At 62.2% G+C, this 115,343-nt stretch carries 101 protein-coding genes, 4 tRNA genes and 1 riboswitch (2 of these 106 cut by a window edge); of the genes, 87 read left to right on the forward strand and 18 right to left on the reverse strand.

Going from position 1 to position 115,343, the window contains the following annotated elements; all coding sequences use genetic code 11:
* The 18 genes from J2X54_RS02750 to J2X54_RS02835 all read left to right on the forward strand — a co-directional run.
* Window positions 1-658: the 3' portion of an SAM-dependent methyltransferase gene (locus J2X54_RS02750; RefSeq protein WP_310177459.1), read on the forward strand. Its footprint begins 494 nt before the window's first position; only the last 658 of its 1,152 coding nucleotides appear in the window; its start codon lies beyond the left edge, outside the window; it ends in the stop codon at window positions 656-658.
* A gap of 158 nt (window positions 659-816) precedes the next feature.
* Window positions 817-1,797, forward strand: coding sequence for a J domain-containing protein (locus J2X54_RS02755; RefSeq protein ID WP_310177461.1), 981 nt, complete (start codon window positions 817-819; stop codon window positions 1,795-1,797).
* Between the two features lie 155 nt (window positions 1,798-1,952).
* Window positions 1,953-3,536, forward strand: a complete 1,584-nt coding sequence (locus tag J2X54_RS02760; protein WP_070246553.1) for a DUF3369 domain-containing protein — start codon at window positions 1,953-1,955, stop codon at window positions 3,534-3,536.
* Window positions 3,537-3,697: 161 nt separating this feature from the next.
* A tRNA-Tyr gene (locus J2X54_RS02765) sits at window positions 3,698-3,782 on the forward strand.
* Window positions 3,783-3,826: 44 nt separating this feature from the next.
* Window positions 3,827-3,900: transfer RNA gene (locus J2X54_RS02770), tRNA-Gly, on the forward strand.
* Between the two features lie 67 nt (window positions 3,901-3,967).
* Window positions 3,968-4,042: transfer RNA gene (locus J2X54_RS02775), tRNA-Thr, on the forward strand.
* Between the two features lie 122 nt (window positions 4,043-4,164).
* Window positions 4,165-5,355, forward strand: coding sequence for an elongation factor Tu (gene tuf, locus J2X54_RS02780; RefSeq protein WP_310177466.1), 1,191 nt, complete (start codon window positions 4,165-4,167; stop codon window positions 5,353-5,355).
* 72 nt (window positions 5,356-5,427) lie between these two features.
* Window positions 5,428-5,503, forward strand: a tRNA-Trp gene (locus J2X54_RS02785).
* Between the two features lie 35 nt (window positions 5,504-5,538).
* A complete protein-coding gene (gene secE / locus J2X54_RS02790; RefSeq protein WP_070246946.1) occupies window positions 5,539-5,922 on the forward strand; it encodes a preprotein translocase subunit SecE in 384 nt (127 codons plus the stop codon).
* Window positions 5,922-6,536, forward strand: coding sequence for a transcription termination/antitermination protein NusG (nusG, locus tag J2X54_RS02795; RefSeq protein ID WP_056139862.1), 615 nt, complete (start codon window positions 5,922-5,924; stop codon window positions 6,534-6,536). Before secE ends, nusG begins: the two co-directional genes overlap by 1 nt.
* Window positions 6,537-6,659: 123 nt before the next feature.
* Window positions 6,660-7,091: a 50S ribosomal protein L11 gene (rplK, locus tag J2X54_RS02800; RefSeq protein WP_070246947.1), complete on the forward strand. Its 432-nt coding sequence runs from the start codon at window positions 6,660-6,662 to the stop codon at window positions 7,089-7,091.
* Window positions 7,092-7,093: 2 nt separating this feature from the next.
* Window positions 7,094-7,789, forward strand: coding sequence for a 50S ribosomal protein L1 (gene rplA / locus J2X54_RS02805; protein WP_070246948.1), 696 nt, complete (start codon window positions 7,094-7,096; stop codon window positions 7,787-7,789).
* A 311-nt stretch (window positions 7,790-8,100) separates the two neighbouring features.
* Window positions 8,101-8,637, forward strand: a complete 537-nt coding sequence (gene rplJ / locus J2X54_RS02810) for a 50S ribosomal protein L10 (protein ID WP_070246996.1) — start codon at window positions 8,101-8,103, stop codon at window positions 8,635-8,637.
* A 92-nt stretch (window positions 8,638-8,729) separates the two neighbouring features.
* Complete coding sequence (rplL, locus tag J2X54_RS02815; RefSeq protein WP_070246949.1) at window positions 8,730-9,101, forward strand: 50S ribosomal protein L7/L12; 372 nt, start codon at window positions 8,730-8,732, stop codon at window positions 9,099-9,101.
* 271 nt (window positions 9,102-9,372) lie between these two features.
* Complete coding sequence (gene rpoB / locus J2X54_RS02820; protein ID WP_310177474.1) at window positions 9,373-13,482, forward strand: DNA-directed RNA polymerase subunit beta; 4,110 nt, start codon at window positions 9,373-9,375, stop codon at window positions 13,480-13,482.
* 135 nt (window positions 13,483-13,617) lie between these two features.
* Window positions 13,618-17,850, forward strand: a complete 4,233-nt coding sequence (rpoC, locus tag J2X54_RS02825; protein ID WP_070246951.1) for a DNA-directed RNA polymerase subunit beta' — start codon at window positions 13,618-13,620, stop codon at window positions 17,848-17,850.
* Between the two features lie 109 nt (window positions 17,851-17,959).
* Window positions 17,960-18,568: a winged helix-turn-helix domain-containing protein gene (locus J2X54_RS02830; protein WP_070246952.1), complete on the forward strand. Its 609-nt coding sequence runs from the start codon at window positions 17,960-17,962 to the stop codon at window positions 18,566-18,568.
* A gap of 60 nt (window positions 18,569-18,628) precedes the next feature.
* Window positions 18,629-19,267, forward strand: coding sequence for a hypothetical protein (locus J2X54_RS02835; protein WP_310177479.1), 639 nt, complete (start codon window positions 18,629-18,631; stop codon window positions 19,265-19,267).
* Window positions 19,268-19,474: 207 nt separating this feature from the next.
* Here J2X54_RS02835 and J2X54_RS02840 read toward each other — a convergent pair whose 3' ends face one another.
* The 3 genes from J2X54_RS02840 to J2X54_RS02850 form a co-directional block, all read right to left on the reverse strand.
* On the reverse strand, window positions 19,475-21,295 hold the full coding sequence (locus J2X54_RS02840; RefSeq protein WP_310177481.1) for a DUF885 domain-containing protein: 1,821 nt from the start codon (window positions 21,293-21,295) through the stop codon (window positions 19,475-19,477).
* 102 nt (window positions 21,296-21,397) lie between these two features.
* Window positions 21,398-22,567 carry an HPP family protein gene (locus J2X54_RS02845; protein ID WP_310177483.1) on the reverse strand — a complete coding sequence of 390 codons (1,170 nt, stop codon included), beginning with the start codon at window positions 22,565-22,567 and terminating at the stop codon, window positions 21,398-21,400.
* A gap of 84 nt (window positions 22,568-22,651) precedes the next feature.
* Window positions 22,652-23,128, reverse strand: coding sequence for an Lrp/AsnC family transcriptional regulator (locus J2X54_RS02850; RefSeq protein WP_070246956.1), 477 nt, complete (start codon window positions 23,126-23,128; stop codon window positions 22,652-22,654).
* 162 nt (window positions 23,129-23,290) lie between these two features.
* Between J2X54_RS02850 and J2X54_RS02855 the strand changes: the two genes are divergently transcribed.
* Both J2X54_RS02855 and J2X54_RS02860 read left to right on the forward strand, forming a co-directional pair.
* A complete protein-coding gene (locus J2X54_RS02855) occupies window positions 23,291-25,351 on the forward strand; it encodes an aminotransferase class V-fold PLP-dependent enzyme (protein WP_310177487.1) in 2,061 nt (686 codons plus the stop codon).
* Between the two features lie 219 nt (window positions 25,352-25,570).
* Window positions 25,571-34,336, forward strand: a complete 8,766-nt coding sequence (locus J2X54_RS02860) for a GH36-type glycosyl hydrolase domain-containing protein (RefSeq protein WP_310178396.1) — start codon at window positions 25,571-25,573, stop codon at window positions 34,334-34,336.
* 84 nt (window positions 34,337-34,420) lie between these two features.
* Here J2X54_RS02860 and J2X54_RS02865 read toward each other — a convergent pair whose 3' ends face one another.
* Window positions 34,421-34,996 (reverse strand): TMEM165/GDT1 family protein, encoded by a 576-nt coding sequence (locus J2X54_RS02865; RefSeq protein ID WP_310177489.1) that lies wholly within the window; start codon window positions 34,994-34,996, stop codon window positions 34,421-34,423.
* A gap of 26 nt (window positions 34,997-35,022) precedes the next feature.
* Window positions 35,023-35,192: riboswitch (yybP-ykoY riboswitch) on the reverse strand.
* Window positions 35,193-35,308: 116 nt separating this feature from the next.
* On the opposite strand from J2X54_RS02865, the gene J2X54_RS02870 reads away from it, so the two are divergent.
* Window positions 35,309-37,159 carry a M1 family metallopeptidase gene (locus J2X54_RS02870; protein ID WP_070246997.1) on the forward strand — a complete coding sequence of 617 codons (1,851 nt, stop codon included), beginning with the start codon at window positions 35,309-35,311 and terminating at the stop codon, window positions 37,157-37,159.
* A 4-nt stretch (window positions 37,160-37,163) separates the two neighbouring features.
* Window positions 37,164-38,768, forward strand: a complete 1,605-nt coding sequence (locus J2X54_RS02875; RefSeq protein WP_310177491.1) for a serine hydrolase — start codon at window positions 37,164-37,166, stop codon at window positions 38,766-38,768.
* On the opposite strand, the gene J2X54_RS02880 is transcribed toward J2X54_RS02875, so the two are convergent.
* On the reverse strand, window positions 38,746-39,324 hold the full coding sequence (locus tag J2X54_RS02880) for a Crp/Fnr family transcriptional regulator (protein ID WP_310177493.1): 579 nt from the start codon (window positions 39,322-39,324) through the stop codon (window positions 38,746-38,748). The two genes, J2X54_RS02875 and J2X54_RS02880, sit on opposite strands and share 23 nt — an antisense overlap.
* A gap of 402 nt (window positions 39,325-39,726) precedes the next feature.
* On the opposite strand from J2X54_RS02880, the gene J2X54_RS02885 reads away from it, so the two are divergent.
* Genes J2X54_RS02885 through J2X54_RS02915 form a run of 7 tightly spaced genes read left to right on the forward strand, consistent with a single transcriptional unit; the run spans window position 39,727 to window position 46,227 of the window.
* Window positions 39,727-40,893 (forward strand): methyl-accepting chemotaxis protein, encoded by a 1,167-nt coding sequence (locus J2X54_RS02885; protein ID WP_310177494.1) that lies wholly within the window; start codon window positions 39,727-39,729, stop codon window positions 40,891-40,893.
* 15 nt (window positions 40,894-40,908) lie between these two features.
* A complete protein-coding gene (locus tag J2X54_RS02890; RefSeq protein ID WP_019923537.1) occupies window positions 40,909-41,277 on the forward strand; it encodes a response regulator in 369 nt (122 codons plus the stop codon).
* The gene (locus J2X54_RS02895; protein WP_310177496.1) at window positions 41,274-41,561 is read left to right on the forward strand and encodes an STAS domain-containing protein; all 288 of its coding nucleotides are present in this window, start codon (window positions 41,274-41,276) and stop codon (window positions 41,559-41,561) included. The genes J2X54_RS02890 and J2X54_RS02895 overlap by 4 nt, the downstream gene beginning before the upstream one ends.
* A 10-nt stretch (window positions 41,562-41,571) precedes the next feature.
* On the forward strand, window positions 41,572-43,800 hold the full coding sequence (locus J2X54_RS02900; protein ID WP_310177498.1) for a chemotaxis protein CheA: 2,229 nt from the start codon (window positions 41,572-41,574) through the stop codon (window positions 43,798-43,800).
* A 14-nt stretch (window positions 43,801-43,814) separates the two neighbouring features.
* Window positions 43,815-44,351, forward strand: a complete 537-nt coding sequence (locus J2X54_RS02905; RefSeq protein WP_310177500.1) for a chemotaxis protein CheW — start codon at window positions 43,815-43,817, stop codon at window positions 44,349-44,351.
* Window positions 44,348-45,160, forward strand: a complete 813-nt coding sequence (locus tag J2X54_RS02910; RefSeq protein ID WP_310177502.1) for a protein-glutamate O-methyltransferase CheR — start codon at window positions 44,348-44,350, stop codon at window positions 45,158-45,160. Before J2X54_RS02905 ends, J2X54_RS02910 begins: the two co-directional genes overlap by 4 nt.
* Window positions 45,157-46,227, forward strand: a complete 1,071-nt coding sequence (locus J2X54_RS02915) for a chemotaxis response regulator protein-glutamate methylesterase (RefSeq protein ID WP_310177504.1) — start codon at window positions 45,157-45,159, stop codon at window positions 46,225-46,227. Before J2X54_RS02910 ends, J2X54_RS02915 begins: the two co-directional genes overlap by 4 nt.
* Before the next feature lie 38 nt (window positions 46,228-46,265).
* On the opposite strand, the gene J2X54_RS02920 is transcribed toward J2X54_RS02915, so the two are convergent.
* A complete protein-coding gene (locus J2X54_RS02920; RefSeq protein ID WP_310177506.1) occupies window positions 46,266-47,084 on the reverse strand; it encodes a methyltransferase in 819 nt (272 codons plus the stop codon).
* 236 nt (window positions 47,085-47,320) lie between these two features.
* Here J2X54_RS02920 and J2X54_RS02925 point away from each other — a divergent pair, with 236 nt between their 5' ends.
* From J2X54_RS02925 to J2X54_RS02970, 10 genes are all read left to right on the forward strand, one after another.
* Window positions 47,321-48,958, forward strand: a complete 1,638-nt coding sequence (locus tag J2X54_RS02925) for a TldD/PmbA family protein (RefSeq protein WP_070246968.1) — start codon at window positions 47,321-47,323, stop codon at window positions 48,956-48,958.
* Between the two features lie 117 nt (window positions 48,959-49,075).
* Window positions 49,076-50,413 (forward strand): TldD/PmbA family protein, encoded by a 1,338-nt coding sequence (locus J2X54_RS02930; RefSeq protein ID WP_310177510.1) that lies wholly within the window; start codon window positions 49,076-49,078, stop codon window positions 50,411-50,413.
* An 18-nt stretch (window positions 50,414-50,431) separates the two neighbouring features.
* Window positions 50,432-52,069 carry a TldD/PmbA family protein gene (locus J2X54_RS02935; protein ID WP_070246970.1) on the forward strand — a complete coding sequence of 546 codons (1,638 nt, stop codon included), beginning with the start codon at window positions 50,432-50,434 and terminating at the stop codon, window positions 52,067-52,069.
* 2 nt (window positions 52,070-52,071) lie between these two features.
* A complete protein-coding gene (locus J2X54_RS02940; protein ID WP_310177513.1) occupies window positions 52,072-53,409 on the forward strand; it encodes a TldD/PmbA family protein in 1,338 nt (445 codons plus the stop codon).
* Window positions 53,410-53,442: 33 nt separating this feature from the next.
* Window positions 53,443-54,060, forward strand: a complete 618-nt coding sequence (locus J2X54_RS02945; protein WP_141749440.1) for a DUF4159 domain-containing protein — start codon at window positions 53,443-53,445, stop codon at window positions 54,058-54,060.
* Complete coding sequence (locus J2X54_RS02950; RefSeq protein WP_310177517.1) at window positions 54,061-55,068, forward strand: MoxR family ATPase; 1,008 nt, start codon at window positions 54,061-54,063, stop codon at window positions 55,066-55,068.
* Window positions 55,068-55,973, forward strand: coding sequence for a DUF58 domain-containing protein (locus tag J2X54_RS02955; RefSeq protein WP_310177519.1), 906 nt, complete (start codon window positions 55,068-55,070; stop codon window positions 55,971-55,973). The genes J2X54_RS02950 and J2X54_RS02955 overlap by 1 nt, the downstream gene beginning before the upstream one ends.
* Window positions 55,970-57,019, forward strand: coding sequence for a BatA domain-containing protein (locus tag J2X54_RS02960; protein ID WP_310177521.1), 1,050 nt, complete (start codon window positions 55,970-55,972; stop codon window positions 57,017-57,019). Before J2X54_RS02955 ends, J2X54_RS02960 begins: the two co-directional genes overlap by 4 nt.
* Window positions 57,003-59,132, forward strand: coding sequence for a DUF4175 family protein (locus J2X54_RS02965; protein WP_310177523.1), 2,130 nt, complete (start codon window positions 57,003-57,005; stop codon window positions 59,130-59,132). Before J2X54_RS02960 ends, J2X54_RS02965 begins: the two co-directional genes overlap by 17 nt.
* Window positions 59,129-60,919, forward strand: a complete 1,791-nt coding sequence (locus tag J2X54_RS02970; protein ID WP_310177526.1) for a hypothetical protein — start codon at window positions 59,129-59,131, stop codon at window positions 60,917-60,919. Before J2X54_RS02965 ends, J2X54_RS02970 begins: the two co-directional genes overlap by 4 nt.
* Before the next feature lie 4 nt (window positions 60,920-60,923).
* Here the strand turns inward: J2X54_RS02970 and J2X54_RS02975 are convergent, their stop codons facing one another.
* Entirely contained in the window at window positions 60,924-61,574 is a 651-nt protein-coding gene (locus J2X54_RS02975; RefSeq protein WP_310177528.1) for a pyridoxamine 5'-phosphate oxidase family protein, read from the reverse strand.
* 90 nt (window positions 61,575-61,664) lie between these two features.
* Between J2X54_RS02975 and J2X54_RS02980 the strand changes: the two genes are divergently transcribed.
* The gene (locus J2X54_RS02980) at window positions 61,665-63,209 is read left to right on the forward strand and encodes a PLP-dependent aminotransferase family protein (RefSeq protein WP_310177530.1); all 1,545 of its coding nucleotides are present in this window, start codon (window positions 61,665-61,667) and stop codon (window positions 63,207-63,209) included.
* Here the strand turns inward: J2X54_RS02980 and J2X54_RS02985 are convergent.
* The 9 genes from J2X54_RS02985 to J2X54_RS03025 all read right to left on the reverse strand — a co-directional run bounded on the left by J2X54_RS02985 (window position 63,206) and on the right by J2X54_RS03025 (window position 74,962).
* Window positions 63,206-65,647 (reverse strand): TonB-dependent receptor, encoded by a 2,442-nt coding sequence (locus J2X54_RS02985; protein WP_310177532.1) that lies wholly within the window; start codon window positions 65,645-65,647, stop codon window positions 63,206-63,208. The genes J2X54_RS02980 and J2X54_RS02985 overlap by 4 nt on opposite strands.
* Before the next feature lie 255 nt (window positions 65,648-65,902).
* Window positions 65,903-66,676, reverse strand: coding sequence for a spermidine synthase (locus tag J2X54_RS02990; RefSeq protein WP_310177534.1), 774 nt, complete (start codon window positions 66,674-66,676; stop codon window positions 65,903-65,905).
* Window positions 66,677-66,738: 62 nt separating this feature from the next.
* Window positions 66,739-67,269: an FxDxF family PEP-CTERM protein gene (locus tag J2X54_RS02995; protein ID WP_070246981.1), complete on the reverse strand. Its 531-nt coding sequence runs from the start codon at window positions 67,267-67,269 to the stop codon at window positions 66,739-66,741.
* Between the two features lie 290 nt (window positions 67,270-67,559).
* Window positions 67,560-68,975: a HAMP domain-containing sensor histidine kinase gene (locus tag J2X54_RS03000; RefSeq protein WP_310177537.1), complete on the reverse strand. Its 1,416-nt coding sequence runs from the start codon at window positions 68,973-68,975 to the stop codon at window positions 67,560-67,562.
* Window positions 68,975-70,342 carry a sigma-54 dependent transcriptional regulator gene (locus J2X54_RS03005; RefSeq protein ID WP_310177539.1) on the reverse strand — a complete coding sequence of 456 codons (1,368 nt, stop codon included), beginning with the start codon at window positions 70,340-70,342 and terminating at the stop codon, window positions 68,975-68,977. Before J2X54_RS03005 ends, J2X54_RS03000 begins: the two co-directional genes overlap by 1 nt.
* A gap of 44 nt (window positions 70,343-70,386) precedes the next feature.
* A complete protein-coding gene (locus tag J2X54_RS03010) occupies window positions 70,387-71,619 on the reverse strand; it encodes an FtsX-like permease family protein (RefSeq protein ID WP_310177542.1) in 1,233 nt (410 codons plus the stop codon).
* A 9-nt stretch (window positions 71,620-71,628) separates the two neighbouring features.
* Entirely contained in the window at window positions 71,629-72,945 is a 1,317-nt protein-coding gene (locus J2X54_RS03015; protein ID WP_310177544.1) for an ABC transporter permease, read from the reverse strand.
* A 9-nt stretch (window positions 72,946-72,954) separates the two neighbouring features.
* On the reverse strand, window positions 72,955-73,671 hold the full coding sequence (locus tag J2X54_RS03020) for an ABC transporter ATP-binding protein (RefSeq protein ID WP_070246986.1): 717 nt from the start codon (window positions 73,669-73,671) through the stop codon (window positions 72,955-72,957).
* Between the two features lie 22 nt (window positions 73,672-73,693).
* A complete protein-coding gene (locus J2X54_RS03025; protein ID WP_310177549.1) occupies window positions 73,694-74,962 on the reverse strand; it encodes an efflux RND transporter periplasmic adaptor subunit in 1,269 nt (422 codons plus the stop codon).
* 389 nt (window positions 74,963-75,351) lie between these two features.
* On the opposite strand from J2X54_RS03025, the gene J2X54_RS03030 reads away from it, so the two are divergent.
* The 9 genes from J2X54_RS03030 to J2X54_RS03070 all read left to right on the forward strand — a co-directional run bounded on the left by J2X54_RS03030 (window position 75,352) and on the right by J2X54_RS03070 (window position 84,015).
* Window positions 75,352-75,996, forward strand: coding sequence for a hypothetical protein (locus J2X54_RS03030; RefSeq protein WP_310177552.1), 645 nt, complete (start codon window positions 75,352-75,354; stop codon window positions 75,994-75,996).
* A 71-nt stretch (window positions 75,997-76,067) separates the two neighbouring features.
* Window positions 76,068-77,207 (forward strand): DNA mismatch repair protein MutS, encoded by a 1,140-nt coding sequence (locus J2X54_RS03035; protein WP_310177554.1) that lies wholly within the window; start codon window positions 76,068-76,070, stop codon window positions 77,205-77,207.
* A gap of 36 nt (window positions 77,208-77,243) precedes the next feature.
* A complete protein-coding gene (locus J2X54_RS03040; RefSeq protein ID WP_310177556.1) occupies window positions 77,244-77,645 on the forward strand; it encodes a hypothetical protein in 402 nt (133 codons plus the stop codon).
* A 119-nt stretch (window positions 77,646-77,764) separates the two neighbouring features.
* Window positions 77,765-79,372, forward strand: coding sequence for a methyl-accepting chemotaxis protein (locus tag J2X54_RS03045; RefSeq protein ID WP_310177558.1), 1,608 nt, complete (start codon window positions 77,765-77,767; stop codon window positions 79,370-79,372).
* Window positions 79,373-79,519: 147 nt separating this feature from the next.
* Window positions 79,520-80,803, forward strand: coding sequence for an SDR family oxidoreductase (locus J2X54_RS03050; RefSeq protein ID WP_310177560.1), 1,284 nt, complete (start codon window positions 79,520-79,522; stop codon window positions 80,801-80,803).
* Window positions 80,803-81,267, forward strand: coding sequence for a DUF2269 domain-containing protein (locus J2X54_RS03055; protein WP_070246990.1), 465 nt, complete (start codon window positions 80,803-80,805; stop codon window positions 81,265-81,267). Before J2X54_RS03050 ends, J2X54_RS03055 begins: the two co-directional genes overlap by 1 nt.
* A 137-nt stretch (window positions 81,268-81,404) precedes the next feature.
* Window positions 81,405-81,944 carry a MarR family transcriptional regulator gene (locus tag J2X54_RS03060; protein WP_310177562.1) on the forward strand — a complete coding sequence of 180 codons (540 nt, stop codon included), beginning with the start codon at window positions 81,405-81,407 and terminating at the stop codon, window positions 81,942-81,944.
* Entirely contained in the window at window positions 81,941-82,561 is a 621-nt protein-coding gene (locus J2X54_RS03065; protein ID WP_310177565.1) for a DUF4166 domain-containing protein, read from the forward strand. Before J2X54_RS03060 ends, J2X54_RS03065 begins: the two co-directional genes overlap by 4 nt.
* Window positions 82,558-84,015, forward strand: coding sequence for a TIGR01777 family oxidoreductase (locus tag J2X54_RS03070; RefSeq protein WP_310177568.1), 1,458 nt, complete (start codon window positions 82,558-82,560; stop codon window positions 84,013-84,015). The genes J2X54_RS03065 and J2X54_RS03070 overlap by 4 nt, the downstream gene beginning before the upstream one ends.
* On the opposite strand, the gene J2X54_RS03075 is transcribed toward J2X54_RS03070, so the two are convergent.
* Window positions 83,999-85,693 (reverse strand): phosphoethanolamine transferase, encoded by a 1,695-nt coding sequence (locus tag J2X54_RS03075; RefSeq protein ID WP_310177570.1) that lies wholly within the window; start codon window positions 85,691-85,693, stop codon window positions 83,999-84,001. The two genes, J2X54_RS03070 and J2X54_RS03075, sit on opposite strands and share 17 nt — an antisense overlap.
* A 336-nt stretch (window positions 85,694-86,029) precedes the next feature.
* On the opposite strand from J2X54_RS03075, the gene rpsL reads away from it, so the two are divergent.
* The 10 genes from rpsL (at window position 86,030) to J2X54_RS03125 (ending at window position 100,059) form a co-directional block, all read left to right on the forward strand.
* Window positions 86,030-86,410, forward strand: a complete 381-nt coding sequence (gene rpsL, locus J2X54_RS03080) for a 30S ribosomal protein S12 (protein ID WP_019923502.1) — start codon at window positions 86,030-86,032, stop codon at window positions 86,408-86,410.
* A 148-nt stretch (window positions 86,411-86,558) separates the two neighbouring features.
* Window positions 86,559-87,029 (forward strand): 30S ribosomal protein S7, encoded by a 471-nt coding sequence (rpsG, locus tag J2X54_RS03085; RefSeq protein WP_008444271.1) that lies wholly within the window; start codon window positions 86,559-86,561, stop codon window positions 87,027-87,029.
* 113 nt (window positions 87,030-87,142) lie between these two features.
* Window positions 87,143-89,248, forward strand: a complete 2,106-nt coding sequence (gene fusA / locus J2X54_RS03090) for an elongation factor G (protein ID WP_310177590.1) — start codon at window positions 87,143-87,145, stop codon at window positions 89,246-89,248.
* A gap of 70 nt (window positions 89,249-89,318) precedes the next feature.
* Complete coding sequence (gene tuf, locus J2X54_RS03095) at window positions 89,319-90,509, forward strand: elongation factor Tu (protein ID WP_310177466.1); 1,191 nt, start codon at window positions 89,319-89,321, stop codon at window positions 90,507-90,509.
* A gap of 128 nt (window positions 90,510-90,637) precedes the next feature.
* Window positions 90,638-90,955, forward strand: coding sequence for a 30S ribosomal protein S10 (rpsJ, locus tag J2X54_RS03100; RefSeq protein ID WP_005663509.1), 318 nt, complete (start codon window positions 90,638-90,640; stop codon window positions 90,953-90,955).
* A 320-nt stretch (window positions 90,956-91,275) separates the two neighbouring features.
* Window positions 91,276-94,272 carry a TonB-dependent receptor gene (locus J2X54_RS03105; protein WP_310177640.1) on the forward strand — a complete coding sequence of 999 codons (2,997 nt, stop codon included), beginning with the start codon at window positions 91,276-91,278 and terminating at the stop codon, window positions 94,270-94,272.
* 83 nt (window positions 94,273-94,355) lie between these two features.
* A complete protein-coding gene (locus tag J2X54_RS03110) occupies window positions 94,356-95,057 on the forward strand; it encodes a SapC family protein (protein WP_310177642.1) in 702 nt (233 codons plus the stop codon).
* Window positions 95,050-96,054, forward strand: coding sequence for a cupin-like domain-containing protein (locus tag J2X54_RS03115; RefSeq protein ID WP_070245991.1), 1,005 nt, complete (start codon window positions 95,050-95,052; stop codon window positions 96,052-96,054). Before J2X54_RS03110 ends, J2X54_RS03115 begins: the two co-directional genes overlap by 8 nt.
* Window positions 96,055-96,319: 265 nt before the next feature.
* Window positions 96,320-99,106 carry a TonB-dependent receptor domain-containing protein gene (locus J2X54_RS03120; RefSeq protein WP_310177645.1) on the forward strand — a complete coding sequence of 929 codons (2,787 nt, stop codon included), beginning with the start codon at window positions 96,320-96,322 and terminating at the stop codon, window positions 99,104-99,106.
* Window positions 99,107-99,204: 98 nt separating this feature from the next.
* Complete coding sequence (locus J2X54_RS03125; RefSeq protein ID WP_070245989.1) at window positions 99,205-100,059, forward strand: DUF817 domain-containing protein; 855 nt, start codon at window positions 99,205-99,207, stop codon at window positions 100,057-100,059.
* Here J2X54_RS03125 and J2X54_RS03130 read toward each other — a convergent pair.
* Window positions 100,056-100,877, reverse strand: coding sequence for a PEPxxWA-CTERM sorting domain-containing protein (locus J2X54_RS03130; protein ID WP_310177648.1), 822 nt, complete (start codon window positions 100,875-100,877; stop codon window positions 100,056-100,058). The genes J2X54_RS03125 and J2X54_RS03130 overlap by 4 nt on opposite strands.
* Window positions 100,878-101,227: 350 nt before the next feature.
* Here J2X54_RS03130 and rplC point away from each other — a divergent pair, with 350 nt between their 5' ends.
* The 28 genes from rplC to rplQ form a co-directional block, all read left to right on the forward strand.
* Complete coding sequence (rplC, locus tag J2X54_RS03135) at window positions 101,228-101,884, forward strand: 50S ribosomal protein L3 (protein WP_070245987.1); 657 nt, start codon at window positions 101,228-101,230, stop codon at window positions 101,882-101,884.
* A gap of 3 nt (window positions 101,885-101,887) precedes the next feature.
* Window positions 101,888-102,508 carry a 50S ribosomal protein L4 gene (gene rplD, locus J2X54_RS03140; RefSeq protein WP_056151025.1) on the forward strand — a complete coding sequence of 207 codons (621 nt, stop codon included), beginning with the start codon at window positions 101,888-101,890 and terminating at the stop codon, window positions 102,506-102,508.
* Window positions 102,505-102,819: a 50S ribosomal protein L23 gene (rplW, locus tag J2X54_RS03145; RefSeq protein WP_019923491.1), complete on the forward strand. Its 315-nt coding sequence runs from the start codon at window positions 102,505-102,507 to the stop codon at window positions 102,817-102,819. Before rplD ends, rplW begins: the two co-directional genes overlap by 4 nt.
* Window positions 102,819-103,649: a 50S ribosomal protein L2 gene (gene rplB / locus J2X54_RS03150; protein ID WP_070245986.1), complete on the forward strand. Its 831-nt coding sequence runs from the start codon at window positions 102,819-102,821 to the stop codon at window positions 103,647-103,649. The genes rplW and rplB overlap by 1 nt, the downstream gene beginning before the upstream one ends.
* Before the next feature lie 9 nt (window positions 103,650-103,658).
* A complete protein-coding gene (rpsS, locus tag J2X54_RS03155; protein WP_026133139.1) occupies window positions 103,659-103,934 on the forward strand; it encodes a 30S ribosomal protein S19 in 276 nt (91 codons plus the stop codon).
* Complete coding sequence (gene rplV, locus J2X54_RS03160; RefSeq protein WP_174864456.1) at window positions 103,931-104,263, forward strand: 50S ribosomal protein L22; 333 nt, start codon at window positions 103,931-103,933, stop codon at window positions 104,261-104,263. The genes rpsS and rplV overlap by 4 nt, the downstream gene beginning before the upstream one ends.
* Window positions 104,264-104,272: 9 nt before the next feature.
* Window positions 104,273-105,055 (forward strand): 30S ribosomal protein S3, encoded by a 783-nt coding sequence (rpsC, locus tag J2X54_RS03165; protein WP_070245985.1) that lies wholly within the window; start codon window positions 104,273-104,275, stop codon window positions 105,053-105,055.
* Window positions 105,056-105,057: 2 nt separating this feature from the next.
* A complete protein-coding gene (gene rplP, locus J2X54_RS03170; RefSeq protein WP_070245984.1) occupies window positions 105,058-105,477 on the forward strand; it encodes a 50S ribosomal protein L16 in 420 nt (139 codons plus the stop codon).
* Between the two features lie 12 nt (window positions 105,478-105,489).
* Entirely contained in the window at window positions 105,490-105,681 is a 192-nt protein-coding gene (gene rpmC / locus J2X54_RS03175; RefSeq protein ID WP_020704377.1) for a 50S ribosomal protein L29, read from the forward strand.
* Window positions 105,678-105,947: a 30S ribosomal protein S17 gene (rpsQ, locus tag J2X54_RS03180; RefSeq protein ID WP_008444314.1), complete on the forward strand. Its 270-nt coding sequence runs from the start codon at window positions 105,678-105,680 to the stop codon at window positions 105,945-105,947. The genes rpmC and rpsQ overlap by 4 nt, the downstream gene beginning before the upstream one ends.
* 266 nt (window positions 105,948-106,213) lie before the next feature.
* Window positions 106,214-106,582 (forward strand): 50S ribosomal protein L14, encoded by a 369-nt coding sequence (gene rplN, locus J2X54_RS03185; RefSeq protein ID WP_019923485.1) that lies wholly within the window; start codon window positions 106,214-106,216, stop codon window positions 106,580-106,582.
* A gap of 10 nt (window positions 106,583-106,592) precedes the next feature.
* On the forward strand, window positions 106,593-106,907 hold the full coding sequence (rplX, locus tag J2X54_RS03190; RefSeq protein ID WP_019923484.1) for a 50S ribosomal protein L24: 315 nt from the start codon (window positions 106,593-106,595) through the stop codon (window positions 106,905-106,907).
* 6 nt (window positions 106,908-106,913) lie between these two features.
* Window positions 106,914-107,453 (forward strand): 50S ribosomal protein L5, encoded by a 540-nt coding sequence (rplE, locus tag J2X54_RS03195; protein WP_070245983.1) that lies wholly within the window; start codon window positions 106,914-106,916, stop codon window positions 107,451-107,453.
* 6 nt (window positions 107,454-107,459) lie between these two features.
* Entirely contained in the window at window positions 107,460-107,765 is a 306-nt protein-coding gene (rpsN, locus tag J2X54_RS03200) for a 30S ribosomal protein S14 (protein ID WP_019923482.1), read from the forward strand.
* Between the two features lie 14 nt (window positions 107,766-107,779).
* The gene (rpsH, locus tag J2X54_RS03205; protein WP_019923481.1) at window positions 107,780-108,175 is read left to right on the forward strand and encodes a 30S ribosomal protein S8; all 396 of its coding nucleotides are present in this window, start codon (window positions 107,780-107,782) and stop codon (window positions 108,173-108,175) included.
* A gap of 10 nt (window positions 108,176-108,185) precedes the next feature.
* On the forward strand, window positions 108,186-108,719 hold the full coding sequence (gene rplF / locus J2X54_RS03210) for a 50S ribosomal protein L6 (RefSeq protein WP_026637583.1): 534 nt from the start codon (window positions 108,186-108,188) through the stop codon (window positions 108,717-108,719).
* 13 nt (window positions 108,720-108,732) lie between these two features.
* On the forward strand, window positions 108,733-109,095 hold the full coding sequence (gene rplR, locus J2X54_RS03215) for a 50S ribosomal protein L18 (RefSeq protein ID WP_019923479.1): 363 nt from the start codon (window positions 108,733-108,735) through the stop codon (window positions 109,093-109,095).
* A 9-nt stretch (window positions 109,096-109,104) separates the two neighbouring features.
* Window positions 109,105-109,623 carry a 30S ribosomal protein S5 gene (gene rpsE / locus J2X54_RS03220; RefSeq protein WP_019923478.1) on the forward strand — a complete coding sequence of 173 codons (519 nt, stop codon included), beginning with the start codon at window positions 109,105-109,107 and terminating at the stop codon, window positions 109,621-109,623.
* A 10-nt stretch (window positions 109,624-109,633) separates the two neighbouring features.
* A complete protein-coding gene (gene rpmD, locus J2X54_RS03225) occupies window positions 109,634-109,816 on the forward strand; it encodes a 50S ribosomal protein L30 (protein ID WP_019923477.1) in 183 nt (60 codons plus the stop codon).
* Between the two features lie 27 nt (window positions 109,817-109,843).
* Complete coding sequence (gene rplO, locus J2X54_RS03230; protein ID WP_008444334.1) at window positions 109,844-110,275, forward strand: 50S ribosomal protein L15; 432 nt, start codon at window positions 109,844-109,846, stop codon at window positions 110,273-110,275.
* Window positions 110,276-110,308: 33 nt separating this feature from the next.
* A complete protein-coding gene (secY, locus tag J2X54_RS03235; protein ID WP_026637582.1) occupies window positions 110,309-111,643 on the forward strand; it encodes a preprotein translocase subunit SecY in 1,335 nt (444 codons plus the stop codon).
* Between the two features lie 18 nt (window positions 111,644-111,661).
* Window positions 111,662-111,880: a translation initiation factor IF-1 gene (gene infA, locus J2X54_RS03240; RefSeq protein ID WP_005663428.1), complete on the forward strand. Its 219-nt coding sequence runs from the start codon at window positions 111,662-111,664 to the stop codon at window positions 111,878-111,880.
* A gap of 32 nt (window positions 111,881-111,912) precedes the next feature.
* Window positions 111,913-112,026: a 50S ribosomal protein L36 gene (rpmJ, locus tag J2X54_RS03245; protein ID WP_005663407.1), complete on the forward strand. Its 114-nt coding sequence runs from the start codon at window positions 111,913-111,915 to the stop codon at window positions 112,024-112,026.
* Between the two features lie 27 nt (window positions 112,027-112,053).
* Window positions 112,054-112,419 carry a 30S ribosomal protein S13 gene (gene rpsM / locus J2X54_RS03250; RefSeq protein WP_019923475.1) on the forward strand — a complete coding sequence of 122 codons (366 nt, stop codon included), beginning with the start codon at window positions 112,054-112,056 and terminating at the stop codon, window positions 112,417-112,419.
* 14 nt (window positions 112,420-112,433) lie between these two features.
* On the forward strand, window positions 112,434-112,838 hold the full coding sequence (rpsK, locus tag J2X54_RS03255) for a 30S ribosomal protein S11 (protein WP_070245981.1): 405 nt from the start codon (window positions 112,434-112,436) through the stop codon (window positions 112,836-112,838).
* Between the two features lie 234 nt (window positions 112,839-113,072).
* On the forward strand, window positions 113,073-113,696 hold the full coding sequence (rpsD, locus tag J2X54_RS03260; protein WP_070245980.1) for a 30S ribosomal protein S4: 624 nt from the start codon (window positions 113,073-113,075) through the stop codon (window positions 113,694-113,696).
* 150 nt (window positions 113,697-113,846) lie between these two features.
* Complete coding sequence (locus J2X54_RS03265) at window positions 113,847-114,824, forward strand: DNA-directed RNA polymerase subunit alpha (protein ID WP_026637581.1); 978 nt, start codon at window positions 113,847-113,849, stop codon at window positions 114,822-114,824.
* Window positions 114,825-115,211: 387 nt separating this feature from the next.
* Window positions 115,212-115,343: the beginning of a 50S ribosomal protein L17 gene (rplQ, locus tag J2X54_RS03270; protein ID WP_026637580.1), read on the forward strand. 267 nt of this gene lie beyond the right edge of the window; the window shows 132 of its 399 coding nt (coding positions 1-132); its start codon is at window positions 115,212-115,214; its stop codon lies off the right edge, out of view.

Genomic DNA, 115,343 nt, shown 5'->3' on the forward strand with positions numbered 1-115,343 from the left:
GATGCCGGTGCACCTGGTCACCAAACACCCGGACGGCTGGTGCGAACTACAAGTGACCGTCAACGGCGGCCGCTTCGATTACCTCGAAGCGCCGATCAGCGCCGAGCTGCTGGCGCAGGTGCAGCGCCAGATCGCCCACCACGCCGAACTGCCGGTCGGTTACGTGACCGAGGTGCATGGCGTGGCCTGCGGCTTCATGGCCAGCCTCAGTCGCATGCTGCTGGCCGGGCGCGCCAACGCCGCCTTCCTGTTCGACTACGGTTTTCCGGCGCACGAGTTTTATCTCGACCTGCGCGCCACCGGCACGTTGATGTGCCACTACCGCCACCATGCCCACGCCGAGCCGTTTTTCCACCCGGGCTTGCAGGACATTACCGCCCACGTCGATTTCACGGCGATGGCGCTGGCCGCGCAGGATGCCGGCATCGACATCCTCGGCTACTTCAACCAGGCCGGCTTTTTGCTGGGCGCCGGGGTAGGGGAGCTGCTGCTGCGCACCGATCCGGAGCACGTCATCGCCTACATCCCGCAGTCGAAGGCGGTGCAGAAGCTGGTGTCGCCGGCGGAGATGGGCGAATTGTTCAAGGTTTTGGCGATCGGCAAGAATGTCGCATTGCCAGAGGCGATTCTGGCGCAGGACCGCAGCCATCGTTTATAAATAGAAGTGTAGCCAAAAAAGCACGATGATCGATCAAGCAAGTGATCTGACCGCCCGGCACGGTTGATTGCTGCTGCGTGCGGCGCAAGATCGGCTATCATGAATGATTCGTCAACCTCCTTTCAACCTCCTTTACCGCCGCGGCCAGCATTGCACAGATGGGCAAAGTACATACTCACTATGACAACCTGAAGGTGTCGCGCATGGCGCCGCAGGAGGTCATACGTGCGGCCTACAAGGCGCTCAGTCAGAAATATCACCCGGACAAGAACCCGGGCGATGAAAAAGCCGCGCGCATCATGGCCATCGTCAATGGCGCTTACACCACCTTGTCCGACCCCCAGCGCCGCAAGGAGCACGACGAGTGGATCGCGGCCGAGGAATGGGAAGTGGACTGGGTGGAAAGCACCCGCCACGAAGACCATCGCGGCGACAAGGGGCGTCCCGACGCCGACCATTGGCAGCCCGAGACGGTGGACCGCGCGCCGCGCAAGCGCAAGCCGCTGGCGCGCTGGAAGTGGGGCTGCATGCTGTTCGGTTGCCTGGCGGCGGGCTGGGTGGGCGGCACGGTAACGTCCGAGCCACGCTGGCTGGAGAAAGCCTGGGGCGGTAAAGCGCCGCCGGGCATTTCGCAGGCCCGCGCCGCCGAGCCGGAGGCACCGTCCGAACCGCACGACGCCCTGGCTGCGGCCGACCGCATCGGCCTGTCCGACCGGCCGGCCGGCGTCAAGGTGGTGGCCATGTCGCAGGTGGTGCTGCCGCGCGGCGACTGCGACAATAACGACACCGCCACCCTGGCGCAAACCGGGCTGGCGCCCAATGGCGAACCCTGGCCGCGCCAGTCCGGCTATCTCGACGGTTTTTCGGTCGGCAACCGCGGTGACGACATGCAGCTCATGCTCGACAACGCCAACAATGCCTCGGCCGTGTTCATCAAGGTCTACGATGTCGATCGCCGTGCCAACGTGCGCTACGCGTACGTGCAGGCGCACGACAAGTACATGGTCGATCAGCTGGCCAATGGCAAGTACGAAATCCGCTACCAGAACCTCGACAATGCCGCCTCCTGCGCGGCGTCCGTCACGCCCGTCTCGAGCCACGCGGCCGACGCCAACCCACGCCCTGGCTCGCTGCTCTAGGTTTTCCATTAAGCAAGTCGCAAGCTTGCCTGCAGCGCCGCCAGACGCGGTTGTTGCGCGCCGGTTTGCCGACTTCCATCGGGCTTGTCACCGTGTAGGATTCTGATTATGCTAGGCAATATCATCCGCACGTGACACTACAGGAGATAGTCCGCATGACCGATTCCCACGCCACCGAGGACGACTGGCTGATCGAGGAAGACGAGGAGCTTCCCCCGCCAGTCGCCGGCGGCCCGGAACCGCGCCACTGGCGCGTGCTGATCGTCGACGACGATGTCGATGTACATGCGGTCACGCGGCTGGCGCTGCGCAATGTGAGCTTCAAGGGACGCGAGCTGGAGCTGTTTTCGGCCTATAGCGGCCGCGAAGGCTACGCCATCCTGCGCGATACGCCCGACATTGCGCTGGTGCTGCTCGACGTGGTGATGGAAACCGACGACGCCGGGCTGATCCTGGCGCGCCGCATCCGCGAGGAACTCGACAACCAGATCGTGCGGGTGGTGCTGCGCACCGGCCAGCCGGGCCAGGCGCCCGAGCAGCGCGTGATCATCGAATACGACATCAACGACTACAAGGCCAAGACCGAGCTGACCACGCAAAAGCTGTTCACTACGGTGATCTCGTCGCTGCGCGCGTACGAGAGCCTCAATATGCTCGAGCGCAGCCGCGCCGGCCTGGGCAAGATCCTGTCGGGCGCCACCAACCTGTACCAGATCCATTCGCTGCGTGAATTCGCCTCCGGCGTGCTCCACCAGGTCAGCGCCATCCTCGACGTGGGCGCCGACGGCGTGCTGTGCGTGATGCAGGGCGGCACCGGCGCCACCAGCGTGGTGGCTGCCACCGGCGGCTATGCGGCGCTGGCCGAGTCCGAAGCCATGCCCTTCGAGCACCCATTGTGGCCGGCCATTGCCAAGGCCTTCGCTGAAAAGAAAAGCCAGTTCGACCACCCGGCCAACGTGCTGTTCATCCACACGCAGGAAAACCGCGAAGTGGCCATTTCGGTCTCGCCGCCGTGGCCGCTGGCGCAGATCCAGCGCGACCTGCTGGAGGTGTTCTGCCAGCGCATTGCGGCGGCGTTCGACAACCTGTACATGTTCGGCCAGTTGCGCAAGGCGCAGGAAGCCACGGTGGTGGCGCTGGCCGACCTGGCCGAGTTCCGCGACGACACCACCGGCGGCCATGTGCGGCGGGTACAGCAACTGTCCACGGCGCTGGCGCAGCGGGTGGCCGAGCGCGGCGCGTATGCCGACGAGATCACCCCGCAGTTGCTGGAAATGATCGGCCTGGCCAGCATCCTGCACGACGTCGGCAAGGTGGCCACGCCCGACGCCGTGCTGCTCAAGCCCGGTCCGCACACACCGGAGGAGCGCGTGCGCATGCGCGAGCACGCGGGCGTGGGGCAGGCGATTCTCGAGCGCGCGGCCAACATGGTCGATGGCGTCAGCTACCTGACCTACGGCGCCCAGATCGCCGGCGGCCACCACGAGCACTTCGACGGCAACGGCTACCCGCAGGGCCTCAAGGGCCGCGCCATTCCGTTTGCTGCGCGCGTGGTGGCGGTGGTCGATGTGTTCGACTCGCTGCTGCACGAGCGGCCGTACAAGGACCCGTGGCCGCACAGCGAAGTGGTGCAGTACATCCGCGAGCGGTCCGGCGCCCAGTTCGACCCGGAGGTGGTGGCGGCGCTGTTCGACCTGATCGAGCGCGATCCGTCGATCGGCCACACGCCGGCTGCCTGAAATTTCGGCATCCCATTCAACTTAAAAACAACACTTGCACATTTGCAGTTCGAGCAGTTACAATCTCGCCCCGAAGCAGACAGTTAATTGCAACGACACGAAATAATGTCAGACGCAGTTGACAGGTCAAAGAAGTTGCTTCATACTCTGCGGTTCCTCGCGGAGGGGTGGCCGAGTGGTTAAAGGCGACGGACTGTAAATCCGTTCTCTATGAGTACGCTGGTTCGAATCCAGCCCCCTCCACCAAGTTGTTGCAGTGAGACTGATAGTAGTGAAATGAACGATACCTCGCGGGTGTAGCTCAATGGTAGAGCAGAAGCCTTCCAAGCTTACGACGAGGGTTCGATTCCCTTCACCCGCTCCAGTGTTGTTGCAATGCCGATGCGCAATCAGGGCATCACCGTAGTACACAATAAAGCAGTACCCAATCAGCCCTTTTAGCTCAGTGGTAGAGCACTCCCTTGGTAAGGGAGAGGCCACGTGTTCAATCCACGTAAAGGGCACCAGAATTCGCAGTACGCAGTATTGGCTGCCTTGCGCAGCCATCAGTTTTTCCAAAGTATACAAGTATCAAGTCAGCAGTCGGGCGTAGGCCCGGGCAATCACCCCACATCGTTAGGAGTCTAAAATGGCAAAAGAGAAATTCGAGCGGACCAAGCCGCACGTCAACGTCGGCACCATTGGTCACGTTGACCACGGCAAGACCACCCTGACCGCTGCAATCGCTACCGTTCTGTCGAAGAAATTCGGCGGCGAAGCTAAAGCCTACGACCAGATCGACGCTGCACCAGAAGAAAAAGCACGCGGCATTACCATCAACACCGCCCACGTCGAGTACGAAACCGCTGCCCGTCACTACGCGCACGTTGACTGCCCAGGCCACGCCGATTACATCAAAAACATGATCACCGGCGCAGCACAGATGGACGGCGCGATCCTGGTTTGCTCCGCAGCCGACGGCCCAATGCCACAGACCCGCGAGCACATCCTGCTGGCCCGTCAAGTTGGCGTTCCATACATCATCGTGTTCCTGAACAAGTGCGATCTGGTCGACGACGCAGAACTGCTGGAACTGGTCGAAATGGAAGTGCGTGAGTTGCTGTCGAAATACGAGTTCCCAGGCGACGACGTACCGATCATCAAAGGTTCGGCACGTATGGCGCTGGAAGGCAAAGAAGGCGAGATGGGCGTTGACGCCATCATGCGTCTGGCCGATGCACTGGACAGCTACATCCCTACGCCAGAGCGCGCAGTCGATGGCGCCTTCCTGATGCCAGTGGAAGACGTGTTCTCGATCTCGGGTCGCGGTACCGTTGTGACCGGTCGTATCGAGCGCGGCATCATCAAGGTCGGCGAAGAGATCGAAATCGTCGGCATTATCGATACCGTCAAAACCACTTGCACCGGCGTGGAAATGTTCCGCAAGCTGCTGGACCAGGGTCAAGCTGGCGACAACGTCGGTCTGCTGCTGCGCGGCACCAAGCGTGAAGATGTACAGCGTGGTCAGGTTCTGGCCAAGCCAGCATCGATCAAGCCGCACAACCACTTCACCGGCGAGATCTACGTTCTGTCGAAAGATGAAGGCGGCCGTCATACCCCGTTCTTCAACAACTATCGCCCACAGTTCTACTTCCGTACGACTGACGTGACCGGTTCGATCGAACTGCCAGCGGACAAAGAAATGGTTATGCCAGGCGATAACGTGTCGATCACCGTCAAGCTGATCAACCCGATCGCGATGGAAGAAGGTCTGCGCTTCGCTATCCGCGAAGGTGGCCGTACCGTTGGTGCAGGCGTCGTAGCAAAAATCATCGCCTAATTAGGATGGCGGATTGGCCACCAGGGGTGTCCCTGGTGGTATAATCGAAATCCTTTGTAAGTAGTACTCGGAAGGGGCGTAGCTCAATTGGCAGAGCGTCGGTCTCCAAAACCGAAGGTTGGGGGTTCGAGGCCCTCCGCCCCTGCCACCGAATCTGGTGCAGGGCACCGAAAGTAAAATACAATGTCTAATCAATCCGTGCAGACCGTCAGCACGTCGAATGACAAGATTAAGGTTGCGCTGGCCATCGCCGTCGCAATCGCAGGTGTGGTCGGGTTTTATTACCTGTCGGACAAACCAGCTCTGGTGCGCGCGGGCGCACTTGTAGCTGGTTTGGCTTTTGCCGTTCTGCTCTTGTGGACTTCGTCGACTGGCCGTGATTTCCTGAACTTTGCCCAAGAAGCCGTTCGCGAAACAAAAAAGGTCGTCTGGCCTACCCGTCGCGAAGCGATGCAGATCACCGGCATCGTGTTTGCCTTTGTTCTGGTCATGGCGCTGTTCCTGTGGGGCACGGATAAGACGCTGGAATTCCTGTTATACGATCTCATTCTGGGCATACGAAAATAATGAGCGAAAATGTGCAAGAAGACGTGCAAGGCGAAGTGCCTGCACAAGAAGCTGGCGCAGCGCCAATCAGCGTCCCAGTAAGCAACAAGCGCTGGTACGTTGTTCATGCGTATTCCGGTATGGAAAAAAGCGTGCAGCGCGCGCTGACCGAGCGCGTAGAGCGCGCCGGCATGCAAGACCAGTTCGGCCAGATCCTGGTGCCAACTGAAGAAGTAGTCGAAGTGAAAAACGGTCAAAAGTCCGTCACCGAGCGTCGTTTCTTCCCTGGCTACGTGCTGGTGGAAATGGAAATGACCGACGAAACCTGGCACCTGGTCAAAAACACCAGCAAGGTCACCGGTTTCATCGGCGGCAAATCGAACAAGCCGACCCCGATTCCTGCCCGCGAGATCGACAAGATCATGCAGCAGATGCAAGAAGGTGTCGAGAAGCCACGGCCAAAAGTGCTGTACGAAGTGGGCGAACAGGTCCGCATCAAGGATGGCCCGTTCACCGACTTCAACGGCAACGTCGAGGAAGTGAACTACGAGAAATCGAAAGTGCGCGTCTCGGTCACCATCTTCGGCCGCGCAACTCCAGTCGAGCTCGAGTTCGGCCAGGTCGAAAAAGTATAAGCAGCACCGTTCGCCAGAACGGGCGACGGTGTAAAAACCTGACAAATCTGGCAAAAGAGGAGCCCCGCATGCAGTTCAGCGCATCGCGGGGCGCTACTACTCATATCCAAGACAGGAGCCATCATGGCAAAGAAAATCATTGGTTTTATCAAGCTGCAAGTGCCAGCTGGTAAAGCAAACCCATCCCCACCGATCGGCCCAGCGCTGGGTCAGCGCGGTCTGAACATCATGGAATTCTGCAAGGCCTTCAATGCACAGACCCAAGGTCTGGAGCCAGGCATGCCGATTCCAGTCGTGATCACCGCGTTTGCTGACAAGTCCTTCACCTTCGTGATGAAGACTCCACCAGCAACCTTCCTGATCAAGAAACACGCTGGCATCACCAAGGGTTCGCCGAAGCCACATACCGACAAAGTCGGTACGCTGACCCGCGCCCAAGCTGAAGAAATCGCTAAATTGAAAACCCCAGATCTGACCGCTGCCGACATGGATGCTGCTGTACGCACCATCGCTGGTTCCGCACGTTCGATGGGCATCACGGTGGAAGGTCTGTAATCATGGCAAAACTGTCCAAACGCGCAAAAGTTATCAAGTCGAAGATTGATAGCACCAAGTCCTACGGTTTCGACAATGCCGTCGCTCTGATCAAGGAACTGGCTACCGCCAAGTTCAATGAATCGATCGACGTGTCGGTACAACTGGGTGTGGATCCGAAGAAATCGGACCAGGTCGTTCGCGGTTCCGTCGTGCTGCCAGCTGGCACCGGCAAAACAGTTCGCGTAGCTGTGTTCGCTTCGGGCGAAAAAGCTGAAGCCGCTAAAGCAGCAGGCGCTGATGTTGTTGGTATGGAAGACCTGGCCGAGCGCGTCAAAGCCGGCGACATGCCTTTCGATATCGTCATCGCTTCGCCAGACACCATGCGTATCGTTGGTACCCTGGGCCAGATCCTGGGCCCACGTGGCCTGATGCCTAACCCGAAAGTCGGCACCGTAACCCCTGACGTCGCTACCGCCGTGAAAAACGCGAAAGCCGGTCAAGTTCAGTACCGTACCGACAAAGCCGGTATCATCCACGCGACCATCGGCCGCAAATCGTTCGCTGATGCAGATCTGAAGAGCAACCTGGTTGCCCTGATCGACGCACTGAACAAAGCCAAGCCAGCATCGAGCAAGGGTGTATACCTGCGCAAGGTATCGCTGTCGTCGACCATGGGCGCTGGCGTCCGTGTTGACCAGACTACCCTGGCTGCTTGATAAGCTGACACTTGGGTGTCAGGAGCGGATACGCGCAGCGTGTTCGACCCTGATACCCACTGACTAAATTAAGTCGCTGAGCTGAAAAGCTCGGCGCAGTTCTTTGGGATGGCTGCCATGCAAGTGGCAGTCGCAATCAAAGACCGTTGGGCCAGGTGCATCAGGCAGGCATCCGGTTAATTGAGTTGTTTCACCCAACGCAGATGGTGTTCCCGACCAAGTTTTGCAGTCCATTGGACTCCTAACCTCGGACGCCGTTGTTCGAACCGATAACCGGCAATTGGGCTGGTTATCATTTAAGGAGATTGACCGTGGGTCTCAATCTGAATGACAAAAAGGCCGTCGTCGCCGAAGTTTCCGCAAAAGTAGCAACTGCGCAAACCATCGTCGTGGCCGAGTATCGTGGCATCCAGGTTGCTCACTTGACGCAACTCCGTGCCAAGGCGCGTGCTCAAGGCGTGTACCTGCGAGTGTTGAAAAACACCCTCGCTCGTCGCGCTGTCGAAGGCACGCAGTTCGCCTCGCTGGCAGACAGCATGACCGGTCCGCTGATCTATTCGATCTCGGACGACGCCGTTGCAGCAGCTAAAGTCATCGCTGACTTCGCTAAAACCAACGACAAACTGGTCATCACTGCCGGTAACTACGCAGGCAAGCAGCTGGATAAGTCCGCTGTTGCCGCGTTGGCGAGCATTCCTAGCCGTGAAGTCCTCATCTCGCAGCTGTTGGGCGTTATGCTGGCTCCGGTATCGGGCTTCGCACGTGGTCTGGCTGCTCTGGCAGCGAAAAAATCCGAAGGTGCTCCTGCTGCTGAAGTTGCAGCAGAAGAAGCTCCTGCAGAAGCTTAATCAGCTGATGCATCCCGGCCCAACGGCCGGGGCGGGTTTTTTTCAAGTAGCTATCTGATGTATTAAACGAATCAAAATTATTGGAGTTTCAAATGGCAATTAGCAAAGACGACATCCTGAACGCAGTGAGCGAAATGTCCGTAATGGACCTGAACGACCTGGTTAAGGCATTCGAAGAAAAATTCGGCGTTTCGGCCGCTGCAATGGCAGCTCCTGCTGCTGGCGGCGCTGCTGCAGCTGCTGTTGAAGAGCAGACCGAATTCAACCTGGTTCTGACCGAAATCGGCGCGAACAAAGTTGGCGTGATTAAAGCAGTTCGCGAAATCACCGGTCTGGGCCTGAAAGAAGCCAAAGACGTTGTTGACGGCGCACCAAAAACCGTTAAAGAAGCTCTGTCGAAAGCTGACGCTGAAGCCGCTAAGAAAAAGCTGGAAGAAGCTGGCGCCAAGGCCGAACTGAAGTAATTCAAGCTGTATTGGCGGCTACCACTTAGCGCCACGAGCCAAAGCTGCGGGATTTCTCTCTTTACCGGGGGAAATCCCGGCTTTGGCTCCTTTGTCGTCTGTGTCGTATTTGTAACGTTGTCAAGACGTTGCAGTTCCAATTGATCCGCTGGAAATGGTAGAGATTTCAGGTTTCGTCTGTGTGACACGCAGCCGAGATTGTTGCTGAAGTGGCTGGCAGTGCACTGGCAAAACCTGAATTTTTTTCCTTTCTGTCACTCACGGAGTGTCCATGCACTACTCATTTACTGAGAAGAAACGCATTCGCAAATCATTCGCGAAGCGCGCCAACGTTCACAACGTTCCGTTCCTGCTGGCTACCCAGCTCGAGTCCTACCACAGTTTCTTGCAAGAAGATGTTAGCGCATCCGCACGCAAGAACGACGGCCTGCAGTCGGCCTTTACCTCGATTTTCCCTATCGTTTCGCACAATGGCTTTGCGCGTCTCGAATTCCTGTCGTACGTTCTGGGCGATCCTGCCTTCGACGTCAAGGAATGCCAACTGCGTGGCCTGACGTTCGCGTCACCGCTGCGCGCCAAGGTGCGCCTGGTGATCCTGGACAAGGAATCGCCGACCAAACCGGTCGTCAAGGAAATGAAGGAACAGGAAGTCTACATGGGCGAGCTGCCCCTGATGACCACCACCGGTTCGTTCGTGATCAATGGTACCGAGCGTGTTATCGTTTCGCAGCTGCATCGCTCCCCGGGTGTGTTCTTCGAACACGACCGCGGCAAGACCCACTCGTCCGGCAAACTGCTGTTCTCGGCCCGTATCATTCCTTACCGCGGCTCGTGGCTGGACTTCGAGTTCGACCCGAAAGACATCCTGTACTTCCGCGTCGACCGTCGCCGCAAGATGCCGGTATCGATCCTGCTCAAGGCCATCGGCATGACGCCGGAACAGATCCTGGCTAACTTCTTTGTCTTCGACAATTTCCACCTGCGCTCCGAAGGCGCGGAAATGGAATTCGTTGCCGAACGCCTGCGCGGCGAAGTCGCGCGCTTCGACATCGTCGATCCGAAGTCGGCCAAGGCCATCGTCATGAAAGACAAGCGCATCAATGCCAAGCATGTGCGCGACATCGACGCTGCCGGTCTGAAACACATCTCGGTGCCGGAAGACTACCTGCTGGGCCGCGTGCTGGCCAAGAACATCGTTGATCCGGAGACCGGCGAAGTTGTCGCGTCCGCCAACGAAGAACTGACCGAAGACGTACTGAACCGTCTGCGCGATGCCGGCATCGCCGACATCCAGACCCTGTACACCAACGACCTGGACCAGGGCGGCTACATCTCGCAAACCCTGCGCATGGACGACACCGCCGACCAGACCGCCGCTCGCGTGGCGATCTACCGCATGATGCGTCCTGGCGAACCGCCAACCGAAGACTCGGTCGAAGCACTGTTCAACGGCTTGTTCTACAGCCCTGAGCGTTACGACCTGTCGGCCGTGGGTCGCATGAAGTTCAACCGCCGTATCGGCCGTGACGAACTGACCGGCGCCATGACGCTGTCGAACGAAGACGTGCTGGCCGTGATCAAGATCCTGGTCGAGCTGCGCAACGGTCGCGGCGAAGTCGATGACATCGATCACCTGGGTAACCGTCGCGTACGTTGCGTCGGCGAACTGGCGGAGAATCAATTCCGTGCCGGCCTGGTGCGTGTTGAGCGCGCTGTCAAGGAACGCCTCGGCCAGGCCGAAGCGGACAACCTGATGCCGCACGACCTGATCAACAGCAAGCCGATCTCGGCCGCGATCCGTGAATTCTTCGGTTCGTCGCAGCTGTCGCAGTTTATGGACCAGACCAACCCGCTGTCGGAAATCACGCACAAACGTCGTGTCTCCGCCCTGGGACCTGGCGGTCTGACCCGCGAACGTGCCGGCTTCGAGGTGCGCGACGTGCACCCGACCCACTACGGCCGCGTGTGCCCGATCGAAACGCCTGAAGGCCCGAACATCGGCCTGATCAACTCGCTGGCCCTGTACGCCCGCCTGAACGAATACGGCTTCCTGGAAACCCCGTACCGCAAGGTCGACGGTTCCAAGGTCACCGAGCAGATCGATTACCTGTCGGCGATCGAAGAAGGCCGCTACATCATCGCCCAGGCGAACGCCAAAGTCGATGAGACCGGCACCCTGGTCGATGAACTGGTGTCGTCGCGTGAAGCCGGCGAAACCATCCTGGTATCGCCAGAGCGCGTCCAGTACATGGACGTGGCCCCAGGCCAGATCGTATCCGTTGCAGCGTCGCTGATTCCGTTCCTGGAACACGATGATGCGAACCGTGCACTGATGGGCGCCAACATGCAGCGCCAGGCAGTTCCTTGCCTGCGCCCTGAAAAAGCGCTGGTCGGTACTGGTATCGAACGCACCGTGGCAGTCGACTCGGGCACCACCGTGCAGGCGCTGCGTGGCGGCCTGGTCGACTACATCGATGCGGGCCGTGTCGTGATTCGCGTCAACGATGAAGAAGCCACCGCCGGCGAAGTCGGTGTGGACATCTACAACCTGATCAAGTACACCCGTTCGAACCAGAACACCAACATCAACCAGCGTCCGATCGTCAAAGTCGGCGACCGCGTGGCCAAGGGCGACGTCATCGCCGACGGCGCATCGACCGACCTGGGCGAGCTGGCACTGGGCCAGAACATGACCGTGGCGTTCATGCCATGGAATGGTCTGAACTTCGAAGATTCGATCCTGATCTCGGAAAACGTCGTGAAAGACGACCGTTACACTTCGATTCACATCGAAGAACTGAGCGTTGTTGCACGTGATACCAAGCTGGGCGCCGAAGAAATCACCCGTGATATCTCGAACCTGGCCGAAAATCAACTGGCACGCCTGGACGAGTCGGGCATCGTGTACATCGGCGCAGAAGTCACCGCCGGCGACACCCTGGTCGGTAAAGTGACGCCTAAAGGCGAAACCCAGCTGACCCCGGAAGAAAAGCTGCTGCGCGCGATCTTCGGCGAGAAAGCTTCGGACGTCAAAGACACCTCGCTGCGCGTGCCTTCGGGCATGGTCGGCACCGTGATCGACGTGCAAGTGTTCACCCGTGAAGGCATCGTTCGTGACAAGCGCGCGCAACAGATCATCGACGATGAACTCAAGCGTTTCCGCCTGGACCTGAACGACCAGATGCGTATCGTGGAGGGCGATGCCTTCCAGCGCCTGGAAAAAATGCTGATCAACCAGGTGGTCAACGGTGGGCCTAAAAAGCTGGCCAAAGGCGCCAAGATCACCAAGGAATACCTGGACGATCTGGACAAGTACCACTGGTTCGACATCCGTCCATCGGAAGATGCCGCTGCCACCGCACTCGAAGCGATCAAGGAATCGATCGCCGAGAAGCGTCACCAGTTCGATCTGGCCTTCGAAGAGAAGCGCAAGAAGCTGACCCAGGGCGACGAGCTGCAACCTGGCGTGCAAAAAATGGTCAAGGTGTACCTGGCCGTTAAACGCCGCCTGCAGTCGGGCGACAAGATGGCAGGTCGTCACGGTAACAAGGGTGTGGTATCGCGCATCGTTCCCGTGGAAGACATGCCATACATGGCGGACGGTACGCCGGCCGACGTGGTACTGAACCCGCTGGGTGTGCCATCGCGTATGAACGTGGGTCAGATTCTCGAGACCCACCTGGGCTGGGCAGCGAAGGGCCTGGGCATCCGTATCGGCGAAATGCTGCAAGCGCAGATCAAGGTCGAAGAGATGCGCAAGTACCTGACCACGGTCTACAACGAGTCGGGCCGTCCGGAAGACCTGGACCAGTTCAGCGACGAAGAGATCATGGGCCTGGCGTACAACCTGAAAAAAGGTGTGCCGTTCGCCACCCCGGTATTCGACGGTGCGCACGAATCGGAAATCCGCCGCATGCTCGACCTGGCGTATCCTGATGATGTCGCTGCCAAGCTGGGCATGACCCCATCGAAGAACCAGGTCACCATGTACGACGGCCGCACCGGCGAAGCATTCGAGCGCAAGGTCACCGTTGGCGTAATGCACATGCTGAAACTGCACCACCTGGTTGACGACAAGATGCACGCGCGTTCGACCGGTCCTTACTCGCTGGTAACGCAGCAGCCACTGGGTGGTAAAGCCCAGTTCGGTGGCCAGCGTTTCGGTGAGATGGAGGTGTGGGCACTGGAAGCGTACGGCGCATCGTACGTGCTGCAAGAGATGTTGACCGTGAAGTCCGATGACGTGAATGGCCGTACCAAAGTGTACGAAAACCTCGTCAAGGGCGACCACGTGATCGATGCCGGCATGCCGGAATCGTTCAACGTGCTGGTGAAAGAGATTCGTTCCCTGGGTATCGATATCGACCTGGAACGTAACTAATAGCCGGCCGCCGTCATCCTCGCGAAAGCGGGGATCCATACTGAGTTTGAGCCTTCGTGATGCACGCTCAGCATGGATTCCCGCTTTCGCGGGAATGACGACTTTGAAAGAATTTAATCACTACTGGAGTGATACATGAAAGCACTGCTCGATCTATTCAAGCAAGTACAGACGAACGAGACCTTTGACGCGATCAAGATCGGTCTCGCTTCGCCTGAAAAAATCCGTTCGTGGTCCTACGGCGAAGTTAAAAAGCCGGAAACCATCAACTATCGTACCTTCAAGCCTGAGCGCGACGGCCTGTTCTGCGCCAAGATCTTTGGCCCAATCAAGGACTACGAATGCCTGTGCGGCAAGTACAAGCGCCTCAAGCACCGCGGTGTGATCTGCGAAAAGTGCGGCGTTGAAGTCACCCTGGCCAAAGTGCGTCGTGAACGCATGGGCCACATCGAACTGGCGTCGCCAACCGCGCACATCTGGTTCCTGAAGTCCTTGCCGTCGCGCCTGGGCATGGTCCTGGACATGACCCTGCGGGACATCGAACGCGTGCTGTACTTCGAAGCATACGTCGTGACCGATCCAGGCATGACCCCGCTGAAGAAGTGCCAGATCATGTCGGAAGACGACTACGCCGCCAAGTACGAAGAGTACGGCGACGACTTCACCGCCTTCATGGGCGCCGAAGGTATCCGTGAACTGCTGCGCTCGATCGACATCCACCGCGATGCCGAAACCCTGCGCGTGGAACTGAAGGAATCGAAGTCCGAAGCGAAGATCAAGAAATACGCCAAGCGTCTGAAAGTGCTGGAAGCGTTCCAGCGTTCGGGCATCAAGCCTGAGTGGATGATCATGGAAGTGCTGCCGGTGCTGCCGCCGGAACTGCGCCCACTGGTCCCGCTGGACGGCGGCCGTTTCGCGACCTCGGATCTGAACGATCTGTATCGCCGCGTGATCAACCGTAACAACCGTCTGAAGCGCCTGATGGAGCTGCGTGCTCCAGAGATCATCACGCGTAACGAAAAGCGCATGCTGCAAGAAGCAGTCGACTCGTTGCTGGACAACGGCCGTCGCGGCAAAGCGATGACCGGCGCCAACAAGCGTCCGCTGAAATCGCTGGCCGAGATGATCAAAGGTAAGGGCGGTCGTTTCCGTCAGAACTTGCTCGGTAAGCGCGTCGACTACTCGGGCCGTTCGGTCATCGTGGTGGGCCCACAGCTGAAACTGCACCAGTGCGGTCTGCCGAAGCTGATGGCCCTCGAGCTGTTTAAACCCTTTATCTTCAACAAGCTGGAACTGATGGGTCTGGCTACGACCATCAAGGCAGCGAAGAAACTGGTTGAAATTCAGGAACCAGTGGTTTGGGACATCCTGGAAGACGTGATCCGCGAACACCCGATCATGCTCAACCGTGCACCAACCCTGCACCGCCTCGGTATCCAGGCGTTCGAGCCGGTCCTGATTGAAGGTAAAGCAATCCAGCTGCACCCACTCGTTTGCGCGGCGTTCAACGCCGACTTCGACGGTGACCAGATGGCTGTGCACGTACCGCTGTCGATCGAAGCGCAGATGGAAGCACGTACGCTGATGCTGGCGTCGAACAACATCCTGTTCCCGTCGAACGGCGAACCGTCGATCGTTCCTTCGCAGGATATCGTGCTGGGTCTGTACTACGCGACCCGCGAAGCGATCAATGCGAAAAACGAGGGCATGCTGTTCCCTGACGTGTCGGAAGTCATCCGTGCCTACGACAACAAGGAAGTGGAACTGACCACCCGTATCACGGTGCGTATCGTCGAGAATCCAAAAGATCTCGAAACGGGCGAGTTCGTCCGTACCGTTACCCGCTACGAAACCACGGTTGGCCGCGCCATTCTGTCGGAAATCCTGCCGAAAGGCCTGCCTTTCTCGGTGCTGAATCGCGCGCTGAAAAAGAAAGAAATTTCCAAGTTGATCAACACCTCGTTCCGTAAGTGCGGTCTGCGCGCGACGGTCGTGTTTGCTGACCAACTGATGCAGTCGGGCTTCCGCCTGGCAACCCGCGCCGGTATTTCGATCTGCGTGGACGACATGCTGGTACCGCCACAAAAAGTCACCCTGATTTCGGCTGCAGAGTCCGAGGTCAAACAGATCGAGCAGCAATACGCTTCGGGTCTGGTGACCGCCGGCGAGCGTTACAACAAGGTCGTCGACATCTGGGGCAAGACCTCGGACGAAGTCGGCAAGGCCATGATGGACCAGCTGAAAGTGGAAGACGTCATCAAGCGTGACGGCACCAAGTCGACCCAGGAATCGTTCAATGCGATTTACATGATGGCCGACTCGGGCGCACGTGGTTCGGCAGCGCAGATTCGCCAGCTGGCCGGTATGCGTGGTCTGATGGCCAAACCGGACGGTTCGATTATCGAAACGCCGATTACCGCGAACTTCCGCGAAGGTCTGAACGTGTTGCAGTACTTCATTTCGACCCACGGCGCTCGTAAAGGTCTGGCCGATACGGCACTGAAAACCGCGAACTCCGGTTACCTGACCCGTCGCCTGGTTGACGTGACCCAGGATCTGGTCGTGATCGAAGATGATTGCGGCACGTCCAACGGTACCGTCATGAAGGCGCTGGTTGAAGGTGGTGAAGTCATCGAAGCGCTGCGCGACCGTATCCTCGGCCGCGTGGTGGTCAACGACGTCGTCAATCCGGAAAACCAGTCCACCCTGTACGAAGCTGGCACCCTGATGGACGAAGACATGGTCGAAGAGATCGAGCGTCTGTCGATCGACGAAGTCAAGGTTCGCACGCCGCTCACTTGCGACACGCGCTTCGGCCTGTGCGCCAAGTGCTACGGTCGCGACCTGGGCCGCGGCATGCTGGTCAACTCCGGCGAAGCAGTCGGCGTGGTGGCAGCGCAGTCGATTGGTGAGCCTGGTACCCAGCTGACCATGCGTACCTTCCACATCGGTGGTGCGGCATCGCGTGCAGCAGTGGCATCGTCGGTGGAAGCGAAGTCGAACGGTACCATCCGTTTCACCTCGACCATGCGTTACGTTACCAACGGCAAGGGCGCGCAAATCGTCATTTCCCGTTCGGGCGAAGTGCTGATTACCGACGACCACGGCCGTGAGCGTGAGCGTCATAAAGTGCCGTACGGCGCGACCCTGATCGTCAAGGATGGCCTGGTCATCAAGGCCGGTACGGCCCTGGCAACCTGGGATCCGCTGACCCGTCCGATCATCACCGAGTACGCTGGTACGGTGCGTTTCGAGAACGTCGAAGAAGGCGTGACCGTGGCCCGTCAGGTGGACGAAGTGACCGGTCTGGCCACGCTCGTTGTGATCGATGCCAAGCGTCGCGGTTCGCTGACCAAAACCCTGCGTCCACAGGTCAAACTGTTGAACGAAGAAGGTCACGAAGTGAAGATCGCCGGTACCGAACACGCTGTAGCGATCGGTTTCCAGGTTGGCGCACTGATCATGGTGAAAGACGGCCAGCAAGTGTCCGTGGGTGAGGTTCTGGCGCGTATCCCGACCGAATCGCAGAAAACCCGTGACATTACCGGTGGTCTGCCACGCGTGGCCGAGCTGTTCGAAGCACGTTCGCCGAAAGACGCGGGCATGCTGGCGGAAGTCACCGGTACCGTGGCCTTCGGTAAAGAAACCAAGGGCAAGCAGCGTCTGGAAATCACGGACATGGACGGCAACAAGCACGAGTTCCTGATCACCAAGGACAAGCAAGTGCTGGTTCACGACGGCCAGGTAGTGAACAAGGGCGAGATGATCGTGGACGGCCCGGCCGATCCACAAGACATCCTGCGCCTGCTCGGTATCGAAGCGCTGGCGCGTTACATCGTTGACGAAGTGCAGGACGTTTACCGTCTGCAAGGCGTGAAGATTAACGACAAGCACATCGAAGTGATCGTACGCCAGATGTTGCGTCGCGTTCAGATCGTCAACGCCGGCGACACCAACTATATCGTTGGCGAGCAGGTCGAGCGTTCGGAACTGCTGGACGAAAACGATCGTATGGACCGCGAGAACAAGATTCCTGCGACCTACGAAAACGTCCTGCTGGGTATTACCAAGGCATCGCTGTCGACCGATTCGTTCATCTCGGCCGCATCGTTCCAGGAAACCACCCGCGTGCTGACGGAAGCGGCGATCATGGGCAAGCGCGACGGTCTGCGCGGCCTGAAAGAAAACGTGATCGTTGGTCGTCTGATCCCGGGCGGCACTGGTCTGGCGTTCCACCGCGCCCGCAAAGAGAAGGAACTGTGGGAAGTGGAAGAGCGTCAAGCCCTGCTGCAAGCAGAAAAAGCTGCCATGTCTGGTGGCGATGTGGAAGTGACCGAATCGGTGACTCCGCACGGCGACGAAGCGTAATTCAGCTTCCAGTCCTCCAAGAACGGCGCCTGCGGGCGCCGTTTTTTTATGCCTGCCACCTTTGTTTTGCGCTGCCAGCAACTGATTTATACATGCTAAGATCTGGCTCATGATCGCTCAAGCCCTCTTCACTCCCGCCCAGCAGAAACTGCTGGGTTTGCTTTTTATACGCACCACCGACGGCTACCACCTCAACGAAATCATGCGCCTGACTGGCCTGGGCAGCGCCTCGGCCCAGCGCGAGTTGAAGCGCCTGCACGAGGCGGGCGTGATCGTCTCCGAGCGCATCGGCAACGTGCGCCGGTTCAAGCCGAACGTTGATTGCATGGTCTACGAAGAACTGACGAGCGTGGTGAGAAAGACGTTTGGCCTGGTCAGCGTGCTGAACTCGGCGCTGGCGCCGTTGCAGCGCGTGCTCAACGTGGCGTTCGTGTACGGCGCCACGGCCAAGGAGCACGAGGGCATGAACACGCCGGTGGAGTTGCTGCTGATCGGCGAGAACACCAGCTACGGTGAGCTGCTGTCGCGGCTGCCAGTGGCGGAGCGCTTGTTGCGCCGAAAAATCAATCCCAACCTGTACACGCTGCCGGACTTCAAGCGGCGGTTGCGCGAGCAGCAGGGGTTTATCTTGCAGGTGCTGCGGGAGCAGAAAATTTATGTGCTCGGTGATGAGGCGGATCTGGAGAAAATTGTTGCCGAGGTGACTGCGGGTGATTAAAAAGTTCACCGCATGGCCTGGATTTGTACCGAAATGAGTAAATTTCGCCCTTGAGCTTGCTTGACCGCCGTTTCGCTCACTTGGAGAATACAAAGGGCTGAAGGTTTTCAGATGACGCCTTTCAGGAGTTATCTTGGAAATTCAACATGTCTACTGGTTGCCGAGCTTTGGTTGGTTCGCAATCAACATTATTATTCCCGTGATCGGCCCGTTATTCCTGCTTTGGCTGGTTGGCATTCCACCGTCCACTGCACCGTTGGCAACCACCATGTTGTCAAGTCGATTGGGAAGGGCGAATTGTTGTGGGCCGTGATGGGGATGGCTGCTGCCACCTGTTATGAACTTGTCTCCCTACAGGAGATAAAGACGATCAAGGTGTGGTCTAGCCCGATATGCGTTGCTTTCGGTATTCACATCTTGTTGATCGTGGTATCGGTATTTATCGTTGGGCTCAATTCCCTCGATCTGCCAACTGGACATGTATTTCGTTATCCTCATATCAGGGATATGCGTATTTTTGCCGGCTCTATCTTGTCCATGGTAGTTGTGATTGTGACTTACTCGGCGACCCACGCAACCCTCGTCGACCAAGAGCATAAGAGGGCGGCCGTCGACAGGCAAGCGATGCGGGACCGCTTGGAACACTGTCTGCTAGATGCCCAGCAACGCGACACGAACTGTTTGAAGGAAATAAAATGAGCGGATTAATAGCAAAACTGGAGACCGATCTGGCTGCACGTGTCCTTGCCGGAAAGATCCTTTCCGGCATACTGGGCGTAGTCTCAATTGCGGCTGCAGTAGCGACGGCTTATCTTTCCTGGAGCTTGTAAGCGCGCTCACTGCGCCTTGCATTTGCCCGACCGGTCAAGTCGCCCCAGGATATCCGTTCCCATCACGGCCTATTGATCACTGCTGCTGCGCAATCCACCGGTCCACCTTCTCCTCCAGCAACGCCAGCGGCAAGGTGCCATCGCTGAGCACTACCTCGTGGAACTTCGGCAAGCTGAAGCGCTCACCGAGCGCTTCCTCCGCGCGGTGGCGCAGCTCGACGATTTTCAGCGAGCCGATCTTGTAGCCCAGCGCCTGTGCCGGCCAAGCCATGTAGCGCTCGGTTTCGCTTTTTGCCACTTCGTCGTAGCCCAGCGTTTCGCGCATGTACTTGATGCTTTGCTCGCGGGTCCAGCCTTTGGCGTGCATGCCGGTATCGACCACCAGGCGCGTGGCGCGCAGCAGTTCGTCGTTCAGGTGGCCGAAATACTGGGCCGGATCGTCGAACAGGCCCATTTCCTTGCCCAGCGTTTCCGAGTACAGCGCCCAGCCTTCGGTGAAGGCATTGTTGCCGCCGAATTTGCGGAAGTCGGGCAGGTTCAGTTCCTGCATCAGGGCGATGTGGAAGTGGTGGCCGGGCTTGCCTTCGTGCAGGAACAGGGTGGTCATGCCGGTGCTGCCGTACTTGGTCGGATCGGTCACCACCGACCAGAACACGCCGGGGCGCGAGCCGTCGATGGCCGGCGGCGTGTAGTGGTCGGAGGCAGTGTCGCGGCTCAGTTCGGGTTCCAGGCGCAGGTCGAGCTTGGCCTTGGGCACCAGCGTGAACATCAGCGGCAGCTTGGTGTCGAGCACGTCGTTGAGCTTGTGGTAGACCGCTTGCACTTCCTGTTCGGTCTTGAACGGACGGAACTTCGGTTGCGCCGCCACCCATACCGGCAGGCCGGCTGCTGGGCCGTTGTAGCCGAGCTTGGGTCCGAGCACTTCGAACTGCGACTGAATGCGCGCCACTTCGCGCAGGCCGATCGCATGGATCTCGTCCGGTTTCAGCGAGGTGGTGGTGGCGTTGGCCACGCGCGCCTGGTACCAGGCGGCGCCGTCGGGCAGGGCGCCCAACCCGGTCGAGGTGCGGCAGGCGGGGATGTAATCTTTTTCCACGAAGGCGGCCAGGCGGCCCAGGGCCGGCATGATCTGCTCGGCGATCTGCTTGCGGTAGGCTTCGGTCAGGCGCGCCTTGTCGGCAGCGCTGAAGCTCGCTGGCAGGTTCTTGATCGGGGTGTAGTAGATGCTCTGTTCGGGCGTGTCGCTGAGCAGCTTCTTGTACTGCGGCAGGGCCGAGATCATGATCGCTTTCGGCTGGGTGATGCCCTTCTTGATGCCGTCGCGCATATTGGCAATCGCCTGGTCGATCCACGCCGGCATCTGGCTGATACGGCTCAGGTAGGCGTCGTATTGCGTCACGGTGCCGATCGGCTGCGATGCCTGGCCGCCGGCGTAGTTAGCCAGGGTGACCGGCACGCTGTCCATCTGGTTGATCGGCAGCAAGTGCTCGGGGAAGCGCTCCATGGCGATCAGGCCGCGCAGCTCGTAGCGCAGGATGTCGTAGTCGAGGCGGTCTTCGGCGTTCAATACTTCCCGCTTGATGGCTTTCACGCGCTTGGCGAAATCGCGGTACAGCTTGAATTGCAAGGCGCGCTTGCCGGGCGAGATGCTCAGGCCCAGTTGCGCGTCGTAACGGTTGTCGCCGTTTTCGGTGGCGCCGATCGGCTCGAAGCGAGCGACGGCGTCGTAGTATTCGGTGGCAATCGCTTGCAGCGCCTGGTGCGCCGGGGTGGCGCTCACGCGCGGAACCGGGCGGTTGGCGGCGTCGGCCAGCGGCAGGGCGAAGGAATTGCTGAGGGGTATGAATGCCAGCGCGACGGCGAGGCTGGCGGTAGCGATACGGGTTGTGCACTTCATGTCTGTTTCCTGGTCCATGGTGAATCTAGCGCGACTAGGATAAGCCATGCGCGGCTATGCCGCGCAACAAATTGTATCAATCGAAACCGGGCTGGCAATGACTCAGGCTGCCGCCTCCGCCAGCCTGGTTTGGTACAGCGCGGCCACCAGGTCCGACTGGGTGATGATGCCGGCAAAACGGTCTTCCGCATCGACGATCGGAATATGGTGGAAGCCCGAGTTGGCCATCAGCGGCACCAGGTCGACGATCGGCGTATCGAGCCGCGCGGTGGTCGGATGGTGGCTCATGATCTGGCCCACCACCTCGGCTTTTTCGGTGTGGGTGACGCCGCTCTTGCGCAAGAAGCGCTGCAACTGGCTGCGCATGCCGCTGTAGCTGTCGAGACCGCCGTGCTCGAGGAAATCGGTCTGGGTGACGATGCCAATCACGCGCCGCGCACGGTTGAGCACGGGAAGGGCCACCACGCGGTGGTTGCGCATCAGTTGCCAGGCCGGCTCCAGTTCAGTGCCGAATTCGGCGCTGACGATGTCGCGCGACATGATGTCGGCGCAGGTGATCACGCCGAAGCGACGCTGGTAGGCGCGCTGCTCGGTTTGCATGAACAGCGATTCGAGATCATCGCGGCTGATGTCGAGCACCTGGTTGTATTGCCTGAGCACGGCGTCGAGGTCTTCGGTCTTGAAGCCGAGCCGCAACGTGGGCGCTTCATCTTTGGTGCCGTGGACGTTGACGGTCGTGCTTTGCTGCACGTGCGGGTAGCGCCGTCCGGTCAGGTTGTTGTAGATGATGGCCATGGTAACCAGCAGCGCCGTGTCGACCGCTACCGTCAGCAACACGAACTCGAAGCCGGCCGCGTGGACCACCGGGCCGCCCAGCACGGCAGTCAGCGCCACCGCGCCGCCAGGCGGGTGGATGCAGCGCATCATGAACATGGTGGCAATCGCCAGGCCGACAGCCAGGCCGCCCAGCAGCGGCAGCGGCAGGCTGTCGCCGAGCCAGCGCACGCACGCCACGCCCACCAGCCCGCTGACGACGTTGCCGCCGAACACAGACCACGGTTGCGCCAGCGGGCTGGCAGGCACCGCGAACAGCAGCACGGCCGACGCGCCCATCGGCGCGATCATGAAGATGGAAGTGCCAGTCGGCGCCAATACATAATGGGCGAACAGGGCGGTGACGAGCAAGCCGCACAGGGCGCCGGCAGCGGCGCGCAGTTGTTCCGGGCGGCTGACGTTGCTGGGGCCGGGAAGCCAGCTGAAGAATGCGCGCATAGCGTTAGTTCAAGTATTGAGACGCGGCATTATCTCACGGCATGATATTTCTTGCACCACGGTGGTGCACTTTGGCGCGGCCGATCAGGCGTAAGGCACCAGGTCGAGTGGCAGTGCGGTTGTAAACTTGATCTGCTCCATCGAAAACGCCGACGATACGCCGGTCAACTGACCCACCTTGATCAGCCGTTTATAAAATGCGTCATAGCCTTCGATATCGGTGGTGACCACCTTGAGCAGGTAGTCGACATCGCCGCTCATGCGGTGGAATTCCTGCACCTCGGGCAGGGCCATGACGGCGGCGGCAAAGCGGTCGAGCCACTTGGCGTCATGCTGGCCGGTACGCACGCTCACGTACACCGTCACCGGCAAGCCCACCTTGCGGCGGTTGACGATGGCCACCCGGCTCTCGATATAACCTTCCTCTTCCAGCCGTTTGACCCGCTTCCAGCATGGCGTGCTCGACAGCCCGACTTTTTCGCTGAGCGCAGCGACCGACAGGGTGCCATCGATTTGCAGGGCCGCCAGGATGGCGCAATCGTATTTGTCGAGTGAGTGCATGGGGTAGCTGTGCAGGATGAAAGAAAATTCATTCTACACAGTTTCATTCGCTAGCATGAACATGCTTTTTTCGGTGCAAAATGGAGGTAGCTTTGGCATATTTTCTCGGGGAAAGTTCGCTAAACTGTTTAGCTCATATTCACCGCCTTCCCGCCTCTTAAAATGAATAACGAAATCTACCTCGACGGCAACGCCACCACCTGCATTCTGCCTGCCGCTGCGCTTGCCGCTGCCGACATCATGGCCGAACGTTATGGCAACCCCAGCAGCTCGCACGGCACCGGCCTGCGCGCCAAGGTCGTGCTCGACCAGGCGCGCCAGTGCGCGGTGCGCCTGCTGGGCGCGGGCGAGGGCAGGCTGATGTTCAACAGCGGCGCCACCGAGGGCATCCAGACCGCCGTGCTGTCGGCGCTGGTGGCGGTGCGCGAGCGCCAGGTTCGCGGCGAGTCGGTCGGCAGCCTGCTGGTGTACGGCGCCACCGAGCACAAGGCCGTGCCGGAGGCGCTGGCGCACTGGAACCGCCTGCTGGGCACCAATCTGAAGCTGACCGCCTTGCCGGTCGATGGCGGCGGCCTGCACGACCTGGCTGCGCTGCGCGCGCTGGCGCCCGACGCCGCCATGATCTGCACCATGGCCGCCAACAACGAAACCGGCGTGGTCAGCGACCTCGACGGCATCGCTGCCGCCATCGAAGCGAGCGGCACCACCGCGCTGTGGATGGTCGATTGCGTGCAGGCGCTGGGCAAGCTGCAACTGAACCTGGCCTCCACCCGCATCGACTACGCGCCGTTCTCCGGCCACAAGCTGCACGCGCCCAAAGGGGTAGGCATGTTGTACGTGCGCGCCGGCGCGCCGTTCACGCCACTGGTGATGGGCGGCGGCCAGGAAACCGGCCAGCGCTCGGGCACCGAAAACATGGCCGGCATTGCCGCACTGGGCGTGGTGCTGGCCGCGCTCGAACGCGGCGATACCTTCCCTTCGCACGCGCAGTTGCACGGCTACCGCGCGCGCCTGGCCGACGCCCTGCGCGCGGCGCTGCCGGGCGTCGTGTTCAACAATGCTTTCGAGAAATCGCTGCCCACCACGCTCAACTTCGCGGTGCCGGGGGTATCGAGCCGCGAGCTGATGGACGTGTTCGACGCGGCGCGCGTGCGCGTCAGCGCCGGCAGCGCCTGCTCGGCCAGCAAGGCTGCACCGAGCTACGTGCTTGACGCCATGGGCTTGCCGCTGTGGCGCAGCGCCGGCGCCATCCGCATGTCGTTCGGCGCCATGGTTGACGAGGCCACCATCGCCACCGCCTGCCAGCGCATTGCCCACTGCGGCGCCGCGCTGCGCGCCGCCGGCATGATCGCCGACCAGCCCAGCGCCGAGCCCGACGACGGCTTGCTGCAGCTGGGCGTGGAAGGCGAGTGCGGCTGGCTGGTGCTGGACGCGGCCAGCCGCAGCTGCATCGTCATCGACCCGTTGCCCCCATTAACTGCCCGCATCACCGCCATCGTGCGCGGCCACAACTACCGGGTGCTGGCGATCGTTGCCACCACCGCTGGCGCCGACCATGCGCCGCTGGTGAAATCGCTGGGCGCCCACTACGACGCCGAAGCGCTGACCGACGCGTTCGGCTGGCCGGCGATCACCGCCCATCGGCTCACGCTCGCTGATGGCGCCGAAGTGAACGCGATTGCCATCGGCGGCCAGGTGCTGGCGCAGGTGGCAGCAGGCGAGGGCGCGCGCGCCTACCTGCTCGGCGTCAAGGACGGCGTCCACCTGCCGGCCGACCTGGTGCGGTTTGCCTTTACCGCCCACGCCGAATCGCAGGTGGCTGCCGTCACCACTGAGCAGACCCTGCTGTGCCCAACGCGTGACGCGCGCAACCAGCTGTGCGCAGGCCACGCCGACGTGGCCTGCGCTGCCGACCTGCAACTCGACAGCCACGCGCTGGACGCCTTCCTGCAAGCCCATCCCGATGCAATGCTGGTCGATGTGCGCGAGCCGTACGAGTTTGCCGCCACTATCGCGGCAACCGCTGGTGCACGCGCGGCGCAGAGCGTGCCGCTGAGCCGCCTGGTCGAGCACGCCAGCCTGTGGCTGCGCGGCGGCACCCACCAGCCGCTGGTGTTCGTGTGTCGCAGCGGCAACCGCAGCATGAAAGCTGCGCAATGCCTGCGCCGGCTGGGCCACGCCAGCAGCTACAGCCTCACCGGCGGCCTGGCGCTCGCTGCCTGAGCCACTCAACGATCAATCAATAAGCTGATTGAAGAAGGGCCGCCTCGAGCGGCCCTTTGCACATATGTTCGTAAGCGCACAGTAGCAAAATGTTACGAGACGTATCATTGCTTGGCACACATTCCCACTACTCACCGCGCCGGCATTGCCGGACGCGGTTTTGTCGCGCACGTCCAAGCGAGGTTTACGTTGAACAAGTCCACTCCCCTGCTACCCGAGATGTCGCTCGGCTTTCGCGAATCGAATACGGCGGCCATGGTCTCCGAAGAAGATGAAGACCTGCCATTAAGAGCGGAACTTTTCAGCGCGGCGCAGATGGCCGCGCATGGCCGCTCGCTCGCCGCCCACCACGAATTGAGCCCGCGCGGCGGCGGCGACCAGCTGCTGGCGCGCCTGAGCGAAAACGCGGAAGTCATCAGCGCCACCTGCGACGAACTGACCGCCGCCATCAAGGACGGCCGCCAGATCACGCCCGCCTCCGAGTGGCTGCTCGATAACCTGTACCTGATCGAAGAACAGATCCGCATCGCCCGCCGTCACCTGCCCAAGGACTACAGCAAGGAGCTGCCACGGCTGGCCAAGGGCGCGCCTGCCGGCTGCCCGCGCGTGTACAAGCTGGCGCTCGAGATCATCTCGCACGGCGATGGCCGCGTCGATCCGGAATCGCTGTCGCGCTTCGTGGCCGCGTACCAGGAAGTGGCGCCGCTCAAGCTGGGCGAGTTGTGGGCGATTCCCATCATGCTGCGCCTGGCGCTGATCGAAAACCTGCGCCGCGTGGCCGCGCGCGTGGCCGACAACCGCAGCGAACGCGATCTGGCCAACAGCTGGGCCGACCAGATGAGCGAGGAAGCGGAAAAGAACCCGAGCGGCCTGATTTTAAAAGTGGCCGACATGGCCCGCTCCAACCCGCCGATTACCAGCGCCTTCGTGGCGGAACTGTCGCGCCGCCTGCAAGGCCAGAGCCACGCACTGACCATGGCCCTGACGTGGATCACCAGCCGCCTGGCCGATACCGGCCAGACCATCGAACAGCAAATCCAGGCCGAGATCCAGCAGCAGGCTGCCGACCAGGTGTCGATCTCCAACAGCATCGGCAGCCTGCGCTACCTCGGCACCATGGACTGGCAGGAGTTCGTCGAGACCTTGAGCATGGTTGACCAGACCTTGCGCCAGGACCCGGCCGGCGTGTACGGCCAGATGGAATTTGCCACCCGCGACCAGTACCGCCACGTCATCGAAAACATCGCCAAGCGCTCCGACTACTCGGAGCTGGAAGTGGCCGCGCAAGCGCTGCAACTGGCGCAGTCGCACGCCGGCAGCGACGATCTGCGCCACAGCCACGTGGGCTTCTACCTGATCGGTGGCGGCCAGGCCGCGCTGGAAAAGCAGACTCGCATGCGCCGGCCGTGGATGGAGTCGCTGCAACGCACCAGCAGCGCGTCGCCACTGACGTCCTACTTGGGCGCCATCGTGGTGCTGTCGATCATCGCCACCGCACTGCTGCTCGAGCGCTCGGCGTTTCACGGCGTGCATGGCGCGGTGCTCGTTGCCATGGGCGTGCTGGCGCTGATCGGCAGCAGCCAGCTGGCGCTCAACCTGGTCAACTGGATCACCACCAAGGTCACCTATCCCAAGCCACTGCCGCGCATGGATTTTGAAAGCGGCATTCCGCCCGACGCCCGCGCGCTGGTCGTGGTACCCACGCTGGTCTACAGTCGCGAAAACATCGACGACCTGTGCCAGCAGATGGAAGTGCGGTTCCTGGCCAACCGCGATCCGAACCTTCGTTTCTGCCTGCTCACCGACTTTGCCGACGCACCCACCGAAACCCTGCCCGGCGATACGGCGCTGATGGAGGCTATGCGCGAAGGCGTAGAAAAACTCAATCGCAAATACGCGCTGCACCTGAATGGCGATCCGGCCACGCCGTTCCTGCTGCTGCACCGCCCGCGCCTGTGGAATCCGCAGGAAGGCGTGTGGATGGGGTACGAGCGCAAGCGCGGCAAGCTGCAGGACATGAACCGCTACCTGCGCGGCGGCGCGCGCGACAAGTTTGCGCTGGCCGTGGGCGACACGACCGACCTCGAAAGCATCAGGTACGTGATCACGCTCGATACCGACACTCAGCTGCCCCGCGACGCCGCGCGCGACTTCATCTCCACCATGATGCACCCGCTCAACCGCCCGCGCGTGGACAAGGCGCTGGGCCGCGTGGTCGATGGTTACGGCATCCTGCAACCGCGCGTGGCCGTCAGCCTGCCCAGCAAGAACGCCTCGCTCTACGAAAAACTGTGCGGCGGCGAACCGGGCATCGACCCCTACACCCGTACTGTCTCCGACGTGTACCAGGACGTATTCCTGGAAGGCTCGTTCGTCGGCAAGGGCATTTACGACGTGGACGTGTTCGAGCAGGTGCTCGGCCACCGCCTGCCCGACAACCAGGTACTGAGTCACGACTTGCTCGAAGGCGCCTACGTGCGCGCCGGCCTGATGAGCGATGCCCAGCTGTACGAGGAATACCCGAGCCGCTACAGCGACGACGTCAGCCGCCGCCACCGCTGGATCCGCGGCGACTGGCAACTGCTTGGCTGGCTGCTGCCGCGCGTGCCCGGCCCTGGCCGCCGCCGCGAAAAGAATCCGCTGTCGCTGCTGTCGCGCTGGAAGCTGTTCGACAACCTGCGCCGCTCGCTGGTGGCGCCAGCGATGGTGATCGCGCTGGTCGTGGCCTGGCGCTGGCTGCCTGCGCCGTGGCTGTGGACCGGCGCCGTACTCACCGTGATCTTCCTGCCGCCTCTGGTCAACGCGCTGCACGACCTGCTGCACCGTCCGAAGGAAACCCTGTGGGACCAGCACCTGCGCAATACCGGCAACAGCGTGGGCATCCAGCTCTCGCATGCCTTGCTCACGCTGGCCTTTTTGCCGTACGAGGCGTACTTCAATCTCGACGCCATCGTGCGCAGCCTGTTCCGCATGTATGTCTCGCGGCGCCACCTGCTGCAATGGCGCGCGTCGGCGCTGGCGCGTTCCACCACCAGCACCTGGGTCACCATGTGGGCCGCGCCGGTCACCGCGCTGTTCGTCGGCGGCATGCTGCTCGGCTGGCGCCCGGCTAGCCTGGCCCCGGCCGCGCTGTTCCTGCTGGCGTGGTTAATTGCGCCGGCGGTGGCCGACTGGATCAGTCGTCCGATCAAGCGCCGCAATGCGGACTTGACGACGGACCAACACGTCTTCCTCAACAAGCTGGCGCGCCGTACCTGGGCTTATTTCGACCGCTTCGTGGGGCTTGATGACAACTGGCTGCCGCCCGATAACGTGCAGGAGCACCCGAGCCAGGTGATCGCCCACCGCACGTCGCCCACCAATATCGGCATGGCGCTGCTGGCCAACCTGACCGCGCACGATTTCGGTTACATCACCGGCGCCCAGCTGGTGGCCCGTACCGACGCCACGCTCACCACGATGGACCAGCTGGAACGCCACCTGGGCCACTTTTACAACTGGTACGACACGCAGTCGTTAAAGCCGCTGCACCCGGTTTATATCTCCACCGTCGATAGCGGCAACCTGGCCGGCCACCTGCTCACGCTGCAACCGGGCCTGATTGGCATGTACGACCAGCCCGTGGTCGGCCCGCAATACGTGGACGGCCTGCTGACCACCTTGCGCGTGCTCGAGGAAACCATCAGCGCGGTCGATGCCAATGCCACCACCAGTGCGGACGCCGCTGCCATCAATGCCGGCGCTGACTCCGGTGCCGTCCCTGTAGCGCCAACGGCAATCGCCGGCGCGCCGGAACTGCTGGCATTGCAGGAAGTGCTGGCGGCTCGTCCCGATGCCGCCCACCTGCAACAGCTGCACGCCTGGCTCACCCGCGTGGCGCAAGCCGCAGACGCCTTGCGCGCGCTGCTCACCCACAATGCCGACGTCTGCATGTGGGCCGAATCGCTGGCCCGCCAAGCCCACGCCGCGCTCGACGAACTGGCGCTGTTTACACCTTGGGTACACCTGCCGGCCGACACCGTGCTCGACACCAACCTGCTGCGCGTGCCGACCCTGCGCGAGCTGGCAGCGCTGGCCAACGCCGGCGCCGAGATTCCCGTCTCCGACCTGGCGCCGGCCGAACTCGAACGCCGCCAGCACATGGCGCAGCTGTTGGAGCAGGGCGGCGCCGCCGCCCACGACCGCATGCGCCAGCTGGCCGACCTGGCCCAGCGCAGCACCGCGTTCGCGCAGATGGAATACGGCTTCCTGTACAACCCCACCACCAACCTGCTGGCGATCGGCTACAACGTCAGCGAACGCCGCCTGGACGCCAGCTACTACGACCTGCTGGCCTCCGAAGTGCGCCTGGCCAGTTTTGTCGCCATCGCCCAGGGTCAGCTGCCGCAGGACCACTGGTTTGCGCTGGGCCGCCAGTTGTGCATCGTCGGCGGCAAGCCGGTGCTGCTGTCCTGGAGCGGCTCGATGTTCGAATACCTGATGCCGCTCTTGGTGATGCCAACGTACGAGAGCACGCTGCTCGACCAGACCTACAACTCGGTGATCGACGCCCAGATCGCGTACGGCAAGCAGCACAACGTGCCGTGGGGGATTTCGGAGTCGGGCTACAACACCACCGACGCCAACCTCAATTACCAGTACCGCGCCTTCGGCGTGCCGGGCCTGGGCTTGAAGCGCGGCCTCGGCGACGACCTGGTGATCGCGCCTTACGCCAGCATGATGGGCCTGATGGTCCAGCCCGAAGCGTCGTGCCTGAACCTGCAAAAAATGGATGGCCTGGGCTTCATGGGCCGCTACGGCTTCTACGAGGCGATCGACTACACGCCAACGCGCCTGCCGCGCGGCGTCAGCCACGCCATGGTCCGTTCGTTCATGGTCCACCACCAGGGCATGGGCTTCCTGGCGCTGAGCTACCTGCTGCACGACCGTCCGATGCAGCGCCGTTTCGAATCCGATCCACTGCTGCAATCGACCTTGCTGGTGCTGCAGGAACGCAGCCCACAGGTGGGCGCCTTCTATTCCACGTCGGTGGAGTCGGCGGCCATTCGCACCACGGCGCCAGATTCCGGCATGCCGCTGCGCGTGCTCACCGCGCACAGCACCCCGGTGCCGGAAACCCAGCTGCTGTCCAACGGCCGCTATCACGTGATGGTGACCAATGCCGGCGGCAGCTACAGCCGCTGGAAAGACCAGTCGGTCACGCGCTGGCGCGAAGACAGCACCCGCGACAACTGGGGCGCCTTCTGCTACGTGCGCGACATGGACGACGGCGACTTCTGGTCCACCACGTACCAGCCAACACTGGTAGAACCACGCCACCACGAAGTGATCTTCTCGGAAGGCCGCGCCGAATTCCGCCGATCCGACAACGGCATCGACCTGTACACGGAAATCGTGGTCTCGCCGGAAGACGACATCGAACTGCGCCGCACCCGCATCACCAACACCACCGACCGCGTGCGCACCATCGAGGTGACCAGCTTTGCCGAAGTGGTGATGGCGCCGGCAGCAGCCGATGCCGCCCACCCGGCGTTCAGCAAGCTGTTCGTGCAGACCGAAATCCTGCGCGCCGAAAACGCCATCCTGTGCACGCGCCGTCCACGCGGTGGCAACGAAGCCATGCCGTACATGATGCATACCATGACCGTGCACGATGCGGCCGTGGGCAGCGTCTCGTACGAAACCGACCGCTCGCGCTTCATCGGCCGCGGCAACACGACCGCCGCGCCGCAAGCACTGCTGGACAACGCCGCACTGTCCGGCGGAGAAGGTTCGGTGCTCGACCCGGTGGTGGCAATCCGCTACACCATTACCTTGAAGCCCGACCAGACCGCGACCGTGGACATGGTTACCGGCATGACCGACCAGCGCGACGCCGCGCTGCACCTGATCGACAAGTACCACGACCGCCACCTGGCCGACCGCGTGTTCGAACTGGCCTGGACCCACAGCCAGGTCGTGCTGCGCCAGCTCAACGCCACCGAAACCGACGCCCAGCTGTATGGCCGCCTGGCCGGCTCGGTGATCTACCCGAACGCTTCGCTGCGCGCCGACGCCGCCACCTTGGTGAAAAACCATCGCGGCCAGTCCGGCCTGTGGGCCTACGCAATTTCCGGCGACCTGCCGATCGTCCTGTTGCAGATCAAGGACTCGGCCAACATCGAACTGGTGCGGCAAATGGTGCAGGCCCACGCCTACTGGCGCCTGAAAGGCCTGGTGGTGGACCTGGTGATCTGGCACGAAGACCAGTCGGGTTACCGCCAGCTGCTGCACGATCAGATCATGGGGCTGATCGCCTCGGGGATCGACGCCCAGGCCATCGACCGTCCGGGCGGCATTTTCGTGCGCATGGGCGACCAGATCGCCACCGAAGACCGCATCCTGCTGCAAACGGTAGCGCGCGTGATCATCAGCGACAGCCGTGGCACGCTGGCCGAGCAGATCAAGCGCCCCGGCCCGACGGTGCTGCGCATGCCGCCGTTGACCATTGATGGACGCAACGACGGTCGCAGCGAAGACGCGGGCAACAACAACGATCTGATCGTCCCAGCGCGCCGCAAGCAGGTACTGCAACTGGAAAACGGCATCGGCGGCTTCTCGGAAGACGGCCGCGAATACGTGATCACCACCAGCGAAACGCAGCGCACCCCGGCGCCATGGTCCAACGTGCTGGCCAACGCCAGCTTCGGCACCGTGATCTCGGAAAGCGGCCAGGCCTACACCTGGCACGAGAACGCCCACGAGTTCCGCTTGACGCCATGGCATAACGATCCGGTGAGCGACGCCAGCGGCGAAGCGTTCTACCTGCGCGACGAAACCACCGGCGAGTTCTGGTCGCCGTCGGCGCTGCCGGCACGCGGCACTGGCGACTACACCACGCGCCACGGCTTCGGCTACAGCGTGTTCGAGCATACCGAGTCGGGCATCGCTACCGAGATGACCACGTTCGTCGCCACCGATGCGCCGATCAAGTACACGGTCATCAAGGTGCGCAACGATTCGTCGGTGGCGCGCAAGCTGTCGGTGACCGGTTACGTGGAATGGGTGCTGGGTGACATGCGCTCCAAGTCCGGCATGCACGTGCTGACCGAGCTCGATCCTGTCAGCGGCGCGCTGTTTGCCCGCAACCAGTACAACACCGACTTTACTGGCCGCGTGGCCTTCTTCAACTGCGACGCGACCACGCGCACCGTTACCGCCGACCGCGCCGAATTTTTGGGCCGTAACGGCTCGCTGGCCGCGCCGGTGGCCATGCGCCGCTCGCGCCTGTCCGGCAAGGTGGGGGCGGGGCTCGACGCCTGCGCCGCCATCCAGGCGCCGCTCGACCTGCTGCCGGGCCAGGAACGCGAAATCGTGTTCGTGCTCGGTGTCGCCGGCCGCCGCAACGCCGACGCCAGCGGCATGGTGCAAAAACACCGCAGCACCGAGGCAGCGCACCAGGCGCTGGCGGCCGTGCACACCCACTGGGAAGAGACGCTCGGTGCGGTGCACATCAAAACGCCGGAACCGGCGCTCGACGTCATCGCCAACGGCTGGCTGATGTACCAGACCATCGCCTGCCGCATCTGGGCGCGCAGCGGCTACTACCAGTCCGGCGGCGCCTTCGGCTTCCGCGACCAGTTGCAGGATGCGATGGCCACCATCCATACAAAACCGCAACTGCTGCACGACCAGCTGATGTTGTGCGCGGCCCACCAGTTCGTGGAGGGCGATGTTCAGCACTGGTGGCATCCGCCGTCTGACCGGGGCGTGCGCACCAAGTGCTCGGACGACTACCTGTGGCTGCCGCTGGGCGTCTGGCGCTACGTGGCCAGCACCGGCGATTTGAGCATCCTCGACGAAGACCTGCCGTTTATCGAAGGGCGTTTGCTCAAGCCGGAAGAGGATTCGTATTACGACCTGCCGGGCCGCTCGGGCCAGAGCGGCACCATGTACGAACACTGCGTGCGCGCCATCCGTCACGGCCTGCGCTTCGGCGAGCATGGCCTGCCGCTGATCGGTTCCTGCGACTGGAACGACGGCATGGACAAGGTGGGCGAGCATGGCAAGGGCGAGAGCGTGTGGCTGGCCTTCTTCCTGTGCGAAGTGCTGCAACGCTTTGCCGAAGTGGCGGAAATGAAGGACGACGACGCCTTCGCCCAGGAGTGCCGCGAGCACTCGGTCAAGCTGGCCGCCAACGTCGAGCAGAACGCGTGGGACGGCGAATGGTATCGCCGCGCCTACTTCGACGACGGCACGCCGCTCGGCTCCCACACCAACGAGGAATGCCAGATCGATTCGATTTCGCAGAGCTGGGGCGTGCTGTCCGGCGTGGCCAACCCGGTGCGGGTGCGCGGCGCCATGGAGCAGGTCAACCAGCGCCTGGTGCGCCGCAATCTTGGCAACGGCGCCGGCATCATCCAGCTGCTCGATCCCCCGTTCGACAAGGCGGGCCCCAACCCCGGTTATATCCGCGGCTACGTGCCGGGCGTGCGCGAAAACGGCGGCCAGTACACCCATGCCGCCATCTGGACCGCGATGGCCTTTGCGCGCCTCGGCAACACCGAGCGCGCCTGGGAACTGGCACGCATGATCAACCCGGTCATGCACGGCACCGATGCGGAAAATGTGGCGATCTACAAGGTGGAACCGTACGTGGTCACGGCCGACGTGTACGCGGTGGCGCCGCACGTGGGGCGCGGCGGCTGGAGCTGGTACACCGGTTCGTCGGGCTGGATGTATCGCCTGATCGTGGAATCGCTGCTGGGCGTCACGCGCGGCGCGCACGAATTGACGCTGGCGCCGCGCATGCCAGCCGAGTGGAACGAGTTTACGCTCACCTACCGCCACGCCAGCAGTTCGTACGTGATCCGCGTGGCGCGCGCCGCGCCGGGGGAGGCAGCTGCGCTCACCGTCGATGGCGTCACGCGCGAAGGCAATGTGATCGCGCTGGACGACACCGGCGAGACGCACCAGGTGCAATTGCTGCTGCCGGCGTTGATGTAAACCCGCAGTGTCAGCCGTGGTCGGGCCCACTCGGGTCCGACCCCAAACAGCGGCGCCTGCGTATCGCGCAAAGAGGGGGAGGGATTAGCCCGCCAGCCCGGTGCCAACACCGAGCAGGGTAGCGACGCCGAGCACCGCAAAGATCACCGCCGCAATCCCGTGCACCAGCGGCAGCGAAATGCGGTGGGCAATGCGGTCGCCCAGGTACACGGCCGGTACGTTGGCCAACATCATGCCCAGCGTGGTGCCGGCGACGACTGCCAGCAGGCTGTCGTAGCGCGCGGCCAGCGCCACGGTGGCCACCTGCGTCTTGTCGCCCATCTCCGCCATGAAAAAGGCGACCAGGGTGGTCATGAACACGCCGTAGCGGGGGAACCTGGTGTCTTCCTCATCGAGCTTGTCGGGGACCAGCGTCCACACGGCCATCGCGATGAATGAGGCGCCCAGTACCCAGCGCAGCACGTTGGGGCCCAGCAGACTGGTGATCCAGGTGCCGATGGCGGCAGCGAAGGCGTGGTTGGCCAGGGTGGCGACGAAAATGGCGGCGACGATCGGGACGGGACGGCGGAATTTTGCGGCAAGGACGAAAGCGAGCAGCTGGGTTTTGTCGCCGATTTCTGCCAGCGCGACAATGCCTGTGGAGATGAGGAATGCTTCCATTGGGTGATGAGTGAGATGCGCGGGCCGGCTGATAAGAACCTATGATCCAAAGCGCGTCCCCGGCCCACTATGGCCGCGCTTCGATCATGGTCTCGTCAAGTTTTTCAACCATTTGCACCACGGTCTGCGGACCGATCATGTTGATGCAAATTCCTGCGCCAGGGGCGCGGGCCGACTACTCCCCACTTACGGCCGACACTATAGCACAGGCTAGTTACCACCTTGCAAGCCTGGTATCGCCGCTGTACACATTACGGATACATGGCTATGCTATTCTGCTCCGCGCTGCAGACCAACATTGAAAAGATCACCATGCAAATCAAGAAGACCTTGTCCGCGTTCGTGCTATCCGCACTGATGTCGCTGGGCGTGACCGTTGCCCACGCCGACCCGCTGAGCTACGCCCGCTACGACCAGGTGCGCACCAGCGACCTGTATCTCGACCTGAAGGCCGACTTCGGCCGCAAGACCCTGTCCGGCTACGCCGAACTGACCCTGAACTGGATCGACAAGACCTCGCGCACGCTGGTGCTCGATACGAAAGAGCTGACCATCTCGCGGGTGCAGGTGCTGAACCCGGATGGCCGCTGGACGTCCACGTCGTACATGCTCGACAAGTTCGATCTGCAAAAGGGCCGCGCCCTGCGCATTGCGCTGCCGTTCCAGCCGCAGAAAGTGCGCGTGTACTACCGCACGGCGCCTAGCGCCGCCGCGCTGCAATGGATGGCGCCCGCGCAGACCATGTCGGGCAAGCGTCCGTTCATGTTCAGCCAGTCGCAGGATATCAATGCCCGTTCGTGGGCGCCGGTGCAGGATACCCCTGCCGTGCGCTTTACCTACAGCGCCCGCATCGACGCGCCGACCGGCCTGCGCGTGCTCATGAGCGCCGACAACGACCCTGCCGCCACCGGCAAGGGCGGCTGGAAGTTCAAGATGGCGCAGCCGATTCCGTCTTACCTGCTGGCCATTGCCATCGGCGAGATCGACGTGCGCCAGCTCGGTCCGCGTTCGGCCGTATATGCCGAACCGGCCCGCATCGAAGCGGCCGCCAGCGAGCTGGCCGACACCGAGAAAATGATCGAAGCGGCCGAGAGCCTGTATGGCCCGTACCGGTGGGAGCGCTATGACATGATCGTGCTGCCGCCATCGTTCCCGTACGGCGGCATGGAAAACCCGCGCCTGACCTTCCTCACGCCGACCATGATCGCGGGCGACAAGAGCCTGGTGGACCTGATCGCGCATGAACTGGCGCACTCGTGGTCCGGCAACCTGGTGACCAACGCCTCGTGGAAGTACATGTGGCTCAACGAAGGCTTTACCACCTACGTCACCACCCGCATCGTCGAGAAAATCTACGGCGCCGAAATCGCCGAGATGAATTTGCAGGTGGAGCAGGAAGAAGCGCTGGCGTCGCTGGCCACCATCCCGGCTGCCAAGCAGGCGCTGGCCACGCGCGGCCCGGACGTCGATCCGTCGGCGTACTCGGACGGCAGCCTGATTTATCCGAAGGGTGCCTGGTTCCTGCGCACGCTCGAGCAGCGCGCCGGCCGCGAGACGTTCGACGCGTTCCTGCGCGGCTGGTTCGATTCGCACGCGTTCAAGTCGGCCACTACCGACGAATTCGTCGACTACCTGAAAAAGAACCTGCTCGACGCCCATCCCGAATACATGGCGCAGGTGGAGCTCGACGAGTGGCTGTACGGCGCCGGCATTCCAGCCAACGCCGTGCGCGCGGCCTCGCCTCGCCTGGCCGCGCTCGACGAACAGCGCAACAGCTGGCTGCGCGGCGAACTGCCCACGGCCGATTTGAATGGCAAGGGCTGGATCGCACTCGAGTGGATGCACTTCCTCAACGACATCGACGGCAAGGCCACGGCTGCGCAGTTGAGAGACCTGGACCAGAACTTTGGCCTGGCGAAAAGCGGCAACAACGAAATCGCGTTCCGCTTCTACCTGGCGTCGGTCAAGGCCGGGTATGACGTGCGCGAACCGCTCAACAAGTTCCTGATGAGCGTGGGCCGCCAGAAGTTCGTGGTGCCGCTGTACACCGCGCTATTGAAACAACCGGCGCAGGCCGCATGGGCGCGCAGCGTGTACGCCAAGGCGCGTGATCATTACCACCCGGTGACGCAGGCATCGGTCGATAAACAATTCAAGAAGTAAGCCGATGAACATTACCCGTTTGATTAACGCCAGCGCCGTGGTGCTGGCGCTGGCATCGGCCGGCCTCGCCGCGCCGGTGCTGGCCGCGCCGACGGCACCAGCCACCTCGGCTCCCGTCCCCGCCTACAACCTCGACGCCGACGTCAATCTGGCCCTGAAAACCTTCGACGTGCCGGGCATCGCGATTGCCATCGTCAAGGACGGCAAAGTCGTCGCCACCAGGGGCTACGGCGTGCGCAAGCTGGGCGACCCCACGCCGGTGGACGGCAAGACGCTGTTCGAGGTGGCGTCCAATTCCAAGGGCTTTACCGCCGCCGCGCTGGCGATGCTGGTCGATGAAGGGAAGCTGAAATGGGATGACCCGGTGACCATGCACCTGCCGGGCTTCCAGATGCACGACTCGTACGTGACCGGCGTGATGACCATCCGCGACCTGCTCACGCACCGCAGCGGCCTCGGACTGGGGGCGGGCGACCTGCTGTGGTGGCCGAGCACCGCGTTCTCCACCGACGAGATCATCGCCCGGCTCCGTTACGTCAAGCCGGCAACCAGCTTCCGCAACAGTTACGCGTACGACAACCTGCTCTACATCGTGGCCGGCAAGATCATCGCCGAAAAAGACGGCAAGACCTGGGGCCAGGCTATCCACGACCGCATCCTGGCGCCCTTGGGCATGACCGGCACCAAGACCAGCGTGGCCGACATGCTGGCGACCGAGAACCACTCGGCGCCGCACAGCCGCATCAATGGCAAGGCGGCGGTGGTCAAACCGATGCCGGTGCCGAACGCCGACGGCGCGGTGGGCATCGACACCAATGCCGAAGACCTGGCGCGCTGGATGAATACCCTGATGAACGGCGGCAAAGGCCCGGACGGCAAGCAGCTGGTGAGTGCCAAGCAGATCGACGAGTTGTGGAGCCAGCAAACGCCGATGCGCATCCGCGATCCGAAGCCGGCGCTCGCTGCCACCAAGCCCAATTTTGCCGCCTACGGCCTGGGTTTTTCGCTGCGCGATTACAAGGGCCGCAAGATCGTCATGCATGGCGGCGCACTGCAGGGCTTTTATTCGACGGTGCTGATGGTGCCGGAAGAAAAACTGGGCATCGCGATTTTGACCAATGCCGAAAATGGCCCGGCCATGGCCGCGCTGTACTGGCGCATCCTGGACCAGTACCTGAAGGTGCCGGCTAGCGACTGGATCAAGCTGTACGCGGACCAGCAGGCGGCAATGCGCAAGGAAGAAGAGGAGCGCCAGGCCAAGGCGACGACAGCGCGCGCGGCAGCGTCGCAGCCATCACTGCCGCTGGCGGCGTACGACGGCGAGTACGAGGATCCCTGGTACGGCGTGGCGACCATCGGCGAAGAAAACGGCAAACGCATCATGCGCTTTACGCGCACGCCGGATTTGACGGGAGAGCTGGAGCACTTCCAGCACGACACCTTCATCGTGCGCTGGAAGGAACGCAATTTCAACGCCGACGCCTACGTGACGTTCTCGCTCAACCCGGACGCCAGCATCGACCGCATGAAGATGGCGCCGATTTCGACCGAGACCGATTTCAGCTACGACTTCCAGGACCTGGAATTCAAGCCGAAGGCGAAGAAGTAAATCCTGGCGCCGTATCCTGGCGCGCATCGAGCCTTAACAGCTGCGACATGTACTGCGGCGTGATGCCCAGGAACGACGCCACCACCTTCTGCGAGATGCGCTGTTCGAGACCCGGGTAGTCGCGGCGGAACGCCTCCAGGCGGCCCTGTGCCGGGCACACGCTCAGGTACAGGCGCCGGCTTTGATCCATGATGCCGCACTCGGATACCTTGAGATAGTAATCGCGCAGCACCGTATTCTGCTCGGCCAGCGCCCACAGCGCGCGCCAGTCGAAGCGGTAGGCCTGCACCGCTGTCTCCGCCACCACGAAATTATGCGCCGGCGCGTTGCCCATGGCGCGCAGCACGTCGTCGTGCGACACGGCCAGGTGGCCGTCGGTGCGGAAGTACAGCGTCACCTCGTTGCCGTTTTCGGGCAGGAAGCCGGCGCGCGCCACGCCGCTGTGCAGCCAGTGAATGTACTGCACCACCTCGCCGCTGCGCTGCAATTGCTCGCCCTTGCGCACGCTGACATGCGTGGCCAGTGGCGCCATCAGGCGTGAAATCTCGTCGTACATCTCAGGGGCTACCCGAAAACGCTCGGAGAGGACTTGCCGGTATTTTGCCCGGTGATCTAGGAATGCCTGGTTCATATTCTGTGATTAGGTTCGGCCCGAAAAGGCAGCCAGCAGTGTAAACCCTTTTTGATTCAAAAGTGCAAATTTCATTGTGATTTGGCATTAATCCAATAGTGCTGACGACAACCAAGAGTGCAACCTGCAAGCGATTGCAACGAGGAATAAAGATCCCATTTTGCTAGTCACAATAAGGCGCCGTTGCTCGGTTGTTTGTCCGCAACAGCTGGCCGCGACGCCCCCGCCCGTTTCAAAATTTTAAGCAACATTTACCAGGCATTGCGCTAGAGTGGGACCTCTGCGCCACACTTATTGGCGCGTGCTGCCTGAGCGGGGTGTCGTCGCGTGAAGAAGATTTTTGCAGTCGAACAGGGCTTCCGACAAGTGCTTGCGCCGTTGGCGTTGGCAGCGGCCGGTGGCGCCGGCACCATGTTGGCCGGCTGGGGCGCCTGGGGTTGGTACACGGTGTTGTGGGCTGCGGTGCTGCTGGCCGGCGCCGCGTGGTGGGGCGTCGGACAGGGGCCTGCGGCTGGCGACGACGCCATGATCGGCCGCTACCTGCACGGGCGTGATGCGTTCGGCGCGGCGGTGCTGCCGGTGTGGAGCCGCCACATGGAAAACTCGCGCACCCAGATGGAAGACGCGGTGGCCGACCTGGCCACGCGCTTTTCCAGCATCGTCGATAAGCTCGACAACGCGCTGCATGTCTCCAGCCTGGCGGGAGATCAAGGTGGCGGGCAGTCGATGACCGCCGTGTTCTCGCACAGTGAAACCCAGCTCGCGTCGGTGGTGGCGTCAATGAAGTCGGCCATGCAGTCCAAGCAGGCCATGCTGGCGCAGATCCGCGACCTTGAACGTTTTACCCGCGAACTGCGCGACATGGCCGAAGGCGTGGCCAGCATCGCCGCCCAGACCAACCTGCTGGCGCTCAACGCCGCCATCGAGGCTGCGCGCGCCGGTCCCGCCGGCGCCGGCTTCGCTGTGGTGGCGCAGGAAGTGCGTCACCTGTCGAGCCGCTCGGCCGAGACGGGCCGTAATATCTCGCAGCGCGTGGGCCAGATCAGCAGCGCCATCCTGGCCGCCAGCCAGGCCGCCGAGGCATCGAGCGACGCCGAAGACCAGAGCATGCAATCGGCCGAAGGCATGATCGATACCGTGCTGGCCAACTTCCGCAGCATGACCGACGCGCTGGTGCAATCGTCCGACCTGCTCAAGCAGGAAAGCGTTGCCATCCAGGGCGAAGTGGGCCAGGCGCTGGTGCAACTGCAGTTCCAGGACCGCGTGAGCCAGGTGATGTCGCACGTGCGCGAAAACCTCGAACTGATGCCGACAGTGCTGGCAGAGAATCGCCGCCACTTCGAGGCCACCGGCGAGCTGCTGGCGCCCGATCCGGCGCCGCTGCTCGATGCGCTGAAGAGCACCTACGCCATGGCCGAGGAACACGCGGTGCACGGCGGCTCGCGCCTGGGTGCGCCCAAGGCGGCGGACGCCGACGAGATCACTTTTTTCTGAACGGGATAAAACAGCATGGCAAAGACGATACTGGTGGTCGACGATTCGGCCTCGCTGCGCCAGGTGGTGGGCATTGCGCTCAAGGGCGCGGGCTACGACGTGATCGAAGGGCGCGATGGCGCCGATGCGCTCACCAAGTGCACCGGCCAGAAGATCCACCTGGTCGTGTGCGACGTGAACATGCCCAATATGGACGGCATCACCTTCGTCAAGGAATTCAAGAAGCTGGCCAGCTACCGCTTTACGCCGGTGATCATGCTTACCACCGAATCGCAGGAGAGTAAAAAGGAAGAGGGCAAGGCGGCCGGCGCCAAGGCGTGGGTGGTCAAGCCATTCAAGCCCGAGGTGCTGCTGGGCGCAGTGGCCAAGCTGGTGCTGCCGTGAGCCAGCAACTGGTGCTCGAAGGCGAGGTCAATATCTACCGCGCCGCCGACCTGAAGACCGAGGTGCTCGCTGCGCTGCGCGCGGGGCCGGTGCTGGAAATCGACCTGGCCGGCGTGACCGAACTCGATACGGCCGGCTTGCAGGTGCTGATGCTGGCCAAGCGCACCGCCACACTGGAACAGCGCGAACTGCGGCTGCGCAACCACAGCCCGGCCGTCGTGGACGTGGTGGAAATGCTGAACCTGGGCGCGTTCTTCGGCGACGCCGTGCTGATACACAGTTGAGGAGTCCATCATGAACCTGGACCAGGCGCTGCAAACCTTTATCACCGAAAGCCGCGAGCTACTGGCCGACATGGAGCACGCGCTGCTCAATATCGACCTGGCCCAGGACCTCGACGGCCAGGGCGAGGCGATCAACGCCATCTTCCGCGCTGCCCACACCATCAAGGGTTCGGCCGGCCTGTTCAGCCTCGATCACATGGTAGCGTTTACCCACGTGGTGGAAAGCCTGCTCGACGCCGTGCGCGACGCCCGAGTGGTGATCGACGATGACATGGTCACGCTGCTGCTGGCTTGCTGCGACCATTTATCGGGCATGACCGACGGCCTGGCGGCCGGCCGGTACGAGGCCGACCCGGACACCGCACCCGAGGGCGAACGCCTGCTGCTGCAGCTGCGACGACGCATGGGTGTGGTTGATGAACCGGCGCAGTCGCTGGCCGTGCAACCGCAGTCCGACCTCAACCCCGACCTGGAGCGCATGGCCCAGGCCACGGACGCCGGCGACAGCGACTACTGGCATATCTCTTTGCGCTTCGGCCCCGGCGTGCTGCAAAACGGCATGGACCCGATCGCGTTCCTGCGCTACCTGGCGCGACTGGGCCGCATCGCCGGCATGGCCACCGTGGCCGATGCGCTGCCGGCGGATGAAGAAATGGATGCGGAACTCTGTTATCTCGGCTTCGAGATCGCCTTCGACAGCACGGCCGACCGCGAGGCGATCCTGGGCGTGTTCGAATTCGTGCAGGACGATTGCGAGATCCGGCTGGTGGCGCCGCGCGGCAAGGTGTCTGAGTATGTAGCGCTGATCCGCGCGCTGCCGGAAAACCCGGCGCGCCTGGGCGAAATGCTGGTGTTGTGCGGCAGCGTGACAGCGACGGAACTGGCCGCAGCGCTGGCGCAACAGTCGCAGCAGTCGCAGCAGGCGCAGACCGAGGCGCAAGCCAACCTGGACCCACAGGACACGCAGGCTACACCTCAGCGCCTGGGCAGCATCCTGGTCGCTGCCGGCCAGGTGGCGCCGGTGGTGGTGGAGGCCGCGCTCACGCGGCAAAAGCAGGTAGGCGAACAGAAGGCACAGGAAAACCGCTCGATCCGGGTCGATTCCGACAAGCTCGATCGCCTGATCGACCTGGTCGGCGAATTGATCATCGCCGGTGCGCGTACCAGCGTGATCGGCCAGCGCCTGCACAATACCGAGCTGCTGGAGGCAACGTCCACCTTGTCCGGCCTGGTGGAAGAAGTGCGCGACGCCGCGCTGGAACTGCGCATGGTCAAAATCGGCGCCACCTTCAACCGCTTCCAGCGCGTGGTGCACGACGTGGCGCGCGAGCTGGGCAAGGACATCGGCCTGGCGGTCGACGGCGAGGACGCGGAGCTGGACAAGACCGTGGTGGAAAAGATCGGCGACCCGCTGATGCACCTGGTGCGCAACGCCATGGACCACGGCATCGAACCGGCCGCCGTGCGCATCGCCGCCGGCAAGCCGGCGCGCGGCATGATCACCCTGAATGCCTTCCACGAGTCGGGCAGCATCGTGATCGAAGTGAGCGACGACGGCGGCGGCCTGCGCAAGGAAAAAATCCTGGCCAAGGCCATCGAGCGCGGCCTGGTGGACCCGGAACGCAAATTGACCGACGCCGAAATCTACAACCTGATTTTCGAAGCCGGCTTTTCCACCGCCGAGACCATCACCAACCTGTCCGGGCGCGGCGTGGGCATGGACGTCGTCAAGCGCAATATCACCGCGCTGCGCGGCAGTGTCGATGTGCGCAGCACCGAGGGGCAGGGCGCCACCGTCACCGTGCGCCTGCCGCTCACGCTGGCGATTATCGACGGCTTCCTGGTGCAGGTGGGGTCGTCGGTGTTCGTGATCCCGCTCGACACCATCGAGGAGTGCATCGAGTTTGCCGCCGAGCCAGGGCAGGACTACAGCAACCTGCGCGGCCAGGTACTGCCTTTCATTCGCCTGCGGTCGCTGTTCCATATCGGCGGCGCGCCCACGCGGCGCGAGAGCATCGTGGTGCTACGCTTCGGCAAGGTGCGCGCGGGACTGGTGGTCGATACCCTGCTCGGCGAATTCCAGACCGTGATCAAGCCGCTCAGTCCCATCTTCAGCGAAGTGCGCTGCATCAGCGGCTCCACCATCCTGGGCAGCGGCGACGTGGCGCTGATCCTCGACGTCGGCGCGCTGCTGCAAACGGTGGACAGCCGCGTTACCGCGTCCGCGCTGGCTGCCTGATGAGGAGCACTGCCATGAACCTGGCCACGGTCAATCACAACGCCGAAGCGCTGCCCACCCAGTACCTGACCTTCCTGCTGGGCGACGAGCGCTTCGCGGTCGGCATCCTGCACGTCAAGGAGATCATCGAATACGCGGGCACCGCCACCGTGCCGATGATGCCTGACTGCGTGCGCGGGGTAATCAACCTGCGCGGGGCGGTGGTGCCGGTGATCGACCTGTCGGCGCGGTTCGGGCGCGGCGTGGCGGCGATCGGCAAGCGTACCTCGATCATCATTGCCGAGATCGACGATGGCGACGGCAAGCAGGTGCTGGGCATGATGGTCGACGCGGTGAGCGCGGTGGTGGAGATCGAAGCGCCCGATATCGAACCGGCGCCGCCGTTCGGCGCCCGCATCCGCGCCGACTTCATCGCCGGCATCGCCAAGTGCCAGGGGCGCTTCGTGATTCTGCTGGCACTCGAACGGGTGCTGTCCACCGGCGAGGTGGTGGAGCTGTCGCGTCACGCCGTCCCGATGGTGGCCACGGCGAGTTCCAGCAGCAGCCCATGACAGCGGCAATCCTGACCGACCGCGAGTTCTCGCAATTTCAGCGCTTTATCTACGATGCGGCCGGCATCAGCATGGCGGACGGCAAGCAGGCGCTGGTGAGCGGGCGGCTGGCCAGGCGTTTGACGCACCACCGGCTCGAGAGCTACAGCGACTACCTGCGCCTGCTGCAAAGCCGGGCCGATCCCGCCGAGCTGCAAGTGGCGATCGACCTGCTCACCACCAACGAGACCTATTTTTTCCGCGAGCCGAAGCACTTCCAGCTGCTGCGCGACCTGGCGCTGCAGGCACGGGACAAGGGCCGCGTGCTGCGCGTGTGGAGTGCCGCCAGTTCCAGCGGCGAGGAAGCGTACAGCATCGCCATGGTACTGGCCGACGTGCTGGGCGACGCCGCGTGGGAAGTACTGGGCACCGACATCAGCAGCCGGGTGCTGCAGCGCGCGCGCAACGGCCACTATCCGCTCGAACGCGCCAGCCAGATGCCGCACGATTACCTCAAGCGCTTCTGCCTGAAGGGCCAGGGCAGCGAGGAAGGCACCATGCTGATCGAACGCGCGCTGCGCCAGCGGGTACAATTTCAGCAGGTGAATCTGAATGAAACGCTGCCCAGGCTGGGCCAGTTCGACGTGATCTTCCTGCGTAACGTGATGATGTACTTTAACCTCGATACCAAGCGCCAGGTGGTGGCGCGCCTGCTGTCGCTGTTGCGTCCGGGCGGCCATTTTTTGATCGGGCATTCGGAAACCCTCAATGACATCAACGACACGCTGTCGGTGGTGGCGCCATCGGTCTACCGCAAGGACAAGCAATGAGTGACATCAAGGTCATGATCGTCGACGATTCGGCCGTGGTGCGGCAGGTGGTGAGCGCCCTGCTCAACGCCGCGCCGGGCATCGCCGTTACCTACGCGGTGGCCAACCCGCTGCTGGCGATCGAGCGCATGAAGATGCAGTGGCCCGACGTGATCGTGCTGGACGTGGAAATGCCGAAGATGGACGGTATCTCGTTCCTGCGCAAGATCATGGCCGAGCGGCCCACGCCGGTGGTGATCTGCTCCACCCTCACCGAGAAGGGCGCGCAGACGTCGGTGGAGGCGCTGACCGCCGGTGCCGTGGCCGTCATCACCAAGCCGCGCCTGGACCTCAAGCAGTTTTTGCACGACAGCTCGGACGAACTGGTGGCGGCCGTGCGCACGGCCGCCGGCGCCCACGTGGTCAAATCCAAGTACCACGCGCCGCTGCCGCCGGTCCCTGCCAAGCTCAATGCGGACGCCGTGCTGTCGCTGGGCGATGCGCGGCCCATGACTGCTACCACCGAACGGATAGTCGCGATTGGCACGTCCACCGGTGGCACCCAGGCGCTTGAAGAGGTGCTCACGTCCTTGCCGCGGGTTTGCCCCGGCATCGTGGTGGTCCAGCACATGCCCGAAAAATTCACCGCCGCCTTTGCCGCGCGGCTCGACAGCGTATGCGAGGTACGAGTGAAGGAGGCGGCCAATAACGACCGCGTGCTGCAAGGCCAGGTGCTGATCGCGCCCGGCGGCAAGCACATGCTCCTGCGCCGCAACGGCGCCCAGTATTTTGTGGAAGTGGTCGATGGGCCGCTGGTCAATCGCCACCGGCCGTCGGTGGACGTGCTGTTCCGCTCGACCGCGCGCGCGGCCGGCGCCAATGCGCTGGGCGTGATCATGACGGGAATGGGCGATGATGGTGCGGCGGGCCTGCTGGAGATGCTCAAGGCGGGTGCACGCACGGTGGCGCAGGACGAGGCGTCGTGCGTGGTATACGGCATGCCCAAGGAGGCGGTCAAGCGCGGGGCGGTGGAAAAAACCGTGCCGTTGACGGCGATTTATCGCGAGATCCTGCAGCAGCTGGGCTGATGCATGCTGGCCGGAGCACAGCCCCGGCCAGCACCAACTTACGGCTTAACGAATTTGAGCGTCATGCGATCGCTCTCGCCGATCGCCTGGTACTTGGCGCGGTCTTCATCCTTGTTGGTGAAGGTTGGCGGCAGCGCCCACACGCCATTCTTGTGGTCGGCCTTGTCCTTCGGATTGGCATTGATTTCCGACTTGGCGGCCAGCTTGAAGCCTGCCGCTTCGGCCAGGCCGATCACGTACTTCTCGTGCATGTAGCCGGTGCTGGCGGTGGCGTCCTGGGTTTGCGAGGCTGGCAGGCGGTGCTCCACCACGCCGAACACGCCGCCCGGTTTCAGGCTGTCGTACACGCTGGTGAACAGTGCCTTGAGGTTGTCCGGGCCGGTCGGAATCCAGTTGTGGATGTTGCGGAACGTGAGCACCATGTCCACGCTGTTATTCGGTGCGAACTCGTATTTGCGCGGTGGCGAAAACACCCCCAGCGCCACCTTGTTGTACACGGCCGGATTGGCGTTCAGGCGCTCCATGAAGCGCTCGGCGCCCTTGCGTTCGCGCTCGTTGGGCGAGGCCAGGTCGTTGCCGGCGGCGATCAGCTTGCCGTTGTCGCGCAGGTAGGGCGCCAGGATCTCGGTGTACCAGCCGGCGCCGGGCGCCAGTTCCACCACCGTCATGTTCGGGCGGATGCCGAAGAAAGTGAGCGTCTCGTAAGGATGGCGGCTGGCGTCGCGCTGCACGTTGGCGGGCGTACGCGAGCTGGCGCCGATGGCGGCCTTGAGCTTCGCGTCTACCGCTTGCGCCGAGGCGCCGCTGGCGACAAACAGCGTGGTGCAGGCCAGAGCGGCCACGAGGTATTTCTTCATACTCGGTCTCCTGAGGGTTCGATGGGACGATGACGGCGCCGCGCGCCGCCCTGCGCGATCATGGGCGAGGACCGCACGCAGGTCAAGCGAATCGGCGCTGTCTACCTCCCATGTGTAACGCAGTGTATCGCTGTGGTAGATGGCATACATATTGCTATCGCTATCGTTGATCAGGCGCTAATATTGCCCTGCTGTTGCCCAGGGCGGCTGGCCCGAAAAAAATATCTGGAGAGACGATGGAACGACGTGCATTCCTCAATGTAGGTAGTCTGGCGCTGGGCACGATGTTATTGCCCGCCTTTGGCCGTGCGATTGCGGCCGACGAACTGCTTAAACCGGTCGCCCTGCAGTTCAAGAAAATGCTGGCCGATACCGCGATGACGGCCGCCACCCAGGCCGGCGCCAGCTACTGCGACGTGCGCGTGGGCCGCTACCTGAACCAGTTCATCACCACCCGCGACCTCAATGTCGAAAACGTCGTCAATACCGAGTCGGCCGGCGTGGGTGTACGCGTGATTGCCGGCGGCGCCTACGGCTTTGCCGCCACCAACGACATGACGCCCGACGGCGTGGCCGGCGCCGCCCGCCAGGCCGTGGCGATTGCGCGCGCCAACGCCAAGCTGCAAACCGAACCGGTGGTACTGGCGCCGGTGAAAAGCCTGGGCGAAGTGGCGTGGGCCACGCCCATCGTCAAGGACTGGCGCACGGTGCCGATCAAGGAAAAGGCCGAGCTGCTGATTACCGCCAACAAGGCCGGCATGGACGGCGGCGCGAACTTCATGCAGTCGATGCTGTTCCAGGTGAACCAGCAAAAATACTTCGCGTCCACCGACGGCTCGTACATCGACCAGGACGTGCACCGCCTGTGGATGCCGATGTATGCCACCGCCGTCGACCAGAAGAGCAACAAGTTCCGTACCCGCCAGGGCCTGTCGTCGCCGGTGGGCATGGGCTACGAATACCTGGACGCGCGCCCCGAGCACAAGGTCAAGGCAGCCGGCGGCGTGGCCACCCTGTACACCAAGTCGTACGACTTGATCGAGGATGCGCGCGCGGCCGGCAAACAGGCCAGACAGAAGCTCACCGCCAAGTCGGTGGAGCCGGGCAAGTACGACCTGGTGCTCTCGCCCGAGCACCTGTGGCTGACCATCCACGAATCGGTGGGGCACCCGACCGAGCTCGATCGCGTGCTCGGCTACGAAGCCAATTATGCCGGCACCAGCTTCGCCACGCTCGATAAATGGGAAACCAGGAAATTCAAGTATGGCTCGCCGATCGTCAACATCGTCGCCGACAAGACCACGCCAGGCTCGCTGGCCAACGTGGGCTACGACGACGAGGGCGTGCCGTGCAAGCGCTGGGACATCATCAAGGACGGCATCCTGGTCAACTACCAGGCCACGCGCGACCAGGCCGCCATCATCGGCGAGAAGGAGTCACACGGCTGCTCGTACGCCGACAACTGGAGCAGCGTGCAGTTCCAGCGCATGCCCAATGTGTCGCTGCAGGCCGGTAAAAAGCAGCTCACGCCGGACGAGATGGTCAAGGACGTCAAGAAGGGGATCTATATCGTCGGTGACGGTTCGTTCTCGATCGACCAGCAGCGCTACAACTTCCAGTTCGGCGGCCAGCTGTATTACGAAATCAAGAACGGCAAGATCGGCCAAATGCTCGAGGACGTGGCCTACCAGTCGAACACCCAGGAATTCTGGAACGCCTGTACGGCCATGTGCGACGAGCGCGATTGGCGCATGGGCGGCTCCTTCTTCGACGGCAAGGGCCAGCCTTCGCAGGTGTCGGTGGTGTCGCATGGGTCGAGTACCACCCGCTTCAACGGGATCAATGTAATCAACACTGCCCGCAAAATCGCCTAGAGGTCGTTTCAAAAAGACCGCAGCGTCGTTGCAGCGCCTTGCCGTGCAGGCGCACTGTCTTCGGCGCTGCGCCTAGCTGCGCTCATTTTGAAACAACCTCATTTGGAGAAATATAATATGAAAAACCTGAACCAGGACGACGCCAAGCGCATTTGCGACAAGGTACTGTCGTTGACCAGCGCCGACCAGTGCGAAGTAAACCTGACCGGCAGCCGTAACGGCAATATCCGCTATGCCCGCAACGCCGTCTCCACCGCGGGGCTGATCGAAAATACCGAGCTGGCGATTGCGGTCGCCTTCGGCAAAAAGCAGGGTGTCGCCACCCTCAACGAGCTTGACGACAAGTCGATCGAGCGCGCGGTGCGCCGTGCCGAAGAGCTGGCGCGCCTGGCGCCGGACAACCCGGAGTTCATGCCCACGCCAGCGAAGCAGCAATACAAGGCCAGTGAAACCTTCTTCCAGAAGACCGCCGACATCGACCCGGAATTCCGCGCCCAGGTGGCCGCCTACAGCATCGAGAACAGCCGCAAGAACAAGCTGGTGGCCGCCGGCTTCTTTACCGACAGCGACCGGTTCACGGCGGTGGCCAATTCCAACGGCATCTTCGGCTTCCAGCGCGACACTGGCCTGGACTTCACCATCACGGTGCGCACCGAAGACGGGCGTGGTTCCGGCTGGGCCAAGCGCAGCGTGGGCGACGCCAGCAAGTTCGACGCGCGCGAAGCGTCCGACGTCGCCATCGAAAAAGCCCTGCGCTCGGTGGAAGCGAAGGCGCTGGAGCCGGGCCGCTACACGGTGGTGCTGGAGCCGGCCGCCACGTCCGACATCCTGGCCTATATGTTCAACGACTTCGGCGCGCGCGAGGCCGACGAGGGCCGCAGCTTCCTGTCTAAAAAAGGCGGTGGCAACCGCAAGGGCGAAAAGCTGTTCGACCAACAGGTCAACGTGTGGAGCGATCCGTGGGACGCCAACGTGGCGGTGCTGCCGTGGGATGGCGGCTCGATGCTGGCGCGCGAACGCCAGGATCTGATCAAGAACGGCCGCATCCAGGACCTCAACTACTCGATGTACTGGGCCAAGAAGCAGGGCCAGCGCGCGGTGGGCACGCCCGGCAACATCATCATGGGCGGCACCGGCAAGTCCACCGAGGAGCTGATCGCCAACACCAAAAAGGGTGTGCTGGTCACGCGTACCTGGTATATCCGCATGGTCGATCCGCAGTCGGTATTGTTGACGGGCCTGACGCGCGACGGCACGTTCTACATCGAGAACGGCAAGATCAAGCACCCGATCAAGAACTTCCGCTTCAACGAAAGCCCGGTGTCGATGTTGAACAATATCGATGAACTGGGCCGGCCGGAGATTCTGTCGGGCGACGAGTCGCCGTACCAGTTGCTGGTGCCGGCCATGCGCGTGCGCGATTTCAATTTCACGTCGCTGTCGGACGCGGTGTAACTATAAACTGGAGTATCAGTGGAACGACGTTCATTCTTAAAGGTCAGCGCTGCCGCCGGCGGCAGCTTGCTGATCCCGGTCTTCGGTAACGCGATTGCGGCCGACGAGTTGCTTAACCCGATGGCCGTGCAGTTCAAGAAGTCGCTGGCCGACGCCGCGCTCAATGCAGCCACCAAGGCCGGCGCCAGCTACTGCGATGTGCGCATCGGCCGCTACCTGAACCAGTTCATCACCACGCGCAACCTCAACGTGGAAGACATCGTCAACACCGAGTCTTCCGGCGTGGGCGTGCGCGTGATTGCCGGCGGCGCTTACGGCTTTTGCTCGACCAACGTGATGACGCTCGATTCGGTAGCCGAGGCCGCGCGCCAGGCCGTGGCGATCGCGCGTGCGAACTCGAAGCTGCAGCTGGAACCGGTGGTGCTGGCGCCGGTCAAAGGCGTGGGCGACGTGGCATGGGCCACGCCGTTCAAGAAGGACTGGCGCGCGGTGCCGATCAAGGAAAAGGCCGAGTTGCTGATCGCCGCCAACAAGGCGGGGCTCGACGCCGGCGCCAACTTCATGCAGGCCAACCTGTTCCAGGTCAACCAGCAAAAATACTTCGCGTCCACCGACGGCTCGTACATCGACCAGGACATGCATCGTCTCTGGTCGCCATTTACTGCCACCGCCGTGGACAAGGCCAGTAACCGCTTCCGTACCCGCGACGGCCTGTCGTCGCCGGCAGCGATGGGTTATGAATTCTTTGACGCGCTTCCTGAGCACAAGCTCAAGGCCGCCGGCGGCGTGACCACCTTGTACAACGGCGCGTACGACCTGATCGAAGATGCGCGCGCGGCCGGCCGCCAGGCGCGCGAAAAGCTCACCGCCAAGTCGGTGGAACCGGGCAAGTACGACCTGGTGCTCTCGCCCGAACACCTGTTCCTGACCATCCACGAATCGGTCGGCCACGCGACGGAACTGGACCGCGTGCTCGGCTACGAAGCCAATTACGCCGGCACCAGCTTTGCCACGCTCGATAAATGGCAGAGCAAGAAATTCAAGTACGGCGCCGACATCGTCAACTTCATTGCCGACCGCACCACGGCGGGGTCGCTCGGCTGCGTCGGTTACGACGACGAGGGCGTGCCGGCCAAGCGCTGGGACATCATCAAGGACGGCATCCTGGTCAACTACCAGGCCACGCGCGACCAGGCCCACGTGATCGGCGAGAAGGAATCGCAAGGCTGCTCGTATGCGGACAGCTGGAGCAGCGTGCAGTTCCAGCGCATGCCCAACGTCTCGCTGGCGGCGGGCAAGAAGCAGCTGACGCCCGACGAGATGATCAAGGACGTCAAGAAAGGCATCTATATTCTCGGCCGTGGTTCGTTCTCGATCGACCAGCAGCGCTACAACTTCCAGTTCGGCGGCCAGCTGTATTTCGAAATCAAGAACGGCAAGATCGGCAGCCAGCTCGAAGACGTGGCATACCAGTCGAACACCCAGGAATTCTGGAATGCCTGCACCGCGCTGTGCGATGCGCGCGACTGGCGCATGGGCGGCTCCTTCTTCGATGGCAAGGGCCAGCCGAGCCAGGTGAGCGCGGTGTCGCATGGTTCGCCCACTACGCGCTTCAACGGCATCAATGTGATCAACACCGCACGCAAGATAGGATAACCATGAAGATGCTCACGCAAGACGAAGCAAAACGGATTTGCGACAAGGTGATGGGGCTGTCGAAAGCCGACGAATGCCGGGTGCAGATTTCGGGCAGCCAGCGCGGCAACGTGCGCTATGCGCGCAACAGCGTCTCCACCGCCGGCCTGGTGCAGAACACCCAGCTCACCGTGAGCGTGGCCTTCGGCAAACGCCAGGGCACGGCGTCGGTGAACGAGTTCGATGACAAGTCGCTGGAAAAAGCCGTACGCCGTGCCGAGGAAGTAGCGCGCCTGGCGCCGGAGAACCCGGAGTTTCTGCCGGCCGTGAAAGGCCAGTTGTATAAACCGTCGTCCACGTTCAGCGCGGCCACCGCCGCCATCGATCCCGAGTACCGCGCCAGCGTGGCTGGCGCCAGCATCGAGATGGCCCGCAAGAAGGGCCTGGTTGCCGCCGGCTTCTTCAGCGACACCACCGGTTTCGAAACGGTGGCCAACTCCAACGGCGTGTTCGGCTACCAGACCCTGACCAACCTTGGTTTCACGGTCACCACCCGCACCGAGGACGGCCTCGGTTCGGGCTGGGTCACGCGGTCGGCCAACGACGCCGCCAGATTCGACGCCCGCGAGGCATCCGAGATCGCCATCGAAAAGGCGCTCACTTCGGTCAATGCGAAAGCCATCGAGCCGGGGCGCTACACGGTGATCCTGGAGCCGGCCGCCACGTCGGAAATCATCGGCCGCATGTTCGGCGCGTTCGACGCGCGCCAGGCCGACGAGGGCCGCAGCTTCCTGTCGAAAAAAGGTGGCGGCAATCGCCTCGGTGAAAAGTTGTTCGACGAGCAGGTCAACCTGTGGGCCGATCCCTGGAATCCGGACGTGCCGGTGCTGGGCTGGGACAATGCCTCGATGCTGGCGCGCGAGCGCACCGACGTGATCAAGGGCGGCAAGATCGCCTCGCTCGACTACACGCCTTACTGGGCCGAGAAGCAGGGCAAGCGCGCTACCGGCCGCCATGGCAACATGATCATGTCGGGCGGCGGCAAGTCCACCGAGGAGCTGATCGCCTCGACCAAGAAGGGCGTGCTGGTGACGCGCACCTGGTATATCCGCATGGTCGATCCGCAGTCGCTGCTGCTCACCGGCCTGACGCGCGACGGCACCTTCTACATCGAGAACGGCAAGATCAAGCACCCGATCAAGAACTTCCGCTTCAACGAAAGCCCGGTCTCTATGCTCAACAATATCGAGGAACTGGGCAAGCCGGTCGTGATCGGCGGCGACGAAGTGCGCTACCAGATGATGATCCCGCCGATGAAGGTGCGCGACTTTAACTTCACGTCGCTGTCGGACGCGGTGTAGGCATCCCGAAATATAACGAGAGGGCGGACAGCTGTGGCCTGGGATTTTTACTTCACCCGCCTGACCTACGAGTCGGGCGACTGGGACGTCGATGTGCGCATGCCCAGCAACGTGCTCAATTCGCTGGTCGAGTACACGACCTTGCGTGTCGATCCGGTGGAGCGCATCGTGGCCCTGTCCGACCCCAAGATGCTCGAGGCGCCGTTCTGTTACTTCGCAGGCCACAAGCTGGTGCAGTTCACGCCGGCCGAGCGCAAGAACCTCGAGCGGTACGTCAAGGGCGGCGGCTTCGTGTTTGTCGATGACTGCAACCACGACATCGACGGCCTGTTCGCCAAGTCGTTCGAGTCCGAGATCGCCAGCATCTTCGGCAAGCGCGCCTTGCAGAAGATCGCCAACAACCACGCGATTTATTCGAGCTTCTTCAAGTTCGAGGGACCGCCGACCACCGGCGTGGAACTCAATGGCTGGGGCGACGACCTGGTCCACGACTACCTGAAGGCGGTGGAAGTGGGCGGGCGGGTGCGCATCCTGTACAGCAACAAGGACTACGGCTGCGAGTGGGACTATGACTTTCGCAACAAGCGTTTTCTGGCGGTCGACAACACCCGCTTTGCGGTCAATATCATTCAATACGCGTTGGGAGCTTAAATGAAGGATGCGGTGGGCGCAGTCGCCTGGGACGAAACGGAAATCGGCGCCTTGTGCGCGAAGGTGGCGGCGCTCAAGGGCAGCATGTCGAAGGTGATCATCGGCCAGGAAAACGTGATCGACTCGCTCATCATCTGCCTGCTCGCTGGCGGCCATGCGCTGGTGGAAGGCGTGCCGGGACTGGGCAAGACGCTGCTGGTCAAGTCGCTGTCTCAGGCGACCGACATGGCGTTTCACCGCGTGCAGTTTACGCCCGACCTGATGCCGTCCGATATCGTCGGCACCGAGATACTGGAAGAAGATCAAGCCACGCGCAAGCGCACGTTCCGCTTCCAGCCCGGTCCCGTTTTCACGCAGGTGCTGCTGGCCGACGAGATCAACCGCGCACCGCCGAAAACCCAGTCGGCGCTGCTCGAGGCGATGCAGGAGCGCAGCGTCACCTTCGCCGGCCAGACCCACATGCTGCCGCGCCCGTTTTTTGTACTGGCGACGCAAAACCCGATCGAGCAGGCCGGCACCTATCCGCTGCCCGAGGCGCAGCTCGACCGCTTCCTGCTGCGTATCGACGTCGTCTATCCGACCGAGGAAGAGGAAATCCGCATGGTCGCCGCCACCACCAACGCCGGCCTCCGCGATGCCGAGCCGGTGATGGACGTAGCCACGCTGCTGCGCCTGCAGCAGCTGGCGCGCGATATCGAAATCGGCGACCACCTGCTGGCGTACGCCACCCGGCTGGTGCGCGCTACCCGCCCGGCAATCACCACCGTGCCGGCGGTGCAGCAGCATGTGGGCTGGGGCGCCGGCCCGCGCGCCGGGCAGGCGCTGGTGCTGGCCTCCAAGGCACGGGCGCTGATGCACAACCGGCTGGCGGTCACCCGCGAAGACATTGCAGCCATGCTGCTGCCGGTGCTGGCGCACCGCGTGATCCGCAACTTCGAGGCGGAGGCAGATGGCGTGGCAATCGCCGACATCCTGCTGGCGCTGCGCGAGCATATCCGTCCAGACTAATGGCCGCTACAACCAACGCCATGATGGCCGCCACGCGCGACCTGGAGCTGGTGATCCGCCACGTGCTGGCTGGTCTCGGCCACGGTATCCACGCGGGCCGCGAACGTGGTGCCGGTGTCGAGTTCTCCGAGTACCGCGCCTACGCCCCCGGCGACGAATGGCGCCGCGTGGACTGGAAGTTGCTGGCGCGCGCAGACCGTTATTTCGTGCGCGAGGCGGAACGCGACAGCCACGTCGCCACCTGGCTGTGGCTCGACGCCACGGCGTCGATGGCGGAACCGAGCCGCGAGCTCGAAGGCGTCAATAAACTGTGGTTCGCGCGCACCGCGCTGGCCTGCATGGCCGCCATTGCCCAGCGCCAGGGTGACGCCTTTGGCCTGGCCATTTGCAGCGGCGGCAAGGTAGCGTTTACGCCGGCCGATCGCGGCCCGCGCCACTTGCAGCGGGTGCTGGCGCGGCTGGCGGCGGCGCGGCCCGACGGTTTGCCGCCAACGGCGCAGGTACTCAAAGCGAGTTTGCACTTTGCGCGTGCGCCCGGCCTGGTGCTGGCCGCCACCGATGGCCTGGACTGGCACGGCCAGTATGGGCCGTCGCCATTGTCCGAAGCGCTGCTGCGCCTGCGCAAGCTGCACCACGACGTGCGCCTGCTCACGGTGCGCACGCGCGCCGAGGTCGATGCCGATTTTGCTTCAGGCGCGGCGTACCGCGATCCCGAGCAGGACGCCGGCCTGCACCGGTATACAAAATCCGACCGCGCCGCGTACCTGGAGCGCAGCGGCGCGCACTTCGCTGCGATTGCCACCAGCTGCCGCCAGAACGACATGGTCCACCACGAGGCGTGCATCGAGCAGCCGCTGGCCGACGTGCTGCGGCGCTGGCTGCAGAAAGCGGGAGCGCGCGGTTGATCACCAGTAGCTATCCCTGGTGGTGGCTGGCGCTGCCGGTGCTGTTGCTGCCGATCTGGTGGCACCGCCAGAAACGCCAGCGCCTCGACGCCACGCCGCTGGCCACCGCGCGCTTTTTACCGGCTGCCGCGCCCGAGCAGTTGCGCGTGTGGCAGTGGCGCGACCGCCTGCTGTTGCTGGTGCGCTGCCTGTTGCTGATATCGCTGATCGCCTGGCTGGCCGCCACTGTGTTGCTGTGGCGCGGCGACACGGTGCTGGTCGATGCCGGCGCCGACCAGGCCTGGGCTACGCGCCAGATTGCCGATGCCGGCATGAGCGACGCGCGCCGCATCGACCTGCCGCCCGACGCGCTGGCCTGGCTGCGCAAGAACGAACGTGACTGGCGCGCCGACGCGCGGCTGCTGATCGTGGCGCGCGAAGGGCAGATCGGCATGACCGCGCGGGCGCCGCAGTTCGGTCATGCGGTGGAATTACGGGTGCAGGCTGCGTCCGTCGCCCCCGCCGCGCCAGCGGTGCAGCACCAGGTCGTGCTGTCAGCAACGTCCGAACGCGAGCCCGCGTGGCGCTCGCTGTTTGCCGCATTTGGCCAGGCTGGCGATGGCGCGCAACGTTATGCGCTCGCCACCGCCCCTGTCGCCGCAACCGAATTGATCGTCTGCGACACGCCGGGGCTGGCGCCGCCGCCAGGCTGGCGCGCGCCCCACTGGTGGCTGCGGGCCGGCAGTGACAAGGACTGGCCTGAACTGGACAAGGCCACGACCATCACCATCAACGGCATTACCTTGCGCTATGCCGACAGCCCGCGCGGCCGGCTGTGGACCTCGACCGCTTTCCCGCCGCGAGACGCGCAGACGGCGCGCGCGTTGTACCAGGCATGGCGCCTGCTAGCTGCGGCACCGGCGCCGGCGTACCCGGCGCCGTCGCACAAGTTTTCCACGGCAGCGGCAGCGGCAGTGGCCGATGCCAGTCCCGCGCACTGGATCGCCTGGCTCCTGCTGGCCCTGTTTTTACTGGAACGGAGTCTGACCCATGCCCGCCGCGCCTGACCTGTTGCGCCAGCGGCTGTGGGCCGCCGTGCTGCGCCGCCGCGCGCCATGCTGGCTGGCCGCCTTGGTCCCGCTGGTAGCTGCCCTTGTCCTGTTGCCGGCCATGCGCGCGTGGCTGCTGGCGGCATTTGCCGCCTGGGTGCTCGGCCTGGCGCTGGATGCCTGGCGCTGGCATCGGCGCATCGCCGGGCAGTGGAACGCCTGGCTCGACGCCGCCGTGCCGGCAATGGAAGACAGCAGCGCGCTGCTCGCAGCCGAAGCCCGTACGCCAATGGCGCGCTTGCAGCAGCAACGCTTGCAGGCGCGCCTGGCCACCAGCCTGACCGGTAACGACTACCGCGCCATTGCCCGCCACCGCGCACCGCTGGCCACGCCGTCGTTTGTCGCGCCGATAGCGCTCGCGTTGATCGCCGCCGGCGCCGCCTGGTTCTACGATGCCCGTGCCGCACACGTGTCCGCTCCAGCCGCCGCAGCGCCAGCGGCCAACCTGCCCGTGGTCGCCGGTGAAGTCTACCTGCGCGTGGCGCCGCCTGGCTACACCGGCGTGGCCGCCTTCGAGACCGGCGCCCGCGATATCCAGGTGCCGCAGTATGCGCAGGTGCAGTGGTGCGTTCGTCAACCAGCCGGGCAGCCGCCTGCCAGGGCGGTGGTGGAACTGAGCGACGGCGCCATCCTGGCCGTGGGCGAGGTCTGCGCCAGCCGCCGCGTGCAAGACTCGCTGTTCTGGCGCGCCGGTAAGGCCGGCGCCGCCGGCGGCGCGCGCTATAACATCCGGGTTACACCCGACCAGGCGCCGCAGGTCACCATCGCCGAGCCGAAAGAATTGATCCACCTGCTGGCCAAGGACGCGACAACCGCGCGCATCGCCGTGGTGGTGCGTGACGATTACGCCATCGTGCGCGCCAGCCTGCATATGACACTGGCGCGCGGCAGCGGTGAGAACGTGCGCTTCACCGACCGCGAAGTGCCGCTGCCCAAATCCAGCGACCCGAAGCACCGCAACTGGAACAAGCAGTGGACCCTGCTTGAATTGGGCATGGAGCCGGGCGACGAACTGTACTTCTTCGTGCGCGCCACCGATAACGACCCGGAAAACCCGCATACCGTGCAGTCGCCGACCTACACGCTGCGCCTGCCGGGCCCCGAGGCCGAAAGTGTCGATTCGACCGCGCTGCCGACCATGGTCAAGCCGGAGAGCTTGCGCAGCCAGCGCCAAGTCATCATCGATACCGAGCAACTGGTGGCGGACCTGCAGGCGCGGCCGAAGCTGGCCGACCTGCGCGCGCGCAGCGAGGCGATCGCCGCCGACCAGGCCGCGCTGCGGCTGCGCTACGGCCAGTTCCTGGGCGAGGAGTCGAGCCTGTTCGGCGACGAACACGGCCACGAAGAGTATGGTGAGCATGAGGGACATGGGGGACATGAGGGGAAAAAGGAGCATGGGGAGGAAGCACAGCACGGCAAGCAGTCGCTGGGCACCGAAGTGGGCGCCATGCAGCGCTTCGGCCACGTCCACGACCAGGAAGACAACGCCACCATTTTCGATCCGCAAACCAAGGCGATATTGAAGCGCGCGCTGGCGGCCATGTGGGACGCTGAAAAATCGCTGCGCGCGGTCGCGCCCAAGGCCGCACTGGGGCCGGAATACAAGGCGCTGGACGCCATCAAGGAACTGCAGGCCGCCGAACGCGTGTACCTGCACCGCACCGCCTTTGTGCCGCCCGCGCTCAAGGAGGAAAAGCGCATGAGCGGCGACATGGTGGGCGCCATGAGTTACAAGCGCGCGCAAGGCGCGCCCGACGACACGGTACCGGCCGAAGTGCGCGACCTGGTGCAGGCGCTGGCGCAGGACGGCGCGCTGCCGGCGCTGTGGAGCAAGGCCGCGCGCGACGCCGTCGGCGCCCGCATCGCCGACCCGGAACAGAAACTGGCGGCGCAACGCGCAGTACAGGATGTGCAGGATGGCTGCGTGCCGTGTCGCGGTCCGCTGCGCGCCTGGCTGCGCGGTACACTGACCGACGCGCCGGTGCTGGTGCAGGGACGCACCGCAGCGCAATCGCCGTTCGTGAACGCCTGGCGTAACGGGGAAAAGCAGAACCCGGAGCCGCAACCATGATCACGATCACCCAACTGGCGCCTGCCTGCGTGGCACTGGCTGTCGGCATCCTCGGCGCCGCCCTGTATGGCCGGCGGCGGCGATGGCTCGATGTGCTGCTGGTCCTGCTGGCGGGTGTGGCGCTGGCCGCAGCGCTGGCCGAAGTCCGCCTTCGGGTACCTGCGCCCGCGCAGGCGGTGACCACCGATAGCCGTGGCGCCATCGCCGACGCCCCATTGCAGGCGATTGCCGATGCCGGCGCGATCGACCTGGCCGGTGACGGCCTGCGCGCCGCGCAATGGCAGGATCTGCCGGCCCGCCCGCTGCGCTGGACGCCAGGTAAAGAAGAAGCGCTGTCGCTCGATTTCCCGCGCACGATGGCGCTGGGCCGCGTGTTTACGCTGACCGTGCATCGCCCGCAAGCCCAGGGCGCGTGGCGGCTGCAACTGCTGGCCGAGAATGGCCAGGTGCTGGCTGATTCCGCCACTGGCGCCTCCGATGGCGCCGATGCCACGCGTGCCGCCAGCCCCACCATTGCCGCCAATGCCGTCAACACTGCAAAGGTCCCTGGCAAAGCCGGCGATCAATCAACGCAACGATCGGTGCAATGGTTGCCGCCAGTGGCCGAAGCGATGGTCCTGCACGCGCGCGTGCTCGACGCTGCCGGCAAGGTCGTCGCCGCCGGGCCGGTACCGCTGCAAGTGACGGCGCCGGTGCCGCTCAATATCGTCGGCCGCTTCAACGCGCCATCGTTCGACGCCAGCGCCCTCAACCGCCTGCTGACCGACGGCGGCGCGGTGCTCGACTGGCAGGTGGTGCTGGGCAAGGCGATTGCCCGCAGCGAAACCGCACGCGCACCGATCACTGCGCCGAACGCGCTGGTGGTCGATGCCGCCCACGTCGAGCAGCTGGCGCCAGCCGCGCGCGCAGCCTTGCTGGCGCAGGTGCGGCAGGGCGTACCGCTGGTGGTCCTGGGCGGCAATGCGGCCGATGCGGCGTTGTGGCAGCGCGAGCTTGGCCTGCGGGTGCGGCCGCAGTCTCCGACCACGGAACAGGAAGATCAGCGCCGGTTCACCATCGCCGGCGAGGAGATGACACTGGCGCCGGCTGCGCTCAATCCGGACGATGCGCCCGGCGGCGAGTGGACCGTGCTGGCGCGCGACAGCAAGTCGCGGCCGTGGGCCTGGCAGAGAACCATGGGGCCAGGACGCGTGGTATGGATCGGCGTGGCCGACTGGCACCGCTATGCGATCAGCGCGCCACGCGCGCTGGCGCTGTGGTGGCAGGGGGCGATGGATGCGATGGCGCTGGCCGGAGAACAAAAGACCGGCTGGGTGTTGGCGGACCTGCTACCGTTGCCTGGTTTGCGCACCGAGATCTGCGCGCAGGGCGTCAAACCAGGCGCAGTGCTGCGCATCGACGGCCTGGCCGATGCCCGCCTGCTGGCGCGGGAAGACAAAGCCGATGCCGTGTGCGCTGCCGTATGGCCGCCGCAGCCGGGGTGGCTGGTGCTGCGCAGCGCGGGCCTGGAAGCGGGGCGCCACTACGTGTATGCGCCCACCGACTGGCCGGCGTGGCAGCGGGGATTGCGGCGCGAGGCGACCGCGGTTTATGCAGCGCGGGCTGGCGGTACCGAGGTCGCCGGCACCGCCAGCCATGATCGGCCGCTGCCGGTGATGCCGTTCGCGGTACTGTTTGCGTTGTGCCTGCTGGCGCTTTGGTGGCGCGAGCAACACGGCAACCCCGCACGGCCACCCGATGGGGTCGGACCCGTCGGGTCCGACCCCGGTCTCCGGGTTGCGGGGTAACGGTTCAACCGTTCTGCCATCCTGTTATATGCGCCGGCGCCTCGATGGCGCAGGCTGCATCGGCCACCGGCGCCAGCCGGGTTTGCGCAAACGGCAGCACGCCTGCCCACGCCGGCCATGACAGGTCTTCCTCGTCGTCCTTCGGTCCGCCGCTGCGCACCTTGCAGGCCGCTTCGTCCAGCGCGATGCGCATCACCGTCGTTGCCGCGTATTCCTTGTCCGACCCAGGCCGCACTTCGCCCTGGCGTCCCGGCAGCAACTGCTCCATGAAGTCTTCCATCGCTTTTCGCCGCGCCGCCTCGTCGGCGACCACTTCGAAGCGCCCGTAAATCATCGCCGAGCGGTAGTTCATCGAGTGGCTGAAGGCCGATCGCGCCATCACCAGGCCGTCCACGTGGGTGATGGTCACGCACGCGTCGCTTTCCTGCAGGCGCTTGAGCATGCGGCTGCCGTTGGAGCCGTGGATGTACAGGTAAGCGCCGTCGCGCCAGCAGGCGGTGGGGATGCAGTGCGCGCCCGTGTTATCGGTAAAGGCGATGTGGCACAGGTAGGCGGCATCGATGATGGCGTGGAGGGTGGCGGCGTCGTAATGCGCGTTGGTGGCGACGCGGCGCACGCGGGTGCGGGCGCTGGGGGCTTCGGTGTGGTCGTTCATGTTCTCCATCCAGAAAGGTGAGACACCAATATAATGCGTTGCTGGCCCTGAAATAAGGTCCACAATCACCTATTTTTATGGAGCCACAGAATGGATCTTGCCCGGCTGCTTGCCACCTATGCGGACCAGCACCGTCACCGCGCCTGGCCGCGCCAGCGCCTGCTGCACGAATGCCTGCGCACGGCCATCCGAGATGGCACCCTGGCTGCCGGTACCCGCCTGGCCGCCTCGCGCGCGCTGGCGGAGGAATTGCACGTGGCCCGCAACACCGTGCTGTACGCGTACGAACAACTGGCCAGCGAGGGTTTCGTCACTACCGACCGCCGTGGCACGACGGTGGCAACGATGGCGACGATGGCGGCGCCGCAAGCGGCTATCACAACCGCCAACAGCGGCGCCAGCGCGACGATAAGCACCACCGGTCTGTCCCACCGCGCGCGCAACCTGCGCCCGCTCTACGGCACCGCCCAGCGCATGGGCGCTTTTGTGCCCGGCGTGCCGGCGCTCGACCAGTTTCCGACGGCCTCGTGGCGGCGCCTGGTGGACCGCGCCTGGCGCACCCTCACGCCCGCGCAACTCAATTACGGCGATCCGTGCGGCGAAGCCGAACTGCGGGCGGCAATCGCCGATCACCTGCGTGCCGCGCGCGGCGTGGTGTGCGAAGCGGGCCAGGTGTTCATCACCGACGGCGCCCAGAGTGGCCTCGACCTGTGCCTGCGCGCGCTGGCCGACGCCGGCGACACCATCTGGCTTGAGAACCCAGGCTACGGCGGCGCGCTGGCCTCCGCACGCGGGGCCGGGTTGGCCGTGACCGGCATCGACGTCGACGACGACGGCATCGCGCCTACGGCAAACGACTGGCTGCTGCGTCCTCCGCGCCTGGTCTACACCACGCCGTCGCACCAGTACCCGGTAGGCAGCGTGCTCAGCTTGCGGCGCCGGCTGGCGCTGATTGACGCAGCGCGCGTGGCCGGCGCCCTTATCATCGAGGACGACTACGACAGCGAATTCCGCCACGACGGTGCGCCGCTGTCGGCCATGCAGGGTCTGGCGCCGGACGCGCCGGTGGTGTACCTGGGCACCTTCAGCAAGACCATGTTCCCCGGACTGCGCATCGGATTTGTCGTTGTGCCGCGCGCGCTGGCGCCAGCGTTTGCCGCCATGCGCGCGCAATCACATGCGAGCGGGCGCGCGGCCGAGCAGCTGGCGCTGGCCGAGTTCCTGCGCAGCGGCCAGTTCGCGCTGCACGTGCGGCGCATGCGGCGCCTGTACCGGCAGCGGCGCGATGCGCTGGTGGTGGCGCTGGAACAGCACATGGGAGCGGTGGCGACGGTGCACGGCGCGTCGGCAGGCATGCATTTGTCACTGCGCCTGCGCGACCAGGACCTGGACGACGCGGCGATCAGCGCGCAGGCGCTGGCGCATGGCGTGGTGGTCAATGCCCTGAGCCGCCATGACACGCACGGCGGCTCGGGCTGGAAAGGACTGATGCTCGGCTACGCACAGGTGCCGGCAGAGGAAATGGAAGACCTGGTCAGGCGGCTGGCGGCGGTGGTGCACCTGGCGGCATACAACCGCCGCCAGCAACGCAGGGGCGACACCGGGCCGCGCAGCAGGTTTGCCGTGGTCGCTTAAAACGCCGTGTCGGCGCGGAGGTACATCGAGCGGCCATTCACGCCGAACGGGCAGGTCTCCCAGCAACGCGTAAAGCCCAGTTTCGGGAAGTCGCCGCCGTTGGTCCACTCGGACGGCAACTGGTCGAACAGGTTGTTGACGCCAAGGCTCAGGAAGGTGCGCTTGCTGAAGGCATAGCGTACCGACGTGTCGACCAGCCATTTGGCATCCCACGTATGCAGGGGGCTGAAGCTTTGCGCCTGCACTTCGCCGTAATAGTTGGCGCGGGCGTTGAGGTTCCATGGACCGTTGGTGTAATCGGCCGCCACCACGTGGTGCTTGCGCGGCTGGCCGCGTTCGATCAGGGTCACCTGCGCCTGGTCGAACAGGGTCTCGCCGCTCAGTACCGACGATGTCGAATGGCGCTTGCTCACCTCCGTTTTGTTGAAGCCCAGCTGGCCCGAGAGCACCAGCGCCGACGAGGCGAACTTGCTGGTGTGTTCGGCCACGATGTCGAGGCCACGGGTGCGGGTATCGACCGCGTTGGTGAAGAACTGCGCCTGGCCCACGCCCAGTGGCCGCAGCACGTTGGCGATCGGGCCGCCGTTCGCTTCCGGCGCGATCTCGCTCGAGAACACGATGCGGTCACGGATCTTGATCTGGTACGCGTCCACCGTCAGCGACATGTTCGAGGCCGGGCGCAGCACCAGGCCTACGCTGGCGTTGCGCGAGGTCTCTTCCTTGAGCGGGGCGATGCCGAAGGCCTGCGTGACGGCGCTGCCCTGGCGCGCGGTCAGGGTTTCGGTCAGCACGCCGTTATTGAGGTTGGTGGAGACGGAGCTGTAGAACTCCTGCTGCACGCTCGGTGCGCGGAAGCCGGAGGACAGGCTGCCGCGCACGCCGACGGTCTTGGTCGGGTCCCAGCGCGCGCTCAGCTTACCGGTGACGGTATTGCCGAAGTCCGAGTATTTTTCGTAGCGCACGGCGCCGGCCAGGGTGACGTTGTCCACCGGCTTGTGCTCGACGTCGAGGAACAGCGCGATGTTGTGGCGGCCGTCATCGACTGCGGTGGCGGGCGTGTAGCCGGGGAAGCCCTGGATGCCCGAGGCGGCGGTATTGCCGTTCTGGCCGACGATGCGGATGGCCGGGTTGTTGGTGCGGCCGTACTGGTACGAGACCGGGTCGCCGGCAACGATCTGGTAGTTGTCGCGGCGGTATTCGAAGCCGGTGGCCACGAAGATGCTGGCGTCGCCCAGCTTGACCGGTCCCTTGATGTCGGCGTTGAAGGTGGTCTGGTTGAATTTCAGGGTACCGGTGTCGGCCTCGCGCGGCGATTCGGCGTAGATGCCGCCGCCCGGGCGCGGTTCGTACCAGTAGCTGGTGTTGATGCTGTCCGATTCGTGGAACGCCAGTTCGCTGGCGCCGTGGTTGATGCTGATGTCGGCCTTCCAGTCATTGGTCAGGTCGCGCCGGTAGCCAAACGCGAACGAGGCGTCCTTGATGTCGGTGTGGATGGCGGGCAGGAAGCCGTTCGGATGCACGGCCGGTACGGTGCGGTCGTCGCCGGCCGAGCGGAAGAAGCCGAACGAGTCGCCCTTGCGCTTGGACAGGCCGCCAAAGGCGTAGAACTCGCTTTGCTTGTCGATCGGGATCGCGGCGTTCCACCAGAAGTACAGGTCGCGCGTGTTGCTGTCGCCGATATGTTGCGTCACGCGCGGCGGATCGACGCGCAGCGAGTCGACGCCGGCGCGGTTGGTCTCGCCGCGCTTGCGCGCTTCGACCGTCAGGTTCAGGTAACCGCCGTCCTGGCCCAGCGCCACGCCGGTGTTGGCGCTGGCCGAATACAGGTCGCCGTCGCCTTCGGACGTGGTGCCGTAGGTGCCGCTCACCGAGGTCTCCTTGACCTGCGATTTGAGCACGATGTTGATCACGCCGGCAATCGCATCGGAGCCGTATTGGGCGGCCGCGCCGTCGCGCAGCACTTCGATGTGGTGGATGGCCGCCAGCGGAATGGCGTTGATGTCGGTGCCGGCCGAGCCACGCCCCACGCTTTGCTGGACGTTGACCAGTGCCTGCTGGTGGCGGCGCTTGCCGTTCACCAGCACCAGCACCTGGTCCGGGCCCAGCGAGCGCAGGGTGGCGGGGCGGATGCTGTCGGTGCCGTCGCTGATGAAAGTACTGGAGAAGTTGAACGAGGGGTCCAGCGTTTGCAGCAGCTTGCCCAGTTCCAGCGGGCCGGCGGTCTGCATGTCTTTCAGGCTGATCAGGCCGACCGGGGACGACGTATCGAGCGCGGTCTTGGCGACCGTGCGCGAACCCAGTACGACCACAGTTTGTTCTTTGGCGGCCTGTTCGTCGGCGGCCGATTGCGCGCCGGACTGGCCGGCGGCCAGCAGGGCGACGGCGCCAGCGATGACGCGGGCAATACGGCTGCGCTTGAAGTGGGGTGCTCTTGTCATGGTCTCTTTCCAGTTTTTTTTGTGGTGGACGGACGGTGGTACCGGCCGGTCAAAAAATACTAGTCGCAGGCAAGCCCCGCAGCAATCAGGCTTTCTACGCAGACGATGGACAATGTTGCAGAATAAATACTTATCACGCTGTCACGACGATAGTGCGTGCCATGTAACGCAATGTATCGTAAGCTGGGCTGGCGCCAGTCACGTGTTCCACGTGGTCGCGCGCAAAGTGTGGCGCGCCTGCATCGCCGGCGAACGCTAGCGCTGGTCCAGCATCCAGCCCTTCAAACCGTTGACCCAGGCCTTGGCCGGCAAATTAAGTGTTTTCTTGATCTGCCCGGCGCGCTCGTACAGCACCGAGAAATCGATCACCGGCGCCTGTTTGAAAGCGATCACCACGATGTTGGCATCGTGGACCTCCGGCAGCCACACCACGGCGTCGAACACCAGCTCCATCGCCTGCAAATTCTTGTCGTAGTTGGAAAAGTCGCCAAACACATTGGTGGTCATGATGCCGCCGTCGGCCAGGGTGTCGTAGCAGGCCTGGTAGAACTCGGGCGAGTCCAGCACCGGGCCGCGCGCCTCTTCGTCGTACAGGTCCACCTGCAACACGTCCACCGTACCGTGGTTGGCGGTATCGAGCACGAAGTCCATGGCGTTCATTTCACGCACGTCGAGGCGCTCGTCGTTGGACGGCAGGGCGAACTGCGCCCGGCACATGGCGATCACGTTGGGATTGAGTTCGGCCACGGTCACGCGCGCGGTCGGAATGCGGCGGTAGCTGAACTTGGTCAAGGCGGCGCTGCCCAGGCCCAGCTGCACGATGTGGCGCGGGCTGTCGATAAAGAGCAGCCACATCATCATCATCTGCACGTACTCGAGCTCGATGTTGTCGGGCTTGGCGATGCGCATGGCGCCTTGCACCCACGAGGTGCCCAGGTGCAGGCTGCGCACGCCCTGGTATTCGGTGATGGTGGCCGATGGGTGGCCGGGCTGGTCGAAGCGGGTGGGAATGGAAGACATGGCCGGCATTGTAACGCTGGCGGCAAAAAAAAAGACGCCGGAGCGTCTTTTCGGGTGTGTTGCGCGGAGTCTTAATTCTTCTTGCGGCGACGGGCCATGAAGCCCAGCAGGCCCAGGCCACCCAACATCATGGCGTAGGTTTCCGGCTCCGGTACGGCCAGCACGTTCAGGTTGCCGCCGTAGGAGCCGCCGGCCGACGACACGATGCCGCTGATGGTCAGCGTGAGCGGACCTGCGCCCAGCAGGACTGGATCGAGCGTGAACAGGCCGGGTACGGTCGACGACGCAGTGAAGGCGTTGTTGTTGAGCGTAGCGGTGATCGAACGCAAGTCGCCGTAGTCGAACAGCGAGAAGTTGATCAGGGCGCCGCTGGCAAACGCCGGGCCGGTCAGTTCAGGGGTGAAGGTGAAGATATCGGTAAAGGTACCGGTGCTGCCATTGACAGGCACGTTGCTGAAGCCGGCAGTCCAGTAATCTGAATTGGTGCTGTTTTGCTTCAGCACGATGTCAGGTGTGTTGACACCGTTGATGGTGCCTGCGTGAGCGCCGGTGGCGATGGATCCGGCCAGCATGGCTGCCAGTGCGATAAATTTTAATTTCATTATATGACTCCGCTTAATAAAGACCCGAGGAAGATTCAAGAAAACGCAAACTACACGTCAACTTACGATGGGCTCAATAGCTTGTCAATTTTATATTTACTTATGTATTTTTATATTTTGATAGCTTTTTTTTATCGTCCGGGGCGCACTGCACAAATATTACTGTATATTAATTTCCGTTGCGCAAATTTTAAAATTTTAATGTCGAGTCCGGTCGTTTCGCGTTGCGCGTAACAGACACCAGGAGCTTCCAAATAACCTTCAGAGCAAGACGCAGCGATGGCGGTTTTTTAGACGCTCCGAAGCATCAGGGTCACAGTGAGTCCGCCCCCGTCGCGATTGCTCAGCGTGATGCGTCCGCCGTGGGCCTCGATGATCTCGCGGGCCAGCGCCAGGCCCAGGCCGGTGCCGCTGCGCTTGGTCGAATAGAAAGGCACCAGCGCGTTGGTCAGCACGGTATCGCTCATGCCGGGGCCGCGATCGTGGACGTCGATGCGCACCAGGTCCTGTTGCCGCCGCACCTCGAGCGTCACCTGGTCCGGTGGCGAGCCCGATTCGTGGGCATTCCTGACCAGGTTGAGCAGCGCCTGTTCGAGCTGCGCCGGATCGAATGCACACGGTTCGGGCGGCAGCGCACCGGTCACGCGAAACACGATTTGCTCGCCTAATGCGGCCAAAAACGGCGTCCAATGTTGCATTGCAAGGCGCGGCGTGGGCAGCTTGGCGAAGCGGGCGTAACCGAGAATGAAAGTCTCGAGGTGGCGCGTGCGTTCCTCGATGGTAGCGAGGATGTGGGGCAGGCGTTCGGTCTGGCCCCGGCGCACCAGCTCGGCGCCGGAGTGGGCCAGCGAGGTCAGCGGAGCCAGCGAATTGTTCAATTCGTGGCTGATCACGCGGATCACTTTTTTCCAGGTTTGCACCTCCTGGCGCCGCAGTTCCATGGTCAGCTGGCGCAGCAGCAGCAGTTCGTGGCGGCGGCCGTTGAGCTGGAAGCTGCGCCGCGCCAGGTGGTAGACCTCTTCCTCTGCCTCGTCGCCGGACCCGGTTCCGGACCCGGTTCCGGCGCCGGTCCCGGTAGTGGTAAACAAGCCGTCGCCGCCACGCGCCAGCGCTTCCGACAGCGCCGGCGACACCCGCGCCAGGATGGTGTCGAGGCGCTGGCCTTCGAGCTTGCGGCCCTGGTCCAGCAACTGGCGTGCGGCAATGTTGGCATACACCACCGCGCCGCTGCTTGCCACGCCTTTGCCGCCGCCGCTCACCAGCAGCATCGCCACCGGGGTGTTCTGCACCATGGTGTCGAGCAGCAACTCCCGTTGCACCAGTTCCAGCCGTTGATGGCGCAGCACGTCGCCAAGCGCGTTGTGGGCGTCCACCAGGTCGCGCAGTTCGTCGTTTTGCGGCCAGTGCAGGGAAAACGAAAAATCGCCGTCCTGGTAGCTGGTGACGGTGCCGGTCAGGGCGCGGAACAGCGACAACATGTGGTCGAGCTGGGCGCGGATGGTGATGATGGCCAGCGGCAGCACGCAGAGCAGGCACAGCCCCAGCACCAGCAGCGGCCGGTCGGGCAGCACGTGGCTCAGGCCCTGGGCGATCAGGATGCCCACCGTGACCAGGGTGGCGACCAGCGCAGTCCAGCGGGTGAGCAAGGACAGGCGCATGCCTTGCGGACGCCGGTGCGGATCCGGCGGCGGGGTAGTCGTGCTCATCAGGGCCGCACGATGCCCAGGCGTTCCATGCGCCGGTACAGCGCCTGGCGCGACAGGCCCAGTTCGGCCGCCGCCTGCGCCACCACGCCGCCGGCGCGCGCCAGGGCCAGGCCGATGGCGTCGCGGTCCGGTTCGCGGCCGGCGTCGTCAGCGGCCGGGCCGGCCGTGGTCGTCGCCGATATTGGCGCCGGCGCGGCTGGCAGGCCGAGGTCGCCCAACTGGATCAGGTCGCTGCGCGCCAGCAAGCCGGCGCGCAGCATGACATTTTTCAGTTCGCGCACATTGCCGGGCCAGCCGTGCGCCAGCAGCGCGGCCTGGGCAGCGGCATGCAGCTGTTTGCCGGCGCCGAGGAAATGGTGGGCCAGCGGCACGATGTCGGCCGGGCGCGCGGCCAGCGGCGGCACTTTCAGTTCGATCACGTTGAGGCGGTAGAACAGGTCTTCGCGGAAGGTGCCGGCGCGGATCATGGCCGGCAGGTCGGCGTTGGTGGCGCTGATCACGCGCACCTTCACCTGCCGCTCGCGGTTGGCGCCCAGCCGTTCGAAGCGGCCGGTTTCGAGCACGCGCAGCAGTTTCATCTGGCCGGCCAGCGGCAGGTTGCCGATCTCGTCGAGGAAGAGGGTGCCGCCGTCGGCCGCCTCGAACTTGCCTTCGCGCGCGCGGGTGGCGCCGGTGTAGGCGCCCGCTTCGGCGCCGAACAGTTCGGCCTCGATCAGCTCGGCGGGCAGGGCGCCGCAATTGAGCACCACGTACGGACCGTCGCGCACGGCCGAATTGGCCTGGATGATGGCGGCGATGCCTTCCTTGCCGGCGCCGTTGGGGCCGCTGATCAGCACCGCCACGTCGGCGCGCGCTACCTGGCAGGCGAGGTGGATCACGCGTTCGGTGGCCGGGTCTTGCCACACCATGCCGCGCAGGTCGTGGCCGGCTTCGAGTTCGCGCCGCTGGCGCTGCTCGGCCTGCTCGCGGCGGGCCAGGTCGCGCCGCGCCTGGCCCAAGGCGATCAGGTTGTTGACGGTGGCCACCAGGCGGGTATCGTTCCAGGGCTTGGCCAGGTAGTCGGCGGCGCCGGCCTTGACCAGGTCCACCGCCGCGTCGAGGTGGGTCCAGGCCGTGAGCAGGATCACCGGCAGCTCCGGGTGGCGCGCGCGGATGGCGCGAAACAGCGCCACCCCTTCCTCGCCGGACGTGGTGTCGGCAGAAAAATTCATGTCTTGCAGCACCAGGTCGACCGGGTGCCGCGCCAGCAGGTGCAGGCCTTCTTGCGGCGAGGCGGCGCGCAGCGTGCTGATGTCGTGCAGCGAGAACAGCACATCCAGCGCCAGGGCCACGCCGGCGTTGTCGTCGATGATGAGTACGGTAGGCATGGCGTCAGCATAACATTGCCTTGCCGCCCCGTGGCCGCCCACGTTCATGCGCTGCGGGTGGCTGTGGCCGGCGAGATGCTGGCCGCGCGCCAGGCCGGGCCGTACACGGCAGCCAGACCCAGCAGCCACAGCAGGCCGGCGCCCGCCACCAGGTAGCCGGCCGGCAACCGTGGCAATTCGAGCTGGCTGACCAACAACTGGTTCAGGCCCAGGCCCAGCAGCACGCCGGTGGCCACGCCGGCGCTGGTGATCATGAAGTTCTCGGCCAGGAAGTAGCGCAGGATGTCGATACGGCGCGCACCGAGTGCGCGGCGCACGCCGATCTGCTTGCGCCGCTGCGTCACCCACAGGCTGGCCATGCCGACGATGCCGCTGGCGGTGATCAGCAGCAGCAGCGCGCTGACGGTGATCAGCATCCAGGCCATGGCGTTGTCGGCGCGGTAGCGCAGACTGCGAAATTCATCGAGGCTCTTGGTGCGCACGATGATCGGCGTGGGCGAGGCCGCGCGCAGGGCCGCTTCCACTTCCTTCATCACGCGGTCGCGCTGGCCCGGTTCGGCGCGCACGGTGTAGTCGTTGCCGGGCATGCCGGTCACGCGGGCGGGGGAGATGGTGGAGAATTCGCCGCGTTCGTCGATTTGCGCGGCTGGTGTTTGCAGGCGCTCGACCACGCCGACGATTTGCTGTTCGCGCGCGGTGGCGCCGCTGCCGTTATACATCGTCTTGCCTACCACATTGTCAACGCCGGGAAACAGCTTGCGCGCCAGCGCCTGGGTGATGATGGCCACGCGCGGCGGCTCCCTGCTGGTATTCAGGTCGACTTCGATATATTCGTTGGGCAGAAAATCGCGCCCGGCCACCAGCTTCAGTTCCCAGGCCTGCACGATCGAGTCGCCCACCACGTAATTGGTGGTATTGGCTTGCATGACTTCTTGCTTGCGGTCGGTGGTCAGGCCGCTGTAGTTGCCGGAGCGGGTGAGCGGCGCCTGGCTGGCAGCGGCGGCCGCCTGCACGCCGGCCACCGCGCGCAGCGTGGCCGTTTCGCGCTGCTGCAGCGCCAGTTCCTCCTGGTGCGTGCCCACGCCCATGCGGCGCACTTCAACGCCGAAGATCTGCTGCTCGTGGGCCACGCCGGACGGTCGCGCCGCCACCGCCTGGCGCACTTGCACGATGTACAGCGCGTTGGCCAGGATGGCCAGGCTCAGCGCCACCTGGGTGGCCACCAGCAGCGGGCCGGTCTTGTTGCGCCACAGCGCGGAAAGTATCGGATGTGCCATGGAGTGTCCTTATTGTGATTTCAGTTGCAGGGCCGGCGTGACCTGGCAGGCGCGCCAGGTGGGCAGCAGGCCGGCCAGGATGGCGGCGGCCACCGCCAGCGCAAACGTGGTGAGCAGCATGATCCAGTCCATGTGCGCGACCCTGGTCAGTTCCTTCGATTGCATGGCGATCAGGGCCAGCGCGCCGAACGCCAGCAGCAGGCCCAGCACGCCGCCGGCCAGTCCCACCACCGTGCTCTCGAGCAGGAACTGGTAGAAGATCTCGCGGCGCGAGGCACCCAGCGCGCGGCGGATGCCCACCTCGGGTGCGCGCACCGAGAACTTGGCCAGCAGCAGGCCGATCGTGTTGACCAGGCACAGCATCAGGAATCCGAACGCCAGCCAGGCCGACAGCTTGTTGTCGTTGCCCACCACCTTGAGGTAGTCGAGCCATTCGCGCACGTCATACAGCTTGTTGGGCGCCTGGCGTTCCATGCGGCCCAGCTTGCGCTGCTCGGCTGCGTAGCTGTCGAGGAAGCTTTGCAGCGCGGGGCGGTCGCGGCTGCTGGCCAGCTCGAACCAGAAGTGCAGCCAGGTGCATTCCGAATCGACGAAGGCCTGGTAGCCGGCGCCAGGGGAAGTCGTGCAGCCAGAGCTGCCGTTGCGGACCATCTGGTGCGCAATCGCGGTGGACAGCGGCACGAAGAATTCGTCCTCCTCGCTGAAGGCGCCGCCGCTGTTGCCGATGATGTGGTGGAAGCGCGGCACCACGGTCCATTTTTCCAGCACGCCGATGACCTGGTAGGCATGGCCGGCGATGCGCAGGCGGCGGCCGACCGGCACTGTGTCGCCGTACAATTTGGCGGCCAGTTGGCTGCTGAGCACGATCACGGCGGCGCCGGCCTTGTCTTCGAGCGCACTCCATGGCCGACCGTGGCGGAACGGCGCATCGAACATCGGGAAAAAGTCGGCGGTCACCGCTTCGCCGCCGGCCGAGAACACGCCCAGGTCGGCGCGCTCCGACTCCACCGGGCCGGCCACGCCGAACATGGCCGTGCGCCGTTCGCCGATGTTGGCATTGAGCAGGTTCCTGGCGTCGGTGTAGCTGAGCTGGTCGTCGTTGGCGTCGTCGCCGGGCTTGTAGCCGGCCAGCGGGCCGTTATCGAGCACAGGCACGAACAGGCGGTCGCTTTTAAGCGGAATCGGGTCGCCCGACATCACGTGCAGGATGGTCAGCGTGGCGATGCTGGCGGCCACGCCCACGGCCAGCGTGAGCACCAGCAGCGCGGTCAGCGCCGGGTTGCGGCGCAGGCTGCGCAGGCCGAGCAAAAAATAATACTGGAACATGGGGTCTCCTCAGGCCACGTGGCTGGTGTGCTGGGTGTCGTATAACGACGGCGACTTGCGCACCAGGTCCGAAACCTGGCCGTCGATGATGTGGACGTTGCGCCGCGTGCGGCCCGCCAGTTCGGGATCGTGGGTGACCATCAAAATGGTGGTGCCCTGGGCGTTGATGTCTTCGAGCAGTTCCATCACGCCGCGCGCCATTTGCGTGTCGAGGTTGCCGGTTGGTTCATCGGCCAGCAGCAGCTTGGGCGAGCCGGCCAGCGCGCGCGCGATCGCCACCCGCTGCTGCTGTCCGCCCGACAGCTCGGCCGGGTAGTGCTTCATGCGCGAAGCGAGGCCCACCTTGGCCAGCGCGTCTTCGATGCGCTCGCGGCGTTCGGCGCGGTTGAAACCACGGTAACGCAGCGGCACATCGACGTTGTCGAACAGCGACAGGTCGGGGATCAGGTTAAAACCCTGGAAGATGAAGCCGAGCTTTTCGTTGCGCAGGCGTGAGCGGGCGTTGTCGTCCATGCCCTTGACGTTGACGCCGTCGAGGATGTATTCGCCGTCGGTGAATTCTTCGAGCAGGCCGGCGATGTTGAGGAAACTGGTCTTGCCGGAGCCGGACGGGCCGGTGACGGTGACGAATTCGCCCTGCTCGACATTGATCTCGAAGCCGCGCAGCGCGTGGGTTTCGATCATGTGGGTGCGATAGACTTTGCTCAGGTTATGCATGCGCAGCATGGTGGGCCTTTCAGTGTATGGATTAATTGTTGATGGAGATGCGGGCGGCGTTCTCGAACGTTTCGCTGCCGGCAATGACGATCTTGTCGCCCTGTTTCAGGCCGTCGAGAATTTCCACCGCCGTCACGCTGGTGGCGCCCAGGCGGATGGCGGTACGGATGGCCACGCCGTCGCGCACCACGTAGGCGTAGCGGCCACCTTCCGATTCCACGAACGGCCCGCGCTGCACGATCAGGGCGTTGGGTTTTTCGTCGATCAGCAGGCGCGCGGTCACGCGCTGGTTCTGGCGCAGGCCGGGCGGCTGCTTGCCAGCGAAGCGCACCCGCGCCAGCACCTGGTTCTTGACCACCTCGGGCGAGAGCGCCGACAGCTTGCCGCTGGCGTTGCCGGTGCCGTAATTGACCTCGGCACGCATGCCCAGGCCCATGTCGGCCACGTAAGTTTCCGGCACTTCCAGTTCCACCTCCAGTTGCGACAGGTCCACCAGCGTCATCAACGGCGTGTTGAGCGGCACCACGCTGCGGTTGGCCACCGACAGCGTGCCGATGAAGCCGTCCACCGGCGCCCGCACGGTCAGCTCGTCCACCCGGCGCTGGGCGTTCGACAGGACCATGCGCTGCTGTTCGAGCTGCTTGATTTTCGATTGCAGTTCCAGCGCCACGTTGTCGCCTTCCAGCTCGGCGGCCTGGCCGGCGTGGCGGGCGCGGATCTGCGCCGAGTTGAGCGCGTCCCTGGCTTTCTGGTAATCGATCTTGGCGACGATGCCGTCGTTGGCCACGGCGTCGTAGCGCTCGAGCGTGCGCTGGGCCGACAGCCGGTCGATCTCGGCGGTGTCGGCATCGCGCCGCGCCAGCAGTTGCTGCTTGCGCGCCAGGATGCGCTGGCGCGCCACGTCGGCCTCGATCTGGGCATAGGCCGATTGTTCGCGCTTGAGCGCGTCGGCCAGGTCGGGCGACTCGAGCACGGCCAGCACATCGTGTTTTTTGACGGTGTCGCCGGCGGCCACCTTGAGGGTGACGGTGGCGGCCGACGTGGCGTACAGGGTGGGGCTGACGGCGGCAACGATGCGGCCATTGACGGCAGCGTCGCGCACCAGCGTGCCCCGGGTGACTTCGGCAATGCGCAGGCGCGCGATCGAGACCGAGTGGTCGGTGTCGCGCCAGGTGTGGACCAGGTAGTAGCCGGCTGCCAGCAGCAGTGCCAGGCCGGCGGCGATCACCAGGCGACGTTTGGCGTGCTGCCCCTTGGGTGCGGCGATGACGGCGTCCTGTTGCGAAGTGTCTCGGATCATGGCGGTTGCGTAGAGGTTGAATGCTCTACGCTATGCAGTATCCGTGCCAGATGCTAAGTGGTTGATTTGATGGGGTTAGTGCGGGGAGTGTCCGGTGTCCGCGAGTGTCCGGTGGTGTCCGCAGCGGTGTCCGGCCGTCATGCACCCTTTGATGTGATAGCGGGATGTGGAACTTAAGCCTGGGCCGCAACTCGAATAGGAGCAGTAACTTGCGGAAGTAGAAACAACAAACCCGCCATATGGCGGGCTTGTCTGGAATCGGGGTGGTCCCGCGAACGGGACCAAAAACTAACCTGGCGTCATCACCAGTATGTGGGCTGGGAGAGGACTTGGACCAGGGCTGCACCAGCAGTATACCACCAATCGCTTCGGGCTTTCAAAGGCAAAATATGAACTGGGAAGACCTGGAAAAGCATTTTTCTTCGGCCCGCCTGGGGCGCTATCGCGCATCGTGTGATGGGGATAAAGAGATAGCTACCCGAGCATATGTGAGCAACCTGCTTCTGGCAGAGGCGATGATGCCCCTGCTGAACGTGCTGGAAATCGCCTTGAGAAATGGTATGCACAACCGTCTTGCATTGCTCTATGAAAGAGCCGATTGGTGGCATGACTGGATAGGGAGGCCAGTGTTCGATTGGCAAATCCGGGAGGTCAACAACGCCAAGGCCAAACTGCTCCGGCGCGCCGAAGTGGCAACGCCGGACAAAATCGTTGCCGAACTGGCGTTCGGGTTTTGGAGCTCGTTATTCAATGCTCAATTCCAGGGAATATTATGGAAAGAACTGAGATTGGTCTTCCCGCGTTGCCCCAAACAGCAAAGGCAGCGCCATACCATATCCGCTGCGTTGAACCAGGTCCGTAGCTTGCGCAACCGTGTATTTCATCATGAACAGCTTTTGTGGCTCACTCCCACGTTGATTGCCCTGCACGCCAGGGGCATGGAGGTGGTGGGATGGCTTGACCCATCATTGCAAAACTGGCTGGCCCAACTTGATCGATTGCCAGCAGTGTGGGACTCGGTCCAACCAATTTAGTCGACGACGTCGACCTTGATGATCCGGCAACCACGCCTATTTAATGCTCATTCGAAAATTTTGAGCATTCCATGTCCCTGCTTGCCCGCTTTAACAGCCTGATCAACCTGGCGCTGCCCGCGCTGGCGCCGGTCACCGATATACCATTCGACGCCGGCAAGGTGGCGCGTTACCAGCGCCTGGTGCACGGCGGGGCGGATGCGCTCGATGCCCAGACCTGGACTGATTTGATGTTGCCGCAATACAGTGCGTGCCTGGCGCCGGGGACCAGCATCTTCGGCCGGCAGGAGCTGCACCGGCGCTTGCAGGCGCCCGTTGACGTCGATCCGGCCGCGCCTACCGAACACGTCTGCACGCTGGTAGCCGATGATGCCGCACGCCAGCGTGTGCAGGTGGCGTGCGAGGGTTTGCGCAGGTCCGAAAGCGACGTCGCCGACACCGTGTTCGGCGCGCCGCTGGCGCCGGCGCCGCGCTGGGCGCAGTGGCTCGGTGCGCTGCCGCTGGGGTTCATGGCGGTGGTGGTGCTGGCGCTGGCGACGGGCTGGTTGCCGCTGTGGGGCGTGGCGTTGGTGCTGTGGCTCTTGCTGATGGCGATCCAGCTGCGCTGGCAACACAGCGCCGCCAGCTGGCAGTTGCAGCTCGACACCATCGGCCACCTGCTGCGCGCGCATGCGTCGCTCGCCGGCCTCGACGATACCGTGGCGGCGCCGCTGCGACCGGACGCCGCTGCCGCCGGCAAGCTCCATCGCCGCCTGTGGCAGTTGTCGCTGGCCTTCGTGCCCGGCCTGCAGGAATACGGCGACTGGGTCTTGCTGCGCAATATACGCCACTATTTTGCCAGCCGGGTGGTGGTGACCGCCCAGCTGCCGCTGCTGCGTGCGAGCTTCGAGCGCGTGGCCACCGTGGAAGCGGACCTGGCGCTGGCGCGGCACCTGGCTGGCGCGCAGCGCTATTGCTGGGCCGATAGCGGGGCGGGCGCCACCGGATTCGCGCTCGAGCACGCGGTTCATCCGCTGCTGGGCGCGCCCGTGCCGTTGTCGTTGCGCGTGGGCGACGACGGCCGTGGCGCCTTTATTTCAGGTCAGAACGGCATTGGCAAGAGCACCCTGCTGCGCACCGTGGGGCTGAACCTGGTGACGGCGCGCGCGTTCGGCTTTTGCTATGCCGACGCCGCCGTTACGCCCGACTTGCCCGTCTACGCCAGCATGTAGAACGACGATACGCTCGAAGGCGGCGAGAGCCTGTACATGGCCGAGGTGCGGCGCGCCGGCGAACTGCTGGCGCTGGCGCGGCGCGGGCCGGCCATCTTCCTGATCGATGAAATCTTCCGTGGCACCAACCACCTGGAATCGGTCTCGGCCTCGGCGGCAGTGCTCGACACATTGGCCGAGTCCGGTTGCGTGCTGGTGTCGTCGCACAACCTGATCCTGGCGCCGCTGCTGGCGCGGCGGCTCGCGCCGCTGTGCGTGGCCAGGGTCAATGGCCGCCTGCAGGTGGCGCAGGGCGTGCTCAAGGACACCAATGGACTTTCGCTGCTGACAACGGTCGATCGCGATGGCTTGCTGGCGGCCAAGGCCGGCCGCGTGCATGACAAGCTGGCCGACTACTACCTGGCCTATCCGCAGGCCTGCGAATCTGTGCTGGATTAGCCACGCCCCATCGTCAGCATGAGCCGATTTCAGCCAAAGAATGTCAAATTCTTGGTATATTCGGCCCTCACACTATTGCTGAGTGGCAATGTGTAACTGTTAACAATGCGGGAGATGCAATGAATAACGTGACCGTGCGCGCCAGCCTGATGGGGGTTTTGCTGGTATTTGCTGCCATGCTGCTGGCCGGCGCCGGCCTTGGCGTGCACGCCCTCAGCCAGGCCAACCATGCCATGTCCACCATGTACCAGACCAGCATCCAGGTCATTGCCATCAACGATGCGTACAAGGATACCACCCGCACCCGCTCGGCCATGACGCGCGGATACACCGTGGTCAAGGACGGCGGCGCGCCGGCCGATCTCGAGTCGGCGCTGGCCTCCGCCAGAAAATCCTATACGCGCGGGCTGGACTTTATCGCCAAGTACGAAAAGGCTGCCAGCTACCCGGGCGAAGATGTCGCGTTGAAGAAATCGCTGATCGAGGCCGGGCGTGCGCAGTCGGCCGTGCTCGAGCGCGCCATCGGTGCGCTGGCCAAAAGCGATGCCGATGCCTACGTCGCCATCAACGTCAAGGAACTGACGCCGACCGGCGCGGCCTTCTCGGCCCAGCTGGAAAAGTACCAGAAGCTCAGCGACGAGCAAATGACCGCGCTGATGGATGAGCGCGAGGGCGCCTACACGCTGGTCAAGTGGCTGGTGGGCTTGGGCCTGCTGGGTGCGCTGGTGCTGGTGGTGGGCGTCCACCTGTTGCTCAAGTCGGTGGTACTGGATCCGCTCGAGCGCGCCGTGGAATTGCTCGACCAGGTGGCCCAGGGCGACCTGACCGCCCGCATCGACGAGCCGGGTCGCAACGAAGTCAAGCGCCTGCTGCAGGCGATTTCGCGCATGCAGACCGATTTGCTCAGCACCGTGTCGCGCGTGCGCGGCGGCGCCGAGATGATCGACCGCGGCTCACGCGAACTCGCTGCCGGCAACATGGAATTGTCGTCGCGCACCGAGACCCAGGCCAGTTCGCTGGAGGAAACCGCCGCCTCGATCGAAGAACTGACCAGCACCGTCAAGCAAAACTCGGAAAACGCCCAGCACGCGCGTGGCCTGGTGGAAGGCGCGTCGAGCACCGCTGCCCATGGCGGCGAGGTGATGCAGCAGGTGGTGTCCACCATGAACGACATCAACGAAGCGTCGCGCAAGATCGTCGATATCACCGGCGTGATCGACGGCATCGCGTTCCAGACCAATATCCTGGCGCTGAACGCGGCGGTGGAAGCGGCCCGTGCGGGCGAGCAGGGCCGGGGCTTCGCGGTGGTGGCGTCGGAAGTGCGCAACCTGGCGCAGCGCTCGGCATCGGCCGCCAAGGAAATCAAGGTGCTGATCGACGCTTCGGTGCAAAAGATCCAGCTCGGCACCGACCTGGTGGAAAAAGCCGGCACCACCATGAACACCTTGGTGGGCAACGTCCACCAGGTCACCCAGATCGTCGGCGAAATCGCCACCGCCAGCCGCGAGCAGAGCGACGGCATCGACCAGGTCAACCAGGCCATCGCCCAGATGGACCAGGTGACGCAGCAGAATGCCGCGCTGGTTGAAGAGGCGGCCGCCGCTACCCAGTCGCTGCAGGACCAGGCCACCGAGCTGGCGCAAACGGTGAGCATCTTCAAGATCGACGGCGTCGCCAGTGGTGGCAGCCCGGCGCGGTCAGCCGGCCGCAACCTGGCATTGACCTGATATTCGCTTGACATCCCTGGCGGAGAATTCTAGTATTTCTGCAATGACAGAAATCAAGGATGCTCCGTCAGACACTTTAGGCCGACTCGTCGGTCAAATTTTTACCCATCAATTTCTGTCTTTACAGAAATAACCGACGGAGGTCATATGCGGGTACTGGTGATCGGCGCCACCGGACTGGTGGGGGCGCACGTGCTCAGGGCGTTGCGCGCGGCAGGTGTTGACGTGGTTGGCGCCAGCCGCCGCCGTCCAGCTGGCGAGCTGGCATCCGACTGGATCGAGCTCGACTTCGGCCATATGACCAATGTGCAGCAGTGGCTGCCCTTGCTGCAAGGTGTCGATGCCGTGGTCAACGCCGTGGGCATCATCCGCGAAGTGCAAAAAGGCGATTTCGACCGCCTGCACCGCGCCGCGCCGGTCGCCCTGTTTGCCGCTTGCGAGCAGTTGGGCCTGCGCGTGGTGCAGGTGTCCGCGCTGGGCAGCCAGCCGCAGGCCGCCACCGGCTACTGGCGCAGCAAGGGCGCGGCCGAGGCTGACCTGCTGGCGCGCAAGATGGATGCCACCATCATCCGTCCCTCGCTGGTGTACGGCGAGCATGGCGCCAGCAGCGTGCTGTTCCGCATGCTGGCGACCTTGCCGGTGCTGATGCTGCCGGCTGCCCACCGGGCGCTGGTGCAGCCCATACACGTGGACGACCTGGCCGACATCGTGGTGCGGTTGCTGACCGTGCCGGGCGCCATGCCGCGCGAACTGGCCGTGGTCGGCCCGCGTGCCATGACCATGGCCGGCTACCTGGCCGACCTGCGGCGCGGCATGCAGGCGCCCGCTGCGCTGGTGCTCTCGTTGCCTGGCCCGGTGGCCGTCCTGGCCGCGCACATCGCCGCGCTGGCGCCTTCGTCTGCCTTTACGCCAGAGTCGCTCCTGATGCTCGAACAAAGCGCCGACGGCTCCAACACGGCCGACCCGGCACCCGCGCAAGTCGTGCTGGGCCGGCCGCTGCGCGACCCCGGTTCCTTTGCCGGGCCGGCGCAGCGCGTGACGGCAGCGTGGTCCTGGGGCGCGCCGCTGGTGACGGTGGCCATCGCGCTGATGTGGCTGATCACGGCGTACGTGTCGTGGTTTGCCTGGCCCCATGCCGAGAGCCGGTCCTGGCTGGCCGCCTGCGGTGTGCCAGCCGCCTGGCAGGAGCCGATGCTGCTCGCTGCCAGCGTGACGGACGCCGCCATCGGCGTGTTGCTGTTGCTGCGTCCGCGCCGCTGGCTGTGGGCGGCGCAACTGGCGCTGGTGGGCGGCTACACCGCCATGCTCAGCGTGTTCCTGCCCGATTTCTGGCGGCATCCGTTCGGGCCGCTGACCAAGAACCTGCCGTTGCTGGCGCTGATGCTGCTGATGTGGCGTGCCAGCCCGGCCAAACATCAAGGAGAAAGATGATGGAATACTTTGCCGTGAAAGTGCTGCACATCCTGTCCGCCACCCTGATGGTGGGCACCGGTTTCGGCACCGCCTTCTACATGTTCTTTGTCAACCGCAGCGGCAACGTGCAGGCGATGGCCGTGGTCACGCGGCTCGTCGCCCGCGCCGACTGGTGGTTTACCACGCCGTCCGTGATCATCCAGCCGCTGTCGGGTTTCTGGATGATCCATCTGGCCGGCTACCCGATGCATTCGCGCTGGATCATGTGGTCGATCGCGCTGTATGTGCTGGCCGGCCTGTGCTGGCTGCCGGTGGTGTGGCTGCAATTGCGCATGCGCGACATGGCGGCCGAGGCTGCGCGCAACCTGCTGCCGCTGCCGGCCCGTTACTGGCGCTACGAGAAAATCTGGACCGCGCTGGGCTTTCCCGCCTTTGGCGCGCTGATGGTGGTGTACTGGCTGATGGTGCACAAGCCAGTCTAAGAGCGTCCAACATAACCTCCATAGCGGCGTTGCAGCTCCTCGCCGTACATTCGTACTGCCTTCGTCGCTGCGCCTTGCTCTGAAGGTTATGTCGGACGCTCTAAACCTATAATAACGATAATCGAAAAGGACGCCGCATGACCCTCGCACCAACGATTCAAAAATACATCCTGCACTGGGGCGAGATGGGCACGCGCTGGGGCGTGAACCGCACCGTGGCGCAAATCCACGCGCTGCTGTTCCTGGTCAACCGCCCGCTGCATGCCGAGGAAATCGCCGAGACACTCACCGTGGCCCGCTCCAACGTCAGCAACAGCCTCAAGGAATTGCAGAGCTGGGGCCTGGTGCGCGTGACCCACCTGGCCGGCGACCGCCGCGACCATTTCCTGGCCTTGCAGGACGTGTGGGAAATCTTCCGCGTGATCGTCGAGGAACGCAAGAAGCGCGAAATCGACCCCACGCTCACTGTCTTGCGCGAATGCGCCCAGGAAGCTGACAGCGACCCGGCGCTGGAAGACGCCACCAAGGTCAAGATGGACCAGGTACTGGCCTTCATGGAAATGCTCACCACCGCCTACGGCGACACCAGGCATTTGCCACCGGCCACCTTGCAACGCTTGCTGACCATGGGCGGCAAGATGGCCCGATTGATGGGTAGCGAAAAGAAAAAACCATGAGCACGCCGTCCGAAGGCGAGCTGTTCAAGAAAATCCTGGGTCCACAATGGCGCCTGCTGCATCCCGACATCCAGGCCCGGTTCGACAAGAATCCGCTGCCCGGCAAGCCGCTGCGCTACCAGGGACGGCTGTCGGAGCTGACCTGTTCGCGCCTGGGGCGGGTGCTCGGCTACCTGAGCATGCCATTTATCAAGGGCGCGCTGATGCCGTACACCGACGCCGATTTCCCGGTCGATATCGAAGTCTATTCCAAGCCGAACTGCGCCTCGATCTTCAAGCAGCGCATCTACCGCCTCAACCGCCGCCGGCCGGTAATGTTCACCTCGTTCATGGCCGAGAGCGAGAAGGGCGAGGTGCTCGAATACGTGGGCATGGGCCTGGGCATGAAGCTGCTGCTGTCGATCCGCGAGGGCAACCTGCATTTCGAAAGCGACGGCTATTTCTGGGATGTGCTCGGTATCCGCATCCCGCTGCCCGGGCTGATCACGCCCGGCAAGACCTATCTCTGCCATCGCAACAACAGCGCCAACCAGTTCGACATCCGGATCGAGATCCGGCACCCACTGTTTGGCACCACATTTACGCAAGCGGGCGTGTTCCGCGAGGTGACACCATGAATACTCATTTATTGGCATTGCAGTTGATGGCGGCCCAGGGCTGCCTGGGCGCGTTCGACACCCTGTACCACCACGAGCTGACCGAGGCGCTGCCAGGCCGCGCCACCGCCCGCCGCGAGCTGGCGATTCACGCGGTGCGCGCACTGATTTACAGCGCCTTGTTCATCGGCCTGTCGTCGTGGGCGTTCCACGGCCTGTGGGCGGTGGTGGTGTTACTGGTGTTCGTGGTCGAGATCGGGCTGACGCTGTGGGATTTCGTGGTGGAAGACCGCACCCGCCTGCTGCCGGCCACCGAGCGCGTCACGCACACGGTGCTGGCCATGAACGGCGGCGCCTTCATCGCGCTGCTGGCCCTGAATGCGCCGCAGTGGCTGGCGCTGCCCACCGCCATCGTGTGGCAACCGAACGGTGCGCTCGGCGTGTTCCTGGCGCTGTGCGGCGTGGGCGTGGGCGTTTCCGGCATCCGCGATGCGCTGGCCTCGCGCGCGCTGGGGCGCCAGGACCGTCTCCAGGAGTCGAGCGAGCCGGCGCAGGCCTTTGGCGCCACCGGCCGCAGCTTCCTGGTTACCGGCGCCACCGGTTTCATCGGCCAGCGCCTGGTGCGTGCGCTGCTGCGCGATGGCCAGCGCGTGACGGTGCTCACGCGCCAGCCGCGCCAGGCCGCGTGGCTGTTCGACGGCCGTGTCGACTGCGTGGACAGCATGGACCAGCTGCCGCCGTCGCGCCGCATCGACGTGATCGTCAACCTGGCCGGCGCGCGCATCCTCGGCTGGCGCTGGACGGCAGCGCGCCGCGCGGCGTTGCGCCAGAGTCGGGTGGCGCTGACCGCCAGGGTGGTGGACTGGATCGCCCAGGCCGAACACAAGCCGGCGCTGATGCTCTCGGGTTCAGCGATCGGTTACTACGGTGTGCAGCCGCAGGGCGACGACACGGTGCTCACCGAAACCGCGCCGCCGCAGCCGGTGTTCATGTCCGACCTGTGCCGTGAATGGGAAGAAGCGGCGCAGCGCGCCAGCGCCCACGGCGTAACGGTGGCGTGTCTGCGCTTCGGCCTGGTACTGGGCCGCCAGGGTGCGTTGCCGATGCTGCTGTTGCCGATCAGGCTGGGCCTGGGCGGGCCGCTTGGCGGCGGATGGCAGTGGCAGTCGTGGATCCATGTCGATGACGTGATCGGCGGTATGGCGCACCTGTGCGCCAATGGTGCAGGGGCGGGCGGCAGCTACAACTTCACCGCGCCCGAGAGCCTGACGCAGGCGCAGTTCAGCCGCGCGGCCGCCAAGGTGCTGCATCGTCCGTACGGCTTGCCGACACCGGGCTGGCCGATGCGCCTGGCGCTCGGCGAGCAGGCCGACTTGCTGCTCGAAGGGCAGCGGGTGGGGCCGCAGCGTTTGCTGGCCAGCGGCTTTGTGTTCCGCTATCCGCAACTGGCGCCGGCGCTCACTTCTCTCGCTTGAGCGGCGTGCCCTTGTCGATCACCTCGCGGCAATCGCCCTTGAAGGTGGCGTTGTCGTAGTTGGTCCAGCCGTAGCTGTCCACGTAGCGCTTGTGGGGCTTGAACTGTTTATTGAGGAAACTCCACTCGAGATGCTGGTCGTCGTAGGCGATGTCGCCGAGGTCGAGCAGGCTGTGGAACACGTTCTCGGTCGCCAGCCTGGCCTTGCGCAGGCGCTTCAACTGTTTGATCTTGTCCGGGTAGTGCGACTGGTACTGGTCCGAGTACCACACCAGCGCCGGCACGTGGAAGTCGTACTGCGTGTTGTGGCCATGGAAGGCAATGGCGCAGCTGCCGTCGTACAGCACCTGGCCGTGGTCGGCCACGTACAGCATCGCGGTGCGCTGGCCGCTCTCCTTGAGCTGGCCGATCACCTGGGCCAGGAACCAGTCGGTGTACAGGATCGAGTTGTCGTAGCTGTTGTTCAGTTCGACCTTGATCTTGACATTGGTGTGCTCGGGCTTGTCCACGCCGAACAGCGACGGCTGCCACTTGTCGAATTCTTTGGAATAGCGCTCGCTGTAGTTCCAGTGGTTGCCCAGCGTGTGCAGCACGATCAGCTTTTTCGGCGCCGGATCGTGCATCGCCTGTTGCAGCGGCCCCAGCAAAATCTGGTCGAGGTTGGAGCGGTTATTGAAACTGCCCAGGTTCATGAACTGGATCACGTTCGCTTCCTTGGCGAATACCGACACCGGCGTGTCGAACTCGCCGAACGAGATCTGGTTCGACAACCACCAGGTTTTGAAACCCGCTTCTTTATAGGCGGTGAGGAACGACTTTTCCGAAAACCCGGCTTTCAGGCTTTGCATGGCCGGCTTGCGCGAAATGATCACCGGCACCGACAGCCGCGTGGCCGACACCGCCGTGATCATATTGGTGAGCGACACCAGGTTGGGCTCCTGCGCCAGCAGCGGGGTGGTTTCGCGGTCGTAGCCGTTGATGCTCCAGCGGTCGTAGCGCGACGATTCGCCGAGCACCATGATCACCACTTCCGGCTCGTTGTCGGGGGCGGCCTGGTGAGCCTTGAAGGTGAAGTTGCTGCTGCGCATGCCCAGTTCGGCCAGGTAGCGGCGTTCGTTGTAAAAATCGACGCCGCGCGCAATCAGGCCGAAGGGCCAGGAGTTGGCAAAGTTATTGAAAGTGAACGGCGCCTGCTGGAACAAGGGGGTGGGCGTGGGCCAGCCCAGCACGGCCAGGGCGGCGATCGCCGGCACTGCCAGCCAGCGCGTCTTGCCACGCCAGGTCAGTTGCGGGCTGCGGCGCGCGGCCAGCAAGATGGCCACCCACCAGGCCAGCATGGCGACCAGGATCGCTGCCATCAGCCAGATCTTGTTACCCAGGAATTCCATGGCTTCCATCGGGCTGCTCTCGGCGATGATGCCGAGGTGGTGGGTGGAAATGCCCTGGCCGTAATACATGAACAGGTACAGCTCGGTAGGCAGGGCCAGCAGGGCAGGCAGCAACATCCAGTGGAACCAGGCCGGGCGCTGGAACATGCCCCACGCGGCGATCCACAGCAGCGCTTCGAGGCCGAGGACGGCGCCCAGCCCGGGCGCGGGCCGGCCGAGCAGCAGCGGCACGCACGGCACCAGCGACAGCAGCAGGTAGCTGCCCAGTACGAACAGGGGAGGGAGTCGCAACAGGGATCGCATGGAGGGCAACAGCAGCAGGCAGCGCGTGGTGGAAAGTGCGCTATTATCAGGCGTTTTCAGCCGTCGCGGGCAGCTTTTGGAATAGCCACTGAGCAACTTCGGTGCAGCACGCTAGCACATCTTTCTGCCATATATGTTGACTGTTCAGGTCAATTGCCCTATACTCGCGAGTTCTCCATTTAGTCTGCGCATCGTATACGCTGTTTTCGGCTGGTCCCAGAGGCTGGCTGTGCGCGCCTTCGATGTTCCCTGAATTGAGACTGAGATTCGTCCCCGGACATATGTCCGGGTTGTCCACGTTGTTATTAAGTTGGGTTTAGAACGATGCCAACCATCAATCAACTGATTCGCAATCCACGTGTCGCCCTGACCGTGAAAAGCAAATCGCCGGCGCTGGAAAACAGCCCGCAAAAGCGCGGTGTTTGCACCCGTGTGTACACCACCACTCCTAAGAAGCCTAACTCGGCTTTGCGTAAAGTCGCCAAAGTGCGTCTGACCAACGGTTTCGAAGTCATTTCGTACATCGGCGGTGAAGGCCACAACCTGCAAGAGCACAGCGTTGTTCTGCTGCGCGGCGGTCGCGTAAAAGACTTGCCAGGTGTTCGTTACCACATGGTTCGCGGTGCACTGGATACCCAGGGCGTTAAAGACCGTAAGCAAGCTCGCTCGAAATACGGTACCAAGCGCGCTAAAGCCAAGAAGTAATCTGCATTAAAAGTTTTCGCTCAGTGGCAACTAGCTAAGTGAATGTAATCGACCGGAAATGGTCGAGTAAGTGGATGGTTATGATGACCCTCCGCGAGAGTGCGAACCCATATCTGCGCACCTCAACTGAAGATTGAAAGGAATTGATATGCCACGTCGTCGTGAAGTACCCAAGCGCGAAATCCTGCCGGATCCTAAATTCGGTAACACGGATGTCGCCAAATTCGTGAACGTTCTGATGCTGTCCGGTAAAAAATCGGTCGCAGAAAACATCATCTACGGTGCCTTCGAGCACATCGCCGCCAAGTCGGGTAAAGACCCGCTGGAAGTGTTCGCTACCGCGATCAACAACGCCAAACCGCTGGTTGAAGTAAAATCCCGTCGCGTCGGTGGTGCAAACTACCAGGTGCCGGTTGAAGTGCGCCCAGTACGTCGTATGGCGCTGTCGATGCGTTGGTTGCGTGAAGCTGCTAACAAGCGCAGCGAAAAATCCATGCCACAACGCCTCGGCGGTGAGCTGATGGAAGCGGCTGAAGGCCGCGGCGGTGCGATGAAAAAGCGTGATGAAGTGCACCGTATGGCAGAAGCGAACAAGGCGTTCTCGCACTTCCGCTTCTAATAAAATCGACCGGGCCACTGTGGTCTGGTTGTTATCTGTTGTTCGAGGCCGGGCTCATTTTTTTCACAAAAAATGCTGCTCGGTTTTGTCCATTAAAAGATTTAGGATTAATTATGGCCCGCAAGACCCCCATCGAGCGCTACCGCAACATCGGTATCTCCGCTCACATCGATGCAGGTAAGACCACTACCACCGAGCGCGTCCTGTTCTACACGGGCGTGAACCACAAGATCGGTGAAGTTCACGATGGCGCCGCCACCATGGACTGGATGGAGCAGGAACAAGAGCGCGGCATTACCATTACGTCCGCTGCAACGACCTGCTTCTGGAAAGGCATGGCCAACAACTTCCCAGAACACCATATCAACATCATCGACACCCCGGGCCACGTTGACTTCACCATTGAAGTTGAACGCTCGATGCGCGTACTCGACGGTGCTTGCATGGTTTACTGCGCAGTGGGCGGTGTTCAGCCACAGTCGGAAACCGTATGGCGTCAGGCTAACAAGTACAAAGTGCCACGTCTGGCCTTCGTCAACAAGATGGACCGTACCGGCGCCAACTTCTTCAAGGTCTACGAGCAGATGCGCGCTCGCCTGAAGGCCAACCCGGTCCTGATCCAGATTCCAATCGGCGCTGAAGACAACTTCAAAGGCGTGATCGATCTGGTCAAGATGAAAGCGATCCTGTGGGACGAAGCATCGCAAGGCATGAAATTCGACTACGTCGATATCCCTGCAGAGCTGGCCGATTCGGCCGCCGAGTGGCGCGAGAAGATGGTTGAAGCCGCTGCTGAAGCCACCGAAGAGCTGATGAACAAGTACCTGGAAGAAGGCGACCTGACCGAAGCCGAGATCAAACAAGCGCTGCGTACCCGTACCATCGCTTCGGAAATCGTTCCTATGATGTGCGGTACCGCCTTCAAGAACAAGGGCGTACAGGCCATGCTGGACGCGGTCATCGAATACCTGCCGTCGCCACTGGACATCGACGACGTCGGCGGTACGGATGAAGACGACCAGCCAACCACCCGCCGTCCTGCGGACGACGAGAAGTTCTCGGCGCTGGCCTTCAAGATCATGACCGACCCGTTCGTCGGTCAATTGGCCTTCTTCCGCGTGTACTCGGGCGCCGTCAATTCGGGCGACACCGTGTACAACTCGGTCAAAGGTCGTAAAGAGCGTCTGGGTCGTATTCTGCAGATGCACGCCAACCAGCGTGAAGAGATCAAAGAAGTGCGCGCCGGCGACATCGCCGCTGCCGTTGGTCTGAAAGACGTGACCACGGGCGAAACCCTGTGCGATCCGACCTCGATCATCACCCTGGAAAAAATGATCTTCCCTGAGCCTGTGATTCAACAGGCAGTCGAGCCAAAAACCAAGGCCGACCAGGAAAAAATGGGCTTGGCGCTGAACCGCCTGGCACAGGAAGATCCTTCGTTCCGCGTGAAGACCGATGAAGAATCGGGCCAGACCATCATCGGTGGTATGGGCGAACTGCATCTGGAAATTATCGTTGACCGCATGAAGCGCGAATTCGGCGTGGAAGCAACCGTCGGCAAGCCACAAGTGGCTTACCGCGAAACGATCCGCAAGACCTGCGAAGAATCGGAAGGCAAGTTCGTCAAGCAATCCGGTGGTCGTGGTCAGTACGGTCACGTGGTTCTGAAGATCGAGCCGCAAGAGCCGGGCAAGGGCTTCGAGTTCGTTGACGCCATCAAGGGCGGCACCGTTCCTCGCGAGTACATCCCTGCGGTTGAAAAAGGCGTGCGCGGCACCCTGAACACCGGTGTGCTGGCTGGTTACCCAGTCGTGGACGTCAAGGTTACGCTGTTCTTCGGTTCGTACCACGATGTGGACTCGAACGAAAACGCGTTCCAGATGGCCGCTTCGATGGCCTTCAAAGACGGCTGCCGCAAAGCATCGCCAGTCATCCTGGAGCCGATGATGGCTGTGGAAGTGGAAACGCCGGAAGACTACGCCGGTACCGTGATGGGCGACCTGTCGTCCCGCCGCGGTATGGTGCAGGGCATGGACGAAATCCCAGGCGGCGGCGGCAAGATCATCAAAGCCGAAGTGCCACTGTCGGAGATGTTTGGTTACTCGACCACCCTGCGTTCCGCAACGCAAGGTCGTGCTACCTACACGATGGAATTCAAGCACTACTCGGAAGCGCCTAAGCACGTGATCGACGCGATCGTTACCGCGAAAGCCAAGTAATTAGTGTCATTGCGGTCCGGTCGATCACCGGGCCGCAAATTTACAAACAATGTTTTAAGGATGATTCAAAATGGCAAAAGAAAAGTTCGAGCGGACTAAACCGCACGTCAACGTAGGCACCATCGGTCACGTCGACCACGGCAAAACCACCCTGACCGCTGCAATCGCAACCGTTCTGTCGAAGAAATTCGGCGGCGAAGCGAAAGCTTACGACCAGATCGACGCAGCACCGGAAGAAAAAGCACGCGGCATTACCATCAACACCGCACACGTCGAGTACGAAACCGCTGCCCGTCACTACGCGCACGTTGACTGCCCAGGCCACGCCGATTACATCAAAAACATGATCACCGGCGCAGCACAGATGGACGGCGCGATCCTGGTTTGCTCCGCAGCCGACGGCCCAATGCCACAGACCCGCGAGCACATCCTGCTGGCCCGTCAAGTTGGCGTTCCATACATCATCGTGTTCCTGAACAAGTGCGACCTGGTCGACGACGCAGAACTGCTGGAACTGGTCGAAATGGAAGTGCGTGAGTTGCTGTCGAAATACGAGTTCCCAGGCGACGACGTACCGATCATCAAAGGTTCGGCACGTATGGCGCTGGAAGGCAAAGAAGGCGAGATGGGCGTTGACGCCATCATGCGTCTGGCCGATGCGCTGGACAGCTACATCCCTACGCCAGAGCGCGCAGTCGATGGCGCCTTCCTGATGCCAGTGGAAGACGTGTTCTCGATCTCGGGTCGCGGTACCGTTGTGACCGGTCGTATCGAGCGCGGCATCATCAAGGTCGGCGAAGAGATCGAAATCGTCGGCATTATCGATACCGTCAAAACCACTTGCACCGGCGTGGAAATGTTCCGCAAGCTGCTGGACCAGGGTCAAGCTGGCGACAACGTCGGTCTGCTGCTGCGCGGTACCAAGCGTGAAGATGTCCAGCGTGGTCAGGTTCTGGCCAAGCCAGCATCGATCAAGCCGCACAACCACTTCACCGGCGAGATCTACGTTCTGTCGAAAGATGAAGGCGGCCGTCACACCCCGTTCTTCAACAACTATCGTCCACAGTTCTACTTCCGTACGACTGACGTGACCGGTTCGATCGAACTGCCAGCGGACAAAGAAATGGTTATGCCAGGCGATAACGTGTCGATCACCGTCAAGCTGATCAACCCGATCGCGATGGAAGAAGGTCTGCGCTTCGCTATCCGTGAAGGCGGTCGTACCGTCGGCGCCGGCGTTGTTGCAAAAATCATCGCTTAATTTTTAAGCGCTGAATAAATGAAGCCCGGCAAGGTGTGATACCATGTCGGGCTTCATTGCAGAACATCGTTCTTTTTAAATTTGCTGGCGCTACATAGTAGCCAGTTCGCTCTTTTCGAGGAAATATCATGTCCGCACCAAACCAGAAAATCCGTATCCGCCTGAAAGCTTTCGACTACAAGCTCATCGACCAGTCCGCACTGGAAATCGTTGACACCGCCAAGCGTACCGGCGCCGTGGTCAAGGGTCCAGTTCCACTGCCAACCCGCATCCAGCGTTTTGACGTACTGCGTTCCCCGCACGTCAACAAAACCTCGCGCGACCAGTTCGAGATCCGTACCCACCAGCGCCTGATGGACATCGTCGACCCAACCGACAAGACCGTTGACGCACTGATGAAGCTGGACCTGCCAGCTGGTGTTGACGTCGAAATCAAACTGCAATAATGGCATTCAAGCCGGGCGGCGCCTGCGCTGCCAGCTGATAAAAAGCCGAACGATGATCCGTTCGGCTTTTTTTTATCAGAATTGCCTTGCGGTTACAAAGGTGTTGCGTCTTTACGTCAGTCCCGCGTTTGCCGTGCAAATTTAGCGAGTTGAATTGACTAAAAATTATTTTGCTCATATTCTTGATAGCGCTATCTACACGCCAAGCACGCCACCCGGCAGCTCGTGTTGTAACCCGCCCCCCCCCGGGGCTACCACCGCCCCGCCTGCTTTACCCGAAAATAAGTTGTAAAAATAAACTGACAAACAACGGAGACAAAATGCACCAAAATCTGAAAACGTTTTCAAGCCGCCTGCCGAAGCAACGCCGCCTGATCTCCATGGCTGTGGCGGGCGCTTGCGCTACGTTCGCAACCTTCGCGCCAGCCCATGCGCAACAGCAGTCCGGCCCTGTACCTGGCGATGTCGACGGTCCAAAAGTGGTCGTCTCCGGCATCCGCGCCAGCATGCAGTCCACCATGAACATGAAGCGCAACAGCGACGGCATCGTTGACGGCATCGTCGCTGACGACATCGGTAAATTCCCCGATACCAACCTGGCCGAATCGCTGCAACGCATCAGTGGCGTGTCGATCGACCGCAGCAACGGCGAAGGGCAGAAGGTCACCGTGCGCGGCCTCGGTCCCGACTTCAACCTGGTGCTGCTCAATGGCCGCCAGATGCCAACCACCGACCTGGGCGACCTGGGTGGCCGTTCGTTCGACTTCTCGAACCTGGCTTCGGAAGCGATTTCGCAGCTGCAGGTGTACAAGTCCGGCCGCGCCGACAACCCGAGCGGCGGCATTGGCGCTACCATCAACGTGATGACCGCGCGTCCGTTCGACAACCCGGGCATGCACTCGAGCATCGGTGTGAAAGCCGTGCACGACACGTCCAACAAGCACCTGCCAGGCATGCTCAAGGGCGACAGCACTACCCCGGAAGTGTCGGGCATCTATACCAACACCAGCGAAGACGGCCGCTTCGGCGTGGCCGTGAGCGCCAGCTACCAGGAACGCAATTCGGGCTTCAACCGCGCCGGCCTGGCCAATGGCTACCAGGGCCCGTACCTGGGTTCGGACACGACCGCCGGTTCGACTTTGCCGCAGCCTGGCCAGCCAGGTTCGCAAAACATCACCAACCGTCCTGGTCCGACCGATGTGTACTCGATTCCGCAAAACTTCGGCTACGGCGTCAACGGCATCCAGCGCCAGCGTACCAACGGCCAGCTGGCCTTGCAGTTCCGTCCCGTCAAGGACATTACCACCACGCTCGACCTGACCTATTCGGAAAACAAGGTGCAGACCAAGCGTAACGAGCTGAGCGTATGGTTTGCACAGACGCCAACCTCGACCAGCAGCTGGCCGGGTGGCCACGTGCAGTCGCCGCTGACGTACTCGGAAACCTATAACTCGCCGCAGGACATCTCGATCGTCGGCGGCGACTACGCCACCAAGACCAAGAACGAGTCGATCGGTTTCAACACGGTATGGAAGGCCAGCAACGCGCTCAAGCTCAATTTCGACGTCCATCATTCGACCGCCGAGTCTGGCGCAGACAGCCCTTGGGGTACCGAGAACAACCTGTCCAACGCCAGCTTCAGCCGTGGTACCACTTCGATCGACTTCACCAACAAGCTGCCGATCGTGTCGATGCCAGCCGCCAACCTGGCAGCGCAGCCGATCCAGGGCACCGGTTCGTGGTTCCACAATAGCTACCAGAAGGCCAAGGTTGACCAGGTGCAGGCCGGTGGCGACTGGCAGGTGCTGGAAGCCTCGACCGTCAAGTTCGGCGCCGGCTACACCAAGTCGTCGAACCGCTCGACGTACTCGAACGTGCAGAACAACACCTGGAGCGGCGCCAGCAAGGCATCCGACTATCCGGCCAGCGCCTACCAGGCCAACCCGCTGGGCGACTACTTCAGTAAGATCGGCGGCTCGCCGAACCTGTTCGGTACGCTCTACACGTTCGACTTTGCGACCGTGCGCGCCTTGACCGCCAATGCCACCGGCAACCAGGCCGGTTACCTGCCGAACTTTGCCAGCGCCGATACCGATCGTCTGCTGACGGAGAAAACCTCGTCGGTCTATGCCTCGTTCGGTACCGACTGGGATACGGCCATGCCGATGCACACGTCGGCCGGCGTGCGTTTCGAGAAAACCAAGGTCACCTCGGTGGCCCAGTTCCAGCCTGGCACTGCCATGGTGTGGGAGTCGCAGAACGAATTACCAATCACGTTGGCGCGCGCCGAATCGGCCACCACTGCCTCGTCGTATAACAACGTGCTGCCTAGCCTGAACTTTGACGTCGACCTGCGTGCCGACATGAAACTGCGTGCCAGCGCCGGCGCCACTATCGGTCGCGCCCGCTACGACCAGCTGCAGGGCGGCCTGAGCCTGGGGACGATCGCCAGCACCTACAACGGCACCGCCTCGGTCGGTAACCCGGCCCTGAAACCGGTGAAGTCGAAGAACCTCGATTTGTCCTACGAGTGGTACTACGACAAGCAGAGCGTGTTCTCGCTGGCCCTGTTCCGCAAGGAAATGGATAACTACGCCGGCACCATCGTGACCCCGGGTTCGCTGTACGACCTGCACACGCCGGTCGGCGGCGCCTACTACAAGGCTGCGCTGGCAACCGGTGGCTGCACGGTGGCGGACACGAACTGCATCCGTAACTACATCCTGAGCACCTACGACGGCCAGCCTGGCGTGGTGCGTACCGGTGTCAACCCGGACGGCAACCTGAAGGGTCGTATCACCGGCCTGCCAGGCGATCCGCTGGCTAACTTCCTTACCACCAGCTACGCCAACCAGAAATCGGCGCGTGTCAGTGGGGCGGAAGCGAACATTCAGCACATGTTTGGCCGTACCGGCTTTGGCGTGCAGGCGAATTACACCTACGTGCGTTCGCCACTCAAGTACGACAATGCCAATATCAGCGACCAGTTCGCAATCCTGGGGCTGAGCAATTCGGCCAACGTGGTCGGCATCTTCGAAAACGAGAAGTGGTCGGTGCGCCTGGCCTACAACTGGCGCGGCGAGTTCCTGGCCGCCACCGTGGACGGTTCGGGCAAGGCAGCGCCGATCTACACCGACAGCTATGGCCAGACCGACGTGAGCATCGGCTACAACTACACCAAGAACCTGAGCTTCCAGCTCGAGGCGATCAATCTGACCGACGAGACCCAGCGTCAGCATGGCCGTACCAGCATGGCAACGATCAACGTGACGCAAGCCGGCCCACGGTATATGCTGGGCGCGCGCTACAAGTTCTAATCGAAGACATCGCGGTGTAACCAGGGGCGGCGCTGACAAGCGTCGCCCCTTTCTTGTTTAGTCAACGCAATCACAGAGCAACCATGGCCAAGCCAGCCCTACTCAATAACATTACCCATCAACACCTGCGGGTGCGTACCGGCCACAGCGCCGAATTCGGCGACAACCAGATGGCCGCGCCCATCGTGGCGGCCGAGTTTCGCCAGGTGCAGGCGCATTACCCGATCGTGTTTCGCCCCACCGAAGGCGGCAACGGTTTCGAAGCGCTGGCCCTGTTCGGCCTGGCGGCCGGCGAAAACCTGTTCCTGACCAATGCTGGCTGGGATGCCGACTACGTGCCGCTGGCGGTGCGCCGCCAGCCGTTCCTGATTGGCGTGTCGGGCCAGGAACTGACCGTCCATGTCGACGAGGACAATGCGCGCCTGCGCTGCGGCCCCGATGAAGGAGAAGCGGTGTTCCTGGAGGAGGGCAGTCCCACGCCTTACCTCGAGCACGTCAATTCGATGCTGTTCTCGCTGCACCAGGGCATGCTGGAGATGGCCGGTTTTATCGGTGCGCTGCGCGAGCATGCGCTGCTCGAATCGTTCGTGTTCGAGGTCGAGCTCGCTGACGGCGCCGAGCGCCGGCTCGAAGGCCTCTATACCATCAACGAGGAACAGCTGGCAGCGCTGGACGCGGCCGCGCTCGATCGGCTGCACCGCGCCGGCTACCTGCTGCCGATTTACATGGTGGTGGCGTCGCTGTCGAACTTCCGCGCCCTGATCGACCGGCAGAACCGTGGCTAAGCCGATTGCCGAGGTCGATTGCAGCGACGGCGCGCCGCTGCCCGACGCGCTGTTGACGGCCACCACGCCGGTGGTGCTGCGCGGCCTGGTGGCGCACTGGCCCATGGTGCGCGCCGCCCGCGAGTCGCAGCAGGCGGCTGACGCCTACCTGCGCCGCTTTTACCGCGACGCCACCGTGATGGCCATGCATGGCGCGCCAGAGATCGACGGCCGGATCTTTTACAACGACGATCTCTCCGGCTTTAACTTCAGCATGCAGCAGGTGCGCTTCGACGCCGTGCTCGACGCCTTGCGCGCGCACCAGGGCGATGCGCGTCCACCGACGCTGTACGTGGGCTCGACCACGATCGACGCCTGCCTGCCGGGCTTCAGGGCTGAAAACGATGTCACGCTAGGCGAACGCGATGCGCTGGCCAGCATCTGGGTGGGCAACCGCACCCGCATTCCCGCCCACTACGACTTGCCCGACAACCTGGCCTGCGTGGCGGCCGGACGGCGCCGCTTTACGCTGTTCCCGCCCGAGCAACTGGCCAACCTGTACATCGGCCCACTCGACCTGACGCCCGCCGGCCAGGCCGTCAGCCTGGTCGATCTCGCCGCACCGGACTTGCAGCGTTATCCGCGCTTTGCTACCGCGTGGGCCCACGCGCAGCAGGCCGAACTGGCGGCCGGTGACGCCATCTTCATTCCCAGCATGTGGTGGCACCATATCGAGGCGCTCGACAGTTTTAACGTGCTGGTCAATTACTGGTGGCGGCAGTCGCCCGCGTACATGGACACGCCGGCGACCACGCTGCTGCACGCACTGCTGACCATGCGCGACCTGCCGCCGGCGCAGCGCCAGGCATGGCAGGAGATCTTCCGCCACTACGTGTTCGAGAGCGACGGCAGCGAAGCTGCGCATATCCCGGAGGCGGCGCGCCACGTGCTGGCCCCGCTCGACGACGCCGGCGCCCGCATGTTGCGCGCCCACTTGCTCAACCGCATGAAACGTTAAGTACCGTGGGGGGCGAAGATTTGGCTGTTATCAAGAATAGCTGCCAGCTTGATAACCTCACTTCCAATAAGAACTGAAAAACAACAAAATATGGACTTATTTCCTGAAAGACGTATAAAAATTGAAATAAAGTCTTTTCCTGCTCGTTGATATTGTGAGAAATTCCTGATCAGACGTCGAAAGTGCTGAGCTCCTTACCCGGTCGAACAGCACTAAGAAGCGCATGGAATTCATCAATTTCTCGGGAGTAGTTTTGAAACACACCATGAAAAAAAGCGCCATTGCCATGGCGCTCGGTTTGGCATTTTCGCAGCACGCAACGGCGCAAGACGCAGCCGTGGAACCGAAGATGCAGCGCGTAGAAATCACCGGTAGTAGCATCAAGCGCACCGAACAGGAAGCTGCCGGTTCGATCCAGATCCTCAACCGCGACGATATCGAGCGTACCGGCCAGACCACCGCGCTGGACATCCTGCGTTCCTCGTCCGCCATCGGTACCGACATCAACTCGGCAAACAGCAGCTCGGGCAGCTTCGCCACCGGTTCGTCCGCAGTCGACATGCGCGGCCTGGGCAAGGTGGCCACGCTGGTACTGGTCAATGGTCAGCGCATTGCGCAATACGGCCTGGCCGATGGTGCACAACAAAACTTCACCAACCTCGACGCGATTCCATCGTCGGCGATCGAACGCATCGAGATCCTGAAAGACGGCGCCTCGGCTATTTACGGCTCTGACGCCATCGCCGGCGTGGTCAACATCATCCTGTACAAGGACTTCGAAGGCGCCAAGATCACCGGCAACTACAAAGAGTCCGATGGCTTCAAGGACCAGCGCAACCGCAACATCTCCGGCATCATCGGCTGGGGCGACATCGATACCAACGGGTTCAATACTTACCTGACGTACGACGCGTACAAGAGCGACGGTTATTCGGCCGGCGACCTGCGCAGCCACTACCCCGAATGGCACCGCCAGACGCCGGCCCGTTCGACCTGGGATACCCCGAGCGTCTACTCGCCTACCGGTAACTACTACGTCAACGCCAACAACTACAAACCAGCACCAGGTTGCCCTGCAACCAGCATCGACCCGCGCGACGGCTTGTGCAAATACGATATCCTCAACGATACCGGCCTGACCACCAACGCCAAGCGTTACGCAGTGGCCAGCAATACGCACTTCCGCATCGGCAAAGATATCGACGCCAACTTCGAGATCACCCACGCCAGCGCCAGCAACGATTACATCGTTGCACCGTTTGCCGTGCAGCCGACCACTGCGTCGAGCACCTGGTACAACGCGCTGGAAGGCAAAATGGTTGGTCCGTTCTTCTATCCGAAGCTGCCAGCCAATAACCCGGCCAATACCACCGGCGCCCCGGTCGAATTCCGTGCCCGCTTCATGGACACCGGCGATGGCTTCAACTTCAACCGCACCGAATCGAAACAGTCGCGCGTCATGCTGAGCCTGACCGGCGAAGTCAAAGGCTTCGACTGGAAATCGTCGGTCGGATACATGACCTCGGACGCCAGCAAGGCTACCCGCGCTGCCAGCGCCACCGGTTACACCAACGCCATCGTCAGCGGCGCTTACAAATTCAACGGTCCTGCCGGCACCAACAGCTACGCGCTGCTGGACTCGATGTTCCCAGTCCGTACCACCATCGGCGAATCGAAAATCGGTTTTGCCAATGCCGTGGTGTCGGGTGAAGTGGCCCAGCTGCCGGCTGGCCCTCTGAGCGTTGCGTTCGGTACCGACGTCCGCCAGGAAAAATATGAAATGGCCAGCTCGGACAACGTGCTGCGTGGTGAGCTGATCGGCATCGCCGGTCTGCAAGTCAAGGACAAGATGGATCACTACGCGCTGTTCGCGGAAGCGACCATTCCAGTGATCAAGCGTGTAGAACTGAGCGCAGCGGTACGCGCTGACAAGTCGACCAACAGCGACGTGCACTACTCGCCAAAACTGGGCCTGCGTTACAACGCGACCGACAGCCTGTTGCTGCGTGCTACGGCTGCCGGCGGTTTCCGTGCGCCGAACATTGTTGAAACAGGTAATGGCTTAGGTCGCAGCTCGTTTGCCAACAGCATCAGCGACCCACGCCGCTGCGCTACCGCCAGCGCACTGAACAAGCTGATCCAGAACGCCGCCGGCGTGACCCCAGCGGACAAAACCCAAGGTAACGTGCTGCAAAACGCCGACTGCCTGGCCGGTATCCCGACCTTCGTGTCCGCCAACAAGGACCTGAAACCGGAAACCTCGCGTTCGTTCACTGCCGGCTTCGTGTTCGAACCGATCAAAAACTGGACCCTGGCACTCGATTACTTCCATATCGAACGCAAGGATGAAATCGGCACCCGCACCACGTCCGACATCCTGCGTGGCGAAGCCAACCTGCCAGCAGGTCAGCTGGTTCGCGTGGACAACTCGGTCTCGGATGCGCAGTTCCTGGCGCTGGTCAACAAGTACGCTCCGGCGAACACCCTCAACTTCGGTGGCGTCGGTGCCATCGGCCTGCTGTTCAACCCATACGTCAACAGCGGCAAAACGCGTGCTTCGGGCTTCGACTTCGACGCGTCGGGTCGTTTCAACACCGACCTGGGCCTGATCCGTCTGAAACTGGAAGGTTCGTACCTGAAGAACTACCAGCAGTTCAGCGTTGCGGACAATGCCTACGACGTCAACATGGCCGGTACCTACGACATGGGCTCGCGCCTGAAAACCAAGCTGCGTGGCTACCTGAAGTCGGGTAACTTCGACAATGGCATGACCATCAACTACGCCAGTGGCTTCAGCAACAACAGCCTGGACTCGATGAACTACTGCCAGACCAACAACGTCTCGGCTGCCAATCTGGGTACCTGCGGCCACGTGGGCAGCAACACCACCGTCGACTACAACCTGGCGTACACGGGCATCCCGAACACCAAGTTGAGCCTGTACATCGACAACCTGTTCGACCAGGCTGCGCCGATCCAGTGGCGTCGTGGTTATGCCGAGTCGTTCCAGTTCCGCCGTATCGGCGTGAGCGCCAGCTACAAGTTCTTCTGATTGTGAGCTGACCGTGAACTGACCCGCCGGCCTCCGTGCCGGTGACCGAAAAAAGACCAGGCCTTCGCGCCTGGTCTTTTTTTTGCTAGAGTTGCCGCATGCTAAGCACACTCAACAGTTTCGACACCCATTTACTCGACGGCGCGCCGCGCAGCGGCTTGCGCGGCGCCCCGCGCTTCCTGCTCGAGTTCCTGTATTTCGGCGTCAAGAACGCCCGCGCCTGCCTGTTCGTGGGGCTGTTCTTTGGCGCCGTGTTCCTGACGCCGCGCGCCGGCCTGTTCGGCGTGCCGCGCTACGACGTGCTGCTGGTGGCGGCGGTGGCGATCCAGGCCGGCATGGTGTGGTCGAAGCTCGAGACCTGGGACGAGCTCAAGGCCGTGTGCCTGTTCCACCTGGTGGGCTTTGCGCTCGAGGTGTTCAAGGTGTCCGGGGCGATCGCCTCGTGGAGCTACCCCGATTTTGCCTACACCAAGCTGTGGGGCGTGCCGCTGTTCTCGGGTTTTATGTACGCTGCCGTGGGCAGCTACATCATCCAGGCCTGGCGCCTGTTCGATCTGCGCATCCGCCACCATCCGCCGTACTGGATGGCGGTACTGATCGCGCTGCTCATCTACGCCAACTTCTTTACTCACCACTACATCGGCGACTACCGCTGGTACCTGGCCGCCGCCGCGCTGGGGCTGTACGCCCGCACCATGGTGATATACCGGCCGCTCGACCGCGACCGCCGCATGCCTTTGCTGCTGTCGTTCGTGCTGATCGGCCTGTTCATCTGGCTGGCTGAAAACATCAGCACGTTCTGGGGCGTCTGGCGCTACCCCAACCAGCTCGGCGCCTGGAGCGCCGTCCACGTCAGCAAATGGAGTTCGTGGTCGCTGCTGGTGGTGATGACGTTCACCATCATCGCCCACCTCAAACACATCAAGGCCAGCATCCACGTCCCCGACGCCTAGGTTCGGCGGCGGCGGAGGAGGGTGCCGGTCAGGGCCAGGCCGGCCAGCAGCGTGGCCCAGGTTGCGGGTTCCGGCACCGGCGCCACGCCGCCGCCGGCGTTGACAGGGTTGACCGTGATGTCGGTGTAGGCCAGGAAGCTCAGGGTCAGATACAGGTCGCTCTCGCCGGGGTTGGCGAATGCCAGCAGGAAGCGCTCCTGGCGGGTTGCCTCGGTTGCGCCGGGATCATCCCAGCGCAGCGCGCTCTCGCGGTCGAGCTCGGTTACTGTGGTGCCGTCGGCGTCGCTGATGCTGATCGAGGCCCAGCTGAACACCGAGTAATTTTCGCCTGGCGCCACGGTGCGGCGTGCCTGCGCGAACAGGTCGCCGCCGACGGTGAGCAGGCTGTGCGGGGCGAGCGTCAGCGCCACCTGCTGGTAGCCATCGGCGCCCAGCGAGTTACCCGCGCCAAGCGCGGCGTCGGCGGCGGCGCGGGCGGCGACATTGCCTACGGCGATGCTGGCGGTGGCTACCGCAGTGCCAGGTCCGGCGCTGGACGGCAATTGTGCCTGGCCGCCCATGAACGGCTCCGGCCATACCGCGAACTGGCTGTAACTACCGCCGTTGTTGAGCGTGTTGGAATAGGCCATCAGGCGCGCGTTGAGATCGTTGATGCCGTAATCGGCCCGCTCGAAGTCGTCCGGCGTGAGGTCGATCACACCGAGGGTGACGTTGTCGATGCGGCTGGCGCCATTGGCGCCGGCTGCGGCCGACGGCGAGGCGAGGGTGGTGGTCAGCGCTGCCAGGGTCAGCAGCACTGCGGGTAGCACGGTTTTCATGGGAGCTCCGGTGGGTGGACGGTTGCACGAGGCAGGCGGCGCCTGCCTGATCGATGCTAGGCCGCTGTCCACCGCGCCATTTGCGCACACGCAGGGAGCGCCGCCAAACCCGCATGGCGCCGCGTTTTGCGCGCCCGAATGGTCATCCGCACCACAGCTTTTCCCCTCCGCAACTCACGCTCAACAACAGCGCCGCAAAAACCTGACATACCTCGTACTAAGTTGTTGCGTCAAGGGTCTTTTCACGCTACACTAGCCGGCTTCGGTATGGATTCCTCTTTTTACAGGACCGTACTTATTTAGTAGTTCAACATATCCCCGCCCAATCGTAGGTGGGAATTGGAGAAAAAATGAGCCTTGGCCTCCTCGGTCGCAAGGTTGGTATGATGCGCATCTTCACCGATGACGGGGATTCGATCCCAGTCACCGTTGTCGACGTATCGAACAACCGTGTTGCACAAATCAAAACCCCTGAAACTGATGGCTACACTGCAGTTCAGGTCGCATACGGTCAACGTCGCGCTTCCCGCGTCACGAAGGCTGTTGCTGGTCACCACGCTAAAGCCGGTGTTGAAGCTGGTACTCTGTTGAAAGAGTTCCGCATCGACGCAGCCAAAGCTGCCGAACTGAAAGCTGGCGAAGTTATCGCTGCTTCCCTGTTCGAAGTCGGTCAAAAAATCGACGTTCAAGGTGTTTCGATCGGTAAAGGCTACGCCGGTACCATCAAGCGTCACAACTTCGCTTCGGGCCGCGCTACCCACGGTAACTCGCGTTCGCACAACGTACCAGGCTCGATCGGTATGGCGCAGGATCCAGGTCGTGTATTCCCTGGTAAGCGCATGACCGGTCACATGGGTGACGTTACCTGCACCGTGCAGAACCTCGAAATCGCCCGTATCGACGCCGACCGTCAGCTGCTGCTGGTCAAAGGTGCGATTCCTGGCGCCAAAAACGGCCAGGTAGTGGTATCGCCTGCTGTCAAAGTTAAAGCAAAGAAGGGAGCTTAAACGATGGAACTCAAGCTCTTGAATGCTCAAGGTCAAGCCGCCTCTAACGTTGCTGCCGCCGACTCCGTTTTCGGCCGTGACTACAACGAAGCCCTGATCCACCAGATCGTCGTTGCTTACCAAGCCAATGCTCGCAGCGGCAACCGTAAACAAAAAGACCGTGAAGAAGTCCACCACACGACCAAGAAGCCATGGCGCCAAAAAGGTACCGGCCGTGCTCGTGCTGGTATGTCGTCGTCGCCACTGTGGCGCGGCGGTGGTCGCATCTTCCCGAACTCGCCTGACGAGAACTTCACCCACAAAGTGAACAAGAAGATGTATCGCGCAGGTATCTGCTCGATCCTGTCCCAGTTGGCTCGTGAAGAGCGCCTGGTTGTTGTTGAAGACTTCGCTATCGAAGCTCCAAAAACCAAGCTGCTGTCGCAAAAGCTGACCGGTATGGGCCTCGAGTCCGTGCTGATCATCACCGACGTCGCCAACGAAAACCTGGAACTGGCATCGCGTAACCTGCCTAACGTCCTGGTTGTTGAACCACGTCACGCAGATCCGATGTCCCTGGTGTTCTACAAGAAGATCGTGGTCACCAAAGCTGCATTGGCCAAGATTGAGGAGATGCTGGCATGAGCGCATTGAAATTTAGCGAAGAGCGCCTGATGAAGGTGCTGGTTGCTCCAGTGATTTCCGAGAAGGCCACCATGGTCGCGGAAAAGAACGAGCAGATCGTGTTCCGCGTCACCACCGACGCAACCAAGCCAGAAATCAAGGCTGCCGTTGAACTGCTGTTCAAAGTGCAAGTGGAATCGGTGCAAACCGTGAACCGCGAAGGTAAGCAGAAGCGCTCGGGCGCCCACACTGGCCGTCGCAACCACACCAAGCGTGCTTTCGTGTGCCTGAAGCCTGGCCAGGAAATCAATTTCACCGAGGAGGCTAAATAATGGCACTCGTTAAGATGAAGCCAACCTCCCCAGGCCGTCGCGGCATGGTGAAAGTTGTCAACAGCGACCTGTTCAAAGGTCGTCCGCTGGCAGCCCTGGTTGAGAAAAAATCGAAAACTGCTGGTCGTAACAACAACGGCCACATCACCACCCGTCACATCGGTGGTGGTCACAAGCAGCACTACCGTCTGATCGACTTCAAGCGTAATAGCAAAGATGGCATCCCGGCGAAAGTGGAACGTATCGAATACGATCCAAACCGTACCGCGCACATCGCACTGCTGTGCTACGCCGACGGCGCCCGCGCTTACATCATCGCCACCAAAGGCATGGCTGTAGGCGACACCGTGATGAGCGGTTCGGAAGCCCCGATCAAGGCCGGTAACTGCCTGCCAATCCGCAACATCCCGGTCGGTACCGTGATGAACTGCGTCGAAATGCTGCCAGGTAAGGGTGCCCAAATGGCCCGTACCGCCGGCGCCGGCGTTGTTCTGATGGCCCGTGACGGCACCTACGCCCAGGTTCGCCTGCGTTCGGGTGAAGTGCGCCGCGTGCACATCGAGTGCCGCGCGACCGTAGGCGAAGTCGGCAATGCCGAACACAGCCTGCGCAAGATCGGTAAAGCCGGTGCCATGCGTTGGCGCGGTATTCGTCCTACCGTTCGCGGTGTGGTCATGAACCCGGTCGATCACCCGCACGGTGGTGGTGAAGGTAAAACTGCAGCCGGTCGTCACCCAGTGTCGCCATGGGGCCAGCAGACCAAGGGTAAGAAGACTCGCAGCAACAAGCGTACGTCTTCCATGATCGTCTCGCGCCGCGGCAAGAAATAAGGATAAATCATGACTCGTTCATTGAAAAAAGGGCCGTTCTGTGACGCCCACCTGGTGAAAAAAGTCGAAGCCGCGCAAGCGATCAAAGACAAAAAGCCAATCAAAACCTGGTCCCGTCGTTCGACCATCATGCCTGACTTCATCGGCCTGACGATCGCTGTTCACAACGGCAAGCTGCACGTGCCTGTGTACGTTTCCGAGAACATGGTAGGTCACAAGCTCGGTGAATTCGCACTGACCCGCACGTTCAAGGGCCATGCCGCTGACAAGAAGGCGAAGAAATAATGGAAACCAAAGCTATCCTCAAAGGCGTGCGCCTGTCGGACCAAAAGGGCCGTCTGGTTGCTGACCTGATTCGTGGCAAGAAAGTTGACGCAGCACTCAACATTCTGCAATTCAGCCCGAAAAAAGGCGCCACCATCATCAAGAAAGTACTCGAGTCGGCAATCGCCAACGCCGAGCACAACGATGGTGCCGATATCGACGAGTTGTTCGTGAAAACGATCTACGTTGAAAAGGGCCCGATCCTCAAGCGCTTCACTGCACGCGCTAAAGGTCGTGGCGATCGTATCTCGAAACAATCGTGTCACATTTATGTGACCGTCGGTAACTAAGGAGCTACGATGGGTCAGAAAATTCATCCAACCGGTTTCCGCCTGGCGGTCACCCGTAACTGGGCTTCGCGCTGGTACGCAGGCAACGGCAATTTCGCTGCCATGCTGAACGAAGACTTGAAAGCACGTGCTTACCTGAAGACCAAGCTGAAGAACGCTTCGGTCGGCCGCATCGTGATCGAGCGTCCAGCCAAGAACGCGCGCTTCACGATCTACAGCTCGCGTCCGGGCGTGGTCATCGGTAAAAAAGGCGAAGACATCGAAGTGCTGAAGGCAGCGCTGACCAAGATCATGGGCGTGCCAGTGCACGTCAATATCGAGGAAATCCGCAAGCCGGAAATCGATTCGCAACTGATCGCCGATTCGATCTCGCAACAGCTCGAAAAGCGCATCATGTTCCGTCGCGCCATGAAGCGTGCGATGCAAAACGCCATGCGTCTGGGTGCCCTGGGCATCAAGATCATGTCGTCGGGTCGTCTGAACGGCATCGAAATCGCTCGTACCGAATGGTATCGCGAAGGCCGTGTGCCACTGCACACCCTGCGCGCTGACATCGACTACGGCACCAGCGAAGCTTCGACCACCTACGGCATCATCGGTGTCAAGGTTTGGGTATACAAAGGTGACCGCGCGCCTAACGGCGATGCACCAGTCATCGATACCCCACCTGACGAGAAAAAGCCACGTGGCCCACGTCGTGACGACGGCAAGCCATCGGGCCGTCCACGTCCAGCTGGTCCTGCAGGCGCCCGTCGTGCTGCTGCCAAGCCGGCTGAGAAAGCAGGAGAATAATCATGCTGCAACCAGCACGCAGAAAGTATCGTAAAGAGCAGAAAGGCCGTAACACCGGCATTTCGCATGGCACCGGCACTTCGGTGTCGTTCGGTGAATTCGGTCTGAAAGCAGTTGCCCGTGGTCGTATCACGGCACGCCAGATCGAAGCCGCTCGTCGCGCCATGACCCGTCACATCAAACGTGGCGGTCGTATCTGGATCCGCGTTTTCCCGGACAAGCCGATTTCGAACAAGCCAGCTGAAGTTCGTATGGGTAACGGTAAAGGTAATCCAGAGTACTACGTCGCTGAAATCCGTCCGGGCAAAGTCCTGTACGAAATGGACGGCGTGGACGAAACCCTGGCGCGCGAAGCATTCCGCCTGGCCGCTGCCAAACTGCCACTGGCGACCACTTTCGTGGTCCGTCAAGTTGGCCAATAACAGGAGTGAAATATGAAAGCATCTGAACTCCGCGGCAAAGACCAGGCAGCTCTGCAAAAAGAGCTGAATGACCTGTTGAAGGCCCAGTTCGGCCTGCGTATGCAAACCGCTACGCAGCAGCTGAGCAACACTTCGCAGCTCAAGAAGGTACGTCGCGATATCGCACGCGTAAAAACGGTAATGAACACCAAGGAAGCCAAATGACCGAACCAGTAAAGTCGCTCAAGCGCACCCTGATCGGTAAAGTGGTGTCCGACAAAATGGACAAAACCGTTACCGTTCTGATCGAACGTCACGTCAAACATCCTTTGTACGGCAAGATCATCGTGCGCTCGAACAAGTATCACGCGCACGACGAGACCAACCAGGTGAAAGCCGGTGACACGGTGGAAATCGTGGAAGGTCGTCCGATCTCCAAAACGAAGGCATGGACCGTGACTCGCGTGGTGCAAGCCGCGCAAATCGTTTAATTGAAGATATCGCCGCCGGAACTGTGGTTTCGGCGGCGCTTTTCAATTAGTTCTTGCAAGCCCGCAAAAGGTATGTAATACTTGCGGGCTTCGTTCATGTAACGCCGCAAAGTGTCTGGCCACAGACGCTGAACCGTGCGGTCAGTAGCAGTACGAAGGTCAAGCACCCAAACAATGGGCTCTGCAAGAGCGCATTGGCGGGACCAAGACTGACCGCAGGTCCGCATTGTGTGGATTCTTCGGCTTAAGTTGGGAAAGAGAATACTATGATTCAAACTGAAAGCCGGCTCGAAGTTGCCGACAATACCGGTGCAAAAGAAGTTTTGTGCATCAAGGTATTGGGTGGCTCCAAGCGCCGTTATGCTGGCATTGGCGACGTGATCAAAGTAACCGTTAAGGTTGCTGCGCCACGTGGTCGTGTCAAAAAAGGTGAAATTTATAACGCCGTGGTTGTGCGCACCGCTAAAGGTGTTCGCCGCCAAGACGGTTCCCTGGTGAAGTTCGACGGCAATGCCGCCGTTCTGTTGAACGCCAAGCTGGAACCGATCGGTACCCGTATCTTCGGACCAGTGACGCGCGAGCTGCGCACTGAAAAGTTCATGAAGATCGTGTCCCTGGCACCTGAAGTACTGTAAGGAGTCAGCAATGGATAAGATTCGTAAAAACGACGAAGTCATCGTTCTGGCCGGTAAAGACAAGGGCAAACGCGGTGTCGTTTCGCGTCGCGTAGACGCAGAACACGTAGTGGTTGAAGGCGTCAACGTTGCTAAAAAAGCGACCAAGCCGAACCCGATGACTGGCGTACAAGGTGGTATCGTCGACAAGACTATGCCGATTCACGTGTCCAACGTTGCATTGTTCAATGCAGCTAGTGGCAAGGCAGACCGCGTAGGTTTCAAAGATGTTGACGGCAAAAAAGTCCGCGTCTTCAAATCGACCGGCGAAGTAGTGAAGGCTTAAGAAATCATGGCACGTCTCCAAGAGTTCTATAAAGAAAAAGTCGTCTCCGATCTGACCGAGAAATTCGGTTACAAGTCGGTGATGGAAGTTCCCCGTCTGACCAAGATCACCCTGAACATGGGTGTTGGTGAGGCAATTGCGGACAAGAAAGTCCTTGAGCACGCTGTTGGCGATCTGACCAAGATCGCTGGCCAGAAGCCAGTGACCACCAAGTCGCGCAAAGCAATCGCGGGTTTCAAGATCCGTGAAGGCTATCCGATCGGTACCATGGTCACCCTGCGTGGCGCTCGCATGTACGAGTTCCTGGATCGCTTCATCACCGTGGCTCTGCCACGCGTGCGCGATTTCCGCGGTGTGAATGGCCGTTCGTTCGATGGTCGTGGTAACTACAACATCGGCGTGAAAGAGCAGATCATCTTCCCGGAAATCGAGTACGACAAGATCGATGCGCTGCGTGGTATGAACATTTCGATCACCACCACCGCTAAGACCGACGACGAAGCGAAAGCTCTGCTCGCCGCCTTCAAATTCCCGTTCAGGAACTAAGAGATCATGGCAAAACTCGCACTGATTAACCGTGAAGCGAAACGCGTGGCACTGGCGAACAAATTCGCCGCCAAGCGCGCCTCGCTCAAGGCCATCATCGATGACCAGTCGAAATCGGAAGAAGAACGTTACGAAGCGCGTCTGAAACTGCAGACCCTGCCACGTAACTCGGCTCCGACCCGCCAGCGTAACCGCTGCGCCGTCACCGGTCGTCCACGCGGCACCTTCCGTAAATTCGGTCTGGGCCGTATCAAGCTCCGTGAATTCGCCATGCGTGGTGAAATTCCGGGTATGACTAAAGCTAGCTGGTAATAGGAGAATATGCAATGAGTATGAGCGATCCTATCGCCGATATGCTGACCCGCATTCGCAACGCCCAAGGCGTTCAAAAAACGACCGTGGCCATGCCATCGTCGAAAGTCAAAGTAGCGATTGCCAACGTCCTCAAGGACGAGGGTTACATTGAAGATTTCGCAGTTGCCGAAGATGGTGGCAAAGCGGAACTGAAAATCGGTTTGAAATATTATGTCGGTCGTCCCGTCATCGAGCGCTTGGAGCGCGTATCCCGTCCGGGCCTGCGCGTCTACAAAGGCAAGGACGAGATCCCAACGGTGATGAACGGTCTGGGTGTGGCCATCGTGTCGACTCCGCAAGGCGTCATGACCGATCGCAAAGCACGCGCTACCGGTGTCGGCGGCGAAGTTATTTGCTACGTCGCTTAAGGAGTAACACATGTCCCGTGTAGCTAAAATGCCAATCGCTGTGCCAGCTGGCGCTGATGTCGCCATCTCCGCACAAGCGATCACCGTCAAGGGCCCTCTGGGCGTCCTGACCCAGAACCTGAACGGCCTGGTAAAAGTACAAAACAACGACGGCACGCTGAGCTTTGAGCCAGCGAACGACAGCCGTGAAGCCAACGCCATGTCCGGTACGCTGCGCGCACTGGTCAACAACATGGTCAACGGCGTCACCAAAGGCTTCGAGAAAAAACTGAACCTGATCGGCGTGGGCTACAAAGCCCAAGCCCAGGGCGACAAGCTGAACCTGTCGCTTGGTTTCTCGCACCCTGTCGTGCATGCCATGCCAGAAGGCGTAACGGTTGTTACCGCCACTCCGACCGAGATCGTCATCAAAGGCATCGACCGTCAAAAAGTGGGCCAAGTGGCTGCCGAAGTTCGCGCTTACCGCGCTCCTGAGCCTTACAAGGGCAAGGGCGTCCGTTATTCGGACGAAGTGGTTAAGCTTAAAGAAACCAAGAAGAAGTAATTAGGGGCTGACGATGGATAAAAAAGAATCTCGTCTGCGTCGCGGACGTCAAACCCGGATCAAGATTGCGCAGCAGAAAGTGAACCGCCTGTCGGTGCACCGCACTAACCTGCACATCTACGCAAGCCTGATCAGCCCGGAAGCCAAAGTATTGGTTTCGGCCTCGACCCTGGAAGCGGAAGTACGCGCTGAACTGGCTGGCCAATCGGGCAAGGGCGGAAACGCCGCTGCTGCCGCACTGGTGGGCAAGCGTGTCGCAGAGAAAGCACTGAAAGCAGGAATCACCGAAGTCGCCTTCGACCGTTCCGGTTTCCGTTTCCATGGCCGTGTGAAGGCGCTGGCTGAAGCCGCGCGTGAAGCCGGTCTGAAGTTCTAAGGAGCGATCATGGCAAAAATGCAAGCAAAAATGGCAAGCGACAAGCCCGATGACGGCATGCGCGAAAAAATGATCGCGATCAACCGCGTGACCAAAGTGGTCAAGGGTGGTCGTATCATGGGTTTCGCCGCGCTGACCGTGGTTGGTGACGGCGATGGCCGCATCGGCATGGGCAAGGGCAAGTCGAAAGAAGTACCAGTGGGTGTGCAGAAGGCAATGGAAGAAGCCCGTCGCAACCTGATCAAAGTACCGTTGAAAAACGGCACCCTGCATCACACCGTACACGGTCGTCATGGCGCATCGAAAGTTATGATGATCCCTGCGAAACCAGGTACCGGCGTGATCGCTGGTGGCGCCATGCGCGCTATCTTCGAAGTAATGGGCGTGACCGACGTCGTGGCGAAATCCACCGGCTCGAGCAACCCTTACAATCTGGTGCGTGCGACCCTCGACGGTCTGGCAAAAATGACGACTGCTTCCGATATCGCTGCCAAGCGCGGCAAGTCGGTTGAAGAGATCCTGGGCTAAGGTGAACGATATGACTAACAAAACTGTCAAAGTACAACTGGTCAAGGGCTTGATCGGTACGCGTGAAGATCACCGTGCCACCGTACGCGGCCTGGGCCTGCGTCGTGTAAACTCGGTCTCCGAGCTGCAAGACACCCCATCCGTGCGCGGCATGATCAATAAAGTCTCGTACCTCGTTAAAGTAGTTGGGTAAGCCGCAAGGCTTACACACGGAGAAATCATGGAACTGAATACCATTCAACCAGCCGACGGCGCCAAGCACTACAAGCGTCGCGTCGGCCGCGGTATCGGCTCCGGTCTGGGCAAAACCTCGGGCCGTGGTCACAAGGGTCAAAAATCGCGTTCGGGCGGCTTCCACAAAGTCGGTTTCGAAGGCGGTCAGATGCCTCTGCAACGCCGTCTGCCTAAGCGCGGTTTCAAGTCGCTCAACGCCACCTTCAAAGCTGAAGTGCGCCTGTCCGACCTGAACAACCTGGCTGTTGGCGATGTCGACATCCTGGTGCTGAAGCAAGCTGGCGTTCTGAGCGTGCTGGCACGCGACGTGCGCGTCATTCTGTCCGGCGAGATCACCAAAGCGGTGAACCTCAAAGGCCTGAAAGTGACCGCTGGCGCGAAAGCAGCCATCGAAGCAGCTGGCGGCTCGGTAGCCTGAGCTTGCCGCTAAACAGCTTGATCGGAGCGAAAATTGGCGACTAATCCACAACTTGCAAAAAGCGCTGCAGCCGGGTTCCCTTGGGGCCGGCTCTGGTTCTTGCTTGGCGCATTGGTGGTATATCGTATCGGTGCTCACATCCCGGTCCCCGGGATTGATCCGGTACAGCTGGCCGCACTGTTCAAGTCGCAAGAGGGCGGCATCCTGGGCATGTTGAACATGTTCAGCGGTGGCGCTCTCGCGCGCTTTACGGTGTTTGCGCTGGGTATCACGCCGTACATCTCGGCCTCGATCATCATGCAGTTGGTGTCGATCGTTTCGCCGCAGATGGAAGCGCTCAAGAAGGAAGGCGAAGCAGGCCGTCGCAAGATCACCCAGTACACCCGTTATTTCACGGTTGTTCTGGCTACGTTCCAGGCCCTCGGCATTGCCGTCGCTCTGGAGTCGCAACAAGGTCTGGTGCTCGATCCTGGTTATGCATTCCGTTTCGTAACGGTCGTAACGCTGTTGACCGGAACCATGTTCGTGATGTGGTTGGGCGAGCAAATTACCGAGCGTGGCTTAGGTAATGGCATCTCGATCATCATTTTCGCAGGTATCGCAGCCGGTTTGCCGGGCGCGCTGGGTGGCTTGGGCTCCTCGGTGTCGAACGGATCGATCGGTGCTTTCTCGGCGATCATCATCATGATCCTGGTAGTGGCGGTAACGTTCTTCGTGGTATTTGTCGAACGTGGCCAACGCAAGATTCTGGTGAACTATGCGAAACGCCAGGTGGGTAACAAGATTTACGGTGGACAAACGTCGCACCTGCCATTGAAGCTCAATATGGCCGGCGTGATCCCACCGATCTTCGCTTCGTCGATTATCTTGTTCCCGGCAACGATCGTGGGCTGGTTCACGACAGGCGCCGACACCACCAATCCGGTGGTCAGGTTCCTGAAAGATTTGGCTGCATCGATGGGGCCAGGCGAGCCCATCCACGCACTGTTGTACGCGGTGGCCATCGTGTTCTTCTGCTTCTTTTACACCGCGCTGGTTTTCAACAGCAAGGAAACAGCAGATAACTTGAAGAAGAGCGGGGCCTTTGTGCCAGGGATTCGTCCCGGTGAGCAGACTGCCCGCTACATCGACAAGATCCTGACACGACTGACACTGGCTGGCGCCATTTACATCACTTTGGTGTGCTTGTTGCCGGAATTCATGGTCGCTGAGTGGAAAGTACCTTTCTATTTTGGCGGTACTTCTCTGTTGATTATTGTGGTTGTTACCATGGATTTCATGGCGCAAGTACAAAACTACGTGATGTCGCAGCAATATGAATCGCTGCTGCGCAAAGCAAACTTCAAGGGCGGAATTCCGACGCGATAAGCGCGGTAAACATACCGAATGGCAAAAGACGACGTCATACAGATGCAAGGCGAGATTCTTGAGAATCTCCCAAATGCAACATTTCGAGTGAAACTGGAAAACGGACACGTGGTGCTCGGACATATTTCGGGTAAAATGCGGATGAACTATATCCGCATCCTCCCTGGCGACAAGGTGACGGTAGAACTGACACCTTACGACCTGTCCCGTGCCCGCATTGTGTTCCGGACCAAGTAAATTTAATCGAACCTTTTAGAAGAGAGTTCATAATGAAAGTTAACGCCTCAGTTAAGCGGATCTGCCGCAACTGCAAGATCATCAAGCGCAAGGGCGTTGTTCGCGTAATCTGCGTCGAACCACGTCACAAGCAGCGTCAAGGTTAATAACCGTTATTTATCGAGGAATAACGAATGGCACGTATTGCAGGGGTTAATATCCCAAATCATCAGCACACCGTTATCGGCCTGACGGCCATCTACGGTGTTGGCCGCCCGCGCGCAAAGTTCATCTGCGCCGCGACGGGTATTGCGACCGATAAAAAGGTCAAAGACCTGGACGACAGCGAACTGGAAAAGCTGCGCGATGAAGTAGCAAAATTCATCGTCGAAGGCGATCTGCGTCGCGAACTGTCCATGAACATCAAGCGTTTGATGGATCTGGGTTGCTACCGTGGTATGCGTCACCGTAAGGGCCTGCCGGTCCGCGGTCAACGCACCCGCACCAATGCACGTACCCGCAAGGGCCCGCGCAAAGCCGCTCAGTCGCTCAAGAAATAATCTAGGGAAATCACATGGCTAAGCAACAGAACAGCGCAGCAGCAGCCCGCGTGCGCAAGAAGGTCAAGAAGAACGTTGCAGAAGGTATCGCACACGTTCACGCTTCCTTCAACAACACCATCATCACCATTACCGACCGTCAGGGCAATGCTCTGTCGTGGGCTACCTCCGGTGGCGCCGGCTTCAAGGGTTCGCGTAAATCGACCCCGTTTGCAGCGCAGGTTGCAGCTGAAGCCGCTGGTAAAGTGGCAGTGGAATGCGGCGTGAAGAACCTGGAAGTGCGTATCAAGGGCCCAGGTCCTGGTCGCGAGTCCGCAGTGCGCGCACTGAACAACCTGGGCATCAAGATCACCGAGATCCAGGACGTTACCCCAGTGCCACACAACGGCTGCCGTCCTCCTAAGCGTCGTCGCATCTAAGGAATCTCGAAATCGTAGCTCGCTACGATTTTCGATGTTCCTGGCAGTTCGCTGTCAAAAATCGCTGGAGCAGATGACCGGAAACGGTTATACTGCCCGGCTATTGCCGTCTGTCATGTCGCAAGACTGGCAGACTTTAGCCACGTCTGGCCCCTCGCGGCACGGACTAGCGCCTAACCAGGTAACCATTTTGTTGCATGGCTGGGGCGTCATTATTTAAACAAAGGAAGCATCGTGGCACGTTACATCGGACCAAAAGCAAAACTCTCCCGCCGTGAAGGTACTGACCTGTTCCTGAAGAGCGCCCGTCGCTCGCTCGACAGCAAGTGCAAACTGGACGTCAAGCCAGGCCAGCACGGTGTCAAGTCGGGTGCCCGCACCTCGGACTACGGCAACCAACTGCGCGAAAAGCAAAAAGTCAAGCGTATGTACGGCGTTCTGGAACGTCAGTTCCGTCGCTACTTCGCAGAAGCTGACCGTCGCAAAGGCAACACCGGCGAAACCCTGCTGAAGCTGCTGGAAACCCGCCTGGACAACGTTGCATACCGCATGGGCTTCGGCTCGACCCGCGCTGAAGCGCGTCAGCTGGTATCGCACAAAGCGTTCACCGTGAACGGCCAAGTGGTCAACATCGCTTCGTACGCTGTCAAAGTCGGCGACGTTATCGCTGTTCGTGAAAAATCGAAAAAGCAAGTACGTATCGTTGAAGCGCTGTCGCTGGCTGAACAAGTCGGCATGCCAGCTTGGGTGTCGGTTGATGCCAAGAAAATGGAAGGCACTTTCAAGTCCCTGCCAGAGCGTAACGAGATCGCCAACGACGTCAACGAATCGCTGATCGTCGAACTGTACTCGCGTTAATAGTCGTAAGCGACGGCCAAGGCCGTCGTCCCCGCGCAGGCGGGGATAAAAATTTGTTCTTCCGCCCGCTTAATATCTAAGCGGGCGTTTTTACTAATGCCATCAGCCTTATCGGCCTAACGCGCCGAGGGTATTGAAAAGGACATGTACATGCAAAACAGTTTGTTGAAGCCACGTATTATCGATGTAGAGGCGCTCGGCGCCGGCCACGCTAAAGTCGTGATGGAGCCGTTCGAACGCGGCTATGGCCATACGTTGGGTAATGCGCTGCGTCGCGTACTGCTGTCGTCGATGGTTGGCTACGCGCCAACCGAAGTGACGATCGCCGGCGTTGTGCACGAGTACTCGTCGCTCGACGGCGTACAGGAAGACGTCGTAGACCTGTTGCTGAACCTGAAGGGTGTCGTCTTCAAGGTCCACAACCGTGACTCCGTTACCCTGACCCTGAAAAAAGAAGGCGAAGGCGCTGTCCTGGCATCCGATATCGATCTGCCACACGACGTGGAACTGATCAACCCGGACCACGTGATTGCCCACCTGACCGCTGGCGGCAAGCTCGACATGCAGATCAAGGTCGAAAAAGGCCGTGGCTACGTTCCTGGTAACGTGCGTCGCCTGTCGGAAGACACCAACAAGACCATCGGCCGCATCATTCTCGATGCATCGTTCTCCCCAGTGCGCCGCGTATCGTATTTCGTCGAGTCCGCTCGTGTCGAGCAGCGTACCGACCTGGACAAGCTGATCATCAACATTGAAACCAACGGCGTGATCTCGCCGGAAGAAGCGATCCGTCAATCGGCCCGCGTCCTGGTTGATCAGTTGAACGTGTTCGCTGCCCTGGAAGGCACCGAAGCTGCTGCCGAAGCGCCATCGCGCGCTCCGCTGGTCGATCCGATCCTGCTGCGTCCAGTGGACGATCTGGAACTGACCGTGCGTTCGGCCAACTGCCTGAAAGCAGAAAACATCTACTACATTGGCGACCTGATCCAGCGTTCGGAAAACGAACTGCTCAAGACGCCAAACCTGGGCCGCAAGTCGCTCAACGAGATCAAGGAAGTTCTTGCCTCGCGCGGCCTGACCCTGGGCATGAAGCTGGAAAACTGGCCACCTGCAGGGCTGGAAAAATAACAAATTGGGGGACAGGACTGGACATCGCGCAGCGATGTTCTGTCCTGTTGCCAACTGATCAGGAATTGGGGGCTGCGCTGGACATCGCGCAGCGATGTTCTGTCCTGTTAAGCCAACAGATTCGGTGACAGAGCTGGACATTGCGGAGCAATGTTCTGCTCTGTTACCAACTGATTAGCAGTTAGCAGTTAGCAGTTTGTCGTTCCCGCGCAAGCGGGAACTCATGCGAGTCCGTGGCAACGCGGCCTCAGCATGGATACCCGCCTTCGCGGGTATGACGGTTCCACCGCCGCAAACACGTTGTTCGCGGCGTAAAACACTTGAACCGGTCCGCGCTCATGTTGAGCGATCGAAGAACTCGGATTTAAACACCTGAAAGGAAGTACCATGCGTCACCGTCACGGCCTCCGTAAGCTGAATCGTACCTCGTCCCACCGTCTGGCAATGCTGCGCAACATGACCGTTTCCCTGCTGCGTCATGAAGCCATCAAAACCACCCTGCCAAAAGCGAAGGAACTG

Origin of the sequence: Duganella sp. 3397 (genome assembly GCF_031456625.1) — a bacterium.
Lineage (GTDB): Bacteria > Pseudomonadota > Gammaproteobacteria > Burkholderiales > Burkholderiaceae_D > Rugamonas > Rugamonas phyllosphaerae.

Bases quoted from the DNA above. Each gene is read 5' to 3' on its own strand.
- J2X54_RS02925 (WP_070246968.1), top strand. From the start codon at position 47,321: ATGGAACGACGTGCATTCCTCAATGTAGGTAGTCTGGCGCTGGGCACG.
- J2X54_RS02830 (WP_070246952.1), top strand. From the start codon at position 17,960: ATGATCGCTCAAGCCCTCTTCACTCCCGCCCAGCAGAAACTGCTGGGT.
- J2X54_RS02930 (WP_310177510.1), top strand. From the start codon at position 49,076: ATGAAAAACCTGAACCAGGACGACGCCAAGCGCATTTGCGACAAGGTA.
- J2X54_RS02970 (WP_310177526.1), top strand. From the start codon at position 59,129: ATGATCACGATCACCCAACTGGCGCCTGCCTGCGTGGCACTGGCTGTC.
- J2X54_RS02850 (WP_070246956.1), bottom strand. From the start codon at position 23,128: ATGCACTCACTCGACAAATACGATTGCGCCATCCTGGCGGCCCTGCAA.
- J2X54_RS02920 (WP_310177506.1), bottom strand. From the start codon at position 47,084: ATGAAGAAATACCTCGTGGCCGCTCTGGCCTGCACCACGCTGTTTGTC.
- J2X54_RS02955 (WP_310177519.1), top strand. From the start codon at position 55,068: ATGGCCGCTACAACCAACGCCATGATGGCCGCCACGCGCGACCTGGAG.
- rpsG (WP_008444271.1), top strand. From the start codon at position 86,559: ATGCCACGTCGTCGTGAAGTACCCAAGCGCGAAATCCTGCCGGATCCT.
- rplX (WP_019923484.1), top strand. From the start codon at position 106,593: ATGGATAAGATTCGTAAAAACGACGAAGTCATCGTTCTGGCCGGTAAA.
- rplD (WP_056151025.1), top strand. From the start codon at position 101,888: ATGGAACTCAAGCTCTTGAATGCTCAAGGTCAAGCCGCCTCTAACGTT.
- J2X54_RS02940 (WP_310177513.1), top strand. From the start codon at position 52,072: ATGAAGATGCTCACGCAAGACGAAGCAAAACGGATTTGCGACAAGGTG.
- rplK (WP_070246947.1), top strand. From the start codon at position 6,660: ATGGCAAAGAAAATCATTGGTTTTATCAAGCTGCAAGTGCCAGCTGGT.
- J2X54_RS03110 (WP_310177642.1), top strand. From the start codon at position 94,356: ATGGCCAAGCCAGCCCTACTCAATAACATTACCCATCAACACCTGCGG.
- J2X54_RS03025 (WP_310177549.1), bottom strand. From the start codon at position 74,962: ATGATCCGAGACACTTCGCAACAGGACGCCGTCATCGCCGCACCCAAG.
- J2X54_RS02755 (WP_310177461.1), top strand. From the start codon at position 817: ATGGGCAAAGTACATACTCACTATGACAACCTGAAGGTGTCGCGCATG.
- J2X54_RS02840 (WP_310177481.1), bottom strand. From the start codon at position 21,295: ATGAAGTGCACAACCCGTATCGCTACCGCCAGCCTCGCCGTCGCGCTG.
- secE (WP_070246946.1), top strand. From the start codon at position 5,539: ATGTCTAATCAATCCGTGCAGACCGTCAGCACGTCGAATGACAAGATT.
- rpoB (WP_310177474.1), top strand. From the start codon at position 9,373: ATGCACTACTCATTTACTGAGAAGAAACGCATTCGCAAATCATTCGCG.
- J2X54_RS03030 (WP_310177552.1), top strand. From the start codon at position 75,352: ATGAACTGGGAAGACCTGGAAAAGCATTTTTCTTCGGCCCGCCTGGGG.
- J2X54_RS02855 (WP_310177487.1), top strand. From the start codon at position 23,291: ATGAATAACGAAATCTACCTCGACGGCAACGCCACCACCTGCATTCTG.
- rpoC (WP_070246951.1), top strand. From the start codon at position 13,618: ATGAAAGCACTGCTCGATCTATTCAAGCAAGTACAGACGAACGAGACC.
- tuf (WP_310177466.1), top strand. From the start codon at position 89,319: ATGGCAAAAGAAAAGTTCGAGCGGACTAAACCGCACGTCAACGTAGGC.
- J2X54_RS02985 (WP_310177532.1), bottom strand. From the start codon at position 65,647: ATGACAAGAGCACCCCACTTCAAGCGCAGCCGTATTGCCCGCGTCATC.
- J2X54_RS02950 (WP_310177517.1), top strand. From the start codon at position 54,061: ATGAAGGATGCGGTGGGCGCAGTCGCCTGGGACGAAACGGAAATCGGC.
- rpsE (WP_019923478.1), top strand. From the start codon at position 109,105: ATGGCAAAAATGCAAGCAAAAATGGCAAGCGACAAGCCCGATGACGGC.
- rplL (WP_070246949.1), top strand. From the start codon at position 8,730: ATGGCAATTAGCAAAGACGACATCCTGAACGCAGTGAGCGAAATGTCC.
- tuf (WP_310177466.1), top strand. From the start codon at position 4,165: ATGGCAAAAGAGAAATTCGAGCGGACCAAGCCGCACGTCAACGTCGGC.
- fusA (WP_310177590.1), top strand. From the start codon at position 87,143: ATGGCCCGCAAGACCCCCATCGAGCGCTACCGCAACATCGGTATCTCC.
- J2X54_RS03040 (WP_310177556.1), top strand. From the start codon at position 77,244: ATGGCCGAGGTGCGGCGCGCCGGCGAACTGCTGGCGCTGGCGCGGCGC.
- J2X54_RS03045 (WP_310177558.1), top strand. From the start codon at position 77,765: ATGAATAACGTGACCGTGCGCGCCAGCCTGATGGGGGTTTTGCTGGTA.
- rplC (WP_070245987.1), top strand. From the start codon at position 101,228: ATGAGCCTTGGCCTCCTCGGTCGCAAGGTTGGTATGATGCGCATCTTC.
- J2X54_RS03125 (WP_070245989.1), top strand. From the start codon at position 99,205: ATGCTAAGCACACTCAACAGTTTCGACACCCATTTACTCGACGGCGCG.
- J2X54_RS02900 (WP_310177498.1), top strand. From the start codon at position 41,572: ATGAACCTGGACCAGGCGCTGCAAACCTTTATCACCGAAAGCCGCGAG.
- rplW (WP_019923491.1), top strand. From the start codon at position 102,505: ATGAGCGCATTGAAATTTAGCGAAGAGCGCCTGATGAAGGTGCTGGTT.
- rpsS (WP_026133139.1), top strand. From the start codon at position 103,659: ATGACTCGTTCATTGAAAAAAGGGCCGTTCTGTGACGCCCACCTGGTG.
- rpmD (WP_019923477.1), top strand. From the start codon at position 109,634: ATGACTAACAAAACTGTCAAAGTACAACTGGTCAAGGGCTTGATCGGT.
- J2X54_RS02915 (WP_310177504.1), top strand. From the start codon at position 45,157: ATGAGTGACATCAAGGTCATGATCGTCGACGATTCGGCCGTGGTGCGG.
- rpsN (WP_019923482.1), top strand. From the start codon at position 107,460: ATGGCAAAACTCGCACTGATTAACCGTGAAGCGAAACGCGTGGCACTG.
- J2X54_RS02860 (WP_310178396.1), top strand. From the start codon at position 25,571: ATGTCGCTCGGCTTTCGCGAATCGAATACGGCGGCCATGGTCTCCGAA.
- J2X54_RS02875 (WP_310177491.1), top strand. From the start codon at position 37,164: ATGAACATTACCCGTTTGATTAACGCCAGCGCCGTGGTGCTGGCGCTG.
- rpsM (WP_019923475.1), top strand. From the start codon at position 112,054: ATGGCACGTATTGCAGGGGTTAATATCCCAAATCATCAGCACACCGTT.
- rplA (WP_070246948.1), top strand. From the start codon at position 7,094: ATGGCAAAACTGTCCAAACGCGCAAAAGTTATCAAGTCGAAGATTGAT.
- J2X54_RS03130 (WP_310177648.1), bottom strand. From the start codon at position 100,877: ATGAAAACCGTGCTACCCGCAGTGCTGCTGACCCTGGCAGCGCTGACC.
- J2X54_RS03070 (WP_310177568.1), top strand. From the start codon at position 82,558: ATGAATACTCATTTATTGGCATTGCAGTTGATGGCGGCCCAGGGCTGC.
- rplO (WP_008444334.1), top strand. From the start codon at position 109,844: ATGGAACTGAATACCATTCAACCAGCCGACGGCGCCAAGCACTACAAG.
- rplN (WP_019923485.1), top strand. From the start codon at position 106,214: ATGATTCAAACTGAAAGCCGGCTCGAAGTTGCCGACAATACCGGTGCA.
- J2X54_RS03000 (WP_310177537.1), bottom strand. From the start codon at position 68,975: ATGAGCACGACTACCCCGCCGCCGGATCCGCACCGGCGTCCGCAAGGC.
- rpsQ (WP_008444314.1), top strand. From the start codon at position 105,678: ATGACCGAACCAGTAAAGTCGCTCAAGCGCACCCTGATCGGTAAAGTG.
- rpsH (WP_019923481.1), top strand. From the start codon at position 107,780: ATGAGTATGAGCGATCCTATCGCCGATATGCTGACCCGCATTCGCAAC.
- J2X54_RS02865 (WP_310177489.1), bottom strand. From the start codon at position 34,996: ATGGAAGCATTCCTCATCTCCACAGGCATTGTCGCGCTGGCAGAAATC.
- J2X54_RS02890 (WP_019923537.1), top strand. From the start codon at position 40,909: ATGGCAAAGACGATACTGGTGGTCGACGATTCGGCCTCGCTGCGCCAG.
- J2X54_RS03105 (WP_310177640.1), top strand. From the start codon at position 91,276: ATGCACCAAAATCTGAAAACGTTTTCAAGCCGCCTGCCGAAGCAACGC.
- J2X54_RS03005 (WP_310177539.1), bottom strand. From the start codon at position 70,342: ATGCCTACCGTACTCATCATCGACGACAACGCCGGCGTGGCCCTGGCG.
- infA (WP_005663428.1), top strand. From the start codon at position 111,662: ATGGCAAAAGACGACGTCATACAGATGCAAGGCGAGATTCTTGAGAAT.
- nusG (WP_056139862.1), top strand. From the start codon at position 5,922: ATGAGCGAAAATGTGCAAGAAGACGTGCAAGGCGAAGTGCCTGCACAA.
- J2X54_RS02845 (WP_310177483.1), bottom strand. From the start codon at position 22,567: ATGCGCGCATTCTTCAGCTGGCTTCCCGGCCCCAGCAACGTCAGCCGC.
- J2X54_RS03060 (WP_310177562.1), top strand. From the start codon at position 81,405: ATGACCCTCGCACCAACGATTCAAAAATACATCCTGCACTGGGGCGAG.
- rpsJ (WP_005663509.1), top strand. From the start codon at position 90,638: ATGTCCGCACCAAACCAGAAAATCCGTATCCGCCTGAAAGCTTTCGAC.
- J2X54_RS03020 (WP_070246986.1), bottom strand. From the start codon at position 73,671: ATGCTGCGCATGCATAACCTGAGCAAAGTCTATCGCACCCACATGATC.
- J2X54_RS03010 (WP_310177542.1), bottom strand. From the start codon at position 71,619: ATGGCACATCCGATACTTTCCGCGCTGTGGCGCAACAAGACCGGCCCG.
- J2X54_RS02910 (WP_310177502.1), top strand. From the start codon at position 44,348: ATGACAGCGGCAATCCTGACCGACCGCGAGTTCTCGCAATTTCAGCGC.
- J2X54_RS03015 (WP_310177544.1), bottom strand. From the start codon at position 72,945: ATGTTCCAGTATTATTTTTTGCTCGGCCTGCGCAGCCTGCGCCGCAAC.
- J2X54_RS03055 (WP_070246990.1), top strand. From the start codon at position 80,803: ATGGAATACTTTGCCGTGAAAGTGCTGCACATCCTGTCCGCCACCCTG.
- rplF (WP_026637583.1), top strand. From the start codon at position 108,186: ATGTCCCGTGTAGCTAAAATGCCAATCGCTGTGCCAGCTGGCGCTGAT.
- rpmJ (WP_005663407.1), top strand. From the start codon at position 111,913: ATGAAAGTTAACGCCTCAGTTAAGCGGATCTGCCGCAACTGCAAGATC.
- J2X54_RS02760 (WP_070246553.1), top strand. From the start codon at position 1,953: ATGACCGATTCCCACGCCACCGAGGACGACTGGCTGATCGAGGAAGAC.
- J2X54_RS02990 (WP_310177534.1), bottom strand. From the start codon at position 66,676: ATGCCGGCCATGTCTTCCATTCCCACCCGCTTCGACCAGCCCGGCCAC.
- J2X54_RS03065 (WP_310177565.1), top strand. From the start codon at position 81,941: ATGAGCACGCCGTCCGAAGGCGAGCTGTTCAAGAAAATCCTGGGTCCA.
- rpsK (WP_070245981.1), top strand. From the start codon at position 112,434: ATGGCTAAGCAACAGAACAGCGCAGCAGCAGCCCGCGTGCGCAAGAAG.
- rplE (WP_070245983.1), top strand. From the start codon at position 106,914: ATGGCACGTCTCCAAGAGTTCTATAAAGAAAAAGTCGTCTCCGATCTG.
- J2X54_RS02880 (WP_310177493.1), bottom strand. From the start codon at position 39,324: ATGTACGACGAGATTTCACGCCTGATGGCGCCACTGGCCACGCATGTC.
- J2X54_RS02870 (WP_070246997.1), top strand. From the start codon at position 35,309: ATGCAAATCAAGAAGACCTTGTCCGCGTTCGTGCTATCCGCACTGATG.
- rplR (WP_019923479.1), top strand. From the start codon at position 108,733: ATGGATAAAAAAGAATCTCGTCTGCGTCGCGGACGTCAAACCCGGATC.
- J2X54_RS03265 (WP_026637581.1), top strand. From the start codon at position 113,847: ATGCAAAACAGTTTGTTGAAGCCACGTATTATCGATGTAGAGGCGCTC.
- J2X54_RS02905 (WP_310177500.1), top strand. From the start codon at position 43,815: ATGAACCTGGCCACGGTCAATCACAACGCCGAAGCGCTGCCCACCCAG.
- J2X54_RS03120 (WP_310177645.1), top strand. From the start codon at position 96,320: ATGAAAAAAAGCGCCATTGCCATGGCGCTCGGTTTGGCATTTTCGCAG.
- rpmC (WP_020704377.1), top strand. From the start codon at position 105,490: ATGAAAGCATCTGAACTCCGCGGCAAAGACCAGGCAGCTCTGCAAAAA.
- J2X54_RS02965 (WP_310177523.1), top strand. From the start codon at position 57,003: ATGCCCGCCGCGCCTGACCTGTTGCGCCAGCGGCTGTGGGCCGCCGTG.
- J2X54_RS02975 (WP_310177528.1), bottom strand. From the start codon at position 61,574: ATGAACGACCACACCGAAGCCCCCAGCGCCCGCACCCGCGTGCGCCGC.
- rpsL (WP_019923502.1), top strand. From the start codon at position 86,030: ATGCCAACCATCAATCAACTGATTCGCAATCCACGTGTCGCCCTGACC.
- J2X54_RS03035 (WP_310177554.1), top strand. From the start codon at position 76,068: ATGTCCCTGCTTGCCCGCTTTAACAGCCTGATCAACCTGGCGCTGCCC.
- rpsC (WP_070245985.1), top strand. From the start codon at position 104,273: ATGGGTCAGAAAATTCATCCAACCGGTTTCCGCCTGGCGGTCACCCGT.
- J2X54_RS02980 (WP_310177530.1), top strand. From the start codon at position 61,665: ATGGATCTTGCCCGGCTGCTTGCCACCTATGCGGACCAGCACCGTCAC.
- J2X54_RS03050 (WP_310177560.1), top strand. From the start codon at position 79,520: ATGCGGGTACTGGTGATCGGCGCCACCGGACTGGTGGGGGCGCACGTG.
- rplP (WP_070245984.1), top strand. From the start codon at position 105,058: ATGCTGCAACCAGCACGCAGAAAGTATCGTAAAGAGCAGAAAGGCCGT.
- rplB (WP_070245986.1), top strand. From the start codon at position 102,819: ATGGCACTCGTTAAGATGAAGCCAACCTCCCCAGGCCGTCGCGGCATG.
- J2X54_RS02995 (WP_070246981.1), bottom strand. From the start codon at position 67,269: ATGAAATTAAAATTTATCGCACTGGCAGCCATGCTGGCCGGATCCATC.